This window comes from Agromyces hippuratus (genome assembly GCF_013410355.1).
GTDB lineage: Bacteria > Actinomycetota > Actinomycetes > Actinomycetales > Microbacteriaceae > Agromyces > Agromyces hippuratus.
Genome location: NZ_JACCFI010000001.1, coordinates 1016117 through 1130323, shown reverse-complemented (window position 1 = coordinate 1130323; position 114207 = coordinate 1016117). Strand labels below are relative to the sequence as shown.

Annotated in this window: 106 protein-coding genes, 2 tRNA genes, 1 pseudogene and 1 riboswitch (2 of these 110 only partly in view); of the genes and pseudogenes, 65 read left to right on the top strand and 44 right to left on the bottom strand. The window is 70.4% G+C overall.

Annotated features, from left to right (window positions below; all coding sequences use genetic code 11):
* From BJY17_RS05460 to BJY17_RS18890, 11 genes are all read left to right on the top strand, one after another.
* Window positions 1–665, top strand: the 3' portion of a protein-coding gene (locus tag BJY17_RS05460) for an ABC transporter permease (protein WP_179550461.1). 301 nt of this gene lie to the left of the window's left edge; only the last 665 of its 966 coding nucleotides appear in the window; its start codon lies off the left edge, out of view; the stop codon is at window positions 663–665.
* On the top strand, window positions 662–1963 hold the full coding sequence (locus tag BJY17_RS05455; protein WP_179550460.1) for an alpha/beta fold hydrolase: 1302 nt from the start codon (window positions 662–664) through the stop codon (window positions 1961–1963). Before BJY17_RS05460 ends, BJY17_RS05455 begins: the two co-directional genes overlap by 4 nt.
* Before the next feature lie 23 nt (window positions 1964–1986).
* Window positions 1987–3513, top strand: a complete 1527-nt coding sequence (locus tag BJY17_RS05450) for an aminopeptidase P family protein (RefSeq protein WP_322789756.1) — start codon at window positions 1987–1989, stop codon at window positions 3511–3513.
* A 209-nt stretch (window positions 3514–3722) separates the two neighbouring features.
* Window positions 3723–4130 carry a 30S ribosomal protein S16 gene (gene rpsP / locus BJY17_RS05445; RefSeq protein ID WP_056009615.1) on the top strand — a complete coding sequence of 136 codons (408 nt, stop codon included), beginning with the start codon at window positions 3723–3725 and terminating at the stop codon, window positions 4128–4130.
* 4 nt (window positions 4131–4134) lie between these two features.
* Entirely contained in the window at window positions 4135–4371 is a 237-nt protein-coding gene (locus BJY17_RS05440; protein WP_179550459.1) for an RNA-binding protein, read from the top strand.
* 1 nt (window position 4372) lies between these two features.
* The gene (gene rimM, locus BJY17_RS05435) at window positions 4373–5008 is read left to right on the top strand and encodes a ribosome maturation factor RimM (protein ID WP_179550458.1); all 636 of its coding nucleotides are present in this window, start codon (window positions 4373–4375) and stop codon (window positions 5006–5008) included.
* A 7-nt stretch (window positions 5009–5015) separates the two neighbouring features.
* Window positions 5016–5705: a tRNA (guanosine(37)-N1)-methyltransferase TrmD gene (gene trmD, locus BJY17_RS05430; protein ID WP_179550457.1), complete on the top strand. Its 690-nt coding sequence runs from the start codon at window positions 5016–5018 to the stop codon at window positions 5703–5705.
* A 136-nt stretch (window positions 5706–5841) separates the two neighbouring features.
* Window positions 5842–6621 (top strand): sirohydrochlorin chelatase, encoded by a 780-nt coding sequence (locus tag BJY17_RS05425; RefSeq protein ID WP_179550456.1) that lies wholly within the window; start codon window positions 5842–5844, stop codon window positions 6619–6621.
* Complete coding sequence (gene mobA / locus BJY17_RS05420) at window positions 6618–7292, top strand: molybdenum cofactor guanylyltransferase (RefSeq protein ID WP_179550455.1); 675 nt, start codon at window positions 6618–6620, stop codon at window positions 7290–7292. Before BJY17_RS05425 ends, mobA begins: the two co-directional genes overlap by 4 nt.
* Entirely contained in the window at window positions 7276–7512 is a 237-nt protein-coding gene (locus BJY17_RS05415; RefSeq protein ID WP_179550454.1) for a DUF6457 domain-containing protein, read from the top strand. Before mobA ends, BJY17_RS05415 begins: the two co-directional genes overlap by 17 nt.
* A complete protein-coding gene (locus BJY17_RS18890) occupies window positions 7509–8669 on the top strand; it encodes a molybdopterin-binding protein (RefSeq protein ID WP_179550453.1) in 1161 nt (386 codons plus the stop codon). The genes BJY17_RS05415 and BJY17_RS18890 overlap by 4 nt, the downstream gene beginning before the upstream one ends.
* 23 nt (window positions 8670–8692) lie before the next feature.
* On the opposite strand, the gene BJY17_RS05405 is transcribed toward BJY17_RS18890, so the two are convergent.
* From BJY17_RS05405 to nirB, 6 genes are all read right to left on the bottom strand, one after another.
* A complete protein-coding gene (locus BJY17_RS05405; RefSeq protein ID WP_179550452.1) occupies window positions 8693–10303 on the bottom strand; it encodes an FAD-dependent oxidoreductase in 1611 nt (536 codons plus the stop codon).
* Complete coding sequence (locus tag BJY17_RS05400) at window positions 10300–12411, bottom strand: molybdopterin oxidoreductase family protein (RefSeq protein ID WP_179550451.1); 2112 nt, start codon at window positions 12409–12411, stop codon at window positions 10300–10302. The genes BJY17_RS05405 and BJY17_RS05400 overlap by 4 nt, the downstream gene beginning before the upstream one ends.
* Before the next feature lie 11 nt (window positions 12412–12422).
* Entirely contained in the window at window positions 12423–13820 is a 1398-nt protein-coding gene (locus BJY17_RS05395; protein ID WP_179550450.1) for an MFS transporter, read from the bottom strand.
* Window positions 13821–13956: 136 nt separating this feature from the next.
* Window positions 13957–15087 carry a uroporphyrinogen-III synthase gene (locus BJY17_RS05390; RefSeq protein WP_179550449.1) on the bottom strand — a complete coding sequence of 377 codons (1131 nt, stop codon included), beginning with the start codon at window positions 15085–15087 and terminating at the stop codon, window positions 13957–13959.
* A complete protein-coding gene (gene cobA / locus BJY17_RS05385) occupies window positions 15084–15860 on the bottom strand; it encodes a uroporphyrinogen-III C-methyltransferase (RefSeq protein WP_179550448.1) in 777 nt (258 codons plus the stop codon). Before cobA ends, BJY17_RS05390 begins: the two co-directional genes overlap by 4 nt.
* A complete protein-coding gene (nirB, locus tag BJY17_RS05380; protein ID WP_179550447.1) occupies window positions 15857–18469 on the bottom strand; it encodes a nitrite reductase large subunit NirB in 2613 nt (870 codons plus the stop codon). The genes cobA and nirB overlap by 4 nt, the downstream gene beginning before the upstream one ends.
* 266 nt (window positions 18470–18735) lie before the next feature.
* Between nirB and nirD the strand changes: the two genes are divergently transcribed.
* Window positions 18736–19086 (top strand): nitrite reductase small subunit NirD, encoded by a 351-nt coding sequence (gene nirD / locus BJY17_RS05375; protein WP_179550446.1) that lies wholly within the window; start codon window positions 18736–18738, stop codon window positions 19084–19086.
* A 59-nt stretch (window positions 19087–19145) separates the two neighbouring features.
* Here nirD and map read toward each other — a convergent pair whose 3' ends face one another.
* On the bottom strand, window positions 19146–19913 hold the full coding sequence (gene map / locus BJY17_RS05370) for a type I methionyl aminopeptidase (RefSeq protein WP_179550445.1): 768 nt from the start codon (window positions 19911–19913) through the stop codon (window positions 19146–19148).
* 106 nt (window positions 19914–20019) lie between these two features.
* On the opposite strand from map, the gene BJY17_RS05365 reads away from it, so the two are divergent.
* From BJY17_RS05365 to BJY17_RS05345, 5 genes are all read left to right on the top strand, one after another.
* Window positions 20020–20526: a hypothetical protein gene (locus BJY17_RS05365; RefSeq protein WP_179550444.1), complete on the top strand. Its 507-nt coding sequence runs from the start codon at window positions 20020–20022 to the stop codon at window positions 20524–20526.
* A 208-nt stretch (window positions 20527–20734) separates the two neighbouring features.
* On the top strand, window positions 20735–21082 hold the full coding sequence (gene rplS, locus BJY17_RS05360) for a 50S ribosomal protein L19 (RefSeq protein WP_056009567.1): 348 nt from the start codon (window positions 20735–20737) through the stop codon (window positions 21080–21082).
* 81 nt (window positions 21083–21163) lie between these two features.
* Window positions 21164–21910 carry a signal peptidase I gene (gene lepB, locus BJY17_RS05355; protein ID WP_179550443.1) on the top strand — a complete coding sequence of 249 codons (747 nt, stop codon included), beginning with the start codon at window positions 21164–21166 and terminating at the stop codon, window positions 21908–21910.
* A gap of 61 nt (window positions 21911–21971) precedes the next feature.
* Window positions 21972–22592, top strand: coding sequence for a ribonuclease HII (locus BJY17_RS05350; protein ID WP_179552728.1), 621 nt, complete (start codon window positions 21972–21974; stop codon window positions 22590–22592).
* A 5-nt stretch (window positions 22593–22597) separates the two neighbouring features.
* Window positions 22598–22921, top strand: coding sequence for a DUF2469 family protein (locus BJY17_RS05345; protein WP_022891843.1), 324 nt, complete (start codon window positions 22598–22600; stop codon window positions 22919–22921).
* Window positions 22922–22928: 7 nt separating this feature from the next.
* On the opposite strand, the gene BJY17_RS05340 is transcribed toward BJY17_RS05345, so the two are convergent.
* On the bottom strand, window positions 22929–23219 hold the full coding sequence (locus tag BJY17_RS05340) for a DUF1905 domain-containing protein (protein ID WP_179550442.1): 291 nt from the start codon (window positions 23217–23219) through the stop codon (window positions 22929–22931).
* A 161-nt stretch (window positions 23220–23380) separates the two neighbouring features.
* Here BJY17_RS05340 and BJY17_RS05335 point away from each other — a divergent pair, with 161 nt between their 5' ends.
* The 5 genes from BJY17_RS05335 (at window position 23381) to BJY17_RS05315 (ending at window position 28542) form a co-directional block, all read left to right on the top strand.
* A complete protein-coding gene (locus BJY17_RS05335) occupies window positions 23381–23737 on the top strand; it encodes a YraN family protein (protein WP_179550441.1) in 357 nt (118 codons plus the stop codon).
* On the top strand, window positions 23737–25287 hold the full coding sequence (locus BJY17_RS05330) for a YifB family Mg chelatase-like AAA ATPase (protein WP_179550440.1): 1551 nt from the start codon (window positions 23737–23739) through the stop codon (window positions 25285–25287). Before BJY17_RS05335 ends, BJY17_RS05330 begins: the two co-directional genes overlap by 1 nt.
* A complete protein-coding gene (dprA, locus tag BJY17_RS05325; RefSeq protein ID WP_322789755.1) occupies window positions 25284–26543 on the top strand; it encodes a DNA-processing protein DprA in 1260 nt (419 codons plus the stop codon). Before BJY17_RS05330 ends, dprA begins: the two co-directional genes overlap by 4 nt.
* Before the next feature lie 63 nt (window positions 26544–26606).
* Entirely contained in the window at window positions 26607–27512 is a 906-nt protein-coding gene (locus BJY17_RS05320) for a phosphodiesterase (RefSeq protein ID WP_179550439.1), read from the top strand.
* Window positions 27513–27579: 67 nt separating this feature from the next.
* A complete protein-coding gene (locus BJY17_RS05315; protein WP_179550438.1) occupies window positions 27580–28542 on the top strand; it encodes a tyrosine recombinase XerC in 963 nt (320 codons plus the stop codon).
* Between the two features lies 1 nt (window position 28543).
* Here the strand turns inward: BJY17_RS05315 and BJY17_RS05310 are convergent, their stop codons facing one another.
* Window positions 28544–29134 carry a murein hydrolase activator EnvC family protein gene (locus BJY17_RS05310; protein WP_179550437.1) on the bottom strand — a complete coding sequence of 197 codons (591 nt, stop codon included), beginning with the start codon at window positions 29132–29134 and terminating at the stop codon, window positions 28544–28546.
* A 271-nt stretch (window positions 29135–29405) separates the two neighbouring features.
* Here BJY17_RS05310 and rpsB point away from each other — a divergent pair, with 271 nt between their 5' ends.
* The 9 genes from rpsB to BJY17_RS05265 all read left to right on the top strand — a co-directional run bounded on the left by rpsB (window position 29406) and on the right by BJY17_RS05265 (window position 36154).
* The gene (gene rpsB, locus BJY17_RS05305) at window positions 29406–30347 is read left to right on the top strand and encodes a 30S ribosomal protein S2 (protein WP_179550436.1); all 942 of its coding nucleotides are present in this window, start codon (window positions 29406–29408) and stop codon (window positions 30345–30347) included.
* Between the two features lie 28 nt (window positions 30348–30375).
* Entirely contained in the window at window positions 30376–31206 is an 831-nt protein-coding gene (tsf, locus tag BJY17_RS05300) for a translation elongation factor Ts (protein ID WP_179550435.1), read from the top strand.
* A 166-nt stretch (window positions 31207–31372) separates the two neighbouring features.
* A complete protein-coding gene (pyrH, locus tag BJY17_RS05295) occupies window positions 31373–32104 on the top strand; it encodes a UMP kinase (protein WP_179550434.1) in 732 nt (243 codons plus the stop codon).
* A 33-nt stretch (window positions 32105–32137) separates the two neighbouring features.
* The gene (frr, locus tag BJY17_RS05290; protein ID WP_179550433.1) at window positions 32138–32692 is read left to right on the top strand and encodes a ribosome recycling factor; all 555 of its coding nucleotides are present in this window, start codon (window positions 32138–32140) and stop codon (window positions 32690–32692) included.
* An 86-nt stretch (window positions 32693–32778) separates the two neighbouring features.
* Window positions 32779–33684, top strand: a complete 906-nt coding sequence (locus BJY17_RS05285; protein WP_322789754.1) for a phosphatidate cytidylyltransferase — start codon at window positions 32779–32781, stop codon at window positions 33682–33684.
* Window positions 33685–33739: 55 nt separating this feature from the next.
* Complete coding sequence (locus BJY17_RS05280) at window positions 33740–34294, top strand: DivIVA domain-containing protein (RefSeq protein ID WP_179550431.1); 555 nt, start codon at window positions 33740–33742, stop codon at window positions 34292–34294.
* 179 nt (window positions 34295–34473) lie between these two features.
* Window positions 34474–35058 (top strand): aggregation-promoting factor C-terminal-like domain-containing protein, encoded by a 585-nt coding sequence (locus tag BJY17_RS18445; protein ID WP_246303661.1) that lies wholly within the window; start codon window positions 34474–34476, stop codon window positions 35056–35058.
* 56 nt (window positions 35059–35114) lie between these two features.
* Window positions 35115–35423 carry a hypothetical protein gene (locus BJY17_RS05270; protein ID WP_179550430.1) on the top strand — a complete coding sequence of 103 codons (309 nt, stop codon included), beginning with the start codon at window positions 35115–35117 and terminating at the stop codon, window positions 35421–35423.
* Window positions 35420–36154, top strand: coding sequence for an alpha/beta hydrolase (locus BJY17_RS05265; RefSeq protein ID WP_179550429.1), 735 nt, complete (start codon window positions 35420–35422; stop codon window positions 36152–36154). The genes BJY17_RS05270 and BJY17_RS05265 overlap by 4 nt, the downstream gene beginning before the upstream one ends.
* A gap of 51 nt (window positions 36155–36205) precedes the next feature.
* On the opposite strand, the gene BJY17_RS05260 is transcribed toward BJY17_RS05265, so the two are convergent.
* Window positions 36206–37270: an AI-2E family transporter gene (locus tag BJY17_RS05260; RefSeq protein WP_179550428.1), complete on the bottom strand. Its 1065-nt coding sequence runs from the start codon at window positions 37268–37270 to the stop codon at window positions 36206–36208.
* A gap of 30 nt (window positions 37271–37300) precedes the next feature.
* Complete coding sequence (locus BJY17_RS05255; RefSeq protein WP_179550427.1) at window positions 37301–38914, bottom strand: DivIVA domain-containing protein; 1614 nt, start codon at window positions 38912–38914, stop codon at window positions 37301–37303.
* Between the two features lie 188 nt (window positions 38915–39102).
* Between BJY17_RS05255 and BJY17_RS05250 the strand changes: the two genes are divergently transcribed.
* Window positions 39103–40956 carry a hypothetical protein gene (locus BJY17_RS05250; RefSeq protein WP_179550426.1) on the top strand — a complete coding sequence of 618 codons (1854 nt, stop codon included), beginning with the start codon at window positions 39103–39105 and terminating at the stop codon, window positions 40954–40956.
* A complete protein-coding gene (locus BJY17_RS05245; protein ID WP_179550425.1) occupies window positions 40953–41912 on the top strand; it encodes a tetratricopeptide repeat protein in 960 nt (319 codons plus the stop codon). Before BJY17_RS05250 ends, BJY17_RS05245 begins: the two co-directional genes overlap by 4 nt.
* A gap of 18 nt (window positions 41913–41930) precedes the next feature.
* Here BJY17_RS05245 and glgB read toward each other — a convergent pair whose 3' ends face one another.
* Both glgB and BJY17_RS05235 read right to left on the bottom strand, forming a co-directional pair.
* The gene (glgB, locus tag BJY17_RS05240) at window positions 41931–44138 is read right to left on the bottom strand and encodes a 1,4-alpha-glucan branching protein GlgB (RefSeq protein ID WP_179550424.1); all 2208 of its coding nucleotides are present in this window, start codon (window positions 44136–44138) and stop codon (window positions 41931–41933) included.
* Window positions 44131–46173, bottom strand: a complete 2043-nt coding sequence (locus tag BJY17_RS05235; RefSeq protein ID WP_179550423.1) for a maltotransferase domain-containing protein — start codon at window positions 46171–46173, stop codon at window positions 44131–44133. The genes glgB and BJY17_RS05235 overlap by 8 nt, the downstream gene beginning before the upstream one ends.
* A 122-nt stretch (window positions 46174–46295) precedes the next feature.
* On the opposite strand from BJY17_RS05235, the gene BJY17_RS05230 reads away from it, so the two are divergent.
* The 3 genes from BJY17_RS05230 (at window position 46296) to glgP (ending at window position 51528) form a co-directional block, all read left to right on the top strand.
* Window positions 46296–47930, top strand: a complete 1635-nt coding sequence (locus BJY17_RS05230; RefSeq protein WP_179550422.1) for an FAD-dependent oxidoreductase — start codon at window positions 46296–46298, stop codon at window positions 47928–47930.
* Between the two features lie 115 nt (window positions 47931–48045).
* Window positions 48046–48831: a hypothetical protein gene (locus BJY17_RS05225; RefSeq protein ID WP_179550421.1), complete on the top strand. Its 786-nt coding sequence runs from the start codon at window positions 48046–48048 to the stop codon at window positions 48829–48831.
* 132 nt (window positions 48832–48963) lie between these two features.
* Window positions 48964–51528: an alpha-glucan family phosphorylase gene (gene glgP, locus BJY17_RS05220; protein WP_179550420.1), complete on the top strand. Its 2565-nt coding sequence runs from the start codon at window positions 48964–48966 to the stop codon at window positions 51526–51528.
* Window positions 51529–51685: 157 nt separating this feature from the next.
* Here the strand turns inward: glgP and ybaK are convergent, their stop codons facing one another.
* Complete coding sequence (gene ybaK, locus BJY17_RS05215) at window positions 51686–52183, bottom strand: Cys-tRNA(Pro) deacylase (RefSeq protein WP_179550419.1); 498 nt, start codon at window positions 52181–52183, stop codon at window positions 51686–51688.
* The gene (glgX, locus tag BJY17_RS05210; protein WP_179550418.1) at window positions 52183–54273 is read right to left on the bottom strand and encodes a glycogen debranching protein GlgX; all 2091 of its coding nucleotides are present in this window, start codon (window positions 54271–54273) and stop codon (window positions 52183–52185) included. Before glgX ends, ybaK begins: the two co-directional genes overlap by 1 nt.
* An 89-nt stretch (window positions 54274–54362) precedes the next feature.
* Here glgX and BJY17_RS05205 point away from each other — a divergent pair, with 89 nt between their 5' ends.
* The 16 genes from BJY17_RS05205 (at window position 54363) to BJY17_RS05130 (ending at window position 72209) form a co-directional block, all read left to right on the top strand.
* Entirely contained in the window at window positions 54363–55631 is a 1269-nt protein-coding gene (locus BJY17_RS05205; protein WP_179550417.1) for a cysteine desulfurase family protein, read from the top strand.
* 58 nt (window positions 55632–55689) lie between these two features.
* A complete protein-coding gene (mnmA, locus tag BJY17_RS05200; protein WP_322789753.1) occupies window positions 55690–56796 on the top strand; it encodes a tRNA 2-thiouridine(34) synthase MnmA in 1107 nt (368 codons plus the stop codon).
* A gap of 193 nt (window positions 56797–56989) precedes the next feature.
* Window positions 56990–58141, top strand: coding sequence for a Fic family protein (locus BJY17_RS05195; protein ID WP_246303660.1), 1152 nt, complete (start codon window positions 56990–56992; stop codon window positions 58139–58141).
* A 5-nt stretch (window positions 58142–58146) separates the two neighbouring features.
* Entirely contained in the window at window positions 58147–60492 is a 2346-nt protein-coding gene (ligA, locus tag BJY17_RS05190; protein WP_179552724.1) for an NAD-dependent DNA ligase LigA, read from the top strand.
* Between the two features lie 45 nt (window positions 60493–60537).
* A complete protein-coding gene (locus BJY17_RS05185; RefSeq protein ID WP_179550415.1) occupies window positions 60538–62352 on the top strand; it encodes an alkaline phosphatase family protein in 1815 nt (604 codons plus the stop codon).
* A 36-nt stretch (window positions 62353–62388) separates the two neighbouring features.
* On the top strand, window positions 62389–62691 hold the full coding sequence (gene gatC / locus BJY17_RS05180; protein WP_056009497.1) for an Asp-tRNA(Asn)/Glu-tRNA(Gln) amidotransferase subunit GatC: 303 nt from the start codon (window positions 62389–62391) through the stop codon (window positions 62689–62691).
* Window positions 62688–64223 carry an Asp-tRNA(Asn)/Glu-tRNA(Gln) amidotransferase subunit GatA gene (gene gatA / locus BJY17_RS05175; RefSeq protein ID WP_179550414.1) on the top strand — a complete coding sequence of 512 codons (1536 nt, stop codon included), beginning with the start codon at window positions 62688–62690 and terminating at the stop codon, window positions 64221–64223. The genes gatC and gatA overlap by 4 nt, the downstream gene beginning before the upstream one ends.
* Window positions 64223–65743 carry an Asp-tRNA(Asn)/Glu-tRNA(Gln) amidotransferase subunit GatB gene (gene gatB / locus BJY17_RS05170; protein ID WP_179550413.1) on the top strand — a complete coding sequence of 507 codons (1521 nt, stop codon included), beginning with the start codon at window positions 64223–64225 and terminating at the stop codon, window positions 65741–65743. The genes gatA and gatB overlap by 1 nt, the downstream gene beginning before the upstream one ends.
* Before the next feature lie 108 nt (window positions 65744–65851).
* Window positions 65852–66466, top strand: coding sequence for a hypothetical protein (locus tag BJY17_RS05165; RefSeq protein ID WP_179550412.1), 615 nt, complete (start codon window positions 65852–65854; stop codon window positions 66464–66466).
* A gap of 60 nt (window positions 66467–66526) precedes the next feature.
* Complete coding sequence (locus tag BJY17_RS05160; protein ID WP_179550411.1) at window positions 66527–67792, top strand: DNA polymerase IV; 1266 nt, start codon at window positions 66527–66529, stop codon at window positions 67790–67792.
* Window positions 67793–67855: 63 nt separating this feature from the next.
* A complete protein-coding gene (locus BJY17_RS05155) occupies window positions 67856–68188 on the top strand; it encodes a hypothetical protein (protein ID WP_179550410.1) in 333 nt (110 codons plus the stop codon).
* Between the two features lie 61 nt (window positions 68189–68249).
* A riboswitch (TPP riboswitch) is annotated at window positions 68250–68359 on the top strand.
* A gap of 39 nt (window positions 68360–68398) precedes the next feature.
* Complete coding sequence (locus tag BJY17_RS18440; protein WP_322789752.1) at window positions 68399–69034, top strand: ECF transporter S component; 636 nt, start codon at window positions 68399–68401, stop codon at window positions 69032–69034.
* Between the two features lies 1 nt (window position 69035).
* The gene (locus tag BJY17_RS05145) at window positions 69036–70526 is read left to right on the top strand and encodes an ABC transporter ATP-binding protein (protein ID WP_179550409.1); all 1491 of its coding nucleotides are present in this window, start codon (window positions 69036–69038) and stop codon (window positions 70524–70526) included.
* Window positions 70523–71296 (top strand): energy-coupling factor transporter transmembrane component T family protein, encoded by a 774-nt coding sequence (locus tag BJY17_RS05140; protein WP_218889852.1) that lies wholly within the window; start codon window positions 70523–70525, stop codon window positions 71294–71296. Before BJY17_RS05145 ends, BJY17_RS05140 begins: the two co-directional genes overlap by 4 nt.
* Window positions 71293–71874 (top strand): AAA family ATPase, encoded by a 582-nt coding sequence (locus BJY17_RS05135; protein ID WP_179550408.1) that lies wholly within the window; start codon window positions 71293–71295, stop codon window positions 71872–71874. The genes BJY17_RS05140 and BJY17_RS05135 overlap by 4 nt, the downstream gene beginning before the upstream one ends.
* A gap of 80 nt (window positions 71875–71954) precedes the next feature.
* Window positions 71955–72209, top strand: a complete 255-nt coding sequence (locus tag BJY17_RS05130) for a hypothetical protein (RefSeq protein ID WP_074258791.1) — start codon at window positions 71955–71957, stop codon at window positions 72207–72209.
* Window positions 72210–72224: 15 nt separating this feature from the next.
* On the opposite strand, the gene BJY17_RS05125 is transcribed toward BJY17_RS05130, so the two are convergent.
* From BJY17_RS05125 to BJY17_RS05100, 6 genes are all read right to left on the bottom strand, one after another.
* Complete coding sequence (locus BJY17_RS05125; protein ID WP_179550407.1) at window positions 72225–73487, bottom strand: D-alanyl-D-alanine carboxypeptidase family protein; 1263 nt, start codon at window positions 73485–73487, stop codon at window positions 72225–72227.
* Between the two features lie 24 nt (window positions 73488–73511).
* The gene (locus tag BJY17_RS05120) at window positions 73512–73859 is read right to left on the bottom strand and encodes a metallopeptidase family protein (protein ID WP_129230507.1); all 348 of its coding nucleotides are present in this window, start codon (window positions 73857–73859) and stop codon (window positions 73512–73514) included.
* Window positions 73860–73934: 75 nt separating this feature from the next.
* Window positions 73935–74010 (bottom strand) — tRNA-His (locus BJY17_RS05115).
* 44 nt (window positions 74011–74054) lie between these two features.
* A complete protein-coding gene (gene orn / locus BJY17_RS05110) occupies window positions 74055–74675 on the bottom strand; it encodes an oligoribonuclease (protein WP_179550405.1) in 621 nt (206 codons plus the stop codon).
* A 100-nt stretch (window positions 74676–74775) separates the two neighbouring features.
* Window positions 74776–74848, bottom strand: a tRNA-Arg gene (locus tag BJY17_RS05105).
* Window positions 74849–74878: 30 nt separating this feature from the next.
* Complete coding sequence (locus BJY17_RS05100; RefSeq protein ID WP_179550404.1) at window positions 74879–76099, bottom strand: cation:proton antiporter; 1221 nt, start codon at window positions 76097–76099, stop codon at window positions 74879–74881.
* 128 nt (window positions 76100–76227) lie between these two features.
* Between BJY17_RS05100 and nadE the strand changes: the two genes are divergently transcribed.
* Window positions 76228–77049 (top strand): ammonia-dependent NAD(+) synthetase, encoded by an 822-nt coding sequence (gene nadE / locus BJY17_RS05095; protein WP_179550403.1) that lies wholly within the window; start codon window positions 76228–76230, stop codon window positions 77047–77049.
* 100 nt (window positions 77050–77149) lie between these two features.
* Here the strand turns inward: nadE and BJY17_RS05090 are convergent, their stop codons facing one another.
* The 3 genes from BJY17_RS05090 to BJY17_RS05080 form a co-directional block, all read right to left on the bottom strand.
* On the bottom strand, window positions 77150–77803 hold the full coding sequence (locus BJY17_RS05090) for a hypothetical protein (RefSeq protein WP_179550402.1): 654 nt from the start codon (window positions 77801–77803) through the stop codon (window positions 77150–77152).
* Between the two features lie 74 nt (window positions 77804–77877).
* Entirely contained in the window at window positions 77878–78135 is a 258-nt protein-coding gene (locus BJY17_RS05085) for a hypothetical protein (RefSeq protein WP_179550401.1), read from the bottom strand.
* 143 nt (window positions 78136–78278) lie between these two features.
* Window positions 78279–79286, bottom strand: a complete 1008-nt coding sequence (locus BJY17_RS05080) for an aldo/keto reductase (protein ID WP_179550400.1) — start codon at window positions 79284–79286, stop codon at window positions 78279–78281.
* Between the two features lie 202 nt (window positions 79287–79488).
* Here BJY17_RS05080 and ssb point away from each other — a divergent pair, with 202 nt between their 5' ends.
* The 4 genes from ssb (at window position 79489) to BJY17_RS05060 (ending at window position 82876) form a co-directional block, all read left to right on the top strand.
* Entirely contained in the window at window positions 79489–80121 is a 633-nt protein-coding gene (gene ssb, locus BJY17_RS05075; protein ID WP_179550399.1) for a single-stranded DNA-binding protein, read from the top strand.
* Window positions 80122–80245: 124 nt separating this feature from the next.
* Window positions 80246–80710: a DUF6993 domain-containing protein gene (locus BJY17_RS05070; RefSeq protein WP_179550398.1), complete on the top strand. Its 465-nt coding sequence runs from the start codon at window positions 80246–80248 to the stop codon at window positions 80708–80710.
* A gap of 5 nt (window positions 80711–80715) precedes the next feature.
* Window positions 80716–82398 (top strand): energy-dependent translational throttle protein EttA, encoded by a 1683-nt coding sequence (ettA, locus tag BJY17_RS05065; protein WP_179550397.1) that lies wholly within the window; start codon window positions 80716–80718, stop codon window positions 82396–82398.
* A gap of 1 nt (window position 82399) precedes the next feature.
* Complete coding sequence (locus tag BJY17_RS05060) at window positions 82400–82876, top strand: acyl-CoA thioesterase (protein WP_179550396.1); 477 nt, start codon at window positions 82400–82402, stop codon at window positions 82874–82876.
* 9 nt (window positions 82877–82885) lie between these two features.
* Here the strand turns inward: BJY17_RS05060 and BJY17_RS05055 are convergent, their stop codons facing one another.
* The 3 genes from BJY17_RS05055 to BJY17_RS05045 all read right to left on the bottom strand — a co-directional run bounded on the left by BJY17_RS05055 (window position 82886) and on the right by BJY17_RS05045 (window position 84891).
* The gene (locus tag BJY17_RS05055) at window positions 82886–83419 is read right to left on the bottom strand and encodes a hypothetical protein (protein ID WP_179550395.1); all 534 of its coding nucleotides are present in this window, start codon (window positions 83417–83419) and stop codon (window positions 82886–82888) included.
* Window positions 83420–83421: 2 nt separating this feature from the next.
* A complete protein-coding gene (locus BJY17_RS05050) occupies window positions 83422–83901 on the bottom strand; it encodes a QcrA and Rieske domain-containing protein (protein ID WP_179550394.1) in 480 nt (159 codons plus the stop codon).
* A gap of 96 nt (window positions 83902–83997) precedes the next feature.
* A complete protein-coding gene (locus BJY17_RS05045; RefSeq protein WP_179550393.1) occupies window positions 83998–84891 on the bottom strand; it encodes an acyl-CoA thioesterase in 894 nt (297 codons plus the stop codon).
* Between the two features lie 93 nt (window positions 84892–84984).
* On the opposite strand from BJY17_RS05045, the gene BJY17_RS05040 reads away from it, so the two are divergent.
* Window positions 84985–85665 carry a hypothetical protein gene (locus BJY17_RS05040; RefSeq protein WP_179550392.1) on the top strand — a complete coding sequence of 227 codons (681 nt, stop codon included), beginning with the start codon at window positions 84985–84987 and terminating at the stop codon, window positions 85663–85665.
* A 120-nt stretch (window positions 85666–85785) separates the two neighbouring features.
* Here the strand turns inward: BJY17_RS05040 and BJY17_RS05035 are convergent, their stop codons facing one another.
* From BJY17_RS05035 to BJY17_RS04985, 11 genes are all read right to left on the bottom strand, one after another.
* Window positions 85786–87474 carry an FAD-binding dehydrogenase gene (locus BJY17_RS05035; protein WP_179550391.1) on the bottom strand — a complete coding sequence of 563 codons (1689 nt, stop codon included), beginning with the start codon at window positions 87472–87474 and terminating at the stop codon, window positions 85786–85788.
* Between the two features lie 106 nt (window positions 87475–87580).
* Window positions 87581–88045 (bottom strand): globin, encoded by a 465-nt coding sequence (locus BJY17_RS05030; RefSeq protein ID WP_179550390.1) that lies wholly within the window; start codon window positions 88043–88045, stop codon window positions 87581–87583.
* Window positions 88042–89151, bottom strand: coding sequence for a mechanosensitive ion channel family protein (locus BJY17_RS05025; protein ID WP_179550389.1), 1110 nt, complete (start codon window positions 89149–89151; stop codon window positions 88042–88044). Before BJY17_RS05025 ends, BJY17_RS05030 begins: the two co-directional genes overlap by 4 nt.
* An 11-nt stretch (window positions 89152–89162) precedes the next feature.
* Window positions 89163–91835, bottom strand: coding sequence for an aminopeptidase N (gene pepN, locus BJY17_RS05020; protein ID WP_179550388.1), 2673 nt, complete (start codon window positions 91833–91835; stop codon window positions 89163–89165).
* Window positions 91836–91879: 44 nt separating this feature from the next.
* Window positions 91880–92566, bottom strand: a complete 687-nt coding sequence (locus tag BJY17_RS05015) for a response regulator (RefSeq protein ID WP_179550387.1) — start codon at window positions 92564–92566, stop codon at window positions 91880–91882.
* Window positions 92563–93903 (bottom strand): sensor histidine kinase, encoded by a 1341-nt coding sequence (locus BJY17_RS05010; RefSeq protein WP_179550386.1) that lies wholly within the window; start codon window positions 93901–93903, stop codon window positions 92563–92565. The genes BJY17_RS05015 and BJY17_RS05010 overlap by 4 nt, the downstream gene beginning before the upstream one ends.
* 10 nt (window positions 93904–93913) lie before the next feature.
* A complete protein-coding gene (locus BJY17_RS05005) occupies window positions 93914–94768 on the bottom strand; it encodes an ABC transporter permease (protein WP_179550385.1) in 855 nt (284 codons plus the stop codon).
* On the bottom strand, window positions 94765–95676 hold the full coding sequence (locus BJY17_RS05000) for an ABC transporter ATP-binding protein (RefSeq protein ID WP_179550384.1): 912 nt from the start codon (window positions 95674–95676) through the stop codon (window positions 94765–94767). The genes BJY17_RS05005 and BJY17_RS05000 overlap by 4 nt, the downstream gene beginning before the upstream one ends.
* A 115-nt stretch (window positions 95677–95791) precedes the next feature.
* Entirely contained in the window at window positions 95792–98359 is a 2568-nt protein-coding gene (gene pepN, locus BJY17_RS04995) for an aminopeptidase N (RefSeq protein ID WP_179550383.1), read from the bottom strand.
* Window positions 98360–98480: 121 nt separating this feature from the next.
* On the bottom strand, window positions 98481–99356 hold the full coding sequence (locus BJY17_RS04990) for a hypothetical protein (RefSeq protein ID WP_179550382.1): 876 nt from the start codon (window positions 99354–99356) through the stop codon (window positions 98481–98483).
* 113 nt (window positions 99357–99469) lie between these two features.
* Window positions 99470–100954, bottom strand: coding sequence for an SDR family oxidoreductase (locus tag BJY17_RS04985; protein WP_179550381.1), 1485 nt, complete (start codon window positions 100952–100954; stop codon window positions 99470–99472).
* 97 nt (window positions 100955–101051) lie between these two features.
* Here BJY17_RS04985 and BJY17_RS04980 point away from each other — a divergent pair, with 97 nt between their 5' ends.
* The 7 genes from BJY17_RS04980 to BJY17_RS04950 all read left to right on the top strand — a co-directional run bounded on the left by BJY17_RS04980 (window position 101052) and on the right by BJY17_RS04950 (window position 108908).
* The gene (locus tag BJY17_RS04980) at window positions 101052–102044 is read left to right on the top strand and encodes a DUF2332 domain-containing protein (RefSeq protein WP_179550380.1); all 993 of its coding nucleotides are present in this window, start codon (window positions 101052–101054) and stop codon (window positions 102042–102044) included.
* A 9-nt stretch (window positions 102045–102053) separates the two neighbouring features.
* A complete protein-coding gene (locus BJY17_RS04975; RefSeq protein WP_179550379.1) occupies window positions 102054–102593 on the top strand; it encodes a ribose-5-phosphate isomerase in 540 nt (179 codons plus the stop codon).
* Window position 102594: 1 nt separating this feature from the next.
* The gene (locus BJY17_RS04970; protein ID WP_179550378.1) at window positions 102595–103605 is read left to right on the top strand and encodes an Fpg/Nei family DNA glycosylase; all 1011 of its coding nucleotides are present in this window, start codon (window positions 102595–102597) and stop codon (window positions 103603–103605) included.
* Entirely contained in the window at window positions 103602–105119 is a 1518-nt protein-coding gene (locus BJY17_RS04965) for an amidohydrolase (protein ID WP_322789751.1), read from the top strand. The genes BJY17_RS04970 and BJY17_RS04965 overlap by 4 nt, the downstream gene beginning before the upstream one ends.
* A 92-nt stretch (window positions 105120–105211) precedes the next feature.
* Complete coding sequence (locus BJY17_RS04960; protein ID WP_179550377.1) at window positions 105212–106759, top strand: multicopper oxidase family protein; 1548 nt, start codon at window positions 105212–105214, stop codon at window positions 106757–106759.
* Window positions 106749–108179 carry a sensor histidine kinase gene (locus BJY17_RS04955; protein ID WP_179550376.1) on the top strand — a complete coding sequence of 477 codons (1431 nt, stop codon included), beginning with the start codon at window positions 106749–106751 and terminating at the stop codon, window positions 108177–108179. Before BJY17_RS04960 ends, BJY17_RS04955 begins: the two co-directional genes overlap by 11 nt.
* Before the next feature lie 72 nt (window positions 108180–108251).
* The gene (locus tag BJY17_RS04950) at window positions 108252–108908 is read left to right on the top strand and encodes a response regulator transcription factor (protein WP_179550375.1); all 657 of its coding nucleotides are present in this window, start codon (window positions 108252–108254) and stop codon (window positions 108906–108908) included.
* Window positions 108909–108918: 10 nt separating this feature from the next.
* On the opposite strand, the gene BJY17_RS04945 is transcribed toward BJY17_RS04950, so the two are convergent.
* The 6 genes and pseudogenes from BJY17_RS04945 to BJY17_RS19065 form a co-directional block, all read right to left on the bottom strand.
* A complete protein-coding gene (locus BJY17_RS04945; RefSeq protein WP_179550374.1) occupies window positions 108919–109647 on the bottom strand; it encodes a hypothetical protein in 729 nt (242 codons plus the stop codon).
* Between the two features lie 42 nt (window positions 109648–109689).
* Window positions 109690–110187, bottom strand: a complete 498-nt coding sequence (locus BJY17_RS04940) for a Dps family protein (protein WP_179550373.1) — start codon at window positions 110185–110187, stop codon at window positions 109690–109692.
* Between the two features lie 333 nt (window positions 110188–110520).
* A pseudogene (locus BJY17_RS04935) lies at window positions 110521–111198 on the bottom strand (esterase/lipase family protein); the annotation flags it as partial.
* Window positions 111199–111277: 79 nt separating this feature from the next.
* Window positions 111278–112126 carry an alpha/beta hydrolase gene (locus BJY17_RS04930; RefSeq protein ID WP_179550372.1) on the bottom strand — a complete coding sequence of 283 codons (849 nt, stop codon included), beginning with the start codon at window positions 112124–112126 and terminating at the stop codon, window positions 111278–111280.
* 61 nt (window positions 112127–112187) lie between these two features.
* Window positions 112188–113012 (bottom strand): alpha/beta fold hydrolase, encoded by an 825-nt coding sequence (locus tag BJY17_RS04925; protein WP_179550371.1) that lies wholly within the window; start codon window positions 113010–113012, stop codon window positions 112188–112190.
* Window positions 112934–114207, bottom strand: the 3' portion of a protein-coding gene (locus tag BJY17_RS19065; RefSeq protein WP_456057512.1) for a hypothetical protein. Its footprint extends 772 nt past the window's final position; the window shows 1274 of its 2046 coding nt (coding positions 773–2046); its start codon lies off the right edge, out of view; the stop codon is at window positions 112934–112936. The genes BJY17_RS04925 and BJY17_RS19065 overlap by 79 nt, the downstream gene beginning before the upstream one ends.

The following is a 114207-nucleotide window of genomic DNA, read 5'->3' as shown; positions in this document are numbered from 1 at the left end:
TCGTGTTCGGCGGCATGGTGTTCTGGCTCGCGATCGGCATCCCCATCGGCATCGTCTCGGCGAAGCATCCGGGTTCGGCGCGTGACCGGTTCGGGCAGGGGTTCGCGATCGTCGGCATCAGCTTCCCGACCTTCGTGCTCGGCATGCTCGCGCTGTACCTGCTCTACTTCGTGCCGACGAAGCTCGGGTTCATGCTCTTCCCGCCGAGCGGCTACGTGCCGTTCACCGAGAACCCGCTGCAGTGGGCCTGGCATCTGCTGCTGCCGTGGCTGACGCTCGCGCTCGTCGTGGCGGCCGTGTACGCGCGGCTCACGCGCGGCCAGATGCTCGAGGTGCTCGGCCAGGACTACATCCGCACCGCCCGCGCCAAGGGCGTCGATGAGCGCCGGGTCACCTATGTGCACGCGTTCCGCAGCGCGATGCCGCCGCTCGTCACCCAGCTCGGCATCGACATCGGGCTCATGCTCGGCGGCGTCATCGTGATCGAGCAGGTATTCGGCCTGCTCGGGGTCGGCAGCCTCGCGGTGACCGCGGTCGCCATGCAGGATAGACCCGTGGTGATCGCGATCGTACTGCTCGGCGGCGTCTTCGTCGTCGTCTCGAACCTCGTCGTCGACACGACGTACGCACTGCTCGACTCGCGGGTGCGGACGGCGGTCCGATGAGCGCCCGCTGGTACCCGATCGGGTCGGATGTCGCGGCCCGCGAGCTCTGGCTCGACGTGCCGCTCGACTGGGCCGACCCCGAGGGGCCGACCATCCGCGTGTTCGCGCGCGAGCTCGTCGACGCCGCCCGTCGCGACGAGGACCTCCCGGTGCTCGTCTACCTGCAGGGCGGACCGGGCGGCAAGTCGCCACGACCGCTCGGCCGCGACGGGTTCCTCGACGAGGCGCTCTCCCGGTTCCGGGTGGTGCTGCCCGATCAGCGGGGCACCGGCCGCTCGACCCCGCTCGAGGGTCGGCGGCTCGAGGGGCTCACCGCCGACGAATCGGCGCGGATCCTCGCGCTGCACCGTGCCGACTCGATCGTGCGCGACCTCGAGGCGCTCCGGCGCGCCCACTACGACGGCGAGCCGTGGTGGACCCTCGGTCAGAGCTACGGCGGCTTCCTGACCCTGCACTACCTCTCGGTCGCGCCCGAGGCGATCGTCGCCTCGGCGATCACCGGGGGCCTGCCGAGCCTCGACCCGTCGGCCGACGACGTCTACGCCCGCACCTTCCCCCGCGTGCGGGCGAAGAACCGCCGATTCGCCGAGCGGCTGCCGCACCTGGCCGAGCGCATCGGCCGGGTCGCCGACCTGCTCGACGCCGGCGATGTGCGCCTGCCCGACGGCGACCGGCTCACCGTGCACCGGTTGCAGACGCTCGGCTTCGACTTCGGCATGGCCCCGGGCTTCGATCGGGTGCACTGGGTGTTCGACGAGGCGTTCGCCGACGCCGAAGAGACCGTCATCGCCGAGACGTTCCTGTCGACCGTCGGCGCTCTCACCGCGTTCGATCGCAATCCGCTCTTCATCGCCCTGCAGGAGAGCATCTACGGCCCCGGCCCCACCGCCTGGGCGGCCGAACGCGCGCGAGCCGACAACCCCGACTTCGACGCCGACGCCCGGCCGTTGCTCTTCACCGGCGAGATGGTCTTCCCGTGGATGTTCGAGGAGGTCCGGGCGCTCCGCGGCTTCCGCGCGGGCGTCGAGCGGCTCGCCGAGACCGAACGCCCGATCGAACTGTACGACCGGGCGCGACTCGCGGCGAACGCCGTGCCCGTCGAGGCCGTCGTCTACGTCGACGACATGTACGTCGACGCCGCGTTCTCGCTCGACACCGTCGATCGGGTCGCCGGCCTCGAAGCCTGGACCACCAACGAGTTCGAGCACGACGGACTGCACACCGGAAAGGTCGCCGGGCGCCTGTTCGACGCCCTCGACCGGCGCGTCGCCGGCTCGGCCCACGCTCCGCGCGCGTGACCGCGCACCTGAAAGGACCCGGAATGACCGAACCGACCCACGCCCACACCCACACGCACCGGGGCGAGCCCGCCGGGGGAGCGGCCTCCTCGATGCCGGCTCCGGCCGAACGCGACCCGCGGATGCCGCGACTCGCGCAGTCGCCGGGGTTCAACGAGTCCATGCGGAGCGGCTGGGCCACGCCGGTGCGCACCCCGGTGATCCCGTCGGGTGCCGCGCTCGCCGCGCACCACCACCGCGCCCGGCTCGCCGAAGCCCTGCCGGGCCGCACCATCGCCGTCGCAGCGGGCCGTGCACCGGTGCGCGCCAACGACACGAGCTTCGAGTTCCGCGCCGACAGCGATTTCCTGTGGCTCCTCGGCTGCGGCATCGAGGACGCGGTGCTCGTGATCGACTCGGTCCCGGGCGGCCACGACGCCACGCTCTACCTGCCCGCGCCCTTCCGGCCCGGCGACGACGGCTTCCACAACGACCCGCTCCGGGGCGAGCTGTGGGTCGGGCCGATGCCCGGCCTCGCCGAGTACGCTGAGGCGCTCGACGTGCGCACGCGCCGCATCGAGGAGCTCGTGCTGAGCCGCGACACCCTCGTAGCCGGCGCGCCGACGTCGGTCGGGCCGGCGACCGCCGCGCTCGCCGCGAACCCGCGCTCGGCCGAGCTCAAGCGCGTGCTCGCAGAACTCCGCATGATCAAGGACGAGTGGGAGATCGCCGAGCTCGCGGCCGCCGTCGCCTCGACCGAGCAGGGCTTCGCCGCGATGGCGCGCGAGCTCTCCTCGGCCATCGAGTGGGGCGGCGAGCGGTGGCTCCAGGGCACCTTCGACCGCTACGCACGCACGGTCGGCAACGGCCCGGGCTACGCGTCGATCGTCGGCTCCGGCGCCCACGCGCCGATCCTGCACTGGGTGCGCGCCGACGGCGGCATCAGCCCCGAAGAGCTGCTGCTGCTCGACGTCGGCGTCGAGCGACGTTCGGGCTACACGGCCGACGTCACGCGCACCATCCCGGCGGGCGGCACGTTCACCTCGGCGCAGCGCGCCGTGCACGACCTCGTCGAGGCCTCGCACCGCGCCGGACTCGCGGCCGTCGGCCCCGGCCGCCCGTGGTCGGACTTCCACGTCGCGAGCATGGAGGTCATCGCGCGGGGCCTCCACGACTGGGGCATGCTGCCGGTCTCGGTCGACGAGGCGCTCACCCCCGACGGGCAGCAGCACCGCCGCTACCTCGTGTGCGGCGTGGGGCACCACCTCGGCATCGACGTGCACGACTGCGCGGGCTCGAGCTACGCCGCCTACCAGGGCGCCGTGATGCAGCCGGGCATGGCGCTGACGGTCGAGCCCGGGCTCTACTTCCACGCGTTCGACGAGACGGTGCCGCCCGAGCTCCGAGGCCTCGGCGTGCGCATCGAGGACGACCTCGTGGTGACGTCGACGGGCCACGACGTGCTCTCCGGCGGACTCCCGATCGACGCCGCCGGACTCGAGGCCTGGCTGGCGGCGGCGCGTTCGGGCGAACTGAACGCCTCGGCTCCGCAGGCAGTCTCCGGTCGCTGACTCCCGCGCGTCGTGCGTCCCGATGCTGGCCTCGGGACGCGCGGCACGGTCCGATTCTCGTTTCGGCGCGGAATCTGCAAGAATGATCAGTCGAGTTCTGTATCGCCCGACCCTCTATCAGGCGCGCAGAACCCCTTTGAGCTTCCGCCGAGTGTGCACCCCACGCTCACGGCTGTCAGTTCGCCAACTCACAACATTTCAGGAGAATTGTGGCTGTCAAGATTCGTCTCAAGCGTCTCGGCAAGATCCGTGCGCCGTACTACCGCATCGTCGTCGCCGACTCGCGCACCAAGCGCGACGGTCGCGTGATCGAGGAGATCGGCAAGTACCACCCCACCCAGAACCCGTCGTTCATCGAGGTCGACTCCGACCGCGCGCAGTACTGGCTCTCCGTCGGCGCGCAGCCGACCGAGCAGGTCGCGGCGATCCTCAAGCTCACGGGCGACTGGGGCAAGTTCAAGGGCGACAAGAACGCCGTCTCGACCGTTCAGGTCGCCGAGCCGAAGGCCGCCTTCGTCGCCGACGAGAAGAAGAAGCCGGTGCTGAAGCCCAAGGCCGAGAAGCCTGCGGCCAAGGTCGAAGAGGCTCCCGCCGAGACCGCGACGGACGAGGCGTAAAGCCTTGCTCCAGTCCGCGCTCGAACACCTCGTCAAGGGGATCGTCGATCGCCCTGACGAAGTGAAGGTCGTCTCCGCGTCGAGCGCACGTGGCGAGGTCCTCGAGGTTCATGTGAACCCCGAGGACCTCGGTCGCGTGATCGGCCGCGCCGGCCGCACCGCGAAGGCGCTCCGCACGCTCGTCACCGCTCTCGCCGACGGCCGCCGCGTTCGCGTCGACGTCGTCGACACCGACGACTGACGTGGCCGACACCTCAGGAACGCAGCTCCGGGTCGGGCGCCTGCTCAAGGCGCACGGCCTGAAGGGCGCCATCAAGATCGAGCTCTACACCGACGACCCCGACCGGCGTTTCGTGCCGGGTGCGGAGTTCTCGCTGCAGGTTCCCGGCGATTCGCCGTGGCACGGCAAGAGCCTGAAGCTCCGCGAGCTCCGCTGGTACAACGGGCACGCCGTCGGCTTCTTCGAGGGCATCGACGACCGCACCGAGGCGGAGGGCCTCGCGAAGGCGATCCTCTGGGTCTCCCACGTCGAGGAAGAGGCTCAGGAAGACGACGCCTGGTACGACCACCAGCTCATCGGCCTCGCGGTCATCCGCGACGGCGAGCGGGTGGGCGAGGTGTCGCACGTCGAGCACTTCCCCGCGCAAGACCTGCTGATCGTCAAGACCGGCAGCGGCGAGGTCATGGTGCCGTTCGTCGCGGCCATCGTGCCCGAGGTCGATCTCGCGGCAGGCACGGTCACCGTGACGCCGCCCCCGGGGCTCTTCGAAGAGGTGCCCGAGGTCGAGGCTGCGGCGCCGACTGCGCCGTCGGCCGACTCCGTCGAGACCGCCGAGACGGATGCCGCGGCGCCCGCCGAGGCCGATCGCGACGAGTAGTCCGCCGATGCGCGTCGACATCGTCACGATCTTCCCCGAGTTCTTCTCGGTGCTCGACCTGTCGCTGCTCGGCAAGGCTCGGCAGTCGGGCCTCATCGAGGTGACCGCGCACGACCTGCGCGACGCCACGCACGATCGGCATCGCACGGTCGACGACACTCCCTACGGCGGGGGCGCCGGCATGGTCATGAAGCCCGAGCCGTGGGGCGAGGCGATCGACGGCATCGTGGGCGACGGGGCATCCGATGCCCTGCTCATCGTGCCGTCGCCCGCCGGCGAGCCGTTCACGCAGCAGATCGCCCGCGAACTGGCTGCGGAGCAGCACCTCGTGTTCGCCTGCGGCCGCTACGAGGGCATCGACCAGCGCGTCGTCGACCACTACGCCACCCGCATGCGGGTGCGCCTCATCAGTCTCGGCGACTACGTGCTGAACGGCGGTGAGGTCGCCGTCATGGCGATGATCGAGGCTGCGGGCCGGCTCGTGCCCGGCGTCGTGGGCAATCCCGAGAGCCTCGTCGAGGAGTCGCACGAAGACGGACTGCTCGAGTACCCGAGCTACACCAAGCCGGCGTCCTGGCGCGGGTTCGACGTACCGCCCGTGCTGCTCTCGGGCAACCACGGCGCGATCGCCGCCTGGCGGCGCGAGCAGCAGATCGAGCGCACGCGCCGCGTTCGTCCCGAACTGCTCGGCGAGTAGCAGGGCGAGTACCCCTGCCGTGGCGTGAGCCGTTCTTCACGTGCCGGAAACACGTGGGTGCGGTCCGCGAAACACGCTCTCCCTAGCGTCGAATCGGCGGCTGAGACGGGTTCCGCCGGAGAGCGCGGGTCAGCACATGGTCGGGTCGAGAATCGTCGATGCCGCGACCGAGCACGTCGAGGCACCTCCGCTCCGGCTCGTCGCGGTCACGCACGGTGCGCCGTCGAGCGCGAATCGCGAGGCCGTGATCCGGCTCGTCGACGGCGTCGCCTCCGCGCGTCCTGAACTCGACGTCTCCATCAGCTTCGTCGACGCCAGCCGGTCGGATGTCGCGGCGGCCCTCGGCCCTGACGACGACGCCGGGGCGGTCATCGTGCCGCTCGTGCTCTCGGCGGGCTTCCACGTGCGCACCGGGCTCTCGCTCGGGCTCGATCGGCGCGGCTCGGGCGTCGACGCCGCCACCGGCTCGCGACTCGCGGCCGAACTCGGCCCCGACGATCGCATCGTCGAGGTGCTCGCCGAGCGGCTGGGGCGGCTCGGGCTCGCCGACACCGACGCCGTGGTGCTCGCCGCGGCCGGCTCCAACGATCCCCGTGCCGTGCGCGAGTGCTTCGAGACCGCCCGCCGGCTCGGGCACCGTCTCGGCCGTTCGGTGACCGTCGGGTTCATCGCCGCGGCGATCCCGAGGCTGCACGACGCCATCGAGATGATCCGCGAGGTGCACCCCGGGGTGCGCGTGATCATCGGCAGCTACCTGCTGGCGCCCGGCACCTTCTACGACACCGCGGCGTCGGCCGGAGCCGACGCGATCGCGGCGCCCCTGCTCCTCCCCGGCGAGGTGGCGCCCCGCCAGCTCGTCGAGCTCGTGCTCGATCGGTACGCCGACGTCGGTGCGCCCCGATTGGAACGGGCATGACCGCGACGGCGCCTGCCGCGGCGTCCGCCATCGCCGCGTACGACGCGATCGTACTGGCAGGCGGCCGCGGATCACGGCTCGGCGGCATCGACAAGACGGCCCTCACGATCGACGGCACGAGCCTCGCTGCGCGCGCCGTCGGCGCGGTGAGCGGCGCTCGCGCGGTCGCGTACGTCTCGAGTGCGCCGGCGCCCCGGTGGGTGCTCGCCGAGCGGCGCATCCGCGTCGCCGCCGAGGATCCGCCCTGGAGCGGGCCGGTCGCGGCGATCGCGGCGGGGCTCGAGGGGCTCGCCGACCGGCCGCAGCCCTTCACGGTCGTGCTGGCGGGCGATCTGGTGGGGGCGGCACCCGCGGTTCAACTCCTGCTCGCACGCGTCGCCCGCACGGTCGACGGCGTGGTCGGGGTCGACCCCGACGGGTTCTCCCAACCGCTGCTCGCGGTGTATCGCACGACGGCCCTTCGAGGCGCCGTCGCCGAGGTGCTCGCGATGCCAGGCGCGTCGCAGGTCGGTGGCAGGGGCGCGTCGATGGGCGCGGTGCTCGCGCGGCTGCGCCTGCGCGGGGTCGCGCTCCGCGGGAGCTGGTGCGCCGATGTCGACACCCCGGCCGACGCCGCACGGCACGGCATCGTGCTGCCGATCGGGGAGGTGCGCCGTGTCCGCGTCGCGTGACGTCGAGAGCTGGTCTCGCGAGCTCGTCGCCGAACTCGGGCTCGACACCGCGCCCGACGTCGCCGCGGTGCTCGATCTCGCCCGCATCGCGGCGCATGGTGTGGCCCGCCCCGCGGCGCCCCTGACGACGTACCTCGCGGGCTATGCTGCGGCACGGGGCATCCCGCTCGACGTGGTCGTCGCCGCCGTCGAACTCCGTCTCGGCGAGGATGCGCCGTGACCTCGACGACGTGGGAGGCGGCCAGGGAGTTCGTCTGGAGTGCCGGTCGCAGCCGGCCGCTCGGTGCCGAGCCGGTGCCGGTCGACCTGGCCGACGGGCGGAGGCTCGCCGCCGCCGCGCACGCGCTCGTCGACCTGCCCACGGTCGATGTCAGCGCGATGGACGGCTGGGCGGTCGCTGGCGCGGGGCCCTGGCGGCTCGACGGCACGGTCGTGATGGGTGCGCCGCCCGCGCGGCCGCTGCGGGTCGGCACCGCTCGGATCATCACGACCGGCGCGGCCGTGCCGCCCGGCGCGGTCGCGGTGCTGCGTGCCGAGCACGGAGACCTGCTCGCCGAAGGCCCCGGGTGGCTCCGGCCCACTGCTCCCGCGCCGCAGGCCGGGCGCGACATCCGGCGCCGCGGTGAGGAACTGCGACGCGGCGAGCCGCTCATCCCGGCCGGCGCTCGCATGACACCGCCGCGACTCGCCCTCGCCGCGGCCGCCGGCCACGACGTGCTCGAGGTGCTCGCCGAACCGCGAGTCGAGCTGATCGTCACGGGCGACGAGGTCGTGGCGGCCGGTCGGCCCGCGGCCGGCGCCGTGCGCGACGCCTTCGGCCCTTCACTGCCCTCACTGTTCGAGCGACTCGGCGCCAGGACATCGACCCGGCGCATCCCCGACCGACTCGACCCGTTCATCGAGCTCCTGTCCGAGGCACGACCCGACCTCCTCGTCACGACGGGCGGAACCGCCGGCGGCCACGGCGACCTGCTGCGGCGGGCGATCATCGCCGAGGGCGGCACGATCGACGTCGCGGGCGTCGGGATGCGTCCGGGACACCCCGTGCTGTTCGCCCGCACGAGCGCCGGAGTGCCGGTGCTCGGGCTGCCGGGCAATCCACTCGCGGCCTTCACGTGCCTCCTCAGCTTCTTCCCGCCGTGGCTCGACGGCGCGTCGGGGCAGCCGATCACCGTGCTCGACGAGGTCGCGGCCCACGACCTGGCCGCCACAGGGCTGCAGCGCCGTCTCGCGCCGTTCACCTGGCGAGCCGGTCGCGCGGTGGCGAGCCCCTGGGTGGGGTCGGCGATGCTCCGCGGGATCGCCGACGCCGATGGGCTGCTGGCCTCACCGGTCGCCGACGGCGAACCCGCCCGCGTCGTTCCGCTGCCCTGGTGACCCCGCTTCCCCGGTGATCGCGCTCAGGCGGTGACGCTCGGCGTCTCGTCGGTCTCGGCCGCGCGGGCGAGGATCTCGGCGATGCGGCCCTTGCATCCGCCGCAACCCGTGCCCGCCCGGGTCTCGCGACCCACGCCCTCGACCGTCGTGGCGCCGCACGCGGCGGCGTCCTCGATTCGGCCCACCGTGACCCCGTTGCACCAGCACACGGTCGAGGCCGGCGCGAACGCATCGGCATCGGCGCTCGGGTCGTAGTCGGGGCCGTCGAAGCGCAGCAGCACCGATCGGTCGGCCGGCAGTTCGCCGCGGCGCTCGAACAGCAGGGTGAGCTCGGCGGCGGTGCGCGGCATCCCGACGCTCACGAAGCCCGTGAGCGCGCCGTCCTCGGTCACCATCTTCACGTAGCGCAGGTGCTCGGGGTCGGCCCACTGCGAGACCCGCCGTCGCGGGTGCAGGGTGTCGTCGTCCCACGGGTCCGCCGAGATGTCGCCGACCGCGACCACGTCGATGTGCTTGGCCTTGAGCATCACGATCGCATCGCGCTCGGCGGGCGCAGCGGCATCCGCGGGACCATCGCCCGTCGTCGACGCGATGAACTGCGCGGCGAGCCACTCCGCCTGCCGCCAGCCCGGGCCGATGAGGCCTGAGGGAGCGCCGGGGAGCACGCGCTGCCCGGCGAGCTCCTCGGTGCGCGGGGCGACCTGGGCGCAGTCGCCGATCGCGTACACGTCGGGATCCGTCCAGCTCGCGAGGTCGGCGCCGACGACGACGCCGACGGCGGTGCGCAGGCCGGCGAGCGTCGCCAGCTCGTTGCGGGGGCTCACCCCGCACGAGAGCACGAGCAGGTCGCCGCGCAACTGCTTTCCGTCGGCGGTGACGACCATGTCGAAGCGGCGCGTGCCGTCGTCGTCGGTGCGGAAGGCCACGGCCTCGGCACGGCTGTGGGCGACGACGGTGACGCCCGATCGACGCAGCGCGGCGCGCAGCACCAGGCCGCCCCCGCGGTCGAGGTTGCGCGGCATGGGGTGGGGGCCATGATGCACCACGCAGACCTGCGCGCCGGCGTGGGCGGCGGCGAGCGCGAGTTCGAGGCCGAGCACGCCGGCGCCGAGCACGATGATGCGCTTGCGCGCCTGAACCGCGCCGAGCACGCGTTCGGCGTCGGCCAGGTCCCGGAGGGCGGTGATGCCCGTGGGCAGGTCGTCGTCGCGTGCGACGAGCTGCTTCGCGTACTTCTGCAGCGAGTCGAGGTCGCGGCGGTGCCGCTCAATCCCGTCGAGCGTCGGCACATTCGCCCGAGACCCCGTCGCGAGCACGAGCCGGTCGTAGGCGAGCGCCTCGCCGGAATCGAGATGCACGAGCTGCGCCGATCGATCGATCGAGGTGGCGGCGACGCCGAGCAGCACCCGCGCACCGGCGGCTTCCGCAGCGACCCGGTCGCCGACGAGCATCGCGTCGAGCTCGGTGTTGCCGACGGCGTACTCGGCCACGAGTACCCGGTTGTACGCCTCGACGTGTTCGCCGGCGACGACGGTGAGGGCGATCGATCCGTTCGCGACGGCGGGCAGCAACTGCTCGACGAATCGCGCGCCGACGGGGCCGTAGCCGATCAGCACGATCCTGAGCTGGCTCATGCCGGCACCTCGATCTCGATCACGCGTGCGAGTCGCACGAGGTTGGTCTTGAACTCCGGCATCGCCGAGACGGGGTCGACCGCGTCGGAGGTGAGCAGGTTTGCCGCCTGCCCGTCGCCGTAGTGGAAGGGGAGGAACACGGCGTCGGGTCGGAGGTCGGTCGTCAGCCGCGCTCGGCAGCGCACGGCACCCCGCGCGTTCGAGAGCTCGACGAGCTCGCCGTCGGCGACGCCGAGGCGTTCGGCGGTCGACGGATGCATCGCGGCCCGCGCCTCGGGTTGGGCGTCGGCGAGCTCGGGCACCCGCCGGGTCTGCGCGCCGCTCTGGTAGTGCTCGAGCAGTCGCCCGGTCACGAGCGTGAGCTCGTCGGGGAGCGGTGCAGGGTGGGCCGATGCCCGCACCGAGACGGGCACGAGCCGCGCGAGCCCGTCGGAGTGGGCGAAGCGGTCGGCGAAGAGGCGCGGGGTGCCCGTGCTGCCACGCGGGAACGGCCAGTACGCGGCCTCACCACGGTCGAGCATGGCGTAGTCGATGCCCGAGTAGTCGGCGATGCCGCCCTCGGAGGCGCGGCGCAGCTCCTCGAAGACGAGTTCGGGGTCGACGTCGAACGTCGCCGTGCACTCGAGGCGACGGGCGAGCTCCGCGAGGATCCAGAGCTCGTCGCGCACGCCGCCGGGCGGCGTGATCGCGCGACGGCGACGGATGACGCGGCCCTCGAGCGAGGTCATCGTGCCCTCCTCCTCGGCCCACTGGGGGATCGGCAGCACGACGTCGGCGAGCGCCGCCGTCTCGGAGAGGAAGAAGTCGCAGACGACGAGCAGGTCGAGCGCGGCGATGCGCGCGCGCACGTTCGCGACGTTCGGCGACGAGACGACGAGGTTCGAGCCGTGCACGAGGAGGGCGCGCACGCCGCCGGGTTCGCCGAGCGACTGCAGGAGCTCGACGGCCGGAACACCGGGGCCTGGGATCTCGGTCGGCGGGACGCCCCACACCCGGGCGACGTGCGCCCGCGCTTCGGGGTCGGTGATCTTGCGGTACCCGGGCAGCTGGTCGCACTTCTGGCCGTGCTCGCGCCCGCCCTGCCCGTTGCCCTGCCCCGTGAGCGTGCCGTAGCCGCTGCCGGGGCGCCCCGGCAGACCGAGCAGCAGCGCGAGGTTGATGGCCGCGGTGGCCGTGTCGGTGCCGTCGACGTGCTGCTCGACGCCGCGTCCGGTGAGGATGTAGACACCGTCGCCGGAGGCGAGCCTTCGGGCCAGCCGGCGCAGCGTCAGCGCCGGCACGCCGGTCGTCGACTGCACGCGCTCGGGCCACCACGACGCCACGCTGCGGCGGATCGCGTCGTAGCCGACCGTGCGGGCTGCGACGTAGTCGAGGTCGACGAGCCGTTCGGCGATGACGATGTGGATGAGGCCGAGCAGGAGGGCGAGGTCGGTGCCGGGCATCGGCTGCAGGTGCAGCCCCTTGCCGTCGTCGGTGAGCCGGGCGGTCGCGGTGCGCCTCGGGTCGACGACGACGAGTCCGCCCGCCGCCTGGGCGCCCGCCAGGTGCCCGATGAAGGGCGGCATGGTCTCGGCGACGTTCGTGCCGAGCAGCAGGATGGTCTCGGCATCGTCGAGGTCCTCGAGCGGGAACGGCAGCCCCCGGTCGACGCCGAAGGCCCGGTTGCCGGCGGCCGCGGCCGACGACATGCAGTACCGGCCGTTGTAGTCGATCCGGCTCGTGCCGAGCGCGAGCCGCGCGAACTTGCCGAGCAGGTACGCCTTCTCGTTCGTGAGTCCGCCGCCGCCGAAGACGCCGACGGCGTCGGCACCATGCGATCCGCGGATGCTGCGGAGCGATGCCGCGACGTGATCGAGCGCGTCCTCCCAGCTCGTCTCGCGCAGCACGCCGTCGGTGGCCCGCACGAGCGGGGCGCCGAGGCGCGACGGGGCACGGAGGAGTTCCGCCGACGTCCAGCCCTTCTTGCAGAGCCCTCCCCGGTTGGTCGGGAAGTCGCGCCCGCCGACGGTCACCGGTGCGGTCGAAGCATCCGTTGCCGTTGCCGGGGTGAGGGTCATGGCGCATTGCAGCGCGCAGTAGGGGCAGTGCGTGTCGGCGGAGCGGCTCATCCGGTCTCGATTCAGATCTTGTGGGCGCTGAGCTTGCTGGAGCGCACGTACACGCCCCAGGTGAGCACGAGCAGCAGCGCGTAGGCGGCGATGAATCCGATGAACGCGGCGGCGTACGTTCCGGTCGACTGGAACGAGAGGTTCAGCGCCTGCGGGATGAGGAAGCCGCCGTAGGCGCCGATGGCCGAGATGAGGCCCAGTGCGGCCGCGGACTTGCGCTGCGTCGACACGTCGCCGGTGCCGCCGCCGCGAACGGCGAAGACGATCGGCACCATGCGATAGGTGGAGCCGTTGCCGATGCCGGCCGAGGCGAAGAGCAGGAGGAACAGGCCGAGGAAGAGCCAGAAGCTGGCGAGCGGGAGGGTCAGGAGCACGGCGATCGTGATGAGGGCCATCGCGGCGAACGCGAACATCGTGATGCGCGCACCGCCGAACCGGTCGGAGAGCCGACCGCCGTAGGGCCGGGCCAGCGAGCCGACGAGCGCACCCAGGAAGGCGAGCGAGACGGATGCGCCGCCGATGGCGATCGCCGAGAACTCGGGGAACTGGTCGGCGATGAGCTTCGGGAACACGCTGGCGAATCCGATGAACGAGCCGAACGTGCCGATGTAGAGCAGCGAGAGCAGCCAGAGGTGGGGCTCCTTGAGCGCCGCGGCCGAGCCGGAGAAGTCCGCCTTGGCGTTGGAGAGGTTGTTCATGTAGCGGGCGGCGCCGATCATGGCGATGAGGATGAACGGGATCCAGATCCAGCCGGCGACCGGGAGGTTGAGCGTCGCGCCCGCGCCGATCGTGATGACGATCGGCACCACTAACTGGGCGACGGCAGCGCCGAGGTTGCCGCCGGCCGCATTCAGGCCGAGCGCCCAGCCCTTCTCGCGCTGCGGGTAGAAGAACGTGATGTTCGACATCGAGCTGGCGAAGTTGCCGCCGCCGAAGCCCGCGAGTGCTGCGGCGCAGAGCAGCACCGGGAATGGCGTCTCGGGGTTGGACACGCAGACGACCATCGCGATGGTCGGTGCGAGGAGCAGCCCGGCCGAGATGATGGTCCAGTTGCGGCCGCCGTACTTCGGCACCAGGAACGAGTACGGGATGCGGAGGGTCGCACCCACGAGGCTCGGGATGGAGATCAGCCAGAAGATCTCGCCCGTCGAGAGGTCGAAGCCCGCCTTCGGCAGCGTGACCGCGACGATGCTCCAGAGCTGCCACACCACGAATCCGAGGAACTCCGCGAAGATCGACCAGTTGAGGTTGCGGCGCGCGATCGCGCGTCCCTGCGCCTCCCACTGGCCGGTGTCCTCGGCGTCCCATCCGTCGATCCAGCGACCTGGACGCATCGTGAGGGCGGCCGGGGCCGTCGTCGTGGGCATTTCGGATGTCGCGGCGGGAGCGGTGCTCACGGTCTGGGTCATCGGTGCCTCCGGGGTTCGATCACGAGTGGATCCTTCGACTCGAAGTTATTGACGTCGTGTTTCTGCGGATCGGTCCGGTGGTAAACCCTGCGTCTCCACCTGCTCACCGGTGACGGCGGCGGATGTGAGGCAGGGATCACACGTCGATGCGGTACCCCCGTTTGACCACCGTGGCGATGAGCCCGGGCACGGCGAGGGTCTGGCGGAGCCTGCTGAGGGCCACCTCGAGCGCGTGCTCGTCGTTCGTTCCCGGCAGGCCGGAGACGAGTCGGTCGCGCGCGACCACCGAGCCCCGGGCCTGCATGAGCGAGCGGAGGATCATGAGTGCCACAGGGGCCAGCGAGACGCGTCGGTCGGCGACGTCGACGACGGACCCTCGCAGCGCGAGCGGGCCGTGCCTGGTCTCGAGGCGCACGACGCGCTCGGTCTCGAGGTGCTCGCAGACGAGGCGGATGAGCGCGCCCATGCGATAGCGGTCGGGCTGGATCGGCTCGATTCCGGCGGCGACGAGCGGCAGCGCCGTGACGGGGCCGACCGCGGCCGCGACGACGGGACCGCACATCGCGTCGACGAGATCATCGTAGCGCCCCATCGCCTCGGCGGCACCGAACAGGGCGTGCACGGCCGGGGCGCTGGTGAACGTGATCGCGTCGAGGCCGCCCGTGCACGCCGACTCGATGAGCCGCTCGACGCGGTCATCGGACTCGTCGATCTCCACCCAGCGGTAGGGCGCGACCGTGAGGACTCGGGCATGGGACGCATCCAGGCGTTCGAGCTGCGAGGGCTCGAGGAACCCGTGCAACTGCACGGCGACGGTCAGCCCCGCGGGGTAGTTCGCGAGCACCTCGTCGATGAGCGACTCCGTCGTCTCCTGCGCGCTCATCCCGACGTCGTTGAGCCCGGCTGCGCGGATGCCGCCGCGCGCCTTCGGCCCGCGCACGAGGATCGCCGTGTCGGAGAGCGCGTCGAGGAGGTCCTCGCCGAGCCCCGCGGCATCCGCGACCTCGAACCAGCGGCGCACCCCGTACGCGGTCGTCGCGAGGAGCACGTCGGGGCGGGCCTCGACGATCGCGCGGGTATCGGCGATGACGGGATCGTCGGAGAGCGCATTCGTCATGCGCAGCGTGGGGGCGTGGATCACCGTCGCGCCGCGGCGGGCGAGGGCGTCGATGAGGTCGGCCGAGCGTCGGTCGCTCGTCACACCGATGCGGAAGCCCGCGAGCTGGTCGGCGCGGAATCCCGGTGCGCACTCGAGGAGGTCGCTCACCCGGCCACCGCCGCGAAGCCGGCTGCACGGTCCATGAGCTCGGCGGCGCTCGCATCGCCGTCGTGCGCGAGGCGCACGACTTCGCCGATCACCACGACCGCGGGAGACGTGACGCGGGCTCGCCCCGCTGCGACCACGATGCCGGCCAGGTCGCCGATCGTCGTGCGCTGGCCGGCGCTGAACCCCCGCTCGACGATCGCGACGGGCATGTGCGCCGACATGCCGAATCGGGCGAGGCCCGCCGTCAGCGCGGGCAGCGAGTTCACGCCCATGAGCACGACGATCGTGCCGCCGAGACCCGCGAGGTGCTCCAGTTCGTGCTCGGTGAGCGGCGCATGGCCGGACACGACGGTGAAGAGGTGGCTGATGCCGCGGTGCGTGAGCGGGATGCCCGCGGCGCCGGGAACGGCGACGGCGCTCGTGACGCCGGGGATGACCTCGACGGGCACGCCCGCGGCATGGCAGGCGAGCACCTCCTCACCGCCGCGCCCGAGCACGTAGGGGTCGCCGCCCTTCAGCCGCACGACGTGTCGGCCCGCGAGCGCGTGCCCGACGAGGAGCGCCTCGATCTCGTGCTGCGGCACGGCGTGGTGGCCCGGCCGCTTGCCGACGTCGACGAGTTCGGCTCCGGGTGCCAGTTCGTGCAGTCGCTCGTGCGGTGCGAGCCGGTCGAAGAGCACGACGTCGGCAACTGCGAGGGCGCGCGCGGCGGCGAGGGTCAGCAGGTCCTCGCGGCCGGGACCGCCGCCGACGAGGGTCACGCGGCCGGTCATGCGTCGACTCCGCGCACCGGGATGCTCGGGCCCGAGACGAGCACGGCCTCGCCGCGCTCGCGCTCGTCGGCGGTGGCCGGCCTGAACTGCTCGCGCTCGGGCACCCGCGCGATCGTGGGGTCGGGCACGTGCGGGGCGTTCACGAAGGAGCGGAATCGCCGGAGCCGCTCGGGGTCGGCGAGCGTCGCCGCCCACTCGTCCTCATAGGTGTCGACGTGGGTCGCCATCGCCTGCTCGAGTTCGTCGGCGAGGCCGAGCGAGTCGTGCACGACGACGTCGCGCACATGGTCGAGGCCGCCCTCGAGGTCTTCGATCCATCGGGCCGTGCGCTGCAGCCGGTCGGCGGTGCGCACGTAGTACATGATGTAGCGGTCGATGTAGCGCAGCAGCGTCTCGTCGTCCAGGTCGCTCGCGAGCAGCTGCGCGTGCGCGGGCTGGAAGCCGCCGTTGCCGCCGACGTACATGTTCCAGCCCAGGTCGGTGGCGATCACGCCGACATCCTTCGCCCTCGCCTCGGCGCACTCGCGGGCGCAGCCCGAGACGCCGAATTTCAGCTTGTGCGGCGACCGGAGGCCGCGGTAGCGGAGCTCGAGCTGCACGGCCATCGACACCGAGTCCTGCACGCCGAAGCGGCACCAGGTCGATCCGACGCAGCTCTTCACGTTGCGCAGCGCCTTGCCGTAGGCCTGGCCCGACTCGAACCCCGCGTCGACGAGCTGCCTCCAGATGTCGGGCAGCTGGTCGAGCCGTGCGCCGAAGAGGTCGATGCGCTGGCCGCCCGTGATCTTCGTGTAGAGGCCGAAGTCCGTCGCGACCTGCGCGATCACGGCGAGCTTCTGCGGCGTGATCTCGCCGGCGGGAATGCGGGGGACCACCGAGTAGGTGCCGTCCTTCTGCATGTTCGCCATGGCCCGGTCGTTCGTGTCCTGCAGGCCGCCGCGGCCGCCGTCGAGGATGTACGAGCCGTGCTGCGTCGCGAGGATGGAGCCGATGACGGGCTTGCAGACGTCGCAGCCGCGGCCGCTGCCGAGCCGCGCGACGATCTCGTCGAACGACGCGAGTTCGAGCACGCGCACCGACTCGAAGAGCTCCTGGCGCGAGAGTGCGAAGTGCTCGCAGAGCGCCCGGGAGGGCGTGATGCCCGACTTCAGCAGCTCCGACTCGAGCAGCTTCTTCACGAGCGGCACGCACGAGCCGCACTGCGTGCCGGCGCGAGTGCAGGTCTTCAGTGCGCCGAGTTCGCCGCAACCCTCGGCGTGATCGGCGTGCGCACCGCTGACGGCGTCGCGGATGGTGCCCGCGCTCACGTTGTTGCACGCGCAGACGAGCGCTCCGGCGGGCAGTTCGTCGCCGGCCGGCGCCTCCATGCCGGAGGCGGAGAGGTACGCCGCCGGCTCGCTCGAGAGCTGCGTGCCGAGCAGTGGGCGCAGCGACGCGTACGGAGAGGCGTCGCCCACGAAGACGCCGCCGAGCAGGGTCTTCGCGTCGCCGGTCACCACGAGCTTCTGGTACAGCCCGCGAGCCGGGTCGGCGTAGACGATCTCGAGCGCCTGGTCGGTTCGCGCGAACGCATCGCCGAAGCTCGCGACGTCGACCCCCGAGAGCTTAAGCTTCGTCGCGTCGTCGACACTCGTGAACTCCGCGGCGCCGCCGAGCAGCCGGTCGGCCACGACCTCGGCCATTGCGTTGGCGGGTGCGACGAGCCCGGTGCAGCGCCCCTCGAAGCTCGCTACCTCGCCGATCGCCCAGACATGAGCAGCGGATGCCGCGCACGCCGTGCTGATCGCGATGCCACCGCGCGGGCCGAGCTCGAGCCCGAGCTCGCGGGCGAGTTCGTCGCGCGGCCTGATGCCGATCGCGAAGACGACGAGATCGGCGTCGATGCGGCGCCCGTTCGCGAGTTCGACGCCGACGACCGCATCGCCTTCGGTCAGCACGGCGGCGGGGCGGGTGCCGAGGTGCAGGCCGATGCCCTGCGCCGAGATGATGCGGCCGAGCGCGCGCCCCGCACCTTCGTCGAGCTGGGCTGACATGAGCCAGCCGCCGGAGTGCACGACCGCGGTGTGCGCGCCGAGCCTGGCCAGCCCGCCTGCGGCCTCGAGCCCGAGCAACCCGCCGCCCGCCACCACGACCTGCGCGGGGCGGCCGTGCCGCTCAGCGAGTTCCCGCGTCTCGGCGACGAGGGCGTCGACGTCGTCGATCGTGCGGTAGACGCGGGCGTGGCCGCTGCCGGGGATCTCGGGCACCGGGGCGCTCGAGCCCGTGGCGAAGACGAGTTCGTCCCAGTGCAGGGTCAGGCCGCCCGACGTGGTCGCCGTGTGCGCGTCGGGATCGACGGCGATGACGCGCTCGCCGGTGACGAGCCGGATGCGGTCGTCGTCCCACATCGACGAGGGCTGCAGGGTCAGGTCGACCGCGCCATCCGCGAGTCTCGTGCTGAGTGCGACGCGGTCGTACGGGTCGTGCAGTTCCTCGCCGACGACCGTGACGCGCAGGGTGCGACCGGTGTCGCGCGCGTGCAGGCTGTCGGCGAGCCGGTGCGCCGCGGGTCCGCCGCCGATGATGACGACGTCTCGCGCACCGGCATCCTCTTGGGTGCTCTCGATCATGGCCGCCTCCCGGCTCGAGTGAGGCGAGCACATGGCTGCCTGCGGGGCCCGATCGAGGCGAGCACGTGGCTGCCTGCGGGGCTCGAATGAGGCGAGCGTACGACCGGGCGGTTTCCGCCCTGTTTCGGCGGGGTAACCGAAGCGGTCCTCCGACGCACGTGCGGCGAGTGGCGATGTGAGCACGGTTTCACGTCGGGGAAACATGCGGATGCCGCCGAGGTAACACCCGGAACCTAGCCTCGGGACAACGACGAAGAGGAGCCGGCATGTCGCTGACGATGGAGACGACCACGACGTGGGTGCCGACGTGCGAGGTCGCCGACCTCGAACCCGGGTGGGGCGAGGTCGCGCTGCTCGGGCGCACGCAGGTCGCCCTGCTCCGTCTCGACGAGGAAGAGGTGTACGCCGTGGACCATCACGACCCTCGCACGGGCGCGCCCGTGATGGCGCGGGGCATCGTCGGGTCGCGAGGCGACCGGCCGACGATCGCGTCGCCCCTGCACAAGGAGGTCTACGACCTCGGCACGGGGGAGTGCTTCACCGACAGCGCGCTCGCGCTGCGCACCTATCGAACGCGCATCGTCGGCGGCATGATCGAGGTCGAACTCGAGCGCTGAGCTCGCATGCGGGGCTCAACTCGCAGCCGCCGCAATGGATGCGGGCCCCGAAGCCCTGCTCAGGAACGCTGCGTGAGCACGATCGGGTCGCCGTCGGTGATCGCGATCGTGTGCTCCGAGTGCGCGCCGCGCGAGCCGTCGGCGCTGCGGAGGGTCCAGCCGTCGGGGTCGGTGAAGATGCGGTCGGTCGTGGCGAGGAACCACGGCTCGATCGCGACCACGAGTCCGGGCTTCAACGGCAGCCCCCGGCCGGGACGCCCGTTGTTCGGGATGTGCGGGTCGCCGTGCATCGTGCGACCGACGCCGTGACCGCCGAAGTCGGTGTTGATCGAGTAGCCCTCGGCCTTCGCGACATCCGCGATCGCCCGCGAGATGTCGCCGATGCGGTTGCCCGTGCGCGCGGCGGCGATGCCCGCGTCGAGTGCGCGGCGGCTCGTGTCGATGAGGCGAAGGTCCTCCTCGCGCGGAGTGCCGACGACGAGGGAGATCGCCGAGTCGGCGACCCATCCGTTCACCGAGGCCGCGAAGTCGAGGCTCAGCAGGTCGCCGTCGCGCAGACGGTAGTCGTGGGGGAGTCCGTGCAGCACGGCGTCGTTCACCGAGGTGCAGATGACCTTGCCGAACGGGCTCGCGCCGAACGAGGGGTGGTAGTCGATGTAGCAGCTCTCGGCGCCGGCCTTGCGGATCATCTCGTGCGCGAGGGCGTCGAGTTCGAGCAGGTTCACGCCGACCGCTGCTGCTGCCGAGGTGGCCTCCAGCACGCTCGCCACGAAACGGCCGGCGGGCCGCATCTCCTCGATCTCTGCAGGGGTCCGAAGTTCAATCACGACTCCATTCTGTCGGCTCCGCCCTGAGTGAACACCCGGCGCGCGCCGAGCTTCGTCGGATTACGCTGAGTTCATGCTCCTGCGGCGCGCACTCTACAGATGGCAGATGATCGCGATCATCGTGCTGCCGGTGTGGCTCGCGGTGGGCTGGGCGATCTTCGGCGGAGGCGGCTGGGGCACGCTCGGGCTCGTCATCGTCGTGCCCATCGCCTTCATCGTGCTCGGCATCGTGGCGCTCATCACGAACGTGCGGCCCACCGTGCGTCAGGAGCGCGCACTGTCGTGGATCGACGTCGGCGTGCTCACCGCCTGGCATCTCTCGATCATCGGCACCGGGTTCTACGGGCCGACTGCCACGGGCTTCGGCGTGCTCGCGATCCTCCTCGGCATCGCCGCGTTCTGGGTCGCCGTGTGGCAGCTCGTCACCGACGGCGCCAATCGCATGAAGGCCTCCATGGCGGAGTTCGAGCGGCTCGCCGGCGAGCAGCCCGGTGCCTCGGCGACGGGCGGGCCGGTTGGTTCGGCCGGCGCGACCGGCCCCGGTGCGCGGCGCCCGCCGTTCGACGACGGCAGCGACGACGTGATCATCATCCACGAGGTCCGCGAGGACTGACCGGCAGACGTTCGAGGCGACGTGCGACGGGGCGCTCGTCGCCCGCTTTTGGCCAGTTGCCGTCGAGCGTGGCACAATAGAGGATTGTGCCGCCGCAGGTCTCTGCCTCCGGGGAGCACGCACGCACGATTCGTCGTGCGAGGCGGCACCAGAACTTCCATCCAATGATCCGCGTTCGACCGGTTGCGGGCGCAGAGAGCGAACCAACATGCATATCCTCGACCACGTCGACGCCGCGAGCCTGAGGTCGGATGTCCCCGACTTCCGCCCCGGCGACACCGTCAAGGTGCACGTCAACATCATCGAAGGCACGCGCGCGCGCATCCAGGTCTTCCAGGGCGTCGTCATCGGCCGCCAGGGTGAAGGCGTGCGCGAGACCTTCACGGTCCGCAAGGTCAGCTTCCAGGTCGGCGTCGAGCGCAAGTTCCCGGTGCACTCGCCCGTGATCGACCACATCGAGGTCGTCACCCGCGGTGACGTGCGTCGCGCGAAGCTGTACTACCTGCGCAAGCTCCGCGGCAAGAAGGCGAAGATCAAGGAGAAGCGCGACGCCTGATCCGCTTCGCGGATCGCGCTCCACGCGAACTCTTCCCCGAGCTCCCCACCCCTAGACTGGGTGGGGAGCTCGGGCGGTTAAATGACAGAAGAAGACACAGGCACGCGAACAGATCGCGCGGATTCGGCGACGCCGAACAGACGACGCGGCGTTCTCCTGTTCCTCCGAGACCTGCTCGTCATCTTCGTGGTGGCCGTGCTCGTCTCGTTCCTCATCAAGACGTTCCTCATCAGATCGTTCTTCATCCCGTCGCAGTCGATGGAGGAGACGCTGTTCATCGACGATCGCATCATCGTGAACCAGCTCGTCCCCGACGTCACGCCGCTCGAACGCGGAGACGTCATCGTGTTCCGCGATCCCGGCGGGTGGCTCCCGGCGCGACCCGAGGTCGAGCAGCCGCCGCTCGTGGCCGCCGTCGACTGGTTCCTCGCCTTCGTCGGCCTCGCGGCGCCCGACTCGAACGACCACCTCGTGAAGCGCCTCATCGGGCTGCCCGGCGACCACGTCGTCTGCTGCAACGCCCTCGGCCAGATGAGCGTCAACGACGTGCCCCTCGACGAGCCGTACATCGCGCTGCCGCCCGGCGACACCAAGGCGTCGCGCGACGACTTCGACGTGGTCGTTCCCAAGGGCTCGCTCTGGGTCATGGGCGACAACCGCAACAACTCCAAGGACTCGCGGTACAACACCGAGACGCCGCTCGAGGGATTCGTGCCGATCGACAACGTCGTCGGCCGCGCGTTCGTCGTCAGCTGGCCGGTCGAGCACTGGGCGTGGCTCGACAACTACCCCCAGGTGTTCGAGGGCGTCGACGAGGCGGGCGACTGACGTGGCCCCCGCAGCGATCCCGACGCTTCGCGTCGAACGGGAGTTCCTCGCCGACGCGCCCATGATGCTCGCGTGCGACGAGGTCGGTCGCGGTGCGCTCGCGGGCCCCGTGACGATCGGCCTCGTGCTCATCGACTCCGGCGTTCGGCGCATGCCTGCGGGACTGCGCGATTCGAAGCTGCTCAGCGAGCCGCGCCGCGAGGCGATGGCGCCGAGGGCCGCCACCTGGGTGCGCGCATCGGCGGTCGGCGAGGCCAGCGCGGCCGAGATCGACGAGCTCGGCATCATGGCCTGCCTCGGGCTCGCCGGCGCACGTGCCTTCGCCGAGCTGTCGGCGGCCACCGAGCTCATCGCCGACGTGCCGCTGCTTCTCGACGGCAACCACGACTGGCTGAGCGCCTCGATCGAACGGCGCGCGCGGGTCGTCACCCGCATCAAGGCCGACCGCGACTGCGCGTCGGTCGCCGCGGCATCCGTCATCGCCAAGGTGCACCGCGACCGCTTCATGCGTCGAATGCACGACGAGCGCCCGCTGTACGCGTGGGACGAGAACAAGGGCTACTCGAGCCGTGCGCACTTCGCCGCGATCGCCGAGCACGGTCCGAGCGAGCTCCACCGCACGACCTGGCTGCACGAGCAGACCCAACCGGCGCCGACGCTCTTCGACCTCAGCGTAGGATGAGTGCGATGGATGAGGACGAGTTCGAAGACTACGACCGCGAGGTCGAGCTGGCCCTGTATCGGGAGTACCGCGACATCGTGTCGCAGTTCAAGTACGTGGTCGAGACCGAGCGACGGTTCTACCTCGCCAACGAGGTCGAACTCGTGCGCCGCGACACCGAGCACGACTTCTACTTCGAGCTGACGATGAAAGACGTCTGGGTCTGGGACGTCTACCGTGCCGACCGCTTCGTGAAGTCGGTGCGCGTGCTCACCTTCAAGGACGTCAACGTCGAAGAGCTCGCCACGCGCGAGTTCGAGCTGCCGAAGGAACTCGCGCTCGACGAGTAGTCGCCGCTCAGCTGAGGCGGCGTTCGAGGTGCACGGTGACCGTGTCGCCGATGTCCTTGCCCAGCTTCTGACGGAGCTTGGCGTTCAGCGAGAGCATGTGCCCGCCGGTTCCGGTGACCATCAGTCCGACGTTGCGCAGCGGCACGCCGTCGACCGTCGCGTCGACCTTGACCGCCCTGCCGGTGCCGAAGAACTCGGCAGAGCCCGGCATCTCGACGCAGGCCCAGATCTCGCCCTTGACGTCGACGCCGATCGGCGCGGTGAACTCGTGGTCGAGGGGTGCAGGTTCGAACGGCATCTCGATCTCCTCGGGGTGACTCGTGCGGCTCCACCCATCATGCACCTGAGGCACGTCACTCCGTCTCCCCAGTCCCGATCGCCACGAGTTGTCCACGGTGTCGCCGCAGGCGGCCGGCCGGGGCGGGCCGGCCCGCGACGCTGGACGCGGAGGTGGTGCGGATGTCGCACAATGCAGAGCTCGGCCGGCGCGGCGAACAACTCGCGGTCGAGCATCTCGAGGCGCGCGGCATGCGGGTGCTCGAGCGCAACTGGCGGTGCCGCATCGGCGAGATCGACATCGTCGCGCGCGACGGCCGAGACACGGTCTTCATCGAGGTCAAGACCCGCACGTCCGGCGACTACGGTCATCCGTTCGAGGCGATCACCCCGCTGAAGCTCGCGCGCATGCGGCGTCTCGCGATCGCCTGGTGCGAGGCGACGGATGCCCCGGTCTCGCGCATCCGCATCGATGCGGTCGCCGTGCTCGCACCGGCCGAGGCGCCCGCGCTCATCGAGCATCTCGAGGGCCTCGACTGATGCCGGTCGCTCGCACGCGTGCCGTCGCCCTCCTCGGCCTGACCGGTTCGGTCGTCGAGGTCGAGGCGGACCTCTCCTCGCAGCTCCCGGCGTTCGTCATCATCGGGCTGCCCGACGCGGCCCTCGGCGAGGCTCGCGACCGGGTGCGGGCTGCGGCGGTGAACGCCGGTTGTCCGCTGCCGCAGCGTCGGCTCACCGTCAACCTCTCGCCCGCGGCCCTTCCGAAGCACGGCTCGGGGTTCGACCTCGCGATCGCCGTCGCGTGCCTCGCCGCGGCGGGCGAGATCTCCGCCGAGTCGGTCGAACGGGTGGTGCACCTCGGCGAGCTCGGCCTCGACGGCCGGCTCCGGCCGATCGACGGCATCCTCCCGGCCGTGCTCGCTGCCGTGCGCTCCGGATACGACACGGTCATGGTGCCGGCGGCCAACGCCGACGAGGCGGGCCTCGTGCCCGGGGTGACCGTGATCGGGGTCGCCTCGCTGCTCGACGCGGCGGTGCATCACGGGGGCGTCTACGACGAGCGGGTGTTCGAGGCGGTGCCGGCGCCCGACCGCTCCGATTCCTCCGGAACGGTCGAGGAACCGCACGGCGACCTCGCCGACGTGTCGGGCAACGACGACGCCGTCGAGGCGCTGCTCGCGGCTGCGGCGGGCGGCCACCACGTGTTCCTGCTCGGCCCGCCCGGCGCAGGCAAGACGATGCTGGCGTCGCGCCTTCCCGGAATCCTGCCCGACCTCGATGCCGACGAGGCGCTCGAGGTCGCCTCACTCCGTTCGCTCTCCGGCCGGCCCCTGGTCGCGGGGCTGTCGCATCGCCCGCCGTTCGAGGCGCCGCACCACACCGCCACCGCCGCCGCGATGGTCGGCGGCGGCAGCCGACTCATCCGACCCGGTGCGGCGGCGCGCGCCTCGCACGGCGTGCTGTTCCTCGACGAGGCGCCCGAATTCCCCTCCGCAGTGCTCGACGTGCTGCGACAACCGCTCGAATCCGGTTCCATCGCCATCCACCGGGCGAATGCCGTGGCCTCGTTCCCGGCACGCTTCCAGCTCGTGATCGCCGCCAATCCGTGCCCGTGCGGCAACCACGGGTCGAAGGGCGCGGAGTGCACCTGCCCGCCGAACGCACGCCGACGGTACCTCGCCCGCATCTCGGGCCCGCTCCTCGACCGCATCGACGTGCAGCTCATGGTGCCCCGCATCACCGCAGCGGGTCTTCGCGTCGCGGCCGAGCGGCCGGGCATCTCGACCGCCGTCGCACGGCAGCGGGTGGTCGAGGCCCGAGCTCGTGCCGCCCATCGATTGCGCGGCACCCCGTGGCGCACGAACGCGCAGATGCCGGGTCCCTGGCTGCGCGGCGCCGGTGGACTCCACCCGGGCGGTCGCGCGACCGCCGCCCTCGACCGTGCGCTCGAACTCGGCGGGGTGACCATGCGCGGCTACGACCGCATCCTCAAGGTCGCCTGGACGCTCGCCGACCTCGACGGTGCGGACGTCCCCGGCCTCGATCACGTCGGCCGTGCGCTCTTCCTCAGAAAGGGGCTCCCACTGTGAGTACCGTCCATCGCGAAGCGACCGGACTGCGCGGCGCGCTCTCGGCGGTGCGATCCGCACCGATCGCCGACGATTCCGAACTCGACGAGATCTTCGCCCGCGCGCTGCTCGGCTCGGTGGCAGAACCCGGCGACGGGCTCCTCGGCCGGGCGATCGACGTGATCGGTGCGGTGGCAGCGGCTTCGCTGCTCCTCGATGCCGCGAGCCCGGCAGTCTTCGTCGACGTGTTGACGCGGGCGGGCGGCTCGATCGATCCACGTGAGGCGGAGTCGGGCCTCGACCGCTGGTCGCCGCGCCTCGATCAGGGCGCCTTCACCCGAGCGCTCGAGCAGGCCGCCCGGGTCGGTGCCCGCCTCGTCCTTCCCGGCGATGCGGCATGGCCGGACGGGGTCGACGAGCTCGGCATCCACGCTCCGCTCGGACTGTGGGTTCGGGGGCGCGAGTCCGCGCTGGGGTCGTCGGCATCGATCTCGCTCGTCGGCGCCCGAGCCGCGACCGGCTACGGCGAGCACGTCACGATGGAGGCATCCGCCGGGCTCGTCGATCGGGGATTCACCATCGTCAGCGGCGGTGCCTACGGCATCGACGGCATGGCGCACCGTTCGGCACTCGCGAGCGAGGGCACCACGGTCGCCTTCCTCGCCGGGGGAGTCGACCGGTTCTACCCCATGGGGCATGAGACGCTGCTCGCCCGCATCGTCGCGACCGGAGCGGTCGTCTCCGAACTGCCGTGCGGCGCCGCGCCCACGAAATGGAGATTCCTCCAGCGCAACAGACTGATTGCAGCGGCGAGCGAGGGCACGGTCGTGCTCGAGGCCGGGTTCCGCTCGGGGTCGCTCAACACCGCCGGGCACGCCGCCGCCCTCGGCCGGCCACTCGGCGCGGTACCGGGTCCGGTCACGAGTCCCGCCTCCGCCGGCTGCCATCGGCTGCTCCGCGAGTACGACGCCGTGTGCGTCACCGACGCCGAGCAGATGGCCGAGCTCGTCGGGGGCGCACGGCGCCGGGCGCCATCCGGCGATCGGGCGGTGCCCGATCCGGCATCCGACGATCGCGGCGCCTTCGGCATGGCGAGCTCTCCTGACGCGGTGCGCGTGCTCGACGCGCTGAGCACCCGCAGCCCCCGCGACGTTGCCGACCTCGCACGCCGGTGCGGCATGACCCCGTCGTCGGTGATGGGCGTGCTCGGCGGGCTCGAGGCCGTTGCCGAGGTCACCCGGCATCCGCTCGGCTGGCTGCGGGTCAAGCGCGGGTGACGGCGGCGTGCTTCGGTGGTGCGTCGGCGGCACGCCCTAGGCTGACGGCGGAAGGATGGTCCGATGCAGCACCCGCAACTCGGCCGGTATCCGGCTGCCCGACATGTCATCGCCCATGTGAGCGACACGCACCTGCTGCACGGCGGGGCGCCGCTCGGAGGGGTGGCCGACACGGTCGCGGCGCTCGCTCAGGTCTCCGAGCAGCTCGAGCGGCTCGGCGGCGCGATCGATGCGATCGTCGTCACCGGCGACATCGCCGACCTGGGGGAGTCCGACGCCTACCGCCTCGCGCGAGCCGAACTCGAGCCGCTCGCCGAGCGAATCGGCGCCCGCCTCGTCTGGGTCATGGGCAACCACGACGAACGTGCGGTGTTCCGCACCGAACTGCTCGGCGAGGCCGCCGACGACTCGCCCGTGCACCGCATCATCGAGATCGGCGGGCTGCGCATCATCGCGCTCGACTCCACGGTGCCGGGGTATCACCACGGCGAGCTCGACGCGGCGTCACTCGACTGGCTGGCCGCGGCCCTCGACGAACCCGCAGTGCACGGCACGATCATCGCACTGCACCATGCGCCCATCGCCACACCGCTCGCACTCATGGACGTGATCGAACTCCGCGGTCAGGATCGCTTCGCCGAGGTCGTGCGCGGCCGTGACGTGCGTCTCATCCTCGGCGGCCACCTGCATTACGTCACGCATGGCAGCTTCGCAGGCATCCCCGTCTCCGTCGCCGGGGCGACGGCCTACACGATGGACCTCACCAGGTCGCCGCGAACACTCGTCGGCGTCGACGGGGGTCGCTCGTTCTCCCTCGTGCACCTCTCCGCCGAGGGGGTCGTCACCTCCGTCGTGCCCGTCGGCGAATACACGGCCGTGACGACCCTCGACGAGCGCTTTCTCGCCGAGATCGAGTCCTTGCCGCCCGACGCGCGCCTCGAGCGCTTCTCCCGCAAGCGCGAGATGTGAGCCCCGCCACCGGGCCCGCCGCGCGTCGCGCCCGACGTGCCGGCCTGCACGGGAGCAAGCTGGACTCGTGAACCTCGACCAGCTGCTCGACGACTACCTGTCGCACGTCACGGTCGAACGCGGGTATTCGCCGCACACCGTCGCCGCCTACCGCAGCGACCTCGTCGAGCTCATCTCATTCGCCGAGGCCCGTGGTCCGACGGATGCCGCGGCGATCGACCTGCCGCTCCTGCGCGACTGGCTCTGGGCGGCCACCGAACGCGGGCTCGCCCGAACGAGCATCGCGCGGCGCGCGGCATCCGCTCGAGGATTCACCGCCTGGCTCACTCGACGCGGGCTGCTCGACGCCGATCCCGGCGCGCGCCTCAAGGCGCCGCGGGCGCAGCGCACCCTGCCGCGCGTCGTCACCGAAGAGGCCGTCACCGATGCGCTCGCTTCGCTGTCCGCCCGGGCCGCCGGTGGTGCACCCGCCGAGGTGCGCGACCTCGCGATCATCGAGCTGCTCTACGCGTCGGCGCTGCGCGTCTCTGAGCTCGTCGGGCTGGATCTCGACGACGTCGATCGACGACGTCGCGTCGTGCGAGTGCTCGGCAAGGGCTCGAAAGAGCGGATGGTTCCCTACGGGGCTCCCGCCGCCCGAGCGATCGACCGCTATCTCGACGAGGCGCGTCCGAAGATCGTCGCGAGTGCGAGTGCGAGTGCGAGTGCGAGTGCGAGTGCGAGTGCGAGTGCGAGTGCCGGGCCGCCCGAGACGCGAGCGGTGTTCCTCGGCACCCGAGGCGGTCGCATGGGGGTGCGGAGCGTCTACCGGCTCGTCGCCGCGATCCTCGCCGAGATCCCGGGCTCCGGCCCGAGCGGGCCGCATGCCTTCCGGCACACCGCGGCGACGCACCTGCTCGACGGGGGCGCCGACCTGCGCGCGGTGCAGGAGTTCCTCGGGCACGCGAGCCTCGGCACCACCCAGATCTACACGCACGTGTCGTCGGAGCGGCTGAAGCAGAGCTACCGCACGGCGCACCCCCGCGCCTGACTCACCCCGACGGCAGCAGCACCGCGCGTGGCAGGCCACCGAGGAAGAGGTACGGCGACACGTACTCCCCATCGACGCGAACGCCGAAGTGGACGCAGCCGGAGGCGCAGTGCCCGCCCGTCGAGACGGTGCCGATCGGATCACCCGACGTGACGACCGCACCGGCCTCGACGAGCGCGGCGACCGGCTCGATCGCGCTCACGATGCCGTCGCCGTGGTCGATCGCGATGACCGGCCGCCCCGCCACCATGCCGGCGAAGCTGACCACGCCGGGCGCCGGGGCGGTGACGGAGGCGGCGGACTCGGTGGCGATGTCGATGCCGCGATGGCCTGCCGTGAACGGCGTGGGCGGCGCGCGGAACGGGGCGACGACGCGAATCGGTGCGGGAACCGGCCATCGCCATGGCTCCGCCGGCACGGAGCGGGCGGATGCGTCGGCCGCGTCCGCTTGCGTGGATGACCCGGGGGAGTGGTCGGAGGCCGCTGCAGATGCTGCTGAGCCGGTCGCGATCAGTGCGAGCATGGCGATGATGGAGAGGGAAGCGGTCCGGCGGGCGGTGCGCCGCCGGCCGACCGGTGTCGGGGCGTTCATGTTGCGATGATCGGCGTGCACGCGGCATCCGCTCGCACCGTCTGCCTGGGATGTGGAACCGCGCCCCTCGGCCGCGGTTGGGGAGGCCGAGTGCCGGTGGTAGAGTATCGGGAGCACCCCGGTCTTCCGGGGTGACTACGCGCGCCATTTCGGCCGACGACTCCACTCAGTCCAGTTCTCTGCTTCATCGCAGAAACCGGCGGAGCCGTGCCGGGCGCCAGGGCTCCAGCCGCCGGCCGGAGCGACAACTGAGAACAAAGGAGTACGGCTCATGGCCGTCGTCACCATTCGCCAGCTGCTCGACAGCGGCGTTCACTTCGGGCACCAGACCCGCCGTTGGAACCCGAAGATGAAGCGCTTCATCCTGACGGAGCGTTCGGGCAGCTACATCATCGACCTGCAGCAGTCGCTCGCATACATCGACAAGACGTACGACTTCGTGCGCGAGACGGTCGCCCACGGCGGCACCATCCTCTTCGTCGGCACCAAGAAGCAGGCGCAGAACGCGATCGCCGAGCAGGCGACCCGCGTCGGCCAGCCCTACGTGAACCAGCGCTGGCTCGGTGGCCTCCTCACCAACTTCCAGACGGTCTCCAAGCGCCTCGCGCGCATGAAGGAGCTCGAGGAGCTCGACTTCGAAGGCACCACGAGTGGCTTCACCAAGAAGGAACTCCTCATCAAGAAGCGCGAGCTCGACAAGCTGCACAAGTCGCTCGGCGGTATCCGCAACCTGACGAAGACGCCGTCGGCGCTCTGGGTTGTCGACACCAAGAAGGAGCACCTCGCGATCGACGAGGCCAAGAAGCTCGGCATCCCCGTCATCGGCATCCTCGACACCAACTGCGACCCCGACGAGGTCCAGTACCCGATTCCGGGCAACGACGACGCGATCCGTTCGGTGAGCCTGCTCACCCGCATCGTCGCCGACGCCGCTGCTGAGGGCCTCATCGAGCGCCACCAGAAGCCCGAGGCCGAGGGCAACGTCTCGGCCGTCGAGCCGCTCGCCGAGTGGGAGCAGGAGCTCCTCCAGGCCGGCTCCGAGACCACCCCGGCACAGGCTTCGGCCGAGACCGAGGTCGTCGCCGAGACCGTCGCAGAGGCCAAGGCCGAAGCTGCCGAGGTCGTCGACGAGGCTGCAACCGAGGTCGCTGCGACCGAGACCGCCGCCGACGTCGAAGGCGCCGAGGCCGCCGAAGCCGCCGAGTCCAAGTAAGACCACGAGTCCAGGAGACTTCAGAGATATGGCTAACTTCACTCTCGAAGACGTCAAGAACCTGCGCGAGCGCCTCGGCACCGGCATGGTCGACACGAAGAACGCACTCGTCGAGGCCGACGGCGACATGGAGAAGGCGGTCGAGATCCTCCGCCTGAAGGGCGCGAAGGGCAACGCCAAGCGCGCCGACCGCTCCACCGCTGAGGGCCTCGTCGCCGCCGTCGACAACGGCGACGGCACCGCGACCATGATCGAGCTCGCCTGCGAGACCGACTTCGTCGCAAAGGGCGACAAGTTCGTCGGCCTCGCCGACCGCGTGCTCGCTGCGGTCGCAGCGGCCCGTGCCGAGAACCTCGAGGCTGCACTCGCCGCTCCGGCCGACGGCAAGACCGTCGCGACCGTGATCGACGAGGAGGCCGCGATCCTCGGCGAGAAGGTCGAGCTCCGTCGCGTCCGTCTCGTCAAGGGCGAGCAGTTCTCGATCTACCTGCACAAGACGTCGAAGGACCTCCCGCCGCAGGTCGGCGTCGTGCTCGGCTACGCCGGCACCGACGCTGAGACTGCACGTTCGGTCGCGCAGCACATCTCGTTCGCGAACCCGGAGTACCTCACGCGTGAGGACGTTCCGGCGGAGTCGGTCGAGAAGGAGCGCGCCATCGTCGAGCAGATCTCGCGCGAGGAGGGCAAGCCCGAGGCCGCCCTCCCGAAGATCATCGAAGGCCGCCTCGGTGCGTACTTCAAGCAGGTCGCACTGCTCGAGCAGGACTACGCGAAGGACAACAAGCTGTCCGTCGCGAAGGTGCTCTCCGACGCAGGCCTCACGGTGAGCGACTTCGCTCGCTTCAAGGTCGGCGCGTAGGTGCCCCGAAGGAGTCCGGATCGTTCGCGATCCGGACTCCTTTGCTGTGTCCGGAGTGATTCCGGATGCCTGGCGGGTCGCGCCCGTCGAAAACACCCGAGCACCGGCACTGCGCCGGGCTCGGCGAACCAGTAGCTTTGACCCCAGAGGGGAAGGATCGGTCAGGATGACGGAACGCAAGCGCAGGGTCCTGCTGAAACTCTCGGGGGAGGCGTTCGGCGCCGGTGCCCTCGGGGTGAACCCCGACGTGATCAGCGCGCTCGCGCGAGAGATCGCCGATGCCGCGCGCACGGTCGAGATCGCGATCGTCGTCGGCGGCGGCAACTTCTTCCGCGGCGCCGAGCTCTCGCAGCGCGGCATGGACCGCGGCCGGGCCGACTACATGGGCATGCTCGGCACCGTGATGAACGCGCTCGCCCTGCAGGACTTCCTCGAGCAGGCGGGTGCCGAGACGCGCGTGCAGTCGGCGATCTCGATGACCCAGGTCGCGGAGCCGTACATTCCGCGTCGTGCCGAGCGGCACCTCGAGAAGGGCCGCGTCGTCATCTTCGGCGCCGGCGCCGGCCTGCCCTACTTCTCGACCGACACGGTCGCCGCGCAGCGTGCGCTCGAGATCGACGCCGAGGTCGTGCTCGTCGCGAAGAACGGCGTCGACGGCGTCTACTCCGACGACCCGCGCACGAACCCCGAAGCGCACAAGATCGACCGCATCAGCTACCAGGAGGCCCTGCAGCGCGGACTCAAGGTCGTCGACTCGACGGCGTTCAGCCTCTGCATGGACAACGGCATGCCCATGCAGGTCTTCGGCATGGCGCCGCACGGCAACGTCACCAAGGCGATCCTCGGCGCCGAACTCGGCACCATCGTCAGCAACGGCGAGCCCGCCTCCAGTCGATAGACTGTCCCGAGTAGCGAACCAGAAGGAGCCCCCGTGATCGCGGACGTACTTTCCGATGCCACCACACGCATGCAGAAGGCCGTGGAGGTCGCCAAAGACGACTTCTCGAGCGTTCGCACCGGCCGGGCGAACCCCCAGCTCTTCCAGAAGATCATGGTGAGCTACTACGGCACGCCCACGCCGCTCGCGCAGCTCGCCTCGCTCGCCAACCCCGAAGCGCGCACCCTCGTGGTGACGCCCTACGACAAGGGCGCGCTGAAGGACATCGAGCAGGCCATCCGCGACACCCCGAACCTCGGGGCGAACCCCTCGAACGACGGCAACATCATCCGCGTGACGCTGCCCGAACTGACTGAGGAGCGTCGCCGCGAGTTCGTCAAGATCGTGCGCGGCAAGGCCGAAGACGCACGCGTCTCGGTGCGCAACATCCGTCGCAAGGCGAAGGACGACCTCGACGCCCTCAAGGGCGACGTCGGCGATGACGAGGTTTCGCGCGCAGAGAAGGAACTCGAGCAGATCACGAAGTCCAACGTGGACGCGATCGACGATGCCCTGAAGCGCAAGGAAGCCGAACTCCTCGAGGTCTGAGGCAGACGATGTCAGGCGTCCCAGAAGAGGATGAGTCGGACGCCGGGGGAGCTGAACGAACCTCGCGCGAGGAGTTCCGAGCGCAGGTGCACGCCCGAAAGGCCGACCTGGAGCGGCAGTTCGAGGTCGGCAAGGCCCAGTTCGATCAGGCGCAGGAGAAGATCAAGGCCCGTACCGGGCGCAACCTGATCCTCGCGACCCTCATCGGGCTCGGGTTCGGGGCAGTGCTCCTGCTCAGCCTCCTCGTGATCAAAGAGCTCTTCATGCTCTTCGCCGTCATCATCGCCGCGTTCGCGAGCTACGAACTCGCCCAGGCGCTGCGAAAGGGCGGCTACCACGTTCCGCGCATCCCGACGGTCGTCGTCGCGGTCGCCGCCGTGCCCCTCTCCTATTACGGGGGCGCCGGGGGTCAGCTGATCGCGGTGCTCGGCGGCATCCTCATCGTCACGCTCTGGCGGCTCGGCGAACAGGCCGTGCCTGCGATGCGGCGCTCGGGCCGCGACCTCGGTCGCGACGTCGCCGCCGGTGCCTTCGTGCAGGGCTACGTGACGTTCCTCGCGACGTTCGCGGTCGTGCTCACCGCAGCGGAGGGCGGCGAACTCTGGACGCTCGCATTCATCGCCGTGGCGGTCGCAGCCGACACCGGCGCCTACGCGTTCGGCCTCATGCTCGGCAAGCACAAGATGGCGCCGGTCATCAGCCCGAAGAAGACCTGGGAGGGCTTCGCCGGCGGAGCGGGGGTCAGCCTCGTCGCCGGTGTGCTGCTCTCGACGCTGATGCTCGGCAACACCTGGTGGTTCGGACTCATCTTCGGTGCGTCGATCTTCCTGACCGCGACCCTCGGCGACCTCGTCGAGTCGCTCATCAAGCGCGACATCGGCATCAAGGACATGAGTTCGTGGCTTCCCGGTCACGGTGGGTTCCTCGACCGGCTCGACTCGATCCTGCCGTCGGCCGCCGTCGCCTTCGTGGCATTCCGGATCTTCGGCTGAGCGAATCCGCACCGGAGTGGGCGTTTCCGCACGGTCGCTCCGCAATAATGGAGCGGTGGACTCCACCTTCCCTCGCGCTCGCAAGCCCAAGCTCGGTTACAACACGGCTCAGGTCGAGTCGTTCCTGCAGGTGGCGCGTCGCGCCTACGACGGCACCTCCCGGCCCGACGACGCACCGCTGACGTCCGATCGCATCCGGCTGACCGCCTTCGCGATGCAGAAGGGCGGCTACTCGACGACGCACGTCGACCAGGCGCTCGAGCGGCTGGAAGACGCCTTCGCGGCCCAGGAACGCCAGGTCGCCGCCCGACTGCACGGCGGCGAGGCTTGGCTCAGCGAGGCGCGCGCAACCGCGCAGGTGGTCTCCAACCGCCTGGCGCGCCCCGAGGGGCAACGCTTCGACCGGGTCGGCGCACTCGTGCGCGGGTACAGCACCCGCGACGTCGACCGCTTCGCGGACAAGCTCACGAGGTACTTCAGCGACGGGTGGCCGATCGCGATCGACGACGTACGCGCCGTCGTCTTCAAGACGCAGCGCGGCGGCTATCGCGAGGCGCAGGTCGACCTCCTCCTCGACGCCGTGGTCGACGTCATGCTCGCGGTCCGCTGAGGTGCGCGTCGAGTTGGAATCCCGCGCCGGTCTTTCGATACACTCGTCGAATCGTGGGTAGACATGCGGGAAGCGACGAGGCCATGGAGCCGCGTCCTCAGACGACGGCAGCCGCATCACCACTCGAACCGTCGCCGGCACCTCGGAAGCCGCCCGCACGACCGCCTCGCGTCGGTCGAGTGAAGCAGGCCGTCACGGTCGTGTTCGCCTTCGCGGCATCCGTCAGCTTCCTCCTCGTGAACCTCGTCGACCCGTTCTCGGGCGCGATCGCGTCGTCGGAGTTCGCGAGCGACGTCGACCGGTTCGGGGGTCAGCGCGTGCAGGCGTTCGACGTCGCCGGCGACTACTCGATCGACGTCGGCCAAGAGAGCTACGACGTCGAGAAGAAGCCCGAGGTGCAGCTCGCCCCGGCCTCGACGAGCGAGGGCAGTGGATGGGCTCCTCCCGCTGTGACGCCCGACCCCGGGTCGGCTCAGGCATACGCCGCCACGGCCGTGGCCGCTCGCGGCTGGCCGTCGAGCGAGTTCGACTGCCTCGTCGCCCTCTGGAACAAGGAGTCCGGCTGGCGGGTGAACGCCTACAACGCCGGGAGCGGTGCGTACGGCATTCCGCAGGCGCTCCCCGGATCGAAGATGGCGACCGCGGGCGCCGACTGGGAGACCAACGCCGCCACGCAGATCGAGTGGGGCCTCGGGTACGTCTCCGGCCGCTACGGCACGCCCTGCGGCGCATGGGCGCACTCCCAAGACGTCGGCTGGTACTGAGCCCACGACGACGCTGCGCGGAGCACTGCGAGCCCACGCGCACCTAGACTGGATCCATGGCGCGTTCGAACCGATCCCGGAGTCGGGCGGCCCGTGCCCGTGAGGAACACCCCGAACTCGACGTCGAGCGTCTGACCTCGGGGTGGCGACGCACCGAGGTGCGCGGCGGTCGCGAATGGAACGTGCAGCCGGTCTCCGAGGCGCAGGCCGTGAAGGCGTACGTCTGCCCCGGTTGCGGCCAGGACGTGGTTCCCGGCATCGCCCACCTGGTCGCGTGGCGCGCCGACGGCGTGCTCGGCGATGCGGCCGACCTGGCCTCTCGTCGTCATTGGCACATTCACTGCTGGAGGATCGGCGCGGTATGAGCGACACCACCATCGAGATCCGCGCAAGCGTCGAACTGCCGGCTCATCGCGAAGAGATCGAGCTGCACACGGCCGACGGCCTGACGCTCGTCGGCGAGCTCGCCACGCCCCTCGAGCGGCCGCCGGTGGCGACCCTCGTCACGCTGCATCCGCTGCCGACGGCCGGTGGCTTCATGGACTCGCACATCATCAGGAAGGCGGCCGCCCGCCTGCCGGCGCTCGCCGATCTCGCGGTGCTGCGATTCAACACCCGCGGTACGGTCTCACCGCGCGGCACGAGCGAGGGCTCATTCGGCGAGGGCGTCGCCGAGCGAGCGGATGTCGCGGCGGCGATGTCGTTCGTGACGGAGCGCGCTCTGCCGCACCCCTGGCTCGTCGGCTGGTCGTTCGGCACGGAGCTCGCGCTGAAATACGGCCTCGACCACGGCATCGACGGAGCGATCCTGCTCTCGCCGCCGCTGCACCGCACGAGCGATGCAGAGCTCGCGCGCTGGCAGCACGCGGCACCGGAACTCGTGGCCCTGATTCCGGAGTTCGACGACTACCTGCGGCCGGCCGAGGCGGCCGAGCGGTTCTCGAGCGTGCCGAAGATCACGCGCATCGACGTGACGGGCGGCAAGCACCTGTGGGTGGGGGAGTCGCAGACCCGGCGCGTGCTCGACGAGATCGTCGGAGTCGTGAACCCGGCCGCGCTGCCGCTGCCGACCGAGTGGCCTGCAGCCGCGAGCTGATCGCACTCGCGAGCTGAGCGCATTCGCGGTGCCGGCGGAAGTGCCTCGAGCTCAGCGCTCGTTCTGGTGCGGCACCACGACCTGCTTGATGATGAGCAGGATGGCCGCCGCCACCGGGATCGCGACGAGCGCGCCGAGCACGCCGCCGAGCGACCCGCCCGCGAGCGCTGCGATCACCACGAGCGCGCCGGGCACCTTCACGGCGCGGTTCATGATGCGCGGGCTCAGCACGTATGCCTCGACCTGCATGTAGATCACGTAGTAGATCGCCGCGACGAGGGCGGTCAGCGGCGACCCGAGGCCCGGGATGAGGCAGACGAGCACGATCAGCACCGAGCCGCTCAGCGTGCCGACGAGCGGCACGAGTGAGAACAGGAAGGCGATGAAGGCGAGCACCGCGGGGAACGGGGCCTGGATGATCGACAGGAAGATGAAGCTCGCCACGCCGTTGACGGCGGCGAGCGAGACCTGGCCGAGCACGTAGCGACCGACCGACTGGGTGATCTGCTCGGTGAGGTCGGCGAAGCGGTCGCGCTTCGATGCGGGCACCAGCTGGTAGGTGGCGCGCTTCATCGTGTTGAGCGACGACACGAAGTAGAGCGTCAGAATGAAGACGATGACGACGCCGAACACTCCGGCGCCGATCGCGACGGCGACCTGCAGCACGCCGCCGGCGAGTTCGCTGAGCTTGTCGGGGTTCGTGAAGAAGTCGGTGAGGCCGTTCGTGACCTGGTCGCTGATCTCGTCGACCGGAACCTGGGGGAACTGGTCCTTGAGGAATTCGATCCAGTCCTGCGAGCTCATCTGGTCGATGATGCGAGGGGTCACTTCGACGAGTTCGCTGACCTGCTCGACGATGATCGGCACCACGGCGATCACGAGCCCGGCGACGAGCAGACCGACCCCGCTCATGACGATGAGGATCGCCGCCCAACGCGGAAGCCCCCGGCGCTCGAGCCAGCTGGTTGCCGGATCGAGGCCGAGGGCCAGGAACAACGCGACGCCGACGTAGGCGATGATCGTCGACAGCGTTGCGATGGAACTGAGGATGAGGAGGCCGACACCCACGCCGAGGGTGCCGACCAGCCCGATGCGGAACGCGTTCTGGATCTTCATGGAACGGCCCGCACTCCTCTCTTGGACCGACTACTTGGTCTTCGCCGCGATCTGCTCCGCCTGCGTCAGCACGCCGCGGAGGCTCTCGAAGTACCCGGCGACGGCGTCGCGCTCGATCTTGATCTGCGAGAGACGGTCCTCGGCGTCGGCGACGAGCGCACGGGTGCGCTCCTCGGCGTCGGCGATGAGCTTGCGCGCCTGCTCGTGTGCGGCAGCGATGCGGTCGCGTGCCTCGTCGTCGGCCTTGTCGCGGACGACCGCGATGTCGGACCGGACCTCGGTCTCGAGGCGGTCCGCCTCGGCGCGGCTCTCGGCGGTGCGGGCGACCGCCTCGGCGAGCTCTGCGTTGGCGTCCTCGAGGAACTTCTGCGTCTGCGCGACCGCCTCCTGGTGGGCGGCGAGCAGCTCCTGCTCGGCCTCGTCGCGCTTCGTCGACAGCTCGGATTCGAGGTCGAGGTGCGCCTTCTCGATCTCCCGGCGCATGCGGTTGACCTCGTGGGTCGTCTTCTTGCGCATCGCGGTGAGCTGGTTGTCGAGGTCGATCCGGCCCTGCTCGGACTCCGCGTCGAAGTCGGCGCGTGCCTGCTCCTGCTCGAGGGCGAGGTCGGCGCGCATCTGCTCGAGGTCGGCGGCGTGCTTGGCGCGGATGCGCTCGAGCTCGTGCTGGAGCTTCAGACGTGCGGCCTCGGCCTCGCGCTCGATGTCGACCTTCGCCTGCTCGCGTTGCTGCACGAGCTCGACGCGGCTGCCTTCGAGCTCGCGGTCGAGGTCGCTGCGCGCCTGGTCGAGTTCGTGCACGAGGGCTGCGCGGCGCTCGGCGATCTCGGCGTCGATGGCGGCACGCGCCTCGGCCGACTCGCGCTCGAGGTCGAGACGGGACTGCTCGGTCTCCGCCGCGAGGTCGATGCGGGCCTGCTCGCTCTCGCGGGCGAGCTCGGCGCGGGCGCGGTCGAGTTCGATGGCGACCTCGGCGCGGGTCTGCTCGGTCTCCTTGGTGAGGCCTGCAGCAGTGGCGCGCGCCTCGGTGGCCTCCGCGTTGGCCGCGAGCTGGAGCTCGGCGGACTTGCGTTCGGCCGCGGCGATCATCGCCGCGGATTCGCGCTTCGCGCTCGTGCGGATCTCGGCGGTCTCGGTGGCGACGGCGCCGCGGATCGCCGAGGCGTCGCGTGCGGCGTCCTGACGGAGCTGCTCGCTCGCCTCGTGCGAGCGGGAGACCATGTCGTCGGCCTCTGCGCGGGCGTTCTCGAGGATGCGGTTGGCCTGGGCGCGCGCCTCGGTGAGGGTGCGCTCGGCGAGTTCGTGCGCGTCGGAGCGCATGAGGTGCGCCTCGTCTTCGGCCGAGCGACGGAGCTTCTCGGCGTCGATGTCGGCCTGCGCGATGAGACGGGTCGACTGCTCCTCTGCGACGCGCAGGGTGTTCTCGAGCTTCGTGCCGAGACCGGAGAAGGTGGGGCTGCCGACCTCTTCGAGCTCTGCCGTCAACTCCTCGATGCGAGCGAGGAGACGCTTGTTCTCCTTGACGCTGTCGGTGCTCTGGTTGTTCGCGGCGATGATGTCCCGACGCAGACCATTGATCGCCTTGTCGACCTCGTCTTTGTCATATCCGCGGAACACCTGCGTGAACTCGGTCTCTTCGACGGCCATTCTTCCTCCGGGCTCTGTCCCGCGTTCGTGGGGGCGCATGCGGGATGGTGTGTCCGATTGTACGGGTCGCGCGAGGTGGGCGGAGACACCGGACTTCCAGCCGGCGGTTAGGGATCTCCCAGATATCGTCGGTAGTCTGGAATGTCTTTGTCAGAGGCCGCCACTGGCGGCAATGGAGGTTCTGTTTCGTGCGCTTCGTCTTCGCTATCGTGGCGTTCATCGCTGCGGCCGTGATGATCGGGCTCGGCATCGCCCAGCGCACGGTCTTCCTGGAACCAGACCGTGTCTCGATGTCCGCCGAGCTCTCGGGCGGCGAAGCCGACTTCATCGTGATCGAACCCGAAGCGCTCGCCGCGCAGCCGGGAAAGCAGACCATCACCGTGTCGGGATCCCCGAAGGTGTTCCTCTCCTACGGGCGCAGCTCCGATGTCGAGGCATGGCTCGGCGAGACGCCGTACGTCGCGGTCGGCTACGACGCCGACGCCGATGAGCTGACGAACGAGATCGTCGTCACGAAGCCGGTCGCGGATTCCAACCCGACCGCTCCGACCACTCCGGCGCCGGCCGAGGGCGAGGCCGAGACCGTCGCCGCTCCGACGCCCGACGGCTCCGACCTGTGGCTCGACGAGTTCACCGACGACCTCGTGCTCACGACCACGATCGACGTCCCCGAAGACATCTCCGTGCTGATCAGTGCGAACGGCGGCGATGAACTGCCCTCCCGCGTGAAGATCGACTGGCCGCTCGACAACGCGACGCCGTGGGCCGGCCCGCTGATCGTCGGAGGCGCACTCGTCTTCCTGGTCGGCATCGCGCTCGTGATCGCCGGCTTCGTGAACCACCGACGCATGCGTGGTCCTCGTCGCAACCGGCCGGGCGGCACTCGCGGCAAGCTGCCGAGTGCTCCGAAGCCCGGGCGCACCCAGGTCGGCGGGAGCCGGCGGGCCATCGGCCGTGCCAAGCGCATCGCGATCGTCCCCTTCCTCGTCGTTCCGGCCCTCGCGCTCTCCGCGTGTTCGGCCGACTACTGGCCGAGCTTCGACCAGCAGGCGGCACCCGAGACCACGGCTCCGGCGACGCCGCTCGCGACGCCCGGGCCGACCGACGAGCCCGTCGACGACACTCCGAAGGCCCAGCCCGCGGTGACCGTGCCGCAGATGGAGCGCATCATGCGCCGTGTCGCGGTGTTCGCGACCGACGTCGACGCATCTCGTGACGCGGAGGCCGCAGCCCAGCGCTTCACCGGCCCGGCACTCGAAGCGAGGACCGCCAACTACGCGATCCGCGGTTCTCTCGCCGAGCACCCGCTCCCGACGCCGATTCCGGCTTCGCCGCTGACGCTGACGCTGCCGCAGCAGGCCACCGGCTGGCCGCGCACGGTGCTCACGATCGCGAAGAACTCGGATGACCCGACGATCGCGCCGAGCGCGCTCGTGCTCGTGCAGGAGACGCCGCGCGACAACTACAAGATCCTGTACGCCATCTCGCTCGCACCCGATGCCGACGTTCCCGAGGTCGCACCCGCCTCGATCGGCGCGCCGCCGATCTCGCCCGAGTTCAAGGGCCTCGTGATGCCGACCGGTCAGGTCGCCGCAGCCTACGCCGACGTGCTCATGAAGGGCGAGGCGTCCGAGTTCTACCCGATGTTCGACCCCGAGGGCGACACGCTCATGCAGCAGCTCGGCCCGGCCGGGCAGAAGGCCATCAACGACGGCCTCCAGGACACGGTCGACGCCACCTACTCCAACGCGGTCGGCGACAGCCCCACGATCGCCCTGGCGACCAACGACGCCGGTGCACTCGTGAGCGTCTCGATCGAGCAGACCGAGAACGTCATCCCGAACGACGGCGGTACGATCGGGTTCAAGCCCGGTGCCGGCGCTGCACTCTCGGGGTTCACCGGAAAGAGCGCGAAGGGCGTGCAGCGCGTCATCGGCATCCAACTGCTGTTCTACGTTCCCGGCGTCGGCAACGAGTCTGAAGACCAGATCCGTCTGCTCGGCTGGTCGGAGAGTCTCATCGGAGCTTCGGAGGTACCGTGACCAACCCGATTCCCCCTTCCGGCGCCGCGCTCCGCGGTGCGGTCGACCTGTCGGCGCTCGTGCAGCGTCAGGCGCAGGGCGCGGCGGGTCAGCAGGGTGCCCACGCGGCATCCGGGCCCAGCGACCAGATCGTCTTCGAGACGGATGACGCAGCCTTCGGCTCCACGCTCGAACTCTCGCGCACCGTGCCGGTCGTCGTGGCGCTCTGGGCCACGTGGAGCGAGCCGTCCAAGGCCCTGCTCGCGACGCTCGAACGACTGGTCCGTGCTCGCGCGGGCCGACTCGTGCTCGCGGCAGCCGACGCCGACCGCAGCCCGCAGCTCGTGCAAGCCTTCCAGGCGCAGGCCATCCCGACCGTCGTCGCCGTGGTCGCCGGACAGCCGGTGCCGCTGTTCGCGGGCGAGCAGCCCGACGAGGTCATCGATCAGGTGTTCGACCAGCTGCTCGAGCTCGCCGGCCAGCACGGCGTGACCGGCAGCATCGATCCCGGCGAGAACGGTGCCGAGGCAGCGGGTGCTCCCGCCGAGCCCGTCGAAGCACCGCTTCCGCCGCTGCATCAAGAGGCGTATGACGCGATCGAGCGGGGCGACTTCGCTGCCGCATCTGCTGCGTATCGCACCGCGATGGCTCAGGACCCGCGAGACACCCTTGCCGTGGCGGGGCTCGCGCAGGCGAACCTGCTCGGCCGGCTGCAGGGCAAGACGCTCGACTCGATTCGCAACGCCGCCGCGGCCGCGCCGCAAGACCTGGGCGCGCAGCTCGACGTCGCCGACCTCGACCTCTCGGGCGGTCACGTCGACGACGCCTTCGATCGACTGCTGACGCTGTTCCCGAACCTCGACGCCGACGGCAAGAAGCTCGTGCGCGAGCGACTCGTCGAGCTCTTCGAGGTCGTCGGCACCGACGACCCGCGGGTCGCCGTGGCGCGACGCCGCCTCACGACGCTGCTGTACTGACGCGCAGCAGCGGCTCGATCAGCCGGTCGCGTCGGGGGCGAACCACACCGCGCCGAGCGGGGGCAGCGTGAACGACGCCGATGCCGGGCGACCGGCCCACGGCTCCTCGACCGCGTCGACCCCGCCGAGGTTGCCGACGCCCGAGCCGCCGAACTCCGCGGCATCCGAGTTCATGACCTCGCGCCAGCGTCCGGCGCTCGGCAGGCCGAGGCGGAACCCCTCGTGCGGCACTCCCGCGAAGTTCACGACGCAGAGGAGCGGTCGCCGCTCGCGGTCGTACCGGAGGAACGCGATGACGTTCTCGGCGGTCGCGCCGCCCTCGATCCACTCGAAGCCGGCCGCGTCGTCATCGAGCTCCCAGAGCGCGGGAGTGGCACGGTAGCCGCGATTCAGCGCGCCGACGAACTCGGCGAGCTGCCGGTGGCTCGGCTGGTCGAGGATCCACCAGTCGAGGCCGCGCTCCTCGCTCCACTCGGAGAGCTGGCCGAACTCCTGCCCCATGAAGAGCAGCTGCTTGCCGGGATGCGCCCACATGAAGGCGAGGTAGGCGCGCACGTTGGCGAGCTGCTGCCAGTGGTCGCCGGGCATCTTGCGCACGAGCGAGCCCTTGCCGTGCACGACCTCGTCGTGGCTGATCGGCAGCACGAAGTGCTCGCTGAACGCATAGAGGAACGAGAACGTGAGGTCGTGGTGGTGATGTGATCGGTACATCGGGTCGTTCTGGATGTACTGCAGCGAGTCGTGCATCCAGCCCATGTTCCACTTGTAGCCGAAGCCGAGGCCGCCGCCCTCGGTGGGGGCGGTGACGCCCGGCCAGCTCGTGGACTCCTCCGCGATCATGACGATGCCGGGGTTGCGCTTGTAGGCCGTCGCGGTGGCCTCTTGCAGGAACGCGATCGCCTCGAGGTGCTCGCGGCCGCCGTGGATGTTCGGCAGCCACTCGCCGTCTTCCCGTGAGTAGTCGAGGTAGAGCATCGAGGCGACCGCGTCGACCCGCAGCCCGTCGACGTGCATCTCCTCGAACCAGAACAGGGCGTTGGCGACGAGGAAGTTGCGCACTCGCGGGTTGCCGTAGTCGAAGACATAGGTGCCCCAGTCGAGCTGCTCGCCGCGACGCGGGTCGGCGTGCTCGTAGAGCGGCTGGCCGTCGAAGCGCGCGAGCGCCCACTCGTCTTTCGGGAAGTGCCCGGGCACCCAGTCCATGATGACGCCGATGCCCGCGCCGTGCAGGCGATCGATGAGGTACTTCAGGTCGTCCGGCGAGCCGAAGCGCGAGGTGGCGGCGTAGTAGCCGGTCACCTGATAGCCCCACGAGCCGCCGAACGGATGCTCCGCGAGCGGCATGAACTCGACGTGCGTGTAGCCCAGCCACTCGAGGTACTCGATGAGCTCGTCGGCGACGTCGCGGTAGCCCTTGCCGGGACGCCACGAGCCGAGGTGCAGCTCGTAGATGCTCATTGGCAACGCGTGCAGGTCGGCGACGGCGCGGCGCGACATCCATTCGCCGTCGGCCCACTCGTGGGTGCTGCGCGAGACGACGGAAGCCGTGGCGGGGGAGACCTCGGCCTGGCGAGCCATCGGGTCGGCCTTCATGATCCAGTCGCCGGCGGCGGTGAGCAGCTCGAACTTGTACACCGCGCCGGGCTCGACATCGGGGATGAAGAGCTCCCAGATGCCCGTTGGGCCCATGCTGCGCATCGCGTGCCCGGTGCCGTCCCAGCGGTTGAATGCACCGGTCACGCGCACTGCGGCCGCGCGCGGCGCCCAGACCGTGAACGCGGTGCCGGCGACGCTGCCCGTGACGCCCCAATGCTCGCGATAGTGGGCGCCGAGCACGCGCCAGAGCTCTTCGTGCCGGCCCTCGCCGATGAGGTGCAGGTCGAGTTCGCCGATGGTCGGGGCGAAGCGATAGTGGTCGTCGCTCGTCCACTCCGCGTCGTCGGCGTAGCGGGCGCGCACCCGGTAGTCGGTCGGGCCGAAGGCGCCGGCGCCGGCCCAGATGCCGTGACCGACGTGTTCGAGCGGGAGCACGCCGCCGCCGGGGAGGACCGCCTCGACCGATTCCGCGAGTGGCCGTCGGGTGCGGATCGCCGTGAGCGGCCCCGCGTGGTGCGGCTCGTCGAACCCGTGCTGCCCGAGCACCGAGTGCGGGTCGTGGTGGCGCCCCTCGGCGACGGCGGCGAGCACGTCGTCGGCGATGACGGGTGCGGCGATCGGTTCAGGCATCGGTGGCCCTCCTCACGTGCAGGATGTGCGCGGGCCGTGTGAACGCGTCGAGGCGCACGTAGTTCGACGCGCCCCACTCCCAGCGTTCGCCGGTGACGAGTTCGTCGACCTCGAAGCGGGCACCGGGCGGGAGGCCGATCGCCTCGAGATCGAGGTGCACGGTGGTCTCCCGCACCGAGTGCGGGTCGACGTTCGCGACGACGATGATCGTGTCGTCGTCGCCCGTGCCGGTGAAGCGGCCGTCGAGGTGCTTCGAATAGACGAGCACCGAGTCGTCGTCGCTCGCGTGGAAGCGGATGTTGCGGAGCTGGCCGAGCGCCGGGTGCTCGGCGCGGATGCGGTTGAGAATGCCGAGGTAGAGCGCGAGCGAACGGCCCTCGCGCTCGGCGGCCGCGAAGTCGCGCGGCTTGTACTCGTACTTCTCGTTATCGATCGCCTCTTCGGCGCCGGGCCGGGCGACCGACTCGAAGTGCTCGAAGCCCGCGTAGACGCCCCAGAGCGGCGCCGCCGTCGCGGCGACGGTCGCGCGCACCGTGAACGCGGCCGGCCCGCCGAACTGCAGGTACTCGGTGAGGATGTCGGGGGTGTTGACGAAGAGGTTCGGCCGCATGAAGTCGGCGGTCTCCTGCGACACGCTCGTCAGGAACTCCTCGAGTTCGGCCTTGGTGTTCCGCCACGTGAAGTACGAGTACGACTGCTGGAAGCCGACCATCGCGAGCGCCTGCATCATCGAAGGACGGGTGAAGGCCTCGGCGAGGAAGACGACGCCCGGGTCATCCGCGTTGACCGTCGCGATCAGCCGCTCCCAGAACGCGAGCGGCTTCGTGTGCGGGTTGTCGACGCGGAAGATGCGCACGCCCTGCTTCATCCAGTGCCGCACGATGCGCAGCACCTCGGCGAAGATGCCGTCGGGGTCGTCGTCGAAGTTCACCGGGTAGATGTCCTGGTACTTCTTCGGCGGGTTCTCGGCGTAGCGGATCGTGCCGTCGGGCAGTTGCGTGAACCAGTCGGGATGCTCCGTCACCCACGGGTGGTCGGGGGTGGCCTGCAGCGCGAGGTCGAGGGCGACCTCGATGCCGAGTGCTGCCGCCCGGCGCACGAACGCGCGGAAGTCGGCGAGCGTGCCGAGGTCGGGGTGCACGGCGTCGTGGCCGCCGGGGGTGCCGTCGGCGAGCGGTCCGCCGATGGCCCAGGGGGAGCCGGGGTCGTGCGGTCCCGGGTCGAGCGTGTTGTTGCGCCCCTTGCGGTTCGTGACCCCGATCGGATGGATCGGCGGCAGGTAGACGACGTCGAAGCCCATCGCCGCGACCCCGTCGAGCCGCTTGGCCGCGGTGCGGAAGGTGCCCGACTTCCACGAGCCGTCCTTCAGCTGCTTCGCCCCTTCGGACCGCGGGAAGAACTCGTACCAGGCGCCGACGCCCGCGTGCCGGCGTTCGACGAGGATCGCGTGCTCGGGGGAGTCCGTCGAGAGCCGTGCGAGCGGTCGCGCATCGAACTCGGCGAGGGCCGGGTCGTCGATCAGCGCTCGCCGATCGGCAGCGGCTCTGTTCGCTGAGCCTGTCGAAGCGTGCTCACCCCGCAACCCCGCCGCGACGCTCGCGAGACGCTTTCGTACGGCGAGCGGCCGGGCCTTCTCCGCGATCGCCCGATCGAGCAGGCGAGCGCCGAGCTCGAACATCAGCTCGGCGTCGACCCCGGCGTCGACCTTGAGCGCGGCGTCGTGCCGCCACGTCGCGACCTCGTCGTCAAATCCCGTGACGTGCCAGTGCCACTCGCCGATCTCGTCGAGCAGCACCTCGGCCTCCCAGCGATCGGTGCCGGCCGCCAGCGGAGACATCCGCTCGTGCCGTGTGAGGCCTGCAGGGCTCGTGATGACGAGCATCGCGCCAACCTGGTCGTGCCCCTCGCGGAACACGGTCGCGCGGAACGGCACCACCTCGCCCTCGAACGCCTTGGGGCGCCAGCGCGCATCGGGCACAGCGGGGGTCAGCCGGGTCACGGGGATCCGGCCGGCGAGCACGGGGGCGGTCGTCACGGTTCGACCGTAGCGCGTCTGCACCGGATCGCACTCGCGAACGCGGCCGGATCGTCACGGCCGGCCGCATCTGTTGACGAGAGGTCGCGGCGTGGATACCGTCGGCGCATGGTGCGAGACCGATGATCACCGCAGAGACGCTCCGCGGCATCCCGATCTTCGCGCCGGTGCCCGAGGCGACGCTCGACGAGGTCGCGCGAGCCGTCGAGGACATCCGCCTCATGCCCGGCGAATACTTCGCGCACGAGGGCGACGAGCGGGCACTCTTCATCGTCGTCGAGGGCGGCGCCGAGATCACCAAGGTGATCAACGGCGAGGAGCGCGTGATCGGCCGTCGCAAGCCGGGGCAGTTCTTCGGCGAGGTGCCGATGACGCTGAGCACGCCGTTCCCGGCGAGCGGTCGGGCAGCGGATGCCGCGGAGGGGGCGCGCATCATCAAACTTGACGTCACGGTCTACTACACGCTCGCGGCGGCGGCGCCGTCGATCCCCGCCCGCGTCGCCGGTCTCGCCCGGCGCTACCTCGATTCGCTGCAGGAGATGGCGGCCGAGCGGCTCGAGACCGACGTGCGGGTCATCGGGCCGCGCTCGGATGCCCGAACCCATGAGGTCACCGGCTTCCTCATCCGAAACCAGGTCGCGTTCGAGCGCACGACCCTCGACGAGCCGGTCGCCGGGGACAGATACCCGATTCTCGAACACGGCGGCGCGCGCACGGTGGACCCGTCGCTCCGCGAGGTCGCGACGGCGGTCGGGCTCGACGTGGTGCCCGCGGCATCCGACTACGACGTCGTCATTCTCGGTGCCGGGCCCGCGGGTCTCACCGCCGCCGTCAACGGCGCCGCGGAGGGCCTGCGCACGGTCGTGATCGAGTCCGTCGCACCTGGCGGGCAGGCGGGCACCTCGACGCGCATCGAGAACTACACCGGCTTTCCGTTCGGCATCTCGGGCGACGACCTCGCCAGTCGCGCCTTGAAGCAGGCGAAGCGGCTCGGCGCGGAGATCGTCGTGACGCGCACCGTGGAGTCGATCGAGCCGGACGCCGGCGCAGCAGGGGTCGAGATCGTGCTCGACGGCGGCGACGTGCTGCGGGCGCCCGTCGTGATCATCGCGACCGGTGTGGCCTGGCGCTCGCTGCCGGTGCCGGGCATCGACCGGTTCCGTGGCAACGGCGTCTACTACGGCGCCGCCCGCAGCGACGCCTCGATCGCGCAGGGCGCCGACGTCTGCATCGTCGGCGCGGGCAACTCGGCAGGCCAGGCCGCGCTCTTCTTCGCACGGCACGCGCGATCGGTCACGATGCTCGTGCGCGGCCCGTCGCTCGAAGCCAGCATGTCGCGCTACCTCATCGACCAGATCGCCGCCAACGACGGGGTTCGCGTGCAGACCCGCAGCGAGATCGTCGGGCTGTACGGCGGGTCGAGCCTCGAGGCCATCGACGTCGCCGACCGCACGAGCGGGGCGACCGTGCGCACCGAGGCCGGCGTCGTGTTCGTCATGATCGGCGCCGACGCCGTGACCGAGTGGATGCCATCGGCGGTCGCGCGCGACGCCCACGGCTTCATCCTCACCGGGGCCGACGCGGCGGCGACCCCGCAGTGGGGTCTCGACCGTCGGCCGTTCGCGCTCGAGACGAGTGCGCCGGGGGTGTTCGCGATCGGGGACGTGCGGTCGGGCTCGGTGAAGCGCGTTGCTGCTGGCGTCGGTGAGGGCGGCATGGCGGTGGCGTTCGTGCATCAATACCTCGCGCTCGCGTAGGCCGTCGGCCCGGCGCGTCGACCGTCGGAAGTCTTTGACTTGTTTGTGATCAGGGTTTTCCGGCTCACGGATGATCGGGCGCCATCGCCGGTGGAATAGGTCCACGATGGGCTGTGTGCACATCTTTCTCGTCGACGAAACGAACCGCGACTACGTAGAGAACCACTTCTTCATCGTCGGCGGACTCGTCTACACGCCCGAACAGATTCCGCTCGTGGACGCCGCTGTCGCAGCGTGCCGTGCGGCCGCTGGCTACCGCCCCGGCGATAACTTCAAGTTCAACACCAACGAGCGACCTTCGTACGTCTCACCTGAGACTCATCGTGAGGCTAAGAAGTCGCTCATTGCTGACCTGAGACGAATCGGCGTGCGGATGATTGTGTCAGTGGTACTCCACGATCTGTGCCGCAATCAGACGTACGACGAGCGAATGGAGTGGTCACTGAATACAGTCGCAGGGGCCTATCGGAAGCTGCTGGTTGCCGATCAGGCGCGAGGGATCATGTTGATGGATCGAGACAATGACCGATTCGACCACCTTGAGCACCTTTTTCAGCACGGTCTGACGTTCCAGGATGGGAGCCATATCGGCCTCCACGATCGCATCGTTCTGTTCGGCATGACCAACGACAACGCATCGAATCTGAGTTCGGCAGCGGACATAGCGCTGGGCGCGTTCCGCTACTCAGTGAACACCGCGGTCGGGGCAGGGAGGGAACCCGTCGCCCGCGAGATGTTCCCGGACCTCGCGGCGATCATGTGGTCGGGGGAAGTTGGTGGGCGGCGTCGATTCAGAGGCTTTGGATACCTCCCACGGCCGCTGACGCCCGTCGCGCCGCACCTGGCTAGATACACGAACCTTGCCGAGGCGCTGCACAGCTATTCGATTGACCCCTTATAGCGAGCGGCCCTCACCTCGGCCGAGCTTCAGCTTGTCTTGCCTCATGGGTGTCGTCTGCCTATCCGATGGTCGACAATCACGACGCGACTCGGCGTTCACGCAACCGACATCTGCGGCTCCTAGGGTGGAGCCGTGAAGCCGATTCGCAAGTTCACGGTCCGCGCGGTCATCCCTGCTGAGCTCGGTGCGCTCGAAGAGCTCGCCGCGAATCTCCGCTGGGCGTGGCACGAACCGACCCGCAGGCTGTTCCAGCACGTCGACCCAGAGCTCTGGCAGGCCTCCGACCGCGACCCGGTCGCGTTCCTCGGCGAGGTCGCCCCGGCGAGGCTCGCCGAGCTCGCAGGTGACGGCGGCTACGTCGAATGGGCCGAGCGTGAGCGGGCAGCGCTGCGCGAGTACCTCGCGGAGCCCCGCTGGTTCCAGTCGCTCGGCGCCGAGACCCCGCGCACGATCGCGTACTTCTCGCCCGAGTTCGGCATCACCGCCGCACTGCCGCAGTACTCCGGCGGACTCGGCATCCTCGCGGGCGATCATCTGAAGGCGGCATCCGACCTCGGTGTGCCGATCGTGGGCGTCGGACTCTTCTACAAGGCCGGGTACTTCTCGCAGTCGATCTCGCCTGACGGCTGGCAGCAGGAGCGCTATCCGGTGCTCGACCCCGACGGCCTGCCGCTCACGCTGCTGCGCGCACCCGACGGCGCGCCGGTGCAGGTGACCCTCGCCCTGCCCGACGACCGCGCGCTGCACGCGCGGGTGTGGAAGGCCGCGGTCGGCCGCATCCCGCTGCTGCTGCTCGACACCGACATCCCCACGAACTCCGACGAGCTGCGCTCGGTGACCGACCGCCTCTACGGTGGCGGCGGCGAGCACCGACTGCTGCAGGAGCTGCTGCTCGGCATCGGCGGCGCCCGTGCGATTCGCGCATGGACCGAACTGAGCGGATGCCCCGCGCCCGACGTCTTCCACATGAACGAGGGCCACGCGGGCTTCCTCGGCCTCGAGCGCATCGCGACGTACATCGGCGAGGGGCTCACGTTCGCCGCGGCGCTGCAGCTCGTGCGTGCGGGCACCGTCTTCACGACGCACACACCGGTTCCCGCCGGTATCGACCGCTTCGACCGTGCGCTCGTCGAGCGGTACCTCTCGGGTTCGCTGCTACCTGGCGTCGACCCGGCCGACGCGCTCGCCCTCGGGGTCGAACCCGGCGCCGACCCGGCGACGAGTGCGTTCAACATGGCGGTGATGGGCCTGCGGCTCGCCCAGCACGCGAACGGCGTCTCGAAGCTGCACGGCGAGGTGAGCCGGCGCATGTTCGGCGACCTCTGGCCGGGCTTCGACGCCGAGGAGGTGCCGATCACCTCGATCACGAACGGCGTGCACGCCCCGACCTGGACCGACCCCGCCCTGCTCGGCCTCGCCGAGACGCGGCTCGGCACGGGCGACACCGAGCACGCCGAGTGGCGCAGCCCCGCGCTCGCCGACGGTGAGTTCTGGACCGTCAAGCGCGCCATGCGCCAGCAGCTCGTCGACGACGCACGGCGCCGGCTCGCGGCATCCTGGCGTGAACAGCACTCGGGCGCCGAACCGCCGAAGTGGGTGTCGCAGGTGCTCGACCCCGACACGCTCACGGTCGGATTCGCCCGCCGGGTGCCCACCTACAAGCGGCTCACGCTCATGCTGCAGGACCCTGAACGGCTGAAGGCCATCCTCACGAACCCCGAGCGCCCCGTGCAGTTCGTCATCGCGGGCAAGTCGCACCCGGCCGACGACGAGGGCAAGCGGCTGATCCAGCGGCTCGTGCAGTTCGCCCAGCAGCCCGAGCTGCGGGGTCGCATCGTCTTCCTGCCCGACTACGACATGAGCATGGCCGAGAAGCTCTACCCCGGTTGCGACGTGTGGCTCAACAACCCGCTGCGCCCCCTCGAGGCGTGCGGCACCTCGGGCATGAAGGCGGCGATGAACGGCGCCCTGAACCTCTCGATCCTCGACGGTTGGTGGGCCGAGTTCGCGGGCGACGACTACGGCTGGGTGATTCCCTCCGCAGACGCGGCGGGCGATGCAGGGGAGCGCGACACGCTCGAAGCGGCGGCTTTGTACGATCTGCTCGAGCACCGGGTTGCGCCGCGCTACTACGAGCGCGACGGCGACGGCGTGCCGGTCGAGTGGGTGCGCCGCGTACGCGAGACCCTCGCGGTGCTCGCGCCCGACCTCGGCGCCGATCGCATGGTGCGCGAGTACGTCGAGCGCCTGTACCGGCCGGCGGCCGAGCACTTCACGATCGTCGCGGCCGAGAGCGCACGGGGAGCCCGCGAGCTCTCGAGCTGGGGTGCGCGGGTGCGTGCGGCGTGGCCGGGCGTGCACGTCGCGCATGTGGAGTCGGGCGGCATCGACGCACCGCACGTCGGCGACGAGCTGCAGCTGCGCGCCGTCGTGCGGCTCGGCGAGCTCTCGCCCGACGATGTGCGGGTCGAGGTCGTATACGGGCGCAGCCGCGCCGACGAGACGATCGACGCCGCCCAGCACGCCGAGCTCGAGGTCGCGGATGCCGCGGCGCAGCGCTCCCCGGGCGAGCACCTCTACACGGGGTCGCTCGTGCTCGACCGCGCGGGCGCGTTCGGCTACACGGTGCGCGTGGTGCCGCGGCATCCGCTGCTGCTGTCGACCGCCGAGCTGGGGCTCGTAGCCATCGCCGACTGAGCCCGCCGCGGTCGACGCGCGGCGCCACGCCGTGTCACTCCTGCGGATATACGATCCGACGCGCCGGTGCGCAGTGGAAGATCTCGGGGTGGCGGATCGTATATCCGCAGGAGTGACACTTCGCGCGCGGGTCGTGACGCCGGCTGAGCGCTGAGGATCAGCGGGTGCGGGCGATCGGCGCGTAGCGGCCGGCCGTGACGGCGAGCAGGTCGTCGGGCGCGAGCTCGAGGTCGAGGCCGCGGCGTCCGCCCGAGACGTAGATCGTCTCGTGGAGGATCGCCGACTCGTCGAGCACCGTCGGCAGCGCCGTCTTCTGGCCGATCGGGCTGATGCCGCCGACGACGTAGCCCGTCTTGCGCTCGGCGACGGCGGGGTCGGCCATCTCGGCGCGCTTGCCGCCGAGCGCCGCGGCGAGGGCCTTCAGGTCGAGCTGCATCGCCACGGGCACGATGCCGACCGCGAGTGCGCCGTCGACGCTCGCGAGCAGGGTCTTGAAGACGCGGTCGGGGTCGAGGCCGAGCTTCTCGGCGGCTTCGAGCCCGTAGGCCGCGGCGCGCGGGTCGTGGTCGTAGCCGAGTGCGGTGAAGGCGACGCCGGCACGGGTGAGGGCGACGGTCGCGGGGGTGCCCGCCGAGGCATCCGCTCGCTTGGCCATCAGGCGCCCTCAGCGCGGAACAGGCGCATCGACTGGGCGCCGACAGTGATGGTGGTGCCGGGGGCGTGCAGGGCACCCGCAGGCGAGGCGACCGGCGGCGCCGACGGCGCCTCGTCGGCGGAGTCCCACAGCAGGGTGTACCCGCTGACCTCGTCGTGCGACGGGAGCACGACCTCGGCGTCGGCCTCGTGCGCGTGCACGACGAGGAGGATGCGGTTCGGCGCCTCGGTCTCGGGCGTGGAGGCGGCGAGGAACTGCAGGGTGCGCTCGGCGGGGGAGTTCCAGTCGTCGATGCCCATGGTCTCGCCCTCGGCGTTGAACCAGTCCATCTGCGAGGCACTCGGCACGGTCTCGCCGAGGCGCCCGAAGCGGATGGGGCGCAGCGCGGGGTTCTCGGCGCGCAGCCGAATCAGGTGCCGAGCGGTCTCGAGCAGCGCGGGAGCGAAGCGGGGGCGGTCGGCCTCCTCCCAGGCGAGCCAGGTGAGGGGCGAGTCGTGGCAGTACGCATTGTTGTTGCCGCGCTGGCTGCGGCCGAACTCGTCGCCCGCCGTGATCATGGGCACGCCCGCCGACAGCAGCAGCGTGCCGAGCAGGTTCCGGATGCTCCGGCGCCGCGCAGCCCGCACGACCGGGTCGGCCGCCTCGCCCTCGACACCGTGGTTGTACGAGTTGTTGGAGTCGGTGCCGTCTCGGTTCTGCTCGCCGTTGCCCAGGTTGTGCTTGACGTCGTAGGCGGTGAGGTCGGCGAGGGTGAAGCCGTCGTGCGCCGTCACGAAGTTGAGGCTCGCGAGGGGGCCGCGCTCGCCGGAGAACGTGTTCGACGAGCCGGCGAGGCGCGTGGCGAAGCGGCCGATGCCGCTGCCGGCCGAGCCCGTCTCGCGCTCGCGACGCAGGTCGCCCAGCCAGAAGTCGCGCATGCGGTCGCGGTAGCGGTCGTTCCACTCGGTGAAGCCGTTCGGGAAGTTGCCCGTCTGCCAGCCGCCCGGCCCCACGTCCCAGGGCTCGGCGATGAGCTTCGACGCACCGATCACGGGGTCGCCGAGCATGGCGCGCAGCAGCGGATGCTCCGGCGTGAACGTCTCGCGCGCGTCGCGGCCGAGCGTGGCGGCGAGGTCGAGGCGGAACCCGTCGACCTGCAGCTCGTCGGCGAAGTAGCGCATCGAGTCGAGCACGAGTCGCTGCGGCGCGGCACCCGCGAAGTCGAGGCTGTTGCCGCAGCCCGTGGTGTCGACGTAGCGGCCGTGCGCGTCGTGCCGGTAGTACGCGGCGTTGTCGATGCCGCGGAACGAGGAGGTCGGCCCCTCGCGGCCCTCTTCGGCCGTGTGGTTGTAGACGACGTCGAGCACGACCTCGAGCCCGGCCTCGTGCAGGCGCCGCACCATGCCGGCGAACTCGCGCCGCACGGCCGCAGCACCCTCGGCGCGGGCCGCGGCGCTCGCATACGGCGAGTGGGCGGCGAAGAACGCGAGCGTGTTGTATCCCCAGTAGTTGATCTTGCCCTGGCGCACGAGGCGCTCCTCCGACACGAAGGCGTGCACCGGCAGCAGCTCGACGGTCGTGATGCCGAGGTTCACGAGGTATTCGAGCGACGCGTCGTGCGCGAGGCCGGCGTAGGTGCCGCGCAGGTGTTCGGGTACGGCGGGGTTCAGCTTCGAGAAGCCGCGCACGTGCGCCTCGTAGACCACGGTGCGGTCGAGTGGCACGCGGGGCTTCGCCGAGTCGCCCCATTCGAACCCCGTCTCGGTGAGCGGCTCGAGGGCGACGCCGCGCCACGATCCGTCGTCGGCGCGGGCGAGGCCGCGGGCGTACGGGTCGAGCAGGGTGTGCACGGGGTTGAACGCGTGCTCGACCCCCGCGGGCCCGTCGACCCGCAGGCCGTAGTGGGCGCCTGGGCGGAGCTCCGCCGACTCGCCCTGCCACACGCCGTGCTCATCACGCGTGAGCGGAGTGCGGGCGATCGCCCAGTCGAGGTCGTCGGCGTCGAACACCACGAGGTCGACGGATGTCGCGTGCTGCGACCAGACCCTCGCGACCCCGCCGTCGGCGCCCGCACGAACACCGAGGTCGTGCAGGGGATCGCGCTCAGGCATGCGATCTACAGTAGTTCGTGGAGGCGAGACGCCTGCAAGCGCGTGCACGCCCGTGTCGCGCTCACACCCGGTCACCACTCGGAGGTCACATGGTCATGGTCTACCTCGACCACGCCGCGACCACGCCGATGCTGCCCGAGGCGATCGACGCGCTCACCGCCGCGCTCGCCGTGGTGGGCAACCCGTCGTCGATCCACAGCGCCGGCCAGCAGGCCAAGCGACTGCTCGAGGAGTCCCGGGAGCGCATCGCCGCGACCCTCGGCGCCGACGGCATCGAGATCGTCTTCACGGGCAACGGCACCGAGGCCGTGAACCTCGCGATCAAGGGGCTCTGGTGGCAGCGGCGCACGGCTGCGGCGAGTGCCGCCGAGTCTGCCACCGGGTCGTCGCCCGCGCGTCGCCGCATCCTCATGCCGGCGGGCGAGCACCACGCCACGATCGACACCGTCGAGTGGCTCGTCGCGCACGAGGGCGCCGAGGTGGTCGAACTGCCGCTCGACGAGGTCGGCCGGCTGCGCCTCGACGTGCTCGCCGACGAGCTCGAGCGCGACGCGGCATCCGTCGCCCTCGTCACGATGCTCTGGGCCAACAACGAGGTCGGCACGATCGAGCCAGTCGACGAGGTCGCGCGCCTGACGGCTCGCGCCGGCGTGCCGCTGCACGTCGACGCGGTCGCCGCCTACGGGCAGGTGCCGATCGACTTCCACGGCATCCGCCGTGCGACGGACGCCCCGCGCGGTGCCGGCCTCGTCGCCCTCAGCGTCTCGGCGCACAAGATCGGCGGGCCGGCGGGCATCGGCGCGCTCGTGCTCGACCGGTCGGCTGCCGTGGAGCCACTCATCCACGGCGGCGGGCAGCAGCGCAAGGTGCGGTCGGGCACGCAGGATGTCGCGGCCGCGGCGTCGTTCGCGGCGGCCGCCGACATCGTGGCTGCCCGTCTCGGCGCCGACACCGCCCGCATGGCGGAGCTCCGCGACCGACTGATCGCGGGCGTCGCCGAAGCGGTTCCTGACGCGCGCCTCTCGGGCGACACGGGCGCAGGGGCATCCGTTCGACTGCCCGGCAATGCGCACTTCTCGTTCCCCGGCTGCGAGGGCGACTCGCTGCTCTTCCTGCTCGACGCGGCCGGAGTCGCGGTCTCGACGGGCTCGGCCTGCCAGGCCGGGGTGCCCGAGCCCTCGCACGTGCTCATGGCCATGGGGCGGTCGGAGGCCGACGCCCGCGGCGCGCTCCGCATCACGATCGGGCACGCGTCGACCGACGCCGACGTCGACGCGTTCCTCGACGCGCTGCCCGCCGCGCACGCGCAGGCCGCTCGTGCGGGGCTCGCCGCCCGCGCCACCTCGTTCGACCGCTGACGCGCCCGCTGCCCGGGCCACGGGGCATCCGCTCAGGCTGTCTGCCTACACTGGAGGGGTGAAGGTTCTTGCAGCGATGAGCGGTGGCGTCGACAGCGCCGTGGCCGCTGCGCGCGCCGTCGAGGCCGGCCATGAGGTCGTGGGCGTGCACCTGGCGCTCAGCCGCAACGCCGGCACATTGCGTACGGGCAGCCGCGGGTGCTGCACCATCGAAGACTCGATGGACGCGCAGCGCGCCGCCAACATGCTCGGCATCCCGTACTACGTGTGGGACTTCTCCGAGCGGTTCAAGGCCGACGTCGTCGACGACTTCATCGCCGAGTACTCCGCCGGGCGCACCCCGAACCCCTGCATGCGCTGCAACGAGCGCATCAAGTTCGCCGCCCTGCTCGAGAAGGCGCTCGCCCTCGGCTTCGACGCTGTCGCCACCGGCCACTACGCCAAGATCGTGACGGATGCCTCGGGCAACCGCGAACTCCACCGTGCCAGCGCCGAGGCCAAAGACCAGAGCTACGTGCTCGGGGTGCTCACCGCCGAGCAGCTCGCGCACGCCTACTTCCCGCTCGGCGACACGCCCTCGAAGACGCTCGTGCGCGCCGAGGCGGCCGAGCGCGGGCTGAGCGTCGCGCAGAAGCCCGACTCCTACGACATCTGCTTCATCCCCGACGGCGACACCAGGGGCTGGCTCGCCGACAAGGTCGGCACCGAGACGGGCGACATCGTCGACCGCACGGGCGCCGTCGTCGGCTCGCACGAGGGCGCGCACTCGTTCACGGTCGGCCAGCGCCGGGGCATGCGCCTCGGCACTCCGGCCGCAGACGGCAAGCCGCGCTTCGTGCTCGAGGTGCGTCCGAAGGAGAACACCGTCGTCGTCGGCCCGAAGGGGGCGCTGGCCATCGGCGTCATCGCCGGGTCGCGCTTCTCGTGGGCCGGACTCGCGCCCGAGCAGCCGGAGACGGCGTTCGACTGCGAGGTGCAGATCCGTGCTCACGCCGACCCCGTGCCGGCCGTCGCGCAGCTCGTCGACGGCGAGCTCGTCGTCACGCCGGGGCATCCGCTCGATGGCGTGGCACCCGGTCAGACCGCCGTCATCTACGTCGGAACCCGCGTGCTCGGCCAGTTCACGATCGATCGCACGGTCAGCGCGGTACCGGTCGACGCGTAGCCTCGTTCGGGCGCGGCACAACTCGGATTGCCCCGGTGGTTATTCCGAGTTATTCTGTTAACTCGGAATAAGCGATGACTTCTTCCGAGTTGCGGAGGGAGCTCCCATGGGCGAGCGGGGCGAATGGCCGGCGCACGGGCATGAGAGCCGCGAGTGGCGTCAGCAGGGGCGTCGCGGCGCCCGCGAAGATCGGATGCTGCGACAGATCGATGTGTCGCTCCCGCCGACGATCGCGTCGCTCGACTACCGGCCCGCGCCGGATGTCGCGGCGCTCATCGAGCAGAGCGCTCGCGCCGTGGTGGCGCTCGACGCCGATTCCCGGGGCGTGATCCAGGCGCTCGGGGGGCTGCTGCTGCGCACCGAGTCGGTCGCGTCGTCGCGCATCGAACGCGTCGACGCCAGCATCGACGCCTACGCCCGGGCGGCGGCCGGACTCAAGTCGGACGAATCGGCCACGTCGATGGTCGCCGCGACCACGGCGCTCGCGCAGATGATCGAGCACGCGGGCGCTCACCGGGACATCCGCCTCGACGACCTCCTCGAAGCGCACGCCACGCTGATGCACGACGACCCGCTCGACGGGCGATACGCCGGCCGGCTCCGCGACGTGCAGAACTGGATCGGCGGTTCCGACTACTCGCCGATCGGGGCGGTGCACGTGCCGCCGCCGCCGGAGACCGTGCCCGGATACCTCGATGACCTGCTGCGGTTCGCGAACCGCGACGACGTTCCGGCGATCGCGCAGGCGGCGATCGTGCACGCCCAGTTCGAGTCGATCCACCCCTTCACCGATGGCAACGGTCGCATCGGTCGCGCGCTGATCAACGCCGTGCTGCGTCGGCGAGGCATCACCAGCCGCACCGTCGTGCCCGTGGCATCCGCCATGCTCGCCGAACGGGAGCGCTACTTCTCGCTCGTGAACGCCTATCGCGACGGCAGCGTGACCCCGTTCGTACGGGAGCTCGCGGACGCCGCCGTCATCGCCAGCAGCGAGGCGCGAGCCTCGGCGAACCGCCTCGATGAATTGCCGTCCGAGTGGACGGCGATGTCGCGCCCACGAGCGGGAAGTGCGGCGGCGAAGATCCTGGGCGTGCTCGCCGAGCACCCGATCCTGTCGGCCGATGAAGCCGTGCGACTCACTGGATCTCCCGTCTCGAGCGTGTACACCGCGATGGAACGACTCGAGCGCGACGGGGTGATCCACCAGGTGACCGACCGGCAACGCAACCGGGTCTGGGGAGCCACCGACGTGCTCGCGGAACTCGACGCGCTGAACCGCCGCATCGGCGAGGCGGTGCGTGCGTCGTCCGCGACGTCGGCACCTCCTCGTACTATGGGCGTGTGAGCGACATCTCCGGTGACAGCGGCGGCCTTCCGACCGATTTCGACGCAGCGCGTGCCGAGGCGACCGAGCTCGCCGATCGCATCGAGGGTGCGCGGCTCGCGTACTACGGCGACGGCGACTCGACCCTCTCCGACGCCGAGTACGACGAGGCCTTCCACCGCCTCGAGGCGCTCGAGCGCGCGTTCCCCGAGCTGGCGGGGCAAGACAGCCCGACCCAGCAGGTCGGTGCGGCGATCGTCTCGGCGGGCTTCCCCGAGCACGAGCACGCCGAGCGCATGCTCAGCCTCGACAACGTCTTCTCGATCGACGAGTTCCGCGACTGGGCGACGAAGACCGCCGCCTCCGCAGGGCGACCGGTGCGCTGGCTCTCCGAACTGAAGATCGACGGCCTCGCCATCAGCCTCGCCTACCGCGACGGCGTGCTCGAGACCGCGACGACCCGCGGTGACGGCCGAGTCGGCGAGAACATCACCGAGAACGTCGACCTGATCCCGGCGATCCCTCGGCAGCTCGTGGGCGAGGGCTACCCGGCGTTCTTCGAGGTGCGCGGCGAGGTGTTCCTGCGCACGACCGACTTCGAGGCGCTCAACGAGCGGCAGCACGAGCTGCAGGCGGCGTTCGAGGCCGAGCAGCTCGCCAAGGGCCGCGCACCCGAAGACATCCCCACGAAGTACCCCGAGTTCGCCAACGCCCGCAACACCGCAGCGGGCAGCCTGCGTCAGCGTCGCGAGAAGAAGAACCCCCTCGAGCTCTCGCTCATGCGCGAGCGGCTCGGCCGACTCGAGATGTACCTGCACGGCATCGGCGCATGGCAGCATCCCGATGTCCGGAACCAGTCCGAGATCTACGCCCTGCTCGCGAGCTGGGGCCTGCCGGTCTCGCCGCACTCGCGCGTGTTCGACTCGGTCGACGAGGTCGCCGGTTACATCGCCGAGCGCGGCGAGCACCGGCACGACGTCGAGCACGAGATCGACGGCATCGTCGTCAAGGTCGACGAGCTCGCCCTGCACGACGAGCTCGGCGCCACGAGCCGCGCGCCGCGCTGGGCGATCGCCTACAAGTACCCGCCAGAAGAGGTGCACACGAAGCTGCTCGACATCGTCGTCGGCGTCGGCCGCACGGGTCGTGCGACGCCCTACGCGGTCATGGAGCCCGTCAAGGTCGCCGGCTCGACCGTGCGCCAGGCGACGCTGCACAACCAGCAGGTCGTGAAGGCCAAGGGCGTGCGCATCGGCGACACCGTCGTGCTCCGCAAGGCTGGCGACGTCATCCCCGAGATCCTCGGGGCAGTCGAGCAACTGCGCGACGGCACCGAGGTCGAGTGGCACATGCCCGAACTCTGCCCCGAGTGCGGCACGCCGCTGCGCGCCATGAAAGAGGGCGACATCGACCTGCGCTGCCCGAACGCGAAGTCGTGCCCCGCCCAGGTGCGCGGGCGCGTCGAGCACATCGGATCGCGCGGCGGCCTCGACATCGAGGCGCTCGGCGAGGTCACGGCCGCGGCGCTCACCCAACCGTCGGTGCCTGCCGAACCGCCGCTCGCGACCGAGGCCCGGCTCTTCGACCTCACGCTCGACGAGCTCGTGCCGATCGAGGTCGTCGTGCGCGACTCCGAGACGGGGGAGCCGAAGATCGACGAAGAGACGGGCGTGCCGTCGAGGCGCGCGCCGTTCCAGAAGCTCAGTGCCGCGAGCTACCCGCCGGGAACCGAGACCATGACCCCGGCCGAACGTCGTGCCGCCGGCGTCAAGAAGGACTTCCGCGTCGTGGGTCCCTCCGAAGCGGCGACGAAGCTGCTCGCCGAACTCGAGAAGGCCAAGACGAAGCCGCTGTGGCGGCTGCTCGTCTCGCTCAACATCCGCCACGTCGGGCCGGTCGCGGCCCGGGCACTCGCCGACTGGTTCGGCTCGCTCGACGCGATCCGCGCCGCCACCCGTGAACAGCTCGCCGAGGTCGAGGGTGTCGGCGGCATCATCGCCGACTCTCTCATCGAGTGGTTCGAGGTCGACTGGCACCGCGACATCGTCGACCGCTGGACGGCGGCGGGCGTGCAGTTCGCCACTCCGGGGCATCCGGGGCCCGGAGCGGCCGCAGAGGCCGGGGGAGTGCTCACGGGCCTCACCGTCGTCGCGACCGGGTCGCTCGACGGCTTCAGCCGCGAAGGCGCCCAAGAGGCGATCATCGCCGCTGGCGGCAAGGCGGCGTCGAGCGTCTCGAAGAAGACCGACTTCGTCGCGGCCGGCCCCGGCGCCGGCTCGAAGCTCGCGAAGGCCGAAGAACTCGGCATCCGGGTGCTCGACGCAGCGCAGTTCGCGCTGCTCGTGACTGAGGGGCCGGCCGCGCTCGACTGATCGCAGGGCCGGGGCAGGGGCAACACCGAGGATGTCGGAGGGGACATGACGGGTGACGAGAGTTCGCACGAGCGAGGGGCTTCGTCTGGGGGCGACACCGATCGCGATGACACCGATCGCGCCGGTGGCGCGACCGCCTCAGGGGGATCGAGCCGTCGAGACTTCCTGAAGTTCGGCGGGGTCGCCGCTGCAGGCGCCGTGGTCGGCGGTGGCGTCGGGGCCGCGATCGGAGCATCGATCGGGCACGCCCTCGGCTACGAGGCAGGCGCCGACGACTTCGCGGCGTTCAGTCCGCGCGAGAAGGCGGGCTTCGATCACCTCGTCGTCGTGATGGGCGAGAACCGCTCGTTCGACAACCTGCTCGGCTGGCTGTACTCCGACGACGATCTGCCCGACGGGCAGCGGTTCGACGGGCTGGCGTTCGGCGACTACTCGAACACGGCCCCCGACGGCACGAAGATCGCGGCCCACGTCTACGAGGGGCCGACCGACGAGATCATGGGCCGCCCGAACCCCGATCCCGGCGAAGAGTACCCGCACGTCAACACGCAGATCTTCAACACGATCGACCCGCCCGAGAACGCCGAGCTCTTCGTCGAGAAGATGACGGCGCCGTTCAACGCGCCGAAGCCGAATGCGAAGCCTCGCATGAACGGCTTCGTGACCGACTACCTCGTCAACTACGAGCGGCTCAAGAAGGGCACGCCGCCCGATCAGGCCGAACTCGCGCAGATCATGGGTTCGTTCTCGACCGCGATGCTTCCGGTGCTCTCGACGCTCGCGAAGAACTTCGCGGTCTTCGATGCCTGGCATGCCGGGGTGCCCTCGCAGACGTTCTGCAACCGGTCGTTCTTCCACGCTTCGACCTCGCACGGTTTCGTCACGAACAAGCACGGCGGCGGCTACGACAAGTGGCTCGATGCGCCGGCGACACCGACGATCTTCAACCGCCTCGAAGACGCGGGCCTCTCGTGGCGCATCTACTTCGACGAACTCCAGCTCGTCTCGTTCACCGGCGTGCTGCACGCGCCGGTGCTCGAGAAGTACTGGCGCACCGAGCATTTCGCGACGATGGAGCAGTTCCACGACGACGTGAAGAACGGCAAGCTGCCGGCCTACGCGTTCATCGAGCCGCGCATGATCTACAACCACAACGACTTCCACCCGCCGTTCGGAAAGCTCCGCGAGAGCGACGTCGACGGCACCGAGGTCATCGACAGCGCGATCTCCGACGTCAGGGCGGGCGAGGCGCTCATCCACGAGATCTACTCCTCGATCAAGGAGAGCGCGACCTCCGACGGCTCGAACGCACTGAACACCATGCTGCTGATCACCTTCGACGAGCACGGCGGATGCTACGACCACGTGCCGCCGCCGTCGGCGACGCCCCCCGAGGTCGAGGAGCCGGCGGGTGAGATGGGCTTCCGCTTCGATCGGCTCGGATGCCGCGTGCCCGCGATCGCCGTCTCGGCGTACACGCGAGCGGGCAGCGTGATCAACGACGAGATGCACCACGGCGCCGTGATCGCGACCCTCGCGAAGCTGCACGGACTGAAGCCGCTGACCCGGCGAGATGCCGAGGCGAACGACATGTTCTCGGCGGTGAACCTCGACTCGCCGAGGCATCCGCAGACCTGGCCGTCGACGACCCCGCAGTACATTCCGCCGAACCCGCAGGCGGAGGCGCCGCATCCCGGGCATGCGCACAAGGCCAAGCCGTTGAGCCCGCCGGCGCGCGGCCTGCTGGGGCTGCTGCTCGCGAAGTTCGGGCGACCCGACGACGAGGAGCCCGAGACCTACGCCGATGCGTACGAGCTCATGCAGAAGTACGGCATCGGGCTGTTCGGCAAGCCCCGATAGAATCGATGCATCCCCATCCCGAGACGACGGAGCAGCATGTCCGAAATCACTGCGGAGCAGGTCGCGCATCTCGCGAACCTCGCCCGCATCGCGCTCACCGATGAAGAGATCGAGCACCTCACGACAGAGCTCGGCCAGATCATGCACGCGGTCGAGCAGGTGAGCGAGGTCGCCACGCCCGACGTGCCGCCGACGAGCCACCCCATCCCGATGCAGAACGTGTTCCGAGACGACGTCGTCGGCACGACGGTGCTGACCGCAGACGAGGCGCTCGCGGGCGCCCCCGAGTCCGACGACTCGCGATTCAAGGTCTCGGCCATCCTGGGAGAAGAGCAGTGAGCGACGAACTGATCCGCCTGTCCGCAGCAGCACTCGGCGCCAAGCTCGCCGCCGGCGAGGTCTCCTCGGTCGAGGCGACCCGTGCGCACCTCGATCGCATCGCGGCCGTCGACGGCGCCGTGCACGCCTTCCTCCACGTCGAGGGCGAGCGCGCCATCGAGACCGCGGCCGAGATCGACCGCCAGCGTGCAGCGGGCGCGCCGCTCGGCCCGCTCGCCGGCGTGCCGATCGCGATCAAAGATGTTCTGGTCACGAAGGGCATGCCCTCGACCTCGGGCTCCCGCATCCTCGAGGGCTGGATCCCGCCCTACGACGCGACGCCGGTCACGAAGGTGCGCGAAGCGGGCATGATCCCGCTCGGCAAGACCAACATGGACGAGTTCGCCATGGGCTCGTCGACCGAGCACTCGGCCTACGGCCCGACCCACAACCCGTGGGACCTCGACCGCATCCCCGGCGGCTCGGGCGGCGGCTCCGCGGCATCCGTCGCCGCCTTCGAGGCGCCCCTCGCACTCGGCTCCGACACCGGCGGCTCGATCCGCCAGCCCGCGCACGTCACCGGCACCGTCGGCGTGAAGCCGACGTACGGCGCGGTCAGCCGCTACGGCTCGATCGCCCTGGCCTCCTCGCTCGACCAGATCGGCCCCGTCACCCGCAACGTGCTCGACGCGGCGCTCCTCCACGACGTGATCGCCGGGCACGACCCGCTCGACTCCACGTCGATCCCCGAGGCATGGCCGTCGATGGCCGAAGCGGTGCGTCGAGCGGATGTCTCGGGCCTCCGCATCGGCGTCATCAAGGAGCTCGACGGCGAGGGCTTCCAGGCCGGCGTTCGCCAGCGCTTCCACGAGTCGCTCGAGCTGCTCGAGAAGAACGGCGCCGAGATCGTCGAGGTCTCCGCACCCCACTTCGAGTACGCCATCGCGGCGTACTACCTGATCCTCCCCGCCGAAGCGTCGTCGAACCTCGCGAAGTTCGACTCGGTGCGCTTCGGCCTCCGGGTCACGCCCGAGGGCGGCGGCACGGTCGAGCAGGTCATGTCGGCCACGCGCGAGGCGGGTTTCGGCCCCGAGGTGAAGCGCCGCATCATCCTCGGCACCTACGCGCTCTCGGCGGGCTACTACGACGCCTACTACGGCTCAGCGCAGAAGGTGCGCACGCTCGTGCAGCGCGACTTCGACGCGGCGTTCGCCAACGTCGACGTGCTCGCCTCGCCGACCGCGCCGACGACCGCGTTCAAGTTCGGCGAGAAGCTCGCCGACCCGGTGTCGATGTACCTCAACGACATCGCGACGATCCCCGCGAACCTCGCGGGCGTGCCCGGCATCTCGCTGCCATCGGGCCTCGCCCCCGAAGACGGCCTGCCCGTCGGCATCCAGTTCCTGGCGCCTGCGCGTGAAGACGCACGTCTGTACAACGTCGGGGCTGCCCTCGAGCAGCTGCTCGAAGCGCGTTGGGGCGGCCCGCTCCTCGCCCAGGCTCCCGATCTCTCCACCCATGAGCTCACCGCGACCGAGGAAGGCGCACTCTGATGGCCCGCGCTGAACTGATGGACTTCGACAAGGCTCTCGAGCTCTTCGAGCCGGTCATCGGCCTCGAGGTGCACGTCGAGCTCAACACCACGACGAAGATGTTCTCGTCGGCTCCGAACCCGGCGAACTCGCAGTTCCACGGCGCAGAGCCGAACACGCTCATCACGCCCGTGTGCCTCGGCCTGCCGGGTTCGCTGCCGGTCGTGAACGGCGACGCCGTGAAGTACTCGATCAGCCTCGGCCTCGCGCTCGGCTGCGAGATCGCGCCGTCGAGCCGGTTCGCGCGCAAGAACTACTTCTACCCCGACCTCGCGAAGAACTACCAGATCTCGCAGTACGACGAGCCGATCGCCTTCGACGGCGAGATCGAGGTCGAGCTCGAGAACGGCCGTGTCTTCACGGTGCCGATCGAGCGGGCGCACATGGAAGAAGACGCGGGCAAGCTCACGCACGTGGGCGGCTCGACGGGCCGCATCCAGGGCGCCGAGTACTCACTCGTCGACTACAACCGAGCCGGTGTACCGCTCGTCGAGATCGTCACGCGGCCGATCTTCGGCGGCGAGGCCGACACGCCCGCGCTCGCGAAGGCCTATGTCGCCACCATCCGCGACATCGTGCTGTCGCTCGGCATCTCCGAGGCGCGCATGGAGCGCGGCAACCTCCGCTGCGACGCGAACGTGTCGCTGCGCCCCCGCGGCCAGGAGAAGCTCGGCACGCGCACCGAGACGAAGAACGTCAACTCGATGCGCTCGGTGGAGCGAGCCGTGCGCTACGAGATCCAGCGTCAGGCGGCGATCCTCGCCGGTGGCGGCACGATCATCCAGGAGACGCGTCACTGGCACGAGGACACCGGCGCGACGAGCGCGGGTCGTCCGAAGTCCGACGCCGACGACTACCGGTACTTCCCCGAGCCCGACCTGCTGCCCGTCGTGCCGTCGAAGGAGCTCGTCGACGAGCTGCGCGCTGCGCTGCCCGAGCCGCCGGCCGTGCGCCGTCGCCGGCTCAAGGCCGAGTGGGGCTTCACCGACCTCGAGTTCCAGGATGTCGCGAACTCGGGCCTGCTCATCGAGCTCGAGGCGACCGTGAAGGCCGGCGCGACACCCGCCGCTGCGCGCAAGTGGTGGACCGGTGAGATCGCCCGTCTCGCGAACGCCTCCGACGTCGACGCGTCGGGTCTCGTCTCTCCCGAGCACGTCGCCGAGCTCGCGCAGCTCGTCGATGCCGGCACGCTCACCGACCGTCTGGCCCGCCAGGTGCTCGAGGGCGTCATCGCCGGTGAGGGGTCGCCGCAGCAGGTCGTCGACGCCCGCGGTCTCGCGGTCGTCTCCGATGACGGCGCGTTGATCGCCGCCATCGACGAGGCGCTCGCGTCGCAGCCCGACGTGCTCGCGAAGATCCGTGACGGCAAGGTTCAGGCTGCCGGCGCGGTCATCGGCGCGGTGATGAAGGCGATGCAGGGCAAGGCCGACGCCGCCCGAGTGCGCGAGCTCGTGCTCGAACGCGCCGGGCAGACCGCGTAGCCGGTCGCATGTGCACGAGAGCCGGGCGGAGACTCCCGCCCGGCTCTCAGCATGTTCATTGCTCGTGACCGTACAGTGGTCGTCCCCTGAACGATTGACGAGGACAACATGGGATTCCTTGACCGTCTCTTCGGAGCAGTTCCCGCCGAACCGCCGCGGCAGCAGTCTCAGCCCGCCCGCAGGCTGAGCGACGACGAACTCGCGGTCGAGCGCTACCGCTACCTGCTGCGCACGGCTCCGCCCGAGTCGGTCGAGGCGGTGCACGCCGAGGCGTTCGCGAAGCTCACTCCGCAGCAGCGCCAGGCCGTCTTCGTGTCGCTCAGCGCAGAGGCGCCCGCCGGCGAGCGACTCGTCTCCGACGAGCCGAGCGCACTGGCCAGGGCGGCTACTCGCGCCGAGCTCCGCGCGCCCGGCAGCGTCGAGCGCGCCTTCAACCGAGCGGATGCCGCGGGCGGCCGTCCCCAGCAGGGCGGCCCGTCGTTCGGCGGCATGTTCGCCGGCTCGCTGCTCGGATCCGTCGCGGGTGTCGTCGTCGGTTCGGCGATCGCACAGGCGTTTCTGCCCGATCCTTCGGCATTCGAGGCGGGTGCCGATGGCGGCGAGGCCGGGGCATCCGACGGTGGCGGGGCAGACGCGTCCGGTGGCGACTCGGGCGGCGACTTCGGAGGTTTCGGCGACTTCGGTGGCGGTGACTTCGGAGGCGGCGGCGACTTCGGGTTCTGATCGCACCAGGCGTTGGCAGGCGGCGCCTGCGATGACGGCGGCAGCGGATAGGGTCGCAGCATGAGCAAGCAGGACGGCTCGTCGCGCCAAGTGACCACCGGTCCGGTCGACGACTCGGCGACACCGATCCTGCACGTCGACATGGATGCGTTCTTCGTCTCCGTCGAGCTGTTGAAGCGACCCGATCTGCGCGGCAAGCCCGTGCTGGTCGGCGGCACTGCGGGCCGCGGCGTCGTCTCGGCCGCGAGCTACGAGGCCCGCAGATACGGCGTCAACTCGGCCATGCCCATGTCGCTGGCCCTGCAACGCTGCCCGAACGCGGTCGTGCTGCGTGGTGACTACGCGAGCTACACCCACTACTCGAGCCGCGTCATGCAGATCTTCGAAGAGGTCACGCCGCTCGTCGAGAAGCTCTCGATCGACGAGGCGTTCCTCGACGTCTCCGGCGCCCGGCGCCTCCACGGCAGTCCCGCCGAGATCGCGTGGGGCTTGCGCCGGCGCGTGCGCGACGAGACCGGACTCACCTGCTCGGTGGGCGTCGCCGCGACGAAGTTCGTGGCGAAGGTCGCGTCGAGCCGTGCGAAGCCCGACGGCATGCTCGTCGTGCCGGCCGACCGCGCCCTCGAGTTCCTCCATCCGCTGCCGGTCTCCGCGCTCTGGGGTGTCGGCAAGGTCACCGAGGAGTCGCTCACCCGCATCGGACTCCGCACGGTCGGCGACGTGGCCGCCATGCCCGCCGACGCGCTCGCTCGGGCGCTCGGGCCCGCACTCGCGGCGAAGCTCGGTCACCTGTCGATGGGCGTCGACGCGCGCGACGTCGTCATCGGGCGTGAAGAGAAGAGCATCGGGCACGAGGTCACCTTCGGGTACGACCTCACCGACCTCGACCAGTTGCGGCGCGAGTTGCTGCGACTCTCCGACGATGTGGCAGTGCGGCTCCGTCGTGCCGGGGTGGTGGGGCGCACGGTCGTGCTGAAGCTGCGCTACGGCGACTTCCGCACCGTCACCCGGTCGCGCACCCTGGGGGAGCCGACCGATGTCGCACGACGCATCTACGACGAGGCATCCGCTGCGCTCGGTGAGCTCGCCGGAGACGGGGCTCGCATCCGCCTCATCGGCGTGCGGGCCGAACAGCTCCGGCCCTCGGGCAGCGGGGCGATGCTGTGGGACCCCGACGAGGAGTGGCGCGAAGCCGAGCGCACGATCGACGAGGTGACCGCGCGGTTCGGTCGCGGAGCGGTGCGGCCCGCCTCGCTCGTGAAGCGCGCCGCAGACCGCGTCGAATCGACGCGTCGCACCGAGCCCGGTGCCGACGACGTTCGCTGAACCCGGTGCCGGCGAATCACGCAAGGGGTGGTTCGCGAGCGAGCGCGCGGGTAGCGTTGACTCATGGCTGAACTCGTTCTGGACCTCGCTGAGACCGTCGCCGGCGTCGGCGTGAAGACCTCCTACGGCGACCCCGTCGACATCGACGGCACCACGCTCGTGCCCGTCGCGCTCGGGTACTACGGCTTCGGCGCAGGCAGTGGCTCCGACGGCGCAGGCGACCAGGCGGGCGGTGGCGGCGGTGGCGGGCTCTCCATTCCGCTCGGCGCATACGTCGGCCGCTCGGGTGACGTTCGCTTCGAACCGAACCTCATCGGGCTGCTGTTGGTCGCCACTCCGCTCGTCTGGGTCACCGGCAAGGCGCTCCGAATGGTGATTCGCGCGCTCAAGCGCTGACCGCACGCGCGGTCGCGGCGTCGGCCGCTGCCGTCCCTGCCCGCGCCATCGGCGTATACTCGTGCTCGAACACGGGAGTCCGGTGAGCCGGGCTGAGAGGAAGGTTCTCAACCTTCGACCGTCGAACCTGATCTGGGTCATGCCAGCGCAGGGAGGCCAATCACATCTCAAATTCCCGTGCCTCTTTCCACGAATCGAAAGGGCACGACAGTGCACACTGCAGCATCAGAGACCAGCAGCCCATCCACCCCCCGCAAGCCGCGCGACCTGCGCTGGCGGGTCGTCGACATCGTCGTCGCCAGCGTCATCGGCGTCGCGACCGGGCTGCTCTTCCTCTTCTGGAACAACGTCGGCTACGCGTGGTTCAGCGCGGCCGACGCCCTCACGCCGGGACTCGGCGGCATCGCCGTCGGCATCTGGCTCATCGGCGGCGTGCTCGGCGGGTTGATCATCCGCAAGCCGGGCGCGGCGCTCTTCGTCGAGCTGCTCGCCGCGATCGTCTCGGCGCTCGTCGGCAACCAGTGGGGCATCGAGACGATCTACTCGGGCGTGATGCAGGGACTCGGCGCCGAACTGGTGTTCGCCGTCTTCGCGTACCGCCGATTCGGACTGCTGCCCGCGATGCTCGCGGGTGCTGCTGCCGGCGCCGCGGCGTGGACGCTCGAGCTCTTCACCTCGGGCAACCTCGCGAAGTCGGCCGAGTTCCTCGGGCTCTACTTCACGACCGTCGTCATCTCGGGCGCGGTGCTCGCCGGCCTGCTCGGCTGGCTCATCGTGCGCGGGCTCGCCGCCACGGGCGCGCTCAATCGCTTCGCGGCCGGTCAAGACGTGGCCCAGCGGGTCTGACGTGCAGCGTGAAACCGGTGCCACCCGGCCCGCGCGCGTGGAGGCGCGCGGGTGGGGGTGGCGGCACGCGGGGCGCCGGCGATCGGCGCTCGACGGCATCGACCTCGTCATCTCGCCGGGGGAGCGGGTGCTGCTGCTCGGACCTTCGGGGTCGGGCAAGTCGACCCTCCTGCACGCGCTCGCCGGCGTGCACGGCGGGGCCGAAGAGGGCGAGGAGACCGGCTCGCTGCTCATCGACGGCGAGTGGCCCGGAGCCGTGCGCGGACGGGCGAGTCTCGTGCTGCAGGATCCCGACTCGCAGGTGATCCTTGCACGGGTCGGCGACGACGTGGCCTTCGGCTGCGAGAACCTCGGCGTTCCGCGTGACGAGATCTGGGCGCGCGTGCGCCGTGCCCTCGACGAGGTCGGCCTCGACCTTCCGCTCGACCACCCCACGAGCGCGCTCTCCGGCGGCCAGAAGCAGCGTCTTGCCCTCGCAGGCGCCTTTGCGATGGGGCCCGGCCTGCTGCTGCTCGACGAGCCGACCGCGAATCTCGACCCCGCCGGCGTCGATGAGGTGCGGCAGGCTGTCGCGCGCACGCTCGATCGCACCGGCGCGACGTTCGTCGTCGTCGAGCATCGCGTCGACGTCTGGATCGACCTCGTCACGCGTGTCATCGTGCTCGGTCGCGACGGGCGTCTCATCGCCGACGGCGAGCCGCAGCACGTCATCTCGACGCAGCGCGACGTGTTGCTCGCAGCCGGCGTCTGGGTGCCGGGCGTGCCGCCGGGAGTCTCCGCGGCGCGGCCCGCGCCCGCGGCATCCGTCGTCGATCTCGAGGGCATCGATCTCGCGATCGGCCGCCGCAGCGACGCCGTCGTGCGCAGCGGCCTCTCGCTCGCGCTGCCGCGGGCAGCCTCGACGGTGCTCACCGGGCCCAACGGTGCGGGCAAGTCGACGCTCGCGCTCACCATGGGCGGCCTGCTGCCGCCACTCGGCGGACGGGTTCGCGCATCGGAAGAGCTGGCCGGCGGGCTCAAGCCGGATCCGATCCGGTGGCGGTCGCGTGAGCTGCTCACGCGCATCGGCACCGTGTTCCAGGAGCCGGAGCACCAGTTCGTCGCGTCGACCGTGCAGCGCGAGCTCGAGGTCGCGCCACGTGCGCTCGGCCTCGATGCCCCGACGACTGCACGGCGCACCCACGAGGTGCTCGAGCGGCTCGGACTCGACCGTCTCGCCGAGGCGAACCCCTTCACCCTGTCGGGAGGCGAGCAGCGACGGCTCACTGTGGGGTGCGCGCTCGTCGCGCAGCCCAGGGTGGTGGTCCTCGACGAACCGACGTTCGGCCAGGATCGCCTGACCTGGATCGAACTCGTGACGCTGCTTCGCGCGCTCGTCGACGACGGCACGACACTGCTCTCGGTCAGTCACGACGCCGCGTACCTCGACGCACTCGGCGATCAGCACCTCGACCTCGGCAGCGATGCGCTGCGCATGGAGGCGACGGCATGATCGCGACGCCTCGCCTGCACCTCGTCGACCGCGTGAACCCCGTGAGCCGCCTCGCGGCGGCGATGCTGCTCACGACGCCCCTGCTGCTCACCGTCGACTGGGTGAGCGCCGCCGTCGCCCTCGGCATGCAGCTCGTGCTCTTCGCGATCGCGGGGGTGACGCCGAGGGTGCTCCTCGCGCGAGGATGGCCGATCCTCATCGCCGCGCCCATCGCCGGCCTCAGCATGCTGCTCTACGGCCAGCCGGAGGGCACCGAGTACTGGTCCTTCTGGCTCGCCCGCATCACCGACGGCTCGATCGAGCTCGCCGTCGCCGTCACCGTGCGCGTGCTCGCGATCGGTCTGCCCGCGGTGCTGCTGTTCATGAACGTCGACCCGACCGAGCTGGCCGACGGGCTCGCCCAGGTCGCGAAGCTCCCGAGCAGGTTCGTGCTCGGTGCGCTGGCGGGCGCACGACTCGTCGGCCTCTTCATGGAGGACTGGCGGGCGATGGCACTGTCGCGGCGTGCGCGCGGCATCGGCGATCACGGCGTGATCCGTCGGTTCGCGACCATGGCGTTCGCCCTGCTCGTGCTCGCGATCCGGCGTGGCAGCAAGCTCGCCACGGCGATGGAGGCTCGCGGGTTCGGCTCAGATCACCCGCGCACCTGGGCACGCGAGTCCCGAGTCGGTTGGCCGGATGCCGCGCTGCTCTGCATCGCCGCAGGCATCGCGGTGCTCGCGATCGGCTGCGCCGTCTGGGCGGGCACCTACCACGCGGTGTGGGCGTGAGCGCGGGCGCGTCGGGCGGCGCGGCTGCGACCGCCCCCGCGGCATCCGCAGTGCGCACGGTGCTCGAGCGGTGCCGTGCTGCGGGCGTTCAGGTCGTGGCGATCGACGGGCCGAGCGGCTCGGGCAAGAGCACCCTCGCCGATGCGCTCGTGCGGGCATGGCCGGGTCGCGCGCCCGAGCTCGTACGCCTCGACGACGTCTACCCCGGCTGGACCGGGCTCGAGCGGGTCGGCGCCGAGGTGCTGCGCGAACTCGTCGCTCGCCGCGCCCGCGGCGCGGTCGGCACCTGGCGGACGTGGGATTGGGCGGCCGGTCGCGTCGGTTCGGTCGAGCACAGCAGGCCGGGCCATCCGCTCATCATCGAGGGATGCGGGGCCTTCGCCGCGACGTCGTCGGTCGAGGCCGTCGCGATCTGGGTCGAGGCGTCGCCACCGGTACGCAAGCGCCGAGCACTCGCGCGCGACGCCGGGGCGTTCGACCCGTACTGGGACCTGTGGGAGCGCCAGTGGCGCCGGTACGTCGCGCGCACCGTGCCCGCGCGCCGCGCCGATGTGCGTGTGCGGGTCGCCGGCGCCTGAGTCGCCGCGCTGCGATCCGCCGCCCGAACCGCCGCGGCGCGACCTGCCGTTTCGGGCACGCCGAGGGCTACGGTAGTGGCATGAGCACAGACACCGGAGCACAGTACGTCGCGGAGTTCCTCGACGGCCCGCTCGAGGGGGAGTTCGAGCACCGTATCCTCGTGGGCGGCAAGCCCGAGTCGCGCGTCGGCATGGTCGCCGCCGTCGACGGCCTCGAATCGCTGTTCTGGTACGACGCTGTCGACGAGCGCGAGGTCAACGGCCAGGTACGCGTGCAGTTCCGGTTCGACGCCGACGACTCCGACCCCGTCGAGTCCGACGACGAGAACGACTGAGGGCGTCGCCCGCCGTCAGCTCTGCTGGGCGGCGATGAACGCGCCGATGATGGCGGCGGGATTGGCGAGTCGCCAGATGGGCCCCGGGTCGCGGATCGCGCTGGTCATCTCGAGCGGTGAGGCGACATCGCCGTTGCCCGTCGAGATGCTGATGCGTCCGACCTCGCTCCCGGCGGAGGCGGTCGTGAACGGCTCGACGGTCACGGATGCCCCGGCGACGCTGTTGCCCCACGAAGCATCCGTTCGGCTGACCGAAGCGATGAGATCGGCACGATCGCCCCATGCCGCCTCCACGCTCGCGTAGGGCGTGCCGGCCGTGATGATCTCGACCGGAACCGCCGACTCGGCACTCGAGGCCACGGCCGTGCTCACGGCGGCGTCGAGCGTCTCGTAGTCGGGCATGAGCGTCGTGGCACCCACGAGCCGGTACGGCGTCTCGTCATCGGGTCCGGGCACCGTGGTGGTGTAGACGAAGGTCACGCCAGCCTGGTCGGTGTAGCTGCGCGCGAGCGCCCGTACGCCGGCCTCACCCGAACGTGCGACGTTGTCGGGGATGTTCCGCTCGCCTGCCACCGCCGGCGCGTCGGCGATCCCGTAGACCTCGGCGAGTCGCGGGTCGGCCAGAACAAGGGCGGCGAGGCGGGTGAGCTCCTCGGGAGTGCCGACGTTGTCGCCCGAGAGCCCGGTGGCGTCGGCGACGTGCGTCGCGGTGAAGCCGTTCTCGGCGAGCCAGGTATTGGCGGCTTCGACGTACGGGTCGACGCCGCCGAACGCCCACCGTGCGAGGGTGTCGGCGTGGTTGTTGCTCGAGGCGAGCAGCACCGCCCGCACGACGTCGCGTTCGGTCCACTTCTCGCCGGGCAGCACGGGGAGCGTGCGCGTGTCCTCGGCGACGTAACGGAGGTAGTCGGTGTAGTCGGCCGGCCCGATCGTGATGTCGGGGCCACCGCCCTCGGCCGGCAGCGGAAGCGTGTCGAGGGTGGCCAGCACCGTGACGAGCTTCACGGCGCCGCCGATCGGCACCGGCTCGGTGTCACCGCCCACTCCGAGTGTGGTGGCTGCGCCGTCGTCGGCGAGCACCGCCATCGCGCTCGCGCCGTCTGCGGGGAGGGTGACGGGCGCCGCGCCCTCGCCGGGTGCCGTGTCAGCGCCTTCGGCGACCGTGACGTTCACCGCCGGAAGCGGGCCGAGGAGCATCGCCGGGCCGTAGACCCCGATGCCGAGGATCGCGATCGCGCCGACGGCGATGCCGACGATGCGGCCGGGGGTCATCCTCATTGAATCAGCGTAACCCGCCGCGGATCACGCCCAGCCCAGCTCGTGCAGCCGGTCGTCGTCGATGCCGTAGAAGTGCGCGATCTCGTGCACCAACGTGACGTGGATCTCTTCACGGAGTTCGTCTTCGTCGGCGCAGATCGCGAGGAGCGGCTCGCGGTAGAGGATGATGCGGTCGGGCATCTCGCCGAACCCGTAGCGATCGCGTTCGGTCAGTGCGAAGCCGTCGTAGAGGCCGAGCAGGTCGAGCGAGCCGTCTTCGGGTCGGTCTTCGACGACGAACACGACGTTCTCGAGGCCGTCGACCATGTCGTCGGGCAACTGGTCGAGTTCATCGACGACGATCGTTTCGAACGCCTCGGCATCGAGTTCCACGAGCGGCTCCGATCGAAGTGCGACGGGCGTGAAACGGCTTTCGCCGAGAACAGCGGCTTTCGCCGGGAACAGCATTGGGGTGAGTAACGGGGCTTGAACCCGCGACCTCCTGGACCACAACCAGGCGCTCTACCGACTGAGCTATACCCACCATGTGTCGACCGCTTGACGCGATCTGGCAACTCAAAGAGACTACTACACCTTGGAGGCGAACTCGTTCACCACGGCTGCAGACAGGCTCTGGAGTTCGGCCGTCGAGGGGCCGGGCTCGGCGACGAAGACCGCGCGACGGTAGTAGTGCAGCTCGCGGATCGACTCCTGGATGTCGGCGAGGGCGCGGTGCCCGCCGTTCTTCTGGGGGGAGTTGAAGTAGGCGCGCGGGAACCAGCGCTTCGCGAGTTCTTTGATCGAGGAGACGTCGACGCTGCGGTAATGCAGGTGCGCGTCGAGCCGCGGCATGTACTTCGCGAGGAACGCGCGGTCGGTGCCGATGGAATTGCCGGCGAGCGGAGCCTTCTGCTCGTCGGGGACATGCTGCAGCACGTACTCGAGCACCTGGTACTCGGCGTCGGCGACGCTCACGCCGTTGGGGATCTCTTCGATGAGGCCCGACGTCGTGTGCATCTCGCGAACGAAGTCGCCCATGTTCTCGAGTGCGCTGGCATCGGGCTTGATGACGATGCTGAGACCGGCGTCGACGGGGTTGAGGTCGTAGTCGGTGATGATGACCGCGATCTCGACGAGCTCGTCGACCTCGAGGTCGAGTCCGGTCATCTCGCAGTCGATCCAGACCAGGCGGTCGCTCGAAGAAGGCATGCAGAGAGTCTATCCGGGCGCACCGACGGCGCTGCTCGGGCGGTATCGCAGGATCCACGAGGGCGCTCGGCCCGGGCTTCGAAGGGATCGGCTACAGGAGTGCCCCCGGCAGGAATTGAACCTGCGACCAAGAGATTAGAAGGCTCCTGCTCTATCCGCTGAGCTACGGGGGCGGCGGTGCCAGCATACCGGGGCGAGCCGGGTCAGCCCTCGACGGGGACGAGGGGATCGTCTTCGCTGGTGCGGGTCACGGCATCCGACCGCCCCTTGCGGATGGCGAGGGCGATCAGCGGGAAGAGCAGCACCGAGAGCATGCCAGCACCGACGAGTGCGGCCGCGGTGCCGCTCGGCAGGTCGCCGTTGTCGACGCCGATCGCTGTCACGGCGACGATGATCGGCAGACCCGTGGCGCCGAACAGCGCGGTCGCCACCAGATCTCGCCGACTCGAACCGGCCGGGGCGGCGAGCAGCGAGGGCAGGCCGCGAACGACGAGCAGCAGCACGAGGAACACGGGCAGCAGCACCGTCGTGCGCACGTCGGCGAAGAGCGATTCGAGGTCGAACGCGACTCCGGTGTTGATGAAGAACACGGGAACCAGGAACCCGTAGCCGACCGCTTCGAGCTTCGTCTCGACCACTTCGACGTCGCGTTCCGGGGCACCGGAGATCAGCAGGCGGTACAGCACGCCGGCGGTGAATGCCCCGAGCAGCATGTCGAGATCGAGCACGATGCTGAGCGCCACGAGCGCGAGCAGCACGAAGATGACGAGTCGCACCGCGAACTGTCCGCTCGTGTGCAGCGTCGCCGTGATCACCCGGTGCATGCGCCTGCCCACACCCTTGGCCGCCAACCAGATCGCGATGCCCGCGATCACGGCGAACGAGAGCAGCACGATGGTGGCCAGCAGAGGGCTGCGCCCGCTCAGGAAGATGGAGATCGCGAGCAGCGGCCCGAACTCGCCGACGGCGCCGAGGGCGATCACCGCGATGCCGAACGGGGTGCCGAGGTCGCCCGAATCGCGCAGCACCGGCATGATCGTGCCGAGCGCCGTCGAGGTCAGCGCGATGCCGATGAACGCCGCCGCAGGCAGGTCCGCAGCGAGGAGCGTCGCAATGCCGATGCCCGCCGCGAGTGAGATGATCCATCCGATCGCCGCGCGGCTCAGCGGCCGACCGCGGATGGCTCGGAAGTCGATCTCGTTGCCCGCCAGGAAGAAGAGCATGGCCAGGCCGAAGTCGGCCAGCAGGGTCATGAAGTCGTCGGGAACGATCCATCCGAGCACCGCCGGGCCGAGCAGGAGGCCGAGCACGATCTCGAAGACGACGAGGGGTATGGCCACCCATTTGCCGATCGCGCGCACGAGCAGCGGCGCCGCGACGGCGATCGCCGGCACGAGCACCATGGTTCCGATCGAGATCTCCAAGAGGCACTCCGTTCAGGGCGGCAGGTGATGCCTGTCGAGATGTTAGCGGAGCGCGCGGGCGACGCCGCGGTGGCCCCCGGATGCATCCGGTTCGCCTGCCGGAAACATGACGACGGTATGGTCGTGGCATGCGAGACCTGCAGTCGCGAATCATCGCCGAACTCAACGTCACCCCGGTCATCGACCCCGCCGAGCAGGCGCGTGCCCGCATCGACTTCCTGAAGTCGTACGTGCGCGCGACGGGAGCCAACGGCCTCGTGCTCGGCATCAGCGGCGGCCAGGACTCCACGCTCGCTGGTCGGTTGTGCCGGATCGCGGTCGACGAACTCGACGCCGAGGGGACTCCGTCGCGGTTCGTCGCGGTGCGCCTGCCGTACGGCGTGCAGCGCGATGAAGACGACGCTCAGTTGGCGTTGGACTTCATCCAGCCGCAGGAGACCGTGGTCTTCAACATCAAGGGCGGCGTCGACGGGCTCACCGAGGACTTCGCGGCGGCGACCGAGGTGCCGCTCAGCGACTTCGGCAAGGGCAACGTCAAGGCGCGCATGCGGATGGTGGCGCAGTACGCCCTCGCTGGCGAGGGCGGACTGCTGGTGGTCGGCACCGATCACGCGGCCGAGGCCGTCACGGGCTTCTTCACCAAGTACGGCGACGGGGGAGCCGACGTGCTTCCCCTCACGGGACTCACCAAGCGTCAGGGGCGGGCGCTGCTCGAGCACCTCGGTGCTCCCGAGCGCCTGTACCTCAAGGTGCCGACGGCAGATCTGCTCGACACGAACCCCGGTCAGTCCGACGAGGCGAACCTCGGCCTGAGCTACGCCGATCTCGACGCGTACCTCGAGGGCGAGGAGATCGACGAGTCGATTGCCGAGCGCATCGAAGCGCGCTTCCTGCAGACGTGCCACAAGCGCACTGTTCCGGTGTCGATGTTCGACGATTGGTGGCGCTGAGCGCCCCCGATGCGCGTGTCACGCCTGCAACGCCGCAGTGAGATCGCTCGTGCGGTCGAAGGCGCAGTCGAGAGCTCGGCGTAGCGTTCGCGAGCGCGGTTCAGCGCAGCTGATCGCCCTGCAGTGTGGGAGTCGGTGCGGTGTTCGCGGTCTCGGTGGTGGCGTCGTCGGAGATGGTGACGCTGCCCTGATACCGCTGCTGGTGCTGTTCGGCGACCCACGCGTCCTGCTGGTCGATGGCGGACTGCTCGGGCTCCTGACGCTGCGTGCGCCAGCGGGCGAGATCGTTCAGGAACTGACGGCGCGTGCGCCCGGGGTGGCGCTGCCACTCGAGGAGGCGGTCACGGAACTCCACGACCGCGGGGTCGAGCTGGTATCCGAACGTGGCCGACGCCCGCTTGAGCTCGTGGAGTTGGTGGGCCGCCCAGTTCGCCGCGACATCCGACCCGCGGATCGGCAGCAGTCGCACGATGATGTCGGCCTGGCCCACGGCGCGGTCGGCGAGCACCTGCTCTTGCGGCGTCAGCGAGTTCCACACCGACGCCTCGGTCGCAGCGTCGACGAGTGCGGCGATCGCGGCGGCCTTCGCCTCGCGATCGCGCTGCGCGACGAGGCGCTTGATCGCGAGATTGGCGATCCACACGGCGAGCAGCCCAGCGGCGAGCACCGCGAAGAACAGCACGACGGCGGAGAACACCGTGGGCCGCGAAGCGCTCGTACCGAGCCAGGAGATGAGATCGTTCCACCACTGCATGGCCGCAGATTACCCCCGCTGTGCGGCTCGACGATCGAGCGTCGACGGCGCGCCCGAATACGCGTCGCGCGAGCTCAGCGAAAGACCTCGGCGGCATCGCGCGACGACCAGAACTCGCCGAGTTCGATCGAGCGGATGCCTCCTGCGACGAGTCGCTTCGCCCCGAAGCGCACCTCGTCGCCGAAGCCGCGCTGCTCGATGTGCCCGAGCACCGCGCCCTGCGGGCGGGTGACTCGCCACAGGCCCGGCGCGGCCGGGGAGATCTGCAGGCCGGGCACGACGTCGGGGAACGGCTCTCGCGTGCGCGATGCGTTGATGGCGATGGCGGACATGTCGCTCCTCTCGTGATGCAGCCGGCCCTGCGGTGTGTCACGAGCGTACGGCGGGCCACCGACATCCGATCGGTGTTCGCGAGCCGTCGCCGAGCGGCGGTGCCCGGCCGAGTTCGGCCGGGCACCGCGGAGCCCCGTCGTGCTCAGCCGAGCACGGTGCCGTGCGCGGCGAACGGCTCGATGCGCTCGATCTCGTCGCCGGTGAGCGGTGCCGCGTCGAGCGCGGCGATGTTCTGCTCGAGCTGGGCGACGCTCGAGGCGCCGATCAGCGCGCTCGCGACGAGCGGCTGGCGCAGCACCCAGGTGAGGGCGAGCTGGGCGAGCGTCTGGCCGCGTTCCTTCGCGATCGCATCGAGCGCGCGGGCGCGCTCGAGGTACTCGCCGCTGATCGTGTCGGGAGAGAGGAACCGGCTCGTCGCCGCCCGGGAGTCGGCGGGAACGTCGCCGCCGAGGTACCGATCGGTCAGGAGGCCCTGCGCGAGCGGCGAGAAGACGATGCTCGCGGCGCCGACCTCTTCGAGCGCCGGGAACAGGCCGTCTTCGATGTGACGGTCGAACATCGAATAGCGCGGCTGGTGGATGAGGAGCGGCACGCCCTCGGCTTCGAGCGCTGCCGCGGCGGCGCGGGTCTGGTCGGGGTCGTAGTTCGAGATGCCCACGTAGAGCGCCTTGCCCTGTCGCACCGCCGTCGCGAGCGCACCCATCGTCTCCTCGATCGGCGTCTCGGGGTCGGGGCGGTGCGAGTAGAAGATGTCGACGTAGTCGAGGCCGAGACGCCCGAGGCTCTGGTCGAGCGACGAGAGCACGTACTTGCGCGAACCCCACTCGCCGTACGGGCCGGGCCACATGTCGTAGCCGGCCTTCGACGAGATGATGAGCTCGTCGCGGTACGGCGCGAGATCGTCGGCGAGGATGCGACCGAAGTTCACCTCGGCGCTGCCGGGAGGCGGCCCGTAGTTGTTCGCGAGATCGAAGTGCGTGACACCGAGGTCGAAGGCGCGGCGCACGATCGCGCGCTGGGTGTCGTAGGGGCGTTCGTGGCCGAAGTTGTGCCAGAGGCCGAGCGAGAGTGCCGGGAGCTTCAGGCCGCTGCGGCCCACCCGGTTGTATTGCATGCGGTCGTAGCGTTCGGGGAGGGCGACGTAGCTCATGGAGCAACTCTAGGTCGCCGACTCGTCCTCCACAGTCGCGTGACGGCCGGCTTCCGCACCACTTGCGCACGAGGCATGCGGATGCCTCGGACGGCCCTCGATGCTGAACGGAACGCGGCTCCGGGGTGACGATCCGGCACGAGCGCCTCCCGGAGCCGCGTGCCGTCGACTCGCGACGGCATCCGACCGAGGAGTGCAGCACATGACCGACATCATCACCGTGACGGGAGTCGTGGGAACCGATCCCAAGCACCACGTCACCAGCGGCGGACTCGCCATCACCACGTTCCGGCTCGCCTCGACCAGGCGGGTGTTCGATCGCGCGAAGGCCACTTGGGAAGACGGGGAGACCAACTGGTACACCGTCTCCGCCTTCCGCCAGCTCGCCATGAACGCGAGCCTCTCGATCCGCAAGGGCGAGCGCCTCATCATCCGCGGTCGGCTGCGGCTGCGGGCCTGGGAGACCGGCGAGCGGTCGGGCACGGCCGTCGAGATCGAGGCCGATTCCATCGGGCACGACCTCGCCTGGTGCGTGACCTCCTACGCCAAAGTGCGGTCCACGCGACCGGCGGATGCCGCGGCAGCGGCGTCGTCGCACGGTGAATCGGGCGACGCGGTCGCCGGTTACGACGCGACGGCGATCGGCGCCGACCCGGTGGCCGACGACGGCTCGTCCGCGTGGCCCGGCACCGCTCCGCTGCGGTCGCTCGGGTTCGGCTCCGAAGGCGACGTCGATGCCGACGCCGACGTCGACGTCGACGCGGAGACGCACAGCGGCTCCGACGATGCCGACGACCTGGTGCTGCCCGAACTCGAATCGACGTTCGCCGGCTGATCGGGAGTGTCCGAGGCCGCCGACGGCCCGCCCGAGCCGCCTTCGAGGGCGCACCGCCTAGAATCGGCTCGGGCGGTCGCCACCGCCGGTGAGGGGAACGATGAGACGGCGGTTCGGTACCAGCGTGGCCCTTGCGTTCGCCGGGGTCGCGATGCTCGTGGGCCTGACGGCCTGCACGTTCGACGATCCCGAGCCGACGGGGCCCTCGACCGCACGGCCGACGCCGTCCGCCCCGGGCGCCGCCGCACCGACCGCACCGGAGTTCCGTCCCGAGCTCTCCGCGACCGAGAACCAGCCCTACTTCGACTGGGTGAACGGCGGTGTGATCGCGGCGAACGCCGCGGCCGGCGGGCGGGACTTCATCGATGCGCTCGCGGCCGCAGGGTTCGACAAGGCGCAGATGCAGGTCACCGCCGACACGACGACGATCGGAGACCCTGCCGACTCGGTCCAGTTCTCCGTGCTCTTCCAGGGCGAATGCCTCGTCGGCCAGTACGGTCCGAAGTCCGACGGATATCACGGGGCGGTCCGCCCGCCGCTCGGCACCGGCACCTGTCTCGTCGGGCAGACCCGCCCCATAGACTGGTAGGCGACATGGCTGATTACATTTACTCGATGGTTCGCGCCCGCAAGGCGGTCGGCGACAAGGTCATCCTCGATGACGTGACGATGGCATTCCTTCCCGGAGCGAAGATCGGCGTGGTCGGCCCGAACGGTGCCGGCAAGTCGACGATCCTCAAGATCATGGCGGGTCTCGACCAGCCGTCCAACGGCGAGGCGCGCTTGAGCCCCGGATTCTCCGTGGGCATCCTCATGCAGGAGCCGGTGCTCGACGAGACCAAGACGGTGCTCGAGAACGTGCAGGAGGGCGTCGGCCCGATCAAGGCGAAGCTCGACCGCTTCAATGAGATCTCGCTGGCCATGGCGGAGCCCGACGCCGATTTCGATGCACTGCTCGCCGAGATGGGCGTGCTGCAGGAGGCCATCGACGCCGCCGACGCCTGGGACCTCGACTCCCAGCTCGAGCAGGCGATGGACGCCCTGCGCTGCCCGCCGGGCGACGAGCAGATCTCCGTGCTCTCGGGCGGTGAGAAGCGCCGCGTCGCGCTCTGCAAGCTGCTGCTCCAGAAGCCCGACCTGCTGCTCCTCGACGAGCCCACCAACCACCTCGACGCCGAGAGCGTGCTCTGGCTCGAGCAGCACCTCGCCAAGTACCCCGGCGCCGTGCTCGCCGTCACGCACGACCGGTACTTCCTCGACCACGTCGCCGAGTGGATCTGCGAGGTCGACCGCGGTCGCCTCTACCCCTACGAAGGAAACTACTCGACGTACCTCGAGAAGAAGCAGGAACGCCTCAGCGTCCAGGGCAAGAAGGACGCCAAGCTCGCCAAGCGCCTCGCCGAAGAGCTCGAGTGGGTCCGATCGAACGCGAAGGGGCGCCAGGCGAAGTCGAAGGCGCGTCTGGCCCGCTATGAAGAGATGGCGACCGAGGCCGAGCGCACGCGCAAGCTCGACTTCGAGGAGATCGTCATCCCCGTCGGCCCGCGCCTCGGCGCGCAGGTCATCGAGGCCAAGAAGCTGCGCAAGGGCTTCGGCGAACGCATCCTCATCGAAGACCTGAGCTTCAGCCTGCCGCGCAACGGCATCGTCGGCATCATCGGCCCCAACGGCGTCGGCAAGACGACGCTGTTCAAGACGATCGTCGGGCTCGAGCCGCTCGATGGCGGGGAACTGAAGATCGGCGAGACGGTCGACATCTCCTACGTCGACCAGAGCCGTGGCGGCATCGACCCGAACAAGAACCTGTGGGAGGTGGTCTCCGACGGCCTCGACTACATCATCGTCGGCAAGACCGAGATCCCGTCGCGTGCCTACGTCTCGCAGTTCGGCTTCAAGGGGCCCGACCAGCAGAAGAAGGCCGGCGTGCTCTCGGGCGGTGAGCGCAACCGCCTGAACCTCGCGCTCACGCTGAAGCAGGGCGGCAACCTGCTGCTCCTCGACGAACCGACCAACGACCTCGACGTCGAGACTCTCTCGAGCCTCGAGAACGCGCTGCTCGAGTTCCCCGGCTGCGCCGTGGTCATCACCCACGACCGGTGGTTCCTCGACCGCATCGCGACGCACATCCTCGCGTACGAGGGCACCGAGGAGGACCCCGCCAACTGGTACTGGTTCGAGGGCAACTTCGAGTCGTATGAGCAGAACAAGATCGAGCGGCTCGGGCCCGACGCGGCGAAGCCGCACCGTTCGGCCTACCGCAAGCTCACCAGGGACTGACATGCGCCTGCACGTGCCCACTCCGCTGCGGTGGAGCGACCTCGATGCCTACGGGCACGTGAACAACGCCCGGATGCTGAGCCTCCTCGAGGAGGCTCGCATCCAGGCGTTCTGGGTGAGCGACGACACGTCCGAGCACGCTGCCGGCGCATCGACGGCGGTGCTCGATGCGACTCCCGGCGCGACCACGATCACGCTGATCGCGCGCCAGGAGGTCGAGTACCTCGCGCCGATCCCGTATCAGCGTCAGCCGGTCGACATCGAACTCTGGATCGGCCACATGGGCGGGGCGAGCCTCGACGTCTGCTACGAGGTCTACTCGCCGGCCGGCGTCGATCCACGCGTGCTGTACACCCGCGCGGTCACGACCATCGTGCTCGTCGATGCGGTGACCGAGCGGCCGCGCCGCATCGGCGACACCGAACGCGCGGCGTGGGAGCCGTACCTCGGCGACCCGATCGCGTTCCGACGACGCTGAGTCGCCGTTTCAGTCTTCGAGCGGCTCGTCGCTGAACGAGCCCTCCCAGACGGCGCGACTTCCCGCCTCCGCGATCTGCACGAGCGTCCACGTCGACCCTGCGGTGATCACGAGCGCACCCACCGTCAGCACCGCGCCTACGGCAAGCCGGATGGCGCGGCTCGGCGCAGCCCCGGTTGCAGCGCCGTCACCCGCCGCACCGCGCCGCCGTGCGGCGCGCTCGACGAGCGCCCAACCGCTGATCGCCGCGGCCAGCACGAGCAATGCGACGAGCCACGGCACGATGTCTTCGCCCTGCGCGGTGTGCATCTGGATCAGCGGCGCCGGCGGCACCCGCTGTTCGAGCCACTTGCCGGCCTCGATCGTGACGAGGCCGAGCGGCAGCAGCAGCGCCGCAGCGATGAAGGCCGGGAGCCACAGCACCCGCCGCGCCGCAGGCCATGCCGCGATCACGATGAGCAGCAGACCGAGTAACGGCGTCAGCACCACGACGGCGTGCACGAGCAGCACGTGCAGGGGGAGCCCCGCGAACGTGTAGTCCATCGTCAGGACGCCGCGACGATGCGGTCGCCCGAGACGGCGACGGCGATCGGGCTCAGCGGTTCGAGCGCGGGACCCTGGATGACGTCGCCCGTCGCGGCGTCGAACATCGACCCATGGCAGGGGCAGTGGAACTCGTCGCCCGCTGCGGCGACGACGCACTGCTGGTGCGTGCAGATCGCGCTGAACGCGACGACCTGGCCAGCAGTCGGTTGCGCGAGCAATGCGGGTGCCCCGTCGATCTTGGTGTCGATGCTCCCGCCGACCGGCACGTCGGCGAGGGCGGCGATGTCGCCTCCGACGGCCGGTGCATCGGGCGCCGCGGTTGCATCGGTCGGCGGATCTTCGACGAGGCTCGGAGGAGCGTCACTGGCCGAGCCGCTCGGGCTCGGGGCATCCGCTGCACAGCCGGCAAGTGCGAGTGCGCCTCCGATGGCGCCGGCGGAACCCAGGGTGAGGATGGTGCGTCGGGTGGGATCGGTCATCGCCAGAACTCCTTCGTCCGCGTCGCTCGCGTCGGCGAGCGTCCATGGCACCCATTCTGGGTCACCATCCGTGGAGGACGGTGGATTCCACAGGATCTATTCAGTCGGAGCCGACGGGCGAGCGGACTCGGGCACCCGCACCATGCCCTCTTGCGCGACGCTCGCCACCAGCTCGCCATCGCGGGTGTAGATGCGTCCGAGCGAGAGGCCGCGGCCGCCGCTCGCCGACGGCGAATCCTGCGTGTAGAGCAGCCATTCGTCGACACGGGCGTCGCGGTGCCACCACATGGCGTGGTCGAGGCTCGCGACCTTCAGCCCGGGTGTCGCCCAGGCGACGCCGTGCGCACGCAGGATGGGTTCGAGGATCGAGTAGTCGCTCGCGTAGGCGAGCGCGGCACGGTGCATGTTGAGGTCGTCGGGCAGGCGGCCGAACGCCTTCATCCACACCGCCTGGCGCGGCACCCGCTCGCCTTCGACCCTGAGGTACACGGGGGAGGGGACATGCCGCACGTCGAACGCGCGCTCGTTCGACCAGTAGCGGGCGATGTCGTGATCGAAGGCGCCGAGCACGTCGGCCGTCGACGGCAGCGTCTCGGGGTCGGGCAGGTCGGTCGGCATCTCCACCTGGTGCGAGACGCCGTCGTCTTCGGTCTGGAACGAGGCGATGAGCGAGAGGATCGGCACGCCGTTCTGGAAGGCGTGCGTGCGACGGGTCGAGAACGAACGGCCGTCGTGCAGCCGGTCGACCGAGAAGGTGATGGGGTGCGCCACGTCGCCGGGCCGCAGGAAGTAGCCGTGCATCGAGTGGATCGTGCGGTCGTCGGCGACCGTGCGCATCGCGGCGATGAGCGACTGGGCGAGCACCTGGCCGCCGAAGACACGCCCGAGCGGCATCCACTGCGAGGGACCGGTGAAGATGTCTTCAGTGGTGCGAGCACCTGTGTCGGTGAGGTGCAGGGTGCTCAGCAGGCCGTCGATCGGACCGTTCATCGTTCCTCCGTGTCGGTGGTCGGTGACCGCTCGTGACCCTCTGAGCGTGTGACCGCCGGGGCGGCGGCGCTCTCTTGGTAGTTTAGACAGGAGATGGCTCAACAACTCACGCTCGCCGACAGCTTGTCGCTCGGAGATCTGCACACCTACCTGCAGCGCGCAGGACGCGTCGAAGACGGTTCGGTGCGCCTCATCGCGGGCTCCGGCATCCTCGCCGTGTACACCGCGATCCTGTACCCGCGGGGCATTCTCGACGAGAGCCCCACCGTGCTGGGCCTGCGCACGTTCGCCCTCGCCGACGACGAGGAGTTCGACTCGGTCGTGCCGATGCGCTCCCTCGTCGAGCGCATCGTGCGTGCACGAGGCGAGCTCGGCGAAGACGACGACTCGCGTCCCGTGTCGATGTCGCGACCGCCCGAGGTCAACACGGTCACCTGGGCGGGCATCTCGCCGCCGCGGGGCGGCTGGCGACCGCTCGGCACGACGGATGCCGCGACGCTCGAGGCTGCGGCACGTGCGGGCATCGAGGAGGTCGCCGAGGCGATTCCGGCCGGCACGGGGGAGCAGCTCGTGCAGCGCGTGCGCTCCGAGGTGTGGGGGCGCGGCGTCGAAGGCGTCGAGTACCTCCCCACCGGCGCTGCGTTCGCCGCGTACAGCCTGGGCTTCCTCGGCGACGACGAGGTGAAGCTCTTCGAGACGGGTCCGTGGACCCGGCTCTCGTCGCGCCGCGGGCACGTGCTCGTGCGCCGCAAGCCCTGGACCCTGAAGGCCTGACTTCCGCTGGTTGAGCCGGTCGAAACCCTGCCGCGTCGGTTTCGACAGGCTCAACCCGCAAGAAGTCTCGACAGGCTCAACCCGCAAGAAGTCTCGACAGGCTCAACCCGCAAGAATGCGTCAGCCCCGGGCGATCGCGCGCCCTGCTGCGCGGCCCGTGAAGAGGCATCCGCCGAGGAAGGTGCCTTCGAGCGCTCGGTAGCCGTGCACGCCGCCACCGCCGAAGCCGGATGCCTCGCCGACGGCGTAGAGCCCGGGAACCGGTGCGCCATCCGCCCCGAGGGCACGGGAGTCGAGATCGGTCTGGATGCCGCCGAGACTCTTGCGGGTGAGGATGTGCAGCTTCACCGCGATGAGCGGCCCGGCCTTCGGGTCGAGGATCTGGTGCGGCGTCGCCACGCGGATGAGCTTGTCGCCGCGGTAGTTGCGGGCTCCGCGCACGGCAGTGAGCTGCAGGTCCTTCGTGAATTCGTTGTCGACCTCGCGGTCACGGGCGACGATCTCGCGCTCGATGTTCGCGGTGTCGAGCTCGGCCTCGGGTGAGAGAGCCCGCATGCCGTCGAGCAGTTCGTCGAGCGTGTCGGCGACCACGAAATCGACGCCGTGCTCCTTGAACGCCTCGACCGGGCCGGGCGCGCCGGAACCGAGTCTCTGCGCCAGCAGCTTCAGGTCCTTGCCGGTGAGGTCGGGGTTCTGCTCGCTGCCCGAGAGCGCGAACTCCTTCTCGATGATCTTCTGCGTGAGCACGAACCACGAGTGGTCGTGCCCGGTCGTCATGAGGTGCTCGAGGGTGCCGAGCGTGTCGAAGCCGGGGAAGAGCGGCACGGGCAGTCGCTTGCCGGTCGCGTCGAACCACAGCGACGACGGGCCGGGCAGGATGCGGATGCCGTGCATCGGCCAGATCGGGTCCCAGTTCGTGATGCCCTCGGTGTAGTGCCACATGCGGTCGCCGTTCACGAGTCGCGCACCGGATGCCTCGGCGATGCCGAGCATGCGTCCATCGACGTGAGCGGGAACACCCGAGAGCATGTGCTCGGGCGGCGTGCCGAGGCGCTCGGGCCATGCCGCGCGCACGAGGTCGTGGTTGCCGCCGATGCCGCCCGAGGCGACCACGACGGCGGGAGCGCGCAGCTCGAAGTCGCCGATGACGTCGCGGTTGCTCGACTCGCCCCGCTCCGCGGAATCCGGCGCGAGCCTGGCGCCGCGGATGCCGACGACGGCGCCGTCTTCGACGACGAGCTCGTCGACGCGGTGGCGGTGGCGGAACTCGACGAGCCCGGCCGCCTCTCCGGCCTTCACCTTGGCGATGAACGGTGCGAGCACGCCGGGGCCGGTGCCCCACGTGATGTGGAACCGCGGCACCGAATTGCCGTGCCCGATGGCGTTGTAGCCGCCGCGCTCCGCCCAGCCGACGATCGGGAAGAAGCGCACGCCCTTCTCGTGCAGCCAGGCGCGCTTCTCGCCCGCTGCGAACTCGACGTAGGCGTCGGCCCAGCGCCGCCCCCAGCCGTCTTCGTCTTCGCGGTCGAATCCGGCGGTGCCGTCCCAGTCCTGTTTCGCGAGCTCGAGCGAGTCCTTCACGCCCATGCGGCGTTGCTCGGGGGAGTCGACGAGGAAGAGGCCGCCGAACGACCAGTGCGCCTGACCGCCGAGGCTCGCTTCGGGCTCTTGATCGACGATCACGACGCGCTTGCCGGCGTCGACGAGTTCGGCTGCGGCCACGAGGCCGGAGAGGCCGGCGCCGACGACGATGGCGTCGGCCGGCTTCTGGGTGCGTTCGGTCGCGGCGGGTGCGGGGGAGGCGGCCACAAGGACTCCTTCGTCTCGGGTGGTGCGGGTGGTGTTCGGGCGGGTCGTGCGAGTGGTGGTCGTGCGGGTGGTGCGGCGGTGTTCGGGTGAGGTCGGGCGGGTGCGGCTACTCGTCGAAGGTGTTGACCATCGCGTATGCGGCTCGCTGGAGATAATCCCACAGCGTCTCCTCCGCGAGCGGCGGCAGGTCGAGCGAGTCGACTGCGGTGCGCATGTGCAGGAGCCAGCGGTCGCGGGCGTCGGGGTTCACCTTGAACGGTTGGTGCCGCATGCGCAGCCGCGGGTGGCCGCGCTGTTCGCTGTAGGTGCCCGGACCGCCCCAGTACTGCTCGAGGAACATGGTGAGCCGTTCGGCCGCCGGACCGAGGTCTTCTTCGGGATACATCGGCTTCAGTACCGGGTCGTCGGCGACGCCGCGGTAGAACTCCGCGACGAGCCGCTCGAAGGTCGGGCGCCCGCCGACCGTCTCGTAGAACGACGGGCCGAGCGCAGAGCCGTGCTCGGTGCCGCGCAGCGGCACATTCGCAGGACGCGGGGGTCCGGATGCCTCGACGGGCAGCTGCTCGCTCATGATGCTCCTCCGGCCGGCGGGGCCGGCGGCTTCGGTGCGCGGGGTGCGCGGGGTTTCTTCACGGCGGCGCGGGCTGCGGCGGCACCGGTGTCACCCGCGGCGACGACGGCGTTCGGCGTGGTCTTGGGCGGCTTCGCGCCCTTGACCCGGGTGGCGCCCTCGAACCCGGCCAGCACGACGCTGTTGAGACTCGGCAGCTTCACGCCCATCTCGTCGAGCGCGCGCTTGAGCCGCATGCGCAGCTCGCGTGCCACGTCGTCCTTCGCCGAGGAGCGCACCTTCATGACCACGCGGATGACGAGCGCCTCTGCCGTGATCGACTCCAGGCCCCAGACCTCGGGCTTCTCGAGCACGCGCGAGCGCCACTTGGTGGACTGCGCCATCTCGGTCGCGGTGCGCAGCAGCGTCGCCTCGACCTCGTCGACGTCGACGTCGTACGGCACGGCGAGGTCGACGATCACCCGCGCCCAGCCCTGCGACATGTTGCCGACGCGGAGGATCTCGCCGTTGCGCACGAACCAGAGGGTGCCGTTGACGTCGCGGATCTTCGTGACGCGGATGCGCACCTCTTCGACGATGCCGGTGGCCGGGCCGAGGTCGACGACGTCGCCGACGCCGAGCTGGTCCTCGACGACCATGAAGAGACCGTTCAGTCCGTCTTTCACGATGTTCTGGGCACCGAAACCGAGGCCAGCGCCGAGAGCTGCCGTCAGCAGGGCGAACGAACCGAGGATCGCATCGTTGATCGTGTTGACGACGAGCAGCACGACGATGATGAAGAGCGTGACGTTGACGATGTTCGTGAGCACCGTGCCGAGCGTGCGCGTGCGCTGCACGAGCCGCACGGCGGCCAGCGGCGACGCCTGGAGGGCTTGGGTGTCGGTGACGTCCTGCTTCTTCTTGACGCCGGTGACGATCTGCTTGACGACGCGCTCGATGACGAAGTGCAGCACCCAGCGGATCAGGAACGCGAAGACGATGATGAAGACGATCGAGATGATCTTGCCGAGCACGACGTCCCAGTTCTCGGCCCAGTACGTCGCGATCTGCGCCCAGAAGTCTGAGCTCACGGGGTTGTCCTCAGGGGGCGCTTCGAAACCGAACATGGTGTGAAAGTCTACTGAGCCGCACCCGAGAGCTCGCTGGCATCGCGAGCCTGTGCAGCGAGCGCCCGCTCGAGCTCGTCGAGCTGCTCGGAGACCAGTCGGTGCAGCGGCGCCGGTGCCGGATTCGCCTCGAGCCACCCGCGCGTCATGACGGCGAGCTCCGGCGAGACGAGCGGCGCCGGATACAGCCGCTTCACGATGAGCGAGGCCATCGTGAAGCTCCGGCTCGCCCAGACCTCCTGCAGCATCGCGAAGTACTCGCTCGCGGTCGTCGCGAGCAGTTCGGGCTGCGCGGTGCGCTGCCAGCCGTCGGCGATCGCGCGTGCGAGATCATTCGACAGCGAGGCGTCCGTGGCGACCCTGCGCCACGCGGCATCCTTCACCGCCTGGTCGGGGCGAGCGGCACGCGCGGTCTCGGCGAGGAGCCGGCCCTTGGCGGTGTCGTCCCGCGCGAGCGCCTCGTCGATCTCGTCGTCGGCTGCCGCACCGAGCGTGGCTCGGGCGACCACGAGCTCCCAGTGCAGGTCGAGGTCGATCTCGAGCCCGGCGAGCTTGATCGAGCCGTCGAGGAGGCTGCCGAGCACGTCGGCGTGCGCCGCGGTCGAGGCGACGCGGGTGAATCCCTTCACGAACTGCAGTTGCGTGTCGGAACCCGGTTCAGCGAGCTCGGCGAGCGCCCAGACGGCGTCCCCGGCCTCTGCGGCGACCTGGTCGCGGTGCTCCTCGGCGAGGTAGCGCGAGATCGCGAGTTCGAGGCGGGCGAGCGCGAGCCCGCGGGCCGCCGACTGCGTCTCGTGGCCGATGCTGCCGATGACGAGGCGCACGAAGTCGATCGTGGGCACCTCGGCGTCGCGCAGCGAATCCCACGCGGAACCGAGCACGACGGCACGCGAGACCGGATCGGAGAGCTCGGGGAGGTGGTCGATCGCGGTGCGGAAGGAGGCGGGGTCGAGCCGCACCTTCGCGTAGGTGAGGTCGTCGTCGTTCACGAGCAGCAGGTCCGGGCGGGCGAGGCCGACGAGTTCGGGCACCTCGGTGACGGCCCCGTCGATGTCGAGCTCGATGCGGTGCGTTCGGGCGAGGCCGCCGTCGCCGAGTTCGTAGCAGCCGAGGGCGAGGCGATGCGGGCGCAGCGTCGGATGCCCCGGTGCTGCGCTCTGCTCGATGCGTGCGGCCGTGATCGTGCCCGCGTCATCCGTGTCGATGCTCGCACGCAGTGTGTTGACGCCGGCCGTCTCGAGCCAGAGCGCCGACCAGCGCGTGAGGTCGCGGCCGCTCGCCGCCTCGAGTTCGTCGAGCAGATCGCGGAGCGTGGCGTTGCCGCCGGCGTGGGCGGTGAGGTACGCGCCGACGCCGCGCTGGAAGGCATCGAGGCCGACCCAGGCGACGAGTTGCTTCAGCACCGAGGCGCCCTTGTCGTAGGTGATCGCGTCGAAGTTGACCTCGACGTCGGCGAGGTTCGCGATCTCGGCGACGATCGGGTGCGTCGACGGCAGCTGGTCCTGTTCGGCGGCGTGCGTCTTCTCGTCGCTCGCGAACGTCGCCCAGACGCCGGTGAACTCGGTGACGGCCGCGGTCGCGAGGGTCGAGGCCCACGTGGCGAACGACTCGTTCAGCCACAGGTCGTTCCACCACTGCATCGTGACGGAGTTGCCGAACCACATGTGCGAGAGCTCGTGCAGCACGACGATCGCGCGCTGCTCGCGCCGCGCGTCGGAGACCCGCGAGCGGAACAGGTAGGACTCGTTGAACGTGACGGCGCCGACGTTCTCCATGGCGCCCCAGTTGTACTCGGGCACGAAGATCTGGTCGTACTTGCCGTAGGGGTAGGGCACGCCGAAGGCGGTCTCGTAGAACGCGAGGCCCGACTGCACGAGCTGGAACATGACCTCGGGTTCGGCATGCTGCGCGAGCGACGCGCGGGTCAGCACGCCGAGCGGGATGTCGCGGCCGTCGACGCTGCGCGCGCTGCCGTGCCATGCGGCGTAGGGGCCGGCGACGATCGCCACGATGTAGCTCGAGATGACCGGGCCCGGCTCGAACGACCACGTCGAGACCGCGGGGCTGCCGGTCGAGTCCGCAGAACCGCCGGTCGAGTCCGCAGAACTGCCGGTCGAGTCCGCAGAACTGCCGGTCGAGTCCGCAGAACTGCTGGTCGAGCCTGTCGAGACCCGCGCGGGCGCAGGCTCGGGTGTCGCGGCATTGCTCAGCACGGTCCAGTCGGCGGGGGCGGTGATCGTGAAGGTGAACGAGGCCTTCAGATCGGGCTGGTCGAAGACCGCGAAGACCCGGTTGGCCTCGGCGACCGCGAATTCGGTGTAGAGGTAGGTCGCGCCGTCGACGGGGTCGACGAACCGGTGCAGTCCCTCGCCGGTGTTCGTGTACGCCGCCGTCGAGACGACGCGGAGCTCGTTCCTCGCGGCGAGACCGGAGAGGCTGATGCGCGTGCCGTCGCTGACAACTGCCGCGTCGAGCGGGCTGCCGTTCAGGGAGATCTCGTGCACCTCGGTCGTGCACGCCTCGATGAAGGTCGAGGCGCCGGGCTCGGCGTCGAACGAGACGAGCGTCTCGCTGCGGAACGTGCCGCCGGCCCCCGACAGGTCGAGGCGCACGTCGTAGCGCGGTGAGCGCACGACGCGGGCGCGCTGTTCGGCTTCGATTCGGGTCAGATCGGCAGCGGGCATGCAGGGGCCTCCGTGGGGGTTCGTTGCCTCGACAGCCTAGTGACTCACGACGTGCCGGGCATGGGCAGCAGTCCATGCTCGTACGCGTAGATCACGAGCTGCACGCGGTCGCGGGCATCGAGCTTCTGCAGCACCCTGCCGACATGGGTCTTCACGGTCGATTCCGACAGGAAGAACTGTTCCGCGATCTCGGGGTTGCTCCGGCCTTCGGCGATCGCGATGAGGATCTCCCGCTCGCGGGGGGTCAGGGTGTCGAGACCCGGCGCTGCGCTCGTCGTCGCGGTGCCGGGCAGTTCGCCCGCGAAGAGCTCGATCATGCGGCGGGTGACCCGCGGTGCGAGTGCCGCCTCGCCGGCGTGCACCGTGCGGATCGCACCGACGAGTTCGGCGGGCCGGGAGTCCTTCAGCAGGAACCCGCTGGCACCTGCACGGATCGCGGCGAAGGCGTACTCGTCGAGATCGAACGTCGTCAGCACGAGGATGCGGGTGGCTCGCCCGCCGGCGACGATCGACTCGGTCGCGGCGATGCCGTCGACCTCGGGCATGCGCACGTCCATCAGCATGACGTCGATGTCTGTGGACTCGACGAGGTCGATCGCGTCGCGCCCGTCGGCGGCCTCGCCGACGACGACGAGGTCGGGCTCGGCTTCGAGCACCATGCGGAGCCCGGCGCGGACGAGCGACTGGTCGTCGGCGATGGCGACGCGGATCGGAGTTCGGTCGCTGCTCATTCGGGGTCCTCGGTGTTTGGCGCGGGCGATGCGGTCGGTGCGGGCGGCGCAGACGACGGGGGTGCTTCGTCTCGCAGTTCGGCGTGCAGTCGCCAGCCTCGTGCGCTGCCGGGGCCGGCCTCGAGCGTGCCTCCGTACAGGGCGACCCGCTCGCGCATGCCCACGATCCCCTTGCCGCCGCTGCCGAGCGCAGAGGTCGAGGCGACGGCTGCGTCGTCGATCACGTCGACCCGCACCCTGCCCTCGACGTGCTCGACGGTGACGTCGACGCGGTGCGCGGTCGCGGCGTATCGCAGGGCGTTGGTGAGCCCCTCCTGCACGATGCGGTAGACGGTCAGCTGCAGGTTCGGGTCGACGATCGGCGGCCCGACGGTCGTCAGCTTCACGGGCAGCCCAGCGGTGCGGAATCGCTCCACGAGCACGGGCAGGGCTGCCATGCCCGGTTGCGGTGCGAGTTCCTCGGGGCCTGCGGCCGCCTCGGCGGGTTCGGCCAGCACGTCGAGCATGCGACGCATGTCGGCGAGGGCCACCCGGCCTGTCTCGGCGACGTGCCTCATCGCCTCGGCGGCGCGCTCCGGATCCCGGCCGGCCGTCGCCGCGGAGCCGTCGGCGAGCGTCACCATGACGGTGAGGCTGTGCGAGACGATGTCGTGCATCTCGCGGGCGATGCGGGAGCGCTCGAGAGCCGTCGCGAGCTGCGCCTGCTGGTCGCGTTCGCGGGCGAGGTCGTGCGCCCGCGCGATCAGGGCGTTCAGGTACCGGCGTCGGTTGCCGACGGTTACGCCGATGAGGGTCGCGATCAGCAGCAGCACCGTGAACTGCGAAGCTGATGCCGGTGCGTTGGCGCCGAACGGTGCCACGGTGTCGCTCGCGTGCGCCCAGACGGCGATGTACGAGGAGGCCGTTGTCACGACGACCGATCCGCCGAACCCGATCCAGGCCGAGCGTGTCGAGCCGTACACCGCGAGTGCGTAGAGGGCGAGCAGCAACGGGAACACGTCGGTGGACCCGAAGGGATAGACCACGAGGCAGACGAGCCAGGCGATGATGACGAGCAGCCACGGTCGTCGCCGGCGGAAGAGCAGGATCGCAGCGGCGGCCACGGCGATGGCGACGAGCTGCGCCACGGCGATCCACGCGGGCGGTGGGGCGGGGACGAACAGCGTCGCGATGGATCCGAAGAACGTCGGCACGAAGTACAGCGCCGTGATCAGCGAGTCCGTGAGCCACGGATGCCGCGCCCAGAACTGCCGGATCACGCCCGGTGGCTTCGGCAGACGAAGTTCTCCCCCGACTACCGAAGCCGGGTAGCCGGGGGAGATGGGTGCTTCCGTCATGGACTGGACTCTACGCGTCCCGTCGCTTGAGGAGCACCGCGGCGCCGGCGATGGATGCCCCCACCCATGCCAGCACGATCAGGAGGCTCAGCCAGGCGCCGAGCGCGTCGTCGGCGGGTTCCGCCGTCGTCGAGGTGAAGATGCCGAGACCGGCACTCGAGAGCAGGTAGGGAATGAGGTCGTGCGCCCACTCGGCGGGGATCATCTGCAGCACCGTCGGCACGAGCAGGATGAGTCCGAGGACCGCGGCGATACCACCCGCGCTGCTGCGGATCATGGTGCCGACACCCAGAGCGAACACCGAGATGAGCGCGAGGTAGAGCGCGCCGCCGAGGAGCGGCAGGTAGATCGCGGAGTCGGTGATGCTCGCCGAGACGTCGATGCCCGCGAAGACCACCGAGGAGACGAGGAACGCGCCGAGGTTGGCGAGAAGCCCGATGACGAAGGTCGCCACGAACAGCACGACCGCCTTGGCGGCGAGGGCCGGCAGCCGCTTCGGCACGGCCGTGAGCGTCGAGCGGATCATGCCCGTCGTGTACTCGCCGCTGATGACGAGCACACCGAGCACGCCCGCCACGAGTTGACCGAAGAAGGCGCCGAACACCGAGGACTGCATGACGAGGGAGACCTGCTCGGCGGCGGGCATGCTCGAGGCATCCGCTCCGCCGTTCATGCCGCTGGCCATGCTGAGCGACATGATGAGCGCCATGCCGAGCGAGATCGCGATGACGATGAGGTACGACCAGGTGGTCGACCGGAGGCTCCGCAGCTTGATCCACTCGGACCGGAGCACGCCGCCGAACGACAGCGAGGTGGAGCGAGCGCGCTGCGAAGGGTGCGCGAGGGGCGGGGTGATCGTGGTCATCGGACTGCCTCCGTGCGGTATTCGACCGCGTCGGCGGTCAGGGCCATGTAGGCCTCCTCGAGCGATGCGCTGAGGGGGGTGAGTTCGTGGATCGAGAGTCCGTGCTGCGCGGCGAGGTCTCCGATGCCGGATGCCGCGACTCCCGTCACCTCGAGCACGCCCGCCTCGGAGCGGATGACCGCGACCTCGGGGGCGGCGAGCAGGTCGGCGAGTTGCGAGGAGTGGGGCGAACGCACGAGCACGCGAGGGCGCGTGCCACCGGCGATGATGTCGGCGACGGGGGCGTCGGCGATGATCTCGCCCCGGCCGAGCACGATGAGGTGGTCGGCGGTGAGTGCCATCTCGCTCATGAGGTGCGAGGAGAGGAAGATCGTGCGGCCCTCGGACGCGAGGTGGCGCACGAACTGGCGCACCCACAGCACGCCCTCGGGGTCGAGGCCGTTGACCGGCTCGTCGAGGATCAGCGTCGACGGGTCGCCGAGCATCGCAGCGGCGATTCCGAGCCGCTGGCCCATGCCGAGCGAGAAGCCGCCGACGCGCTTGCGGGCGACCGATTCGAGGCCGGTCATCTCGATGACCTCGCGAACTCGGCTCGCGCCGATGCCGTGCGTGGCGCCCATCGCGAGCAGGTGGTTGTAGGCGGTGCGGCCGGTGTGCACGGCCTTCGCATCGAGGAGGGCGCCGACCTCGTGCAGCGGCGCGCGGTGCGCGGCATACGGCTTGCCGTTGACGGTGACGCGACCCTCGCTCGGACGGTCGAGCCCGACGATCATGCGCATCGTGGTCGACTTGCCGGCGCCGTTCGGGCCGAGGAACCCGGTGACCTGCCCGGGGCGGACGGTGAAGCTGATGTCGTTGACGGCGGTCTTCGCGCCGTAGCGCTTGACGAGCCCTTCTGCCGTGATCATGTTTCAAGGCTAGGGATCGGGCGGCGCCGGGACATCCGCCTGAAGAATGGTTCAGGGCGAGCCGGGATGGTACCGAAGTACCATGCCGACCCGCCCTGAGCGGTCGTGCCGAGTGCTACTGCGCGTCGCGCGCCTGCGCGGCGAGTGCGCGCTCGACACCGGCGACGTTCTCGACCACGAGGCGGCGCAGCGCGGGCGCCGCATCAGCGTTCGCCGCGAGCCAGGCGTGGCTGGCCTCGACGAGTGCGCGGTTGGCGAGCGGCGCCGGGTAGAGCAGGTCGACGAGCTTCTCGGCGATCGCGTAGCTGCGGCTCTTCCAGATGCCGTCGAGCATGCCGAAGTAGCGCTCGATGAACGGAGTCAGCAGCGACTGGTCGTCGGCCCGCACGAAGCCGGTCGCGGTCGTGCGCACGACCGAGTTCGTCGCCGTGTCGACGTCGATGACCGACGCCCACGCGCGCTGCTTGCCCTCGGCGGTCGGCGTCGCCGCACGAGCGTGCGCGGCCGACTCCTGGCCGGTGGCCGTCTTGTCGGACTCGAGACGGGCGTCGATCTCGGCATCGCCGGCCCGGCCTGCGGCGACGAGTGCGATGAGCAGCTCCCAGCCGAGGTCGGTGTCGATGTCGAGGCCGTCGAGCGTGATCGAGCCGTCGAAGAGCCCGGCGAGGGCGTCGACGTGCGAACCGGCTTCGGCGATCGAGGCGAACGCCTTCACGAACTGGAACTGGGCGTCGCTGCCGGCCGCAGCCTGCTGCGCGAGCTGCCAGAACCCGTCGGCGAGCGAACGGCGTGCGTCAGAGCGGTGCTCGGGAGCGACGTACGCGCTCGCCGCGAGCTGCGCGTTCGCGAGGATGATGCGCAGCGTCGTCGACTCGGTCTCGCTCGCGATGTTGCCGAGCACGAGCTCGAGGTAGTCGCTCGCGCTCGTCTCTGCGTCGCGCACGGCATCCCACACCGAGCTCCAGACGAGGGCGCGGGCGAGCGGGTCCTCGATCTTCGAGAGGTTCCCCAGTGCGACCTGCAGCGATGCCTCGTCGAGACGGATCTTCGCGTAGGCGAGGTCGTCGTCGTTGAGGAGCACGAGGTCGGGGCGTGCGAGGCCGACGAGCTCGGCGACATCCGTGCGCTCGCCGTCGATGTCGAGCTCGACGCGGTGCTCGCGCACGAGCGCGCCGTCGACGAGGTTGTAGAAGCCGATCGCGGCGCGGTGCGGGCGGATTGTCGGGTAGTCGGGGTGCGCCGACTGCAGCACGGTGAAGGCAGTGATCGTGCCCGCGTCATCCGTCGCGATCTCGGGGCGCAGGGTGTTGACGCCCGCGGTCTCGAGCCAGAGCTTCGACCAGGCCGACAGGTCGCGGCCGCTCGCGACCTCGAGCTCGCCGAGCAGGTCGGCGAGGGTCGTGTTGCCCCACGCGTGCTTCTTGAAGTACGCCGAGACGCCCGTGAAGAACGCCTCGATGCCGACCCAGGCTGCCAGCTGCTTCAGCACCGAACCGCCCTTGGCGTAGGTGATGCCGTCGAAGTTGACGAGCACGTCTTCGAGGTCGCGGATCTCGGCGACGATCGGGTGCGTCGACGGCAGCTGGTCCTGGCGGTACGCCCAGCTCTTCTCCATCGAGTTGAAGGTCGTCCAGGCGTGGTGCCACTCGGTGGCCTCGGCGGTGGCGATCGTCGACGCCCACTCGGCGAACGACTCGTTCAGCCACAGGTCGTTCCACCACTTCATGGTGACGAGGTCGCCGAACCACATGTGCGCGAGCTCGTGCAGGATTGTGACGACCCGGCGCTCCTTGATCGCGTCGGTGACCTTCGAGCGGAACACGTAGACCTCGGTGAAGGTCACCGCGCCCGCGTTCTCCATGGCACCGGCGTTGTACTCGGGCACGAAGAGCTGGTCGTACTTCGCGAACGGGTACGGCACGTCGAACTTCGCCTCGAAGTACTCGAAGCCCTGCTTCGTCTTCTCGAAGATGTAGTCGGCGTCGAGGTACTGCGACAGGCTCTTGCGGCTGAACACGCCGAGGGGGATGACCCGCCCGTCGGAGCTCGTGAGCTCGTCGCGCACGACGTCGTAGGGGCCCGCGATGAGCGCGGTGATGTAACTCGACATGCGCGGCGTCGGCTCGAACGCCCACGTGGCCGTCGAGACGTCGTCGGCGCGGCGGCCGGAGGGGTGCAGCTCGGGCTCGGGCGTCGGCTGGTTCGAGATGACCTGCCAGTGCGACGGCGCGGTGACCGTGAACTTGAACTCGGCCTTCAGGTCGGGCTGCTCGAACACGGCGAACATGCGACGCGAGTCGGGCACCTCGAACTGGGTGTAGAGGTAGACCTCGCCGTCGGCGGGGTCGACGAAGCGGTGCAGGCCCTCACCGGTGTTCATGTAGCGGCCGTCGGCGACGACGACGAGCTCGTTCTCGGCGGCGAGGTTCGGCAGCTGGATGCGCACGCCGTCGCTCACTTCGGCGGGGTCGAGCGCGACACCGTTCAGGGTGACCGAGTGCACGGTCGCCGTGATGGCGTCGATGAACGTCGACGCACCCGCGGTCGCGGTGAACCGCACGGTCGTCTGGGTGCTGAACACCTCCGGACCGGTGGTGACATCGAGCACGACGTCGTAGTCGCGCACCGAGACGAGCGCAGCACGCTCCTCGGCTTCGATTCGGGTGAGGTTCTCTCCGGGCACGTCTGCTCCTTCGGCAGTCATCGACGCGGCTCGTGGCCGCAGGCAACGTGCATCAGCCTAGCCCGCGGGCGGGTTACGGTCACGGACCTGCGGCGATGAGCAGGCGAGAGGATGCCGCGGCTCAGCGCTGCCCGATCGTGACCACCGCCCCGATGAACGCGGGCAGCGACACGATCACCGCTACGGCGAGGAGGATCCGGCCTGCGAGCACCCCGGGCCGTGAGGCGCGGGCTGCGAGGATCCACGGCAGCGCGCGCGGGAACATGAACGCCACGAGCGCTCCGACCGCGAGCACGACGCCGACGGGCACGAGCACGACCGCCGCGAGGAGCGGCGACACCGGGACGAGCCACCGATCGCGGGTGAGGAGCGGCAGGCTCCGGCTGAGGCGGCCGGCGAGCGCCGCGAGGAACGCACCCTGCAGCACGGCGAGCGCGGCGAACAGCAGCAGGGCCAGCCAGCCGGGCCCGACGATCGCGAAGTCGAAGTTCGAGGTGCGGAGCGGCTCGACGAACGGTGCGACGGTCACGAGCAGCAGTGCGCCGAACGTCGGCCCGCCGAGGCGACCCGGCGGGAGCCAGGGCGCGACGAGGAGGTACAGCGCGGCTGAGGCGAACGCGGAGGGCAGGGCGCCGAAGATGAGGTACGACACGGTTCCGTCGAGCGTGATGTCACCGACCCGGGCGAGCGCCTCGGTGATGCTGCCGGTCGCCTCAGGCGAGGTCTCGGCGAGCAGCCGCATGATGAGCCGCCCGCCGGCGCCGGTGATCATGAGGCCCGAGACGGTGCCGAGCACCGTGAAGACGGTCGCCCACCAGACGTACACCCTGAGGCCGGCGAGGTGCCGCGGCATCCGCTTCGCTGGTTCAGGTGTCGCCGTGCGGGCGGTGAGGAGGGCCGAAGGGGCCGGCGGCTCGACGAGGCGCTCGCCCGACCACATCGCGGTGAGGGCGACCCCGCCGATGAGCAGCACGCCGCACACGATCATCAGCAGCATGCGACCTCGCTTCCCGGGAGGGCGCTCGCGAGCCTACCGCCGTTGCAGCGGTGCCCGCGGCCCCCAGAATGCGGTGCGGCGGCGCGCTGCGGCGGCCGGGCGCGGTGGGGGTCTCACCAGTCGGCGCGCACGTAATCCTTCAGGAACACGCCGGTGACGTCTTCGCCTGCCTCGCCGCGCACGATGGGGTCGTAGACCCGCGCGGCGCCGTCGACGAGGTCGAGCGGGGCGTGGAAGCCCTCCTCGGCGAGTCGCACCTTCGTGGGGTGCGGGCGCTCGTCGGTGATCCAGCCGGTGTCGACGCTCGTCATGAGGATGCCGTCGGCGAGCATCTCCTTCGCGCTCGTGCGCGTGAGCATGTTCATCGCGGCCTTCGCCATGTTGGTGTGCGGATGCCCCGGGCCCTTGTAGCCGCGACCGAACTGGCCCTCCATCGCCGAGACGTTCACGATGTACGTGCGGCGTGCCGACGAGGCGGCGAGCGACGCGCGCAGGCGGCTCACGAGGATGAACGGGGCCGTCGTGTTGCAGAGCTGCACCTCGAGCATCTCGAGCGGGTCGACGTCCTGCACGACGGCGCTCCAGCTGTTCTCGTGGTGCAGGTCGGGCACGAGCCCGCCGGCGTCGATCGCGGTGCGGTCGGCGAGCTTCGCGAGCGAGCTCGAACCGGGGGCGAGCGCGAGCGCCGTGAGGTCGTCGGCCGTCATTGTGCCGGCGAAGAGGCCCGATGTGAGCACGGGGTGGCTCGACACCGAGTCGGCGAGCGCGAGCGGGTGCGCGTCGTTCGTGTGGCCGAAGCTCACGAGCTCGGGCATGGGGCCGTCGGGCAGCGGCGAGGACTCCGCTTCGACGAGGGGCGAGTACGAACCGGGGGAGCGGCGCACGGTCTGCGCCGCGTTGTTGATGAGGATGTCGAGCGATCCCTGCGCGGCCACGTCGTCGGCGAGCGCGATCACCTGGGCGGGGTCGCGCAGGTCGATGCCGACGATCTTCAGGCGGTGCAGCCAGTCGGCGGCGTCGGGCATCGCGGCGAACCGACGGGCGGCGTCACGCGGGAACCTCGTCGTGATCGTCGTGTGTGCGCCGTCGCGCAGCAGGCGAAGTGCGATGTACATGCCGATCTTCGCGCGACCGCCGGTGAGGAGGGCCCGCTTGCCGGTGAGGTCGGTGCGTGCGTCGCGCTTGGCGTGGCTCATGGCCGCACAGCTCGGGCAGAGCTGGTGGTAGAACGCGTCGACGAGCGTGTAGCGCTGCTTGCAGATGTAACAGGGGCGGGCGACCTGCAGCTCGCCGGCGGTGCGGGCGTCGGTGCCGCTCACGAGGTCGGCGCCCCGGGTCTCGTCGTCGATGCGGGTGGGTGCGCCCGTCGCCGTCGCGGCGATCACGGCGCGGTCGGCGTCTTGGATGACACGGCGCTTCTCGAGGCGGCGTGCCACCTTGACCGCCTTGAACATCTTCGCGGTCGCGTGGCGGACGGTCTCGAAGTCGGGGTCGTCCTGGTCGAGCTCGCTGAGCGTGGCGAGCACCCGCAGCGTCGTCTCGAGATCGCGCGCGTCGATCGTGGGCGCGTTGGCGGAGTCGGAGGCGTCGGAGGGCATCCGACGATTCTACCGGCCGGTAACCCGCGATCGCCTGTGTGCCGCTGTGCGCTGCGCACGCACGCACGCGCGCTCGCCGCCGGAGTAGCGTGACGCCATGAGCACCAGCACCGATGCATCCGCGTCGACGGCCGACCGGTACCGCTCGTTCGCCGAGGTCGAGGCGCACGGCATGTCCGCCACCTACGAGGCCTGGGCTGCAGGGGTGGCGACGGATGCCTCGACCCTCGCCCTCATCGACGAGCTGCCGCCGCCGAAGCGGCAGCCGAACCTCGTCTTCTCGTCCGCGCGCCTGCTCGGCGCCCCGACCGGCGCCTACCCTGCGTTCGCGGAGTGGCTCGCCGAGCACTGGAACGACGTGCGCGAGGTCGCGCTCACCCACGCAACGCAGACCAACGAGGCCGCGCGCTGCGCGCTGCACCTGCCCGTGCTCGGCGGCATCGAGGGCACGATCGCGCTGCTCGAGGTCGGGGCATCCGCGGGCCTCTGCCTGTACCCCGACCAGTACAGCTACCGGTATTCGGGACATCCGCAACTGGACCCGGTGGGCGGCCCGAGCACGGTGGTGCTCGACTGCACCCTCCGCGGCGACGTGCCGGCGCCCGTGCCCGCAGCCATGCCCGAGGTCGTCTGGCGCGCGGGCATCGACCTGCACCCGCTCGACGTGCGCTCGACCGCCGACGTCGACTGGCTCGACGCGCTGGTGTGGCCCGAGCACGACGACCGTCGCGTCCGGCTTCGGGCCGCCGCCGAGATCGCGGCCCGCACCCCGCCGCTCCTCGTCAGCGGCGACCTCAACGAGCGACTCTCCGCGCTCGCCGCATCCGCTCCCTCCGATGCCACGCTCGTCGTCTTCCACACGGCAGTGCTCATGTACCTCGACGAGGAGGGCCGGGATGCGTTCGTCGAGCAGGTGCGCGAGCTGCCCGGTCACTGGCTCTCGGTCGAGGGGCGAAGCGTGGTCCGCGGCATCCGCGTGCGCGACGACGTGCCCAACGAGAGCAGCGACCTCGTGCTCGCCGTCGACGGTGTGCAACGCGCCTGGGCGCACCCGCACGGGCGTGCGGTCACGTGGGCGCCGAATCCATAGACTTGGCGCATGCGCATCCACATCGCGACCGACCACGCCGGCCTCGAATTCAGCCGCACGCTCGTCGATCACCTGACCAACGGCGGTCACGAGGTCGTCGACCATGGCCCGGCCGAGTACGACGCCCTCGACGACTACCCGGCGTTCTGCATCAACGCAGCACTCGGGGTCGCGCGCGATCAGGCAGCGGGCGTGCGCGCACTCGGCGTGGTGTTCGGCGGTTCGGGCAACGGCGAGCAGATCGCGGCCAACAAGGTCCGCGGCATCCGCGCAGCCCTCGTCTGGAGCATGGACACCGCGATGCTCGCCCGTGAGCACAACGATGCCAACGTCATCTCGATCGGAGCCCGCCAGCACACCGTGCAGGAGGCGATCCGGTACATCGACGCCTTCATCGCCGAGCCCTTCTCGGGCGACGAGCGCCATGTGCGCCGCATCGCCCAACTCGCCGAGTACGAGACGACGGGCGACATCGCGGGCAAGGGCGTCGATGTCTCGCCCGGGTCTGCAGACGGCGGGGTTTCGACAGGCTCAACCAGCGGGCTCTGACGTGCCCGAGGGTCACTCCGTCCACCGCATCACCCGGCAGTTCGAACGCAACTTCGTCGGGCATGTCGTGCGCGCCTCGAGCCCGCAAGGCCGGTTCGCCGCCGGAGCGGCCGAGATCGACGGCCGGCGCATGACCGATGCGCGGGCCGTGGGCAAGCAGATGTTCCTCGGCTTCGAGGGCGACGTCTGGCTGCGCGTGCACCTCGGCATGTACGGGGCGTGGGACTTCGCCGGCGAGATCCTGATGGATGCCACGATCGCCTCGGCGAACGGGCGCATGGGGCAGACGAACCAGGCCGGCACCTTCCTCGACCGGCCGAACCCCGACGCCGTCGTCTTCGACTCGGCCGGCGAGAACTCGTTGCAGTCGATCGGCGCACCGCGCAAGACGCGCCTGCGCATGTCGGAGTCTGAGAAGGAGAAGGACGGCAACGGCCTCGACACCTTCCCGCCCGAGCCCATCGGGCAGGTGCGGGTGCGGCTCCTCACCGACACGATCTGCGCCGACCTGCGTGGCCCGACCGCCTGCGAGGTGCTCGACCCCGCCCAGGTCGAAGCCGTGGTCGGCCGACTCGGCCCCGACCCCTTGCTCGACGACGGGCCCGAGGCCGAAGAGTGCTTCACCCGCAGGATCCTGAAGACGGCGACCCCGATCGGCCTGCTGCTCATGGACCAGAACGTGGTCGCGGGCATCGGCAACGTGTACCGGGCCGAACTCCTCTTCCGGGCGAAGCAGAACCCGCACACGCCGGGCAAGCTCGTGCCCGAGGAGCATGTGCGCCACCTGTGGCGCGACTGGGCGAAGCTGCTGCGCATCGGTGTCGAGACGGGTCAGATGATGACCATGGACGACCTCGACCCCGAGGCGTACCGCGCAGCGATGGCCAGCCGCGACGACCGCCACTGGGTGTACAAGCGCGAGGGCCTGCCCTGTCGGGTCTGCGGCACGAACATCGTGCTCGAGGAGATGGGCGCCCGCAAGCTCTACTGGTGCCCCTACTGCCAGGCATGAATGCCATGAGCGCGACGGATGCCGCTGAGCCCGTGATCCTCGCCGGCGCACGGCTGCCCGGCGCCGACGAGGTCGTCGACCTGCACCTCGCCGGAGGCCGCGTCGTCTCGGTGGCGCCGGCAGGGGAGAAGCCGTCGGGAGAAACTCCGCCCCGCGGCATCCGTCGTCTCGACCTCGACGGCCGCTTCGTCGTGCCGGGCCTGTACGACCGGCACGTGCACTTCTCCCAGTGGGCCATGGTCTCGCGCCGCCTCGACCTGGCCGGTGCGGAGTCGGCGGCGGCCGTCGCGCGTCTCGTCGGGGCATCCGTCGACCGCGGCGACCATGAGGTGATCGGCTTCGGCTACCGCGACGGGCTCTGGGGCGACGCCCCGAGCCGCGCGGTGCTCGACGCGGTCTCGGGCGACGTGCCCGTGGTGCTCGTCGCTGCCGACCTGCACGCCTGCTGGCTGAACTCCGCGGCGCTCCGACGGTACGGAGTGGAGGCACTCGCCGGTTCCAGCGGCATACTGCGCGAAGACGACTGCTTCCGGCTCGTGCGCGAGATCGACGACGTCGCCGACGCCGTGCTCGACGGATGGGTGGCCGATGCCGCGCACCGAGCAGCCGCCCGAGGTGTGGTCGGCGTCACCGAGTACGAGATGCGGTGGAACCGCGATGACTGGGTGCGCCGGGTGGCCGGGGGAGTCGACGCGCTGCGGGTGTCGTTCGGCATCTACACGCAGCACCTCGACCGCGCGATCGCCGAGGGGCTCCGGACCGGCGCCGAGGTTTCCGGCACTTCTGGGCTCGTCACGGTGGGCGGGTACAAGGTCATCACCGACGGCTCGCTCAACACGCGCACCGCGTGGTGCTTCGACCCGTATCCCGGCCTCGGCCCCGACGAACACCCCTACGGGCTCGCGACCGTGGCGTACGACGAGCTCGTGCCGCTCATGCGGCGTGCCCACGAGGCGGGCATCACCCCGGCGGTGCACGCCATCGGCGACCAGGCCAACGCCCGGGTGCTCGATGCGTTCGAAGCGGTCGGATGCACCGGATCGATCGAGCACGCCCAGTTGCTGCGCCGCGACGATATCGACCGCTTCGCGCGGCTCGGGATCGTCGCGAGCGTGCAGCCCGAGCACGCCATGGACGACCGCGACGTCGCCGAACGCTACTGGGCCGGGCGCACCGACCGGGCGTTCATGCTCGCCGATCTCGCAGCAGCGGGCGTCGAACTCGCCCTCGGCTCCGATGCCCCCGTCGCACCGCTCGACCCGTGGGTCGCGATCGCGGCAGCCGTGGGGCGCACCCGGGACGGGCGCGAGCCGTGGCATCCCGAACAGGCGATCGAAGCACGTGCCGCGCTCGCCGCGTCCACCGGCGGGCAGGGAACGACCGTTCGCACGGGCATGCGCGCCGACCTCGCCGTGCTCGAACTCGACCCGTACGCGGCATCCGTGGAGGCGCTGCGCGCCATGCCCGTCGCCGCGACCCTGCTCGACGGACGCATCACCCACCAGACGCTCTGAGGCCCGGCTCCGTAGGGAAGGGGGAAAACCCCCGTCCCGATTCGGCTGTCCTCCGGCTGTGACCCCGATGCGTCGCTCGCGAGGCTGGAACCATGCCAGTGACACGCCTCCGACCACCTCAGCTCCGTCGCCCCCGCGCCGTGCTCGGCACCGCGCTCGCCGCAGTTGCCGCCGGCGGCCTCGTGGCGATCGCCTTCGCCGGATGCGGCGTCGTCGGACCCGGGCCGATCTCTACGGTCGGCAAGGTCGACTTCGAGACGCCGCTCGCGATCCCGCCGCTCGCCGAGTCCACCGTCGACGCCGACGGCACGCGGGTGTTCTCGCTCGACGCCCAGGCTGGCACGACCGAGTTCACCCCGGGGCAGCCGAGCGACACGTGGGGTTTCAACGGCAGCTACCTCGGCCCGACGCTCGTCGCCGAGCGCGGCGAACATGTGCGCGTCAACGTCGCGAACTCGCTCGACGAGCCGACGACCGTGCACTGGCACGGCATGCACCTGCCCGCCGAGATGGACGGCGGCCCGCACCAGATGGTGGCACCGGATGCCTCGTGGTCGCCCGAGTGGGACATCGACCAGCAGGCCGCGACGCTCTGGTACCACCCGCACCCGCACGGCGAGACCGAGGATCACGTCGCGAGGGGGCTCGCGGGCATGTTCATCCTGCACGACGAGCAGGAACGCTCCCTCGGCCTGCCGTCGGAGTACGGCGTCGACGACGTGCCCGTCATCGTGCAGGATTCGGGATTCTCCGCCGACGGCGAGCAGGAATCGAAGCAGCGCGGGTACGCCGGCGGCCTCGGCGACGAGCTCATCGTCAACGGCACCCGCGGCCCGTACCTCGACGTCTCCGACGAGCTCGTGCGCCTGCGGCTGCTGAACGCCTCGACCGCGCGCACCTATGCCTTCGCGTGGGGCGACGCGCGCCCCGTGGAACTCATCGCGACCGACGGCGGGCTGCTCGAGGCATCCGTCTCGCTCGATCATGTGCGGCTCTCGCCGGGCGAACGCGCAGAGGTGCTGCTGCGCGTCACGCCCGGCGAGCGCGTGGTGCTGCAGTCGAAGATGACGCCCGAGATCGCGGGTCTCGTGGGGCCGGTCGCCGACACGAACGGCGGCAGCGACGCCTTCGACGTGCTCGAGGTGCGCGCAGCCGAGACGCTCGACCCGGCGCCGCCGGTGCCCGCCGCGCTCAACACGATCGACGACTTCGACGAGACCGAGGTCGCGATGACTCGCAACTTCACCCTCGATGACAGTTTCGAGATCAACGGCGAGGCGATGGACATGGGGCGCATCGACGAGACCGTGACCGTCGACACCCTCGAACGCTGGATCGTCGACAACGCGACATCGTTGCCGCACAGCTTCCACGTGCACGACGTGCAGTTCCGCATCGCGTCGATCGACGGAACTGCGCCGCCGCCCGAGCTCGCGGGCTGGAAGGACACGATCTTCACGGAGCCCGAGAAGGAGTACGAACTGCTGATGCGGTTCGAGGACTACTCCGACCCCGACACGCCGTACATGTACCACTGCCACCTGCTGTGGCATGAAGACCAGGGGATGATGGGCCAGTTCGCCGTCGTCGAGCCCGGTCAGCGTGCCACGATTACTGAGGGAACCCATCATGAGCACTGACACCACTGAGACCACGGCGACGCCCCCGGCGTCCGCCTCCGTCGCGACCACCGATGCCGCGCCGAAGCGCCGCAGCTACTGGTCGCTGTGGGCGAAGGTGCCGCGCGAGTTCGCCTTCCTCATCCTCACCATGCCGATCGCGATCACCGGGCTCGTCGTGCTCGCGACGACCTTCTTCACCGGACTCGGGCTGATCGCACTGGTCTTCGGCGTCTTCATCGTCGTCGCATCGCTCTTCATCGCCCGCGGGTTCGGCACCCTCGAGCTCGTGCGCCTGCGTTGGGCGGGTCGCACCGAGATCACCCGCCCGGTCTGGAACCGCGACAACCGCGAGCAGGGCTTCTGGCGCACGATCTTCGCGCCGTTCGTCGACGGCCACTACTGGCTCTACATGCTGCACGGCATGATCATCAACCCGGTCATCAGCATCGTCTCGTGGAGCCTCACGATCGCCTGGACCTCGGTGGCCCTCGGCGGCACGACGGGCTGGATCTGGCAGCGCTACATCCCCGACGGCCGCGGCGACCAGGACTTCTGGCTCTACGACGTCGTCGTCGACTGGATGTTCCCGGGCAACACCTGGCAGATCGACCCCGTCGTCGGTGAGACGGTCTTCGAGTTCTTCCTCGGCCTGATCTTCCTCGCCACCCTGCCGTTCGTGTTCCGCGGCCTCACGCTGCTGCACGATGTCATCGCGCGCGGCGTGCTGGGCTCGTGGCGCTCCGAAGCCCTCGAGCGCGAGGTCGCGCAGCTCGCCGCCTCCCGCGGCGCAGCTGTGCAGGCCGAAGACGCGTCGCTCCGACGCCTCGAACGCGACATCCACGACGGCCCGCAGCAGCGGCTCGTGCGGCTGCAGATGGACCTCGCCGCGATCGAGCGCAAGCTCGAGCGCGACCCCGAGTCGGCGCGCGAACTGCTCGTCGAAGCCCGCGAGCAGGCCCGCGAGACCCTCGACGAGCTGCGGGCGCTCTCGCGCGGGTTCGCCCCGCCGATCCTGCAGGACCGCGGTCTCGCCGTCGCCCTGCAGTCGGTCGCAGCCCGCAGCCCGATTCCGGTCACGGTGGAGATCGACCTGCCGACGGATGCCGCGCTGCCCGCGTCGATCGAGCGCAACGCCTACTTCATCGCCGCCGAACTGCTCACGAACGCCGTGAAGCACGCCGAGGCGAGCGGCATCCGCCTCACCGTCTCGACGCGCGACACGGGCGCGACCGGCCACTGGCTCGACGTCTGGGTGACCGACAACGGGCGCGGCGGCGCAGCGCTCACCGCAGGGCACGGCCTCGCGGGTCTCGAGGAGCGCGTGCAGGGCCTGCGCGGCGTGCTCGTCGTCGACAGCCCCGTCGGCGGCCCCACGACGATCGGCGCGCACATCCCGTTCGCGCCGCTCGCTGCGGGGGAGACGGCAATCCAGGCCTGATCCGGAACAGCGGATGCCTCGTGGCACGTGCCGCCACGAGGCATCCGCTCGCCCGCCGATAGTGTGGGGGGCATGACCGATCGCGCCCCGCTCCGCATCGTGCTCGCCGAGGATTCGGTGCTGCTCCGCGAGGGGCTCGTGCGGCTCTTCGACGAGGCCGGCTTCGAGACGGTGGCCGCCTACGGCGAGGCCGATTCGCTCCTCGCGGCTCTCGACGAGACCCGGCCCGACCTCGCGATCCTCGACGTGCGCATGCCTCCGTCGTTCCGTGACGAGGGAGTGCGCGCGGCCATCGAACTGCGGCGGCGCATGCCGAGGGTCGGCGTGCTGCTGCTCAGCCAGTACGTCGAGGGCACGTACGCCCACGAACTGCTCTCTTCGGGCGAGGGCGGCATGGGCTATCTGCTGAAGGACCGCGTCGCGTCGCTCGACGAACTCGAAGACGCCGTCGAACGGGTCAGCCAGGGCGGCACCGTGCTCGATCCGCAGGTCGTGCGCGAGCTGCTCGCCCGCCGCAGCGACCCGCTCGAGACCCTGACGCCCCGCGAACGCGAGGTCATGACGCTCATGGCCGAGGGGCGCACCAACGCCGGCATCGCGAAGCAGCTCTTCATCGGCGTCGGTGCCGTGGAGAAGAACGTCACGTCGATCTTCCAGAAGCTCGGACTCGAGGACTCGGGCACCGACCATCGGCGCGTGCTCGCCGTGCTCACCTGGCTGCAGCGCTGACGCTTCCGGGTCACTCCTTCGGGCTGCGCCGCAGGGGCACGTGCGTGCGCAGCACCTCCAGGTAGCTGCGGTAGCCCCGGAACATCCAGAACAGGAACGAGATCACCGCGACGACCGCACCGGCGGCGACCGACCACCCCACCGACGCGGTGAACGCGTAGACCAGCGCACCGGTGAGGAGGCCGACGAGTGCGGTGTTCACGACGAGCATGACCATCGCCGAACTCGCGAAGACCTGCGTGCGGTCGCGCGCGGCGAACGGGTAGTACGTCCGGCCGATACCGGTCTCGTCGTCGGTCGTGCCCATGAGGAAGTACCGTTCGATGCCCGGGTCGAGATCGAGGTAGGCGCCGCGCAGCCGGTTCATCGCGAGCACGTACGCGAGGTCTTCGGTCGCGGTGTTGAATACGCGGAACTGCGTGATGACCCCGAGCAGCACGAGCAGCACGAGCACGCCGAGCGCGGCGATCCCGAACCAGCCGCGGAACTCGGTGGCGTTGCCGAGCACGCCGAGCGTCACGAGTCCCGCCGAGACGAGCGTGAGGAAGATCGCGATGCGGGTGAGCACCTCGCTCTGCGTGGTCGACCGCGAGGCGAGCAGGCTCCAGTGCTCGGTGGCCAGCATCTGCGCGCGCAACGACTTCTGCGCGTCGGTCAGGGGCGGGTCGGATGCCGCGCTCGAGCCCGCGCCCGCGGCATCCGCCGAAGACGAAACGGGCCCGGGTGCATCGGCCGTCATACCGGCATTCTGCACCCGGGCCCGTCAGCCCGCCATCGCGTGTTACTTCACGGCGACGTGCGAGAAGAGGAACCAGCGGTCCTTGTCGAGGCCGCGGCGGATCTCGATCACGACGTCTTGACTCACCGGGTCGAGCTCGTCGAGTCCGTCGATCGCCTCGGCGACCTTCTCGGCCGCGAGGTCGATCTGGGCGACGACGTCGGCGATGGCCTCGTCGTAGGGCTGGAACCCGAGCTTCGGGTTCACGGCGCCGCTCTTGTCGGCGACCGACTTGAGGCGGCCGTCGACCGGCAGGCCCAGTGCGACGACTCGCTCAGCCGCGAGGTCGGCCCACTCCTGCGCGTGCGCCACGACCTCGTCGAGCAGCTCGTGCACTGCGATGAAGTTCACGCCGCGTACGTGCCAGTGCGCCTGCTTGCCATTCACGGCGAGGGCGACGAGCTCCTGCACGACCGGGGTGAGGAACTGCGCGACGCCCGATGCCACGTCGGCGTTCGCGCCGGCCTTGGGGCTCTTGGGGGCGATCTTGGTGTCTGTCATGTGGTCCACCTTCCCTGAACGTATGTCGTGTTCAACGCTACGCGGGTGCTCGCGGATTTCAACCAAGGGAAGGCTGGGCTGATCTGGGGTTGACACGGAAGGGAGATCGGGCTCCGTGTATCGAAATGCAGCATGTCGGCCCGCCGCGGACGCGGCGGGCCGACACACGTCGACTACTTGGCCGCGTCGAGGATCATCGAGATCACCTTGAGCGGCTGGCTGATCATCGGCACGTGCGAGGTGTTCACCTCGACCGTCGTGGCGTCGGCCCGCGCGGCCATGGCCGCGCTCCGCTTCGGGCGGGATGATGCGGTCGTTCTTGGCCACCATGTACCAGCTGGGGATCGACGCCCAGGCCGGCGGACCCGATGGAGCGACGAGGGATGCGAGCGCCCCGGGGCGCTGCGAGCCGGCCATGTTCTGCGCCACGATCTTCGGGACGTCCTGCGCGAACAGTTCCGGGAAGAACGCCGGGTCGATGAAGGCATCGGCATCACCTTCGGTCGCGCCGGGGAACGGGCGGAGCACGAGATGGTCGATCACGTCGGTGTGGCCGCCGCCGAGAGCGTTCGCGGCTTGGACGGATTCTCCCTCGGCCAACGCGTAGGCGGCGATGAAGACGAGCGACTTGACGTTCGGGTTGCCCGTGGCCGCATTGCTGATCACGGCGCCGCCGTAGGAGTGGCCGACGAGCACGACGGGCCCGCTGATGGTGCTGAGGAACTGTCGAAGGTAGTCGCCGTCGTACTGCGGCCCGCGCAGCGGGTTCGAGAACGCGATGACCGGGTAGCCCTTGGCCTGCAGCGCCGTTGAGACGAGACTCCAGCCGCTGGAGTCGGCGAACGCGCCGTGTACGAGGACGACGGTCGGTTTGGCTGCGGTGGCCCGTGCGACGTGCGCGTCCGCGGTGGTCGCCGCGGTCGCCGGGAGAACGGCGCCTCCGAGGGCGACGAGGGAGAACGCTGCTGCGATGGCGAGGGTGGCGAGGCCTCTCCGCTTGGTTGTGATCATGATCGTTCCTTCCGATTCGTTGCGGTGCGGATCACCGATTCGTTGCGGGTGTGGATCAGATGTCGAGGGCCGGTCTCCGTCACTCGGCCGTTGCGCCGAGCACCACCGACTCACTCGCGTGTGCGAGCGCCCACTCGAGGGCGTGGTCGGCCACTTCCTCCCAACCGGGCTCGGCGCAGATCCAGTGCGAGCGACCCGGGAACTCGACGTACTCCGTGAGCGCCGGCGACTTCGCGTAGTGCTTCGCGTTCGACTTGTTCACGCTCGGGGGCATGATGTGGTCCTTCTCGCCGCCGATGAAGAGCAGGGGTGCACGATCCTTCGCGTAGTCGACCCAGGTCTCCTGGCGGCCGGGCTTGAAGTTTGCGATGAGCCCGTACGCCCAGATCCAGTTGCCCGGTGCGGCGATCGCGAACTCCTCCCATGCAGCGTCGGAGTCCTCGCGCGACAGCGTGTTCGCGAACGCGTAGTGGAACTCCTCGGGCGTGAACGCGACGGCCCGATGGATGTTCGCGGGGTTCTTCAGCGCCGGGAAGAGCGACTTCGCCTGGGAGAGGGGCGTCATCCGCACGCCCTCGGTCGGCGCGGAGTCGACGACGACGGCCGACGCGCCGAGCCCCCGCGCGAGCAGCAGCTGCGTGAGCGTGCCGCCGAACGAGTGGCCCATGATGATCGGCGGCTTCGGCAGCGCCTCGATCTGGGCGGCGATGTGGTCGACGGTCTCGGGCACCGTGAGCTTCGCGATGACGTCGGGGTTCTCGCGCAACGCCTCGACCTCGATCTCGAAACCGGGGTAGGCGGGCGTGAGCACGGTGAAGCCCTTCGACTCGAAGCGCTCCTTCCAGCCCCGCCAGCTGCGCGGGGTCATCCAGAGGCCGTGCACGAGCACGATGGTGTCGGGGGCGGCGGAGTCGGTCTGGTCGGTCATGGCGGAGTCCTTTCGAGTGTGAGCGTTTCGATGCCGCAGGGGCGGCCCCGCGGCATCCGGTTCAGGAGTCGATGAAGGCGAGCAGGTCCGCGTGCAGCCGATCGCGGTCGGTGTCGGGCAGGCCGTGCGCGCCGTTCTCGTAGACCAGCAGCGTCGCCCCTTCGATGAGCTCGGCCGAGCGAGCGCCGCCGACCTGGAAGGGCACGATCTGGTCGTCATCGCCGTGGATCACAAGGGTCGGCACGTCGATGCTCGCCAGGTCGGGCCGGAAATCCGTGGCCGAGAACGCCGCGATGCATTCGTAGGCGGCACGGTGCCCGCAGGCCATGCTCTGCAGCCAGAACGCGTCGCGCACACCCTGCGAGATGTCGGTGTTGCGGTTGTGACCGAAGAACGGCCCGTCGGCGAGGTCGCGGTACAGCTGCGAGCGATCGGATGCCTCGCCCGCACGAATCCCGTCGAACACGGCGAGCGGCAACCCGCCCGGGTTGTCGGAGGCTTCGAGCATGAGCGGGGGCACAGCCGAGACGAGCACGAGCTTCGCGACCCGCGCCGAACCATGCCGGCCGACGTAGTGCGCGATCTCGCCGCCCGCGGTCGAATGCCCGACGAGCGTGAGATCCGTCAGGTCGAGGTGTTCGATGAGGCAGGCGAGGTCGTCGGCGTACGTGTCCATCTCGTTGCCGTTCCACGTCTGGCTCGATCGGCCGTGGCCGCGCCGGTCGTGCGCGATCGCGCGGTGCCCGTGCTCGGCGAGGAAGAGCGCCGCCGCCTCCCAGGCGTCCGCGTTCAGCGGCCACCCGTGGCTCAGGAGCACCGGTGTGCCGCCCGAACCCCAGTCCTTGTAGAAGATCTGCGCGCCGTCATCGGCAGTGACGTGGGGCATGGGCGCCTCCCGGATGCGGGGCGAGTCGCGCGGCTCGCGATTCGCGGATGCCTCGATGCTGGCCCGCGCCGTGCTTGCGCCGAACCACGTGATGCGCGTAGTCGCGAGCTCAGCGACCGGGCATCCGTTCGGTCAACTGCTTCCGCGAGGTGATGCCGAGCTTCCGGAACACCTTCCGCAGGTGGTAGTCGACCGTGTTCGCGCTGATGAAGAGCTCGGCGCCGATCTCGGCGTTCGTCCGGCCGGCGGACGCGAGCCGCGCGACCGCATCCTCCTGGGGGTGTGAGCCGGTCGGGGCCGTCACCAGTCTCGTGCGCGAGCACGTGCTCGCCGGTCGCCTCGAGTTCCCGACGGGCTCGCGCCGCGAACGCCGGCGCACCGACGCGTTCGAAGATCGCGAGCGCGGAACGGAGCTCGTCGCGGGCCTCGCGGCGGCGCTTCATGCGGCGCAACCACTCGCCGTACAGCAGGTGTGCGCGCGCGAGCTCGCCGGGTGCCGTGGCCCGGCCGAAGTGCTCGATCGCCTCGACGTATCGGGCCTCCGCCTGCTCCGGCTCGGCGAGCAGGGCCTCGGCCCGTGCCGAGATGCCGCGGATCCATGGCGTGCCGCTCGCCGTCGCGAATTCGGCGAGCCGATCGGCCGCGGCCCGCGCCGCCCGGACATTGCCGCTGCGTACGCCCGCCTCGACCAGGTCGGGCAGCTGCTGGTACGTCACCTGCAGGAACTCGCGCTCGACCATGGGTCGGAGGCGCTCGTAGGCGTCACGGTAGTGGCCGTCGGCGATCTCGCGGATGCTGAGACCGGTCATCGCGATCGTCCAGACGCCGGCGAATCCGGTGAGGAGCGTCGCCTCGGCGATCTGCTCGACGAGTTCGGGCGGCGCCCCCGACCAGGCGAGGTAGGACGCGTTCACGACCTGCTCCGCGTCGTAGCCGATGGCTCGGCGCAACTCGCGCACCTGCTCCACGTACCGACCGGATGCGGCGGGGTCGCCGCGGACGAGCTCGAGGAGCCCGAGTACCCACAGCGTGGTGTCGAGCACGCGCAGGTTGCCGGCCTCCGTGGCCGCACGCACCGTGCGTTCGAGCAGTTCGACGCAGGTCTGCTCGTCCCACAACGCCATCGTCAACGCGACCGCCTCGGAGCCGAGCTCGAGCAGCTGCGCGTCGTTCGAGTCCTGCAGCATCGCAACCG

What these genes read in the sequence shown, in the direction of transcription:
- BJY17_RS05455 (WP_179550460.1), top strand. Translation starts at nt 662, where the DNA reads ATGAGCGCCCGCTGGTACCCGATCGGGTCGGATGTCGCGGCCCGCGAG.
- BJY17_RS05450 (WP_322789756.1), top strand. Translation starts at nt 1,987, where the DNA reads ATGACCGAACCGACCCACGCCCACACCCACACGCACCGGGGCGAGCCC.
- trmD (WP_179550457.1), top strand. Translation starts at nt 5,016, where the DNA reads ATGCGCGTCGACATCGTCACGATCTTCCCCGAGTTCTTCTCGGTGCTC.
- BJY17_RS05425 (WP_179550456.1), top strand. Translation starts at nt 5,842, where the DNA reads ATGGTCGGGTCGAGAATCGTCGATGCCGCGACCGAGCACGTCGAGGCA.
- mobA (WP_179550455.1), top strand. Translation starts at nt 6,618, where the DNA reads ATGACCGCGACGGCGCCTGCCGCGGCGTCCGCCATCGCCGCGTACGAC.
- BJY17_RS05405 (WP_179550452.1), bottom strand. Translation starts at nt 10,303, where the DNA reads ATGAGCCAGCTCAGGATCGTGCTGATCGGCTACGGCCCCGTCGGCGCG.
- BJY17_RS05400 (WP_179550451.1), bottom strand. Translation starts at nt 12,411, where the DNA reads ATGAGCCGCTCCGCCGACACGCACTGCCCCTACTGCGCGCTGCAATGC.
- BJY17_RS05395 (WP_179550450.1), bottom strand. Translation starts at nt 13,820, where the DNA reads ATGACCCAGACCGTGAGCACCGCTCCCGCCGCGACATCCGAAATGCCC.
- cobA (WP_179550448.1), bottom strand. Translation starts at nt 15,860, where the DNA reads ATGACCGGCCGCGTGACCCTCGTCGGCGGCGGTCCCGGCCGCGAGGAC.
- nirB (WP_179550447.1), bottom strand. Translation starts at nt 18,469, where the DNA reads ATGATCGAGAGCACCCAAGAGGATGCCGGTGCGCGAGACGTCGTCATC.
- nirD (WP_179550446.1), top strand. Translation starts at nt 18,736, where the DNA reads ATGTCGCTGACGATGGAGACGACCACGACGTGGGTGCCGACGTGCGAG.
- BJY17_RS05365 (WP_179550444.1), top strand. Translation starts at nt 20,020, where the DNA reads ATGATCGCGATCATCGTGCTGCCGGTGTGGCTCGCGGTGGGCTGGGCG.
- rplS (WP_056009567.1), top strand. Translation starts at nt 20,735, where the DNA reads ATGCATATCCTCGACCACGTCGACGCCGCGAGCCTGAGGTCGGATGTC.
- lepB (WP_179550443.1), top strand. Translation starts at nt 21,164, where the DNA reads ATGACAGAAGAAGACACAGGCACGCGAACAGATCGCGCGGATTCGGCG.
- BJY17_RS05350 (WP_179552728.1), top strand. Translation starts at nt 21,972, where the DNA reads ATGATGCTCGCGTGCGACGAGGTCGGTCGCGGTGCGCTCGCGGGCCCC.
- BJY17_RS05345 (WP_022891843.1), top strand. Translation starts at nt 22,598, where the DNA reads ATGGATGAGGACGAGTTCGAAGACTACGACCGCGAGGTCGAGCTGGCC.
- BJY17_RS05340 (WP_179550442.1), bottom strand. Translation starts at nt 23,219, where the DNA reads ATGCCGTTCGAACCTGCACCCCTCGACCACGAGTTCACCGCGCCGATC.
- BJY17_RS05335 (WP_179550441.1), top strand. Translation starts at nt 23,381, where the DNA reads ATGTCGCACAATGCAGAGCTCGGCCGGCGCGGCGAACAACTCGCGGTC.
- BJY17_RS05330 (WP_179550440.1), top strand. Translation starts at nt 23,737, where the DNA reads ATGCCGGTCGCTCGCACGCGTGCCGTCGCCCTCCTCGGCCTGACCGGT.
- BJY17_RS05320 (WP_179550439.1), top strand. Translation starts at nt 26,607, where the DNA reads ATGCAGCACCCGCAACTCGGCCGGTATCCGGCTGCCCGACATGTCATC.
- BJY17_RS05310 (WP_179550437.1), bottom strand. Translation starts at nt 29,134, where the DNA reads ATGAACGCCCCGACACCGGTCGGCCGGCGGCGCACCGCCCGCCGGACC.
- rpsB (WP_179550436.1), top strand. Translation starts at nt 29,406, where the DNA reads ATGGCCGTCGTCACCATTCGCCAGCTGCTCGACAGCGGCGTTCACTTC.
- tsf (WP_179550435.1), top strand. Translation starts at nt 30,376, where the DNA reads ATGGCTAACTTCACTCTCGAAGACGTCAAGAACCTGCGCGAGCGCCTC.
- pyrH (WP_179550434.1), top strand. Translation starts at nt 31,373, where the DNA reads ATGACGGAACGCAAGCGCAGGGTCCTGCTGAAACTCTCGGGGGAGGCG.
- BJY17_RS05270 (WP_179550430.1), top strand. Translation starts at nt 35,115, where the DNA reads ATGGCGCGTTCGAACCGATCCCGGAGTCGGGCGGCCCGTGCCCGTGAG.
- BJY17_RS05265 (WP_179550429.1), top strand. Translation starts at nt 35,420, where the DNA reads ATGAGCGACACCACCATCGAGATCCGCGCAAGCGTCGAACTGCCGGCT.
- BJY17_RS05260 (WP_179550428.1), bottom strand. Translation starts at nt 37,270, where the DNA reads ATGAAGATCCAGAACGCGTTCCGCATCGGGCTGGTCGGCACCCTCGGC.
- BJY17_RS05255 (WP_179550427.1), bottom strand. Translation starts at nt 38,914, where the DNA reads ATGGCCGTCGAAGAGACCGAGTTCACGCAGGTGTTCCGCGGATATGAC.
- glgB (WP_179550424.1), bottom strand. Translation starts at nt 44,138, where the DNA reads ATGCCTGAACCGATCGCCGCACCCGTCATCGCCGACGACGTGCTCGCC.
- BJY17_RS05230 (WP_179550422.1), top strand. Translation starts at nt 46,296, where the DNA reads ATGATCACCGCAGAGACGCTCCGCGGCATCCCGATCTTCGCGCCGGTG.
- ybaK (WP_179550419.1), bottom strand. Translation starts at nt 52,183, where the DNA reads ATGGCCAAGCGAGCGGATGCCTCGGCGGGCACCCCCGCGACCGTCGCC.
- glgX (WP_179550418.1), bottom strand. Translation starts at nt 54,273, where the DNA reads ATGCCTGAGCGCGATCCCCTGCACGACCTCGGTGTTCGTGCGGGCGCC.
- BJY17_RS05205 (WP_179550417.1), top strand. Translation starts at nt 54,363, where the DNA reads ATGGTCATGGTCTACCTCGACCACGCCGCGACCACGCCGATGCTGCCC.
- BJY17_RS05195 (WP_246303660.1), top strand. Translation starts at nt 56,990, where the DNA reads ATGCTGCGACAGATCGATGTGTCGCTCCCGCCGACGATCGCGTCGCTC.
- BJY17_RS05185 (WP_179550415.1), top strand. Translation starts at nt 60,538, where the DNA reads ATGACGGGTGACGAGAGTTCGCACGAGCGAGGGGCTTCGTCTGGGGGC.
- gatC (WP_056009497.1), top strand. Translation starts at nt 62,389, where the DNA reads ATGTCCGAAATCACTGCGGAGCAGGTCGCGCATCTCGCGAACCTCGCC.
- gatB (WP_179550413.1), top strand. Translation starts at nt 64,223, where the DNA reads ATGGCCCGCGCTGAACTGATGGACTTCGACAAGGCTCTCGAGCTCTTC.
- BJY17_RS05165 (WP_179550412.1), top strand. Translation starts at nt 65,852, where the DNA reads ATGGGATTCCTTGACCGTCTCTTCGGAGCAGTTCCCGCCGAACCGCCG.
- BJY17_RS05160 (WP_179550411.1), top strand. Translation starts at nt 66,527, where the DNA reads ATGAGCAAGCAGGACGGCTCGTCGCGCCAAGTGACCACCGGTCCGGTC.
- BJY17_RS05155 (WP_179550410.1), top strand. Translation starts at nt 67,856, where the DNA reads ATGGCTGAACTCGTTCTGGACCTCGCTGAGACCGTCGCCGGCGTCGGC.
- BJY17_RS05140 (WP_218889852.1), top strand. Translation starts at nt 70,523, where the DNA reads ATGATCGCGACGCCTCGCCTGCACCTCGTCGACCGCGTGAACCCCGTG.
- BJY17_RS05130 (WP_074258791.1), top strand. Translation starts at nt 71,955, where the DNA reads ATGAGCACAGACACCGGAGCACAGTACGTCGCGGAGTTCCTCGACGGC.
- BJY17_RS05125 (WP_179550407.1), bottom strand. Translation starts at nt 73,487, where the DNA reads ATGAGGATGACCCCCGGCCGCATCGTCGGCATCGCCGTCGGCGCGATC.
- orn (WP_179550405.1), bottom strand. Translation starts at nt 74,675, where the DNA reads ATGCCTTCTTCGAGCGACCGCCTGGTCTGGATCGACTGCGAGATGACC.
- nadE (WP_179550403.1), top strand. Translation starts at nt 76,228, where the DNA reads ATGCGAGACCTGCAGTCGCGAATCATCGCCGAACTCAACGTCACCCCG.
- BJY17_RS05090 (WP_179550402.1), bottom strand. Translation starts at nt 77,803, where the DNA reads ATGCAGTGGTGGAACGATCTCATCTCCTGGCTCGGTACGAGCGCTTCG.
- BJY17_RS05085 (WP_179550401.1), bottom strand. Translation starts at nt 78,135, where the DNA reads ATGTCCGCCATCGCCATCAACGCATCGCGCACGCGAGAGCCGTTCCCC.
- BJY17_RS05080 (WP_179550400.1), bottom strand. Translation starts at nt 79,286, where the DNA reads ATGAGCTACGTCGCCCTCCCCGAACGCTACGACCGCATGCAATACAAC.
- ssb (WP_179550399.1), top strand. Translation starts at nt 79,489, where the DNA reads ATGACCGACATCATCACCGTGACGGGAGTCGTGGGAACCGATCCCAAG.
- ettA (WP_179550397.1), top strand. Translation starts at nt 80,716, where the DNA reads ATGGCTGATTACATTTACTCGATGGTTCGCGCCCGCAAGGCGGTCGGC.
- BJY17_RS05060 (WP_179550396.1), top strand. Translation starts at nt 82,400, where the DNA reads ATGCGCCTGCACGTGCCCACTCCGCTGCGGTGGAGCGACCTCGATGCC.
- BJY17_RS05055 (WP_179550395.1), bottom strand. Translation starts at nt 83,419, where the DNA reads ATGGACTACACGTTCGCGGGGCTCCCCCTGCACGTGCTGCTCGTGCAC.
- BJY17_RS05050 (WP_179550394.1), bottom strand. Translation starts at nt 83,901, where the DNA reads ATGACCGATCCCACCCGACGCACCATCCTCACCCTGGGTTCCGCCGGC.
- BJY17_RS05045 (WP_179550393.1), bottom strand. Translation starts at nt 84,891, where the DNA reads ATGAACGGTCCGATCGACGGCCTGCTGAGCACCCTGCACCTCACCGAC.
- BJY17_RS05040 (WP_179550392.1), top strand. Translation starts at nt 84,985, where the DNA reads ATGGCTCAACAACTCACGCTCGCCGACAGCTTGTCGCTCGGAGATCTG.
- BJY17_RS05030 (WP_179550390.1), bottom strand. Translation starts at nt 88,045, where the DNA reads ATGAGCGAGCAGCTGCCCGTCGAGGCATCCGGACCCCCGCGTCCTGCG.
- BJY17_RS05025 (WP_179550389.1), bottom strand. Translation starts at nt 89,151, where the DNA reads ATGTTCGGTTTCGAAGCGCCCCCTGAGGACAACCCCGTGAGCTCAGAC.
- pepN (WP_179550388.1), bottom strand. Translation starts at nt 91,835, where the DNA reads ATGCCCGCTGCCGATCTGACCCGAATCGAAGCCGAACAGCGCGCCCGC.
- BJY17_RS05015 (WP_179550387.1), bottom strand. Translation starts at nt 92,566, where the DNA reads ATGAGCAGCGACCGAACTCCGATCCGCGTCGCCATCGCCGACGACCAG.
- BJY17_RS05010 (WP_179550386.1), bottom strand. Translation starts at nt 93,903, where the DNA reads ATGACGGAAGCACCCATCTCCCCCGGCTACCCGGCTTCGGTAGTCGGG.
- BJY17_RS05005 (WP_179550385.1), bottom strand. Translation starts at nt 94,768, where the DNA reads ATGACCACGATCACCCCGCCCCTCGCGCACCCTTCGCAGCGCGCTCGC.
- BJY17_RS05000 (WP_179550384.1), bottom strand. Translation starts at nt 95,676, where the DNA reads ATGATCACGGCAGAAGGGCTCGTCAAGCGCTACGGCGCGAAGACCGCC.
- BJY17_RS04990 (WP_179550382.1), bottom strand. Translation starts at nt 99,356, where the DNA reads ATGCTGCTGATGATCGTGTGCGGCGTGCTGCTCATCGGCGGGGTCGCC.
- BJY17_RS04985 (WP_179550381.1), bottom strand. Translation starts at nt 100,954, where the DNA reads ATGCCCTCCGACGCCTCCGACTCCGCCAACGCGCCCACGATCGACGCG.
- BJY17_RS04980 (WP_179550380.1), top strand. Translation starts at nt 101,052, where the DNA reads ATGAGCACCAGCACCGATGCATCCGCGTCGACGGCCGACCGGTACCGC.
- BJY17_RS04975 (WP_179550379.1), top strand. Translation starts at nt 102,054, where the DNA reads ATGCGCATCCACATCGCGACCGACCACGCCGGCCTCGAATTCAGCCGC.
- BJY17_RS04965 (WP_322789751.1), top strand. Translation starts at nt 103,602, where the DNA reads ATGAATGCCATGAGCGCGACGGATGCCGCTGAGCCCGTGATCCTCGCC.
- BJY17_RS04960 (WP_179550377.1), top strand. Translation starts at nt 105,212, where the DNA reads ATGCCAGTGACACGCCTCCGACCACCTCAGCTCCGTCGCCCCCGCGCC.
- BJY17_RS04955 (WP_179550376.1), top strand. Translation starts at nt 106,749, where the DNA reads ATGAGCACTGACACCACTGAGACCACGGCGACGCCCCCGGCGTCCGCC.
- BJY17_RS04950 (WP_179550375.1), top strand. Translation starts at nt 108,252, where the DNA reads ATGACCGATCGCGCCCCGCTCCGCATCGTGCTCGCCGAGGATTCGGTG.
- BJY17_RS04945 (WP_179550374.1), bottom strand. Translation starts at nt 109,647, where the DNA reads ATGACGGCCGATGCACCCGGGCCCGTTTCGTCTTCGGCGGATGCCGCG.
- BJY17_RS04940 (WP_179550373.1), bottom strand. Translation starts at nt 110,187, where the DNA reads ATGACAGACACCAAGATCGCCCCCAAGAGCCCCAAGGCCGGCGCGAAC.
- BJY17_RS04930 (WP_179550372.1), bottom strand. Translation starts at nt 112,126, where the DNA reads ATGACCGACCAGACCGACTCCGCCGCCCCCGACACCATCGTGCTCGTG.
- BJY17_RS04925 (WP_179550371.1), bottom strand. Translation starts at nt 113,012, where the DNA reads ATGCCCCACGTCACTGCCGATGACGGCGCGCAGATCTTCTACAAGGAC.